This is a genomic window from uncultured Lutibacter sp. (assembly GCF_947493565.1).
In the GTDB taxonomy this organism is placed as follows: domain Bacteria; phylum Bacteroidota; class Bacteroidia; order Flavobacteriales; family Flavobacteriaceae; genus Lutibacter; species Lutibacter aestuarii.
This window is the reverse complement of record NZ_CANLRG010000006.1, coordinates 1-115,343: the sequence shown is the minus strand read 5'-3', so window position 1 is coordinate 115,343 and position 115,343 is coordinate 1. Positions and strand designations below refer to the sequence as shown.

The 115,343-nt window shown below is 30.0% G+C and carries 81 protein-coding genes, 1 tRNA gene and 1 other RNA gene (1 of these 83 running past the window's edge); 40 read left to right on the top strand and 43 right to left on the bottom strand.

Features of this window, described 5'->3' with window-relative positions:
• Positions 1-748, top strand: the 3' portion of a protein-coding gene (locus tag Q0714_RS08960; protein WP_298264350.1) for a replication-associated recombination protein A. Its footprint begins 527 nt before the window's first position; only the last 748 of its 1,275 coding nucleotides appear in the window; its start codon lies beyond the left edge, outside the window; it ends in the stop codon at positions 746-748.
• On the opposite strand, the gene Q0714_RS08955 is transcribed toward Q0714_RS08960, so the two are convergent.
• The 21 genes from Q0714_RS08955 to Q0714_RS08855 all read right to left on the bottom strand — a co-directional run bounded on the left by Q0714_RS08955 (position 745) and on the right by Q0714_RS08855 (position 36,095).
• Positions 745-1,647 carry a hypothetical protein gene (locus Q0714_RS08955; protein ID WP_298264348.1) on the bottom strand — a complete coding sequence of 301 codons (903 nt, stop codon included), beginning with the start codon at positions 1,645-1,647 and terminating at the stop codon, positions 745-747. The two genes, Q0714_RS08960 and Q0714_RS08955, sit on opposite strands and share 4 nt — an antisense overlap.
• Positions 1,648-1,657: 10 nt before the next feature.
• Positions 1,658-2,338 (bottom strand): YjjG family noncanonical pyrimidine nucleotidase, encoded by a 681-nt coding sequence (locus Q0714_RS08950; protein WP_298264347.1) that lies wholly within the window; start codon positions 2,336-2,338, stop codon positions 1,658-1,660.
• 85 nt (positions 2,339-2,423) lie between these two features.
• The gene (locus Q0714_RS08945) at positions 2,424-3,632 is read right to left on the bottom strand and encodes a polysaccharide deacetylase family protein (protein ID WP_363317271.1); all 1,209 of its coding nucleotides are present in this window, start codon (positions 3,630-3,632) and stop codon (positions 2,424-2,426) included.
• A 109-nt stretch (positions 3,633-3,741) separates the two neighbouring features.
• A complete protein-coding gene (gene radC / locus Q0714_RS08940; RefSeq protein WP_298264344.1) occupies positions 3,742-4,440 on the bottom strand; it encodes a DNA repair protein RadC in 699 nt (232 codons plus the stop codon).
• Between the two features lie 352 nt (positions 4,441-4,792).
• A complete protein-coding gene (locus Q0714_RS08935) occupies positions 4,793-6,721 on the bottom strand; it encodes a SusD/RagB family nutrient-binding outer membrane lipoprotein (RefSeq protein ID WP_298264342.1) in 1,929 nt (642 codons plus the stop codon).
• An 18-nt stretch (positions 6,722-6,739) separates the two neighbouring features.
• A complete protein-coding gene (locus Q0714_RS08930) occupies positions 6,740-9,862 on the bottom strand; it encodes a SusC/RagA family TonB-linked outer membrane protein (RefSeq protein WP_298264341.1) in 3,123 nt (1,040 codons plus the stop codon).
• 869 nt (positions 9,863-10,731) lie between these two features.
• On the bottom strand, positions 10,732-11,568 hold the full coding sequence (locus tag Q0714_RS08925) for an endonuclease/exonuclease/phosphatase family protein (RefSeq protein WP_298264340.1): 837 nt from the start codon (positions 11,566-11,568) through the stop codon (positions 10,732-10,734).
• A gap of 8 nt (positions 11,569-11,576) precedes the next feature.
• Complete coding sequence (locus tag Q0714_RS08920; RefSeq protein WP_298264338.1) at positions 11,577-13,595, bottom strand: glycoside hydrolase family 97 protein; 2,019 nt, start codon at positions 13,593-13,595, stop codon at positions 11,577-11,579.
• Between the two features lie 14 nt (positions 13,596-13,609).
• On the bottom strand, positions 13,610-15,844 hold the full coding sequence (locus tag Q0714_RS08915) for a DUF4838 domain-containing protein (RefSeq protein WP_298264336.1): 2,235 nt from the start codon (positions 15,842-15,844) through the stop codon (positions 13,610-13,612).
• A gap of 19 nt (positions 15,845-15,863) precedes the next feature.
• Entirely contained in the window at positions 15,864-17,045 is a 1,182-nt protein-coding gene (locus Q0714_RS08910) for a PNGase F N-terminal domain-containing protein (RefSeq protein ID WP_298264335.1), read from the bottom strand.
• Positions 17,046-17,056: 11 nt separating this feature from the next.
• Positions 17,057-19,327 (bottom strand): GH92 family glycosyl hydrolase, encoded by a 2,271-nt coding sequence (locus Q0714_RS08905; protein ID WP_298264334.1) that lies wholly within the window; start codon positions 19,325-19,327, stop codon positions 17,057-17,059.
• A complete protein-coding gene (locus tag Q0714_RS08900; RefSeq protein ID WP_298264332.1) occupies positions 19,314-20,789 on the bottom strand; it encodes an alpha-L-fucosidase in 1,476 nt (491 codons plus the stop codon). The genes Q0714_RS08905 and Q0714_RS08900 overlap by 14 nt, the downstream gene beginning before the upstream one ends.
• Positions 20,790-20,793: 4 nt before the next feature.
• On the bottom strand, positions 20,794-23,109 hold the full coding sequence (locus Q0714_RS08895; protein ID WP_298264330.1) for a GH92 family glycosyl hydrolase: 2,316 nt from the start codon (positions 23,107-23,109) through the stop codon (positions 20,794-20,796).
• A 9-nt stretch (positions 23,110-23,118) separates the two neighbouring features.
• A complete protein-coding gene (locus Q0714_RS08890; RefSeq protein WP_298264328.1) occupies positions 23,119-25,440 on the bottom strand; it encodes a family 20 glycosylhydrolase in 2,322 nt (773 codons plus the stop codon).
• 33 nt (positions 25,441-25,473) lie between these two features.
• Positions 25,474-26,493 carry an isoaspartyl peptidase/L-asparaginase family protein gene (locus Q0714_RS08885; RefSeq protein WP_298264327.1) on the bottom strand — a complete coding sequence of 340 codons (1,020 nt, stop codon included), beginning with the start codon at positions 26,491-26,493 and terminating at the stop codon, positions 25,474-25,476.
• Between the two features lie 10 nt (positions 26,494-26,503).
• Entirely contained in the window at positions 26,504-28,741 is a 2,238-nt protein-coding gene (locus Q0714_RS08880; RefSeq protein WP_298264325.1) for a GH92 family glycosyl hydrolase, read from the bottom strand.
• Between the two features lie 6 nt (positions 28,742-28,747).
• Positions 28,748-29,866 carry a putative glycoside hydrolase gene (locus Q0714_RS08875; protein WP_298264323.1) on the bottom strand — a complete coding sequence of 373 codons (1,119 nt, stop codon included), beginning with the start codon at positions 29,864-29,866 and terminating at the stop codon, positions 28,748-28,750.
• 7 nt (positions 29,867-29,873) lie between these two features.
• Positions 29,874-30,935, bottom strand: a complete 1,062-nt coding sequence (locus tag Q0714_RS08870) for a sugar-binding protein (RefSeq protein WP_298264322.1) — start codon at positions 30,933-30,935, stop codon at positions 29,874-29,876.
• A gap of 11 nt (positions 30,936-30,946) precedes the next feature.
• Entirely contained in the window at positions 30,947-31,912 is a 966-nt protein-coding gene (locus Q0714_RS08865; protein ID WP_298264321.1) for a glycoside hydrolase family 130 protein, read from the bottom strand.
• A 37-nt stretch (positions 31,913-31,949) separates the two neighbouring features.
• On the bottom strand, positions 31,950-33,830 hold the full coding sequence (locus Q0714_RS08860; RefSeq protein ID WP_298264319.1) for a sodium:solute symporter family protein: 1,881 nt from the start codon (positions 33,828-33,830) through the stop codon (positions 31,950-31,952).
• A gap of 12 nt (positions 33,831-33,842) precedes the next feature.
• Positions 33,843-36,095 carry a GH92 family glycosyl hydrolase gene (locus tag Q0714_RS08855; protein WP_298264317.1) on the bottom strand — a complete coding sequence of 751 codons (2,253 nt, stop codon included), beginning with the start codon at positions 36,093-36,095 and terminating at the stop codon, positions 33,843-33,845.
• A 134-nt stretch (positions 36,096-36,229) separates the two neighbouring features.
• Here Q0714_RS08855 and Q0714_RS08850 point away from each other — a divergent pair, with 134 nt between their 5' ends.
• From Q0714_RS08850 to Q0714_RS08835, 4 genes are all read left to right on the top strand, one after another.
• Positions 36,230-37,309 (top strand): sensor histidine kinase, encoded by a 1,080-nt coding sequence (locus Q0714_RS08850; RefSeq protein WP_298264315.1) that lies wholly within the window; start codon positions 36,230-36,232, stop codon positions 37,307-37,309.
• Positions 37,306-38,007: a LytTR family DNA-binding domain-containing protein gene (locus Q0714_RS08845; protein WP_298264314.1), complete on the top strand. Its 702-nt coding sequence runs from the start codon at positions 37,306-37,308 to the stop codon at positions 38,005-38,007. Before Q0714_RS08850 ends, Q0714_RS08845 begins: the two co-directional genes overlap by 4 nt.
• A gap of 111 nt (positions 38,008-38,118) precedes the next feature.
• Positions 38,119-39,465: a Trk system potassium transporter TrkA gene (gene trkA, locus Q0714_RS08840; RefSeq protein WP_298264312.1), complete on the top strand. Its 1,347-nt coding sequence runs from the start codon at positions 38,119-38,121 to the stop codon at positions 39,463-39,465.
• 3 nt (positions 39,466-39,468) lie between these two features.
• Positions 39,469-40,968: a TrkH family potassium uptake protein gene (locus tag Q0714_RS08835; RefSeq protein ID WP_298264310.1), complete on the top strand. Its 1,500-nt coding sequence runs from the start codon at positions 39,469-39,471 to the stop codon at positions 40,966-40,968.
• Positions 40,969-40,975: 7 nt separating this feature from the next.
• Here Q0714_RS08835 and Q0714_RS08830 read toward each other — a convergent pair whose 3' ends face one another.
• The 4 genes from Q0714_RS08830 to murC form a co-directional block, all read right to left on the bottom strand.
• Positions 40,976-41,293, bottom strand: coding sequence for a metal-sulfur cluster assembly factor (locus Q0714_RS08830; protein WP_298264309.1), 318 nt, complete (start codon positions 41,291-41,293; stop codon positions 40,976-40,978).
• Positions 41,286-42,575, bottom strand: a complete 1,290-nt coding sequence (locus Q0714_RS08825; protein ID WP_298264307.1) for a hypothetical protein — start codon at positions 42,573-42,575, stop codon at positions 41,286-41,288. The genes Q0714_RS08830 and Q0714_RS08825 overlap by 8 nt, the downstream gene beginning before the upstream one ends.
• 4 nt (positions 42,576-42,579) lie before the next feature.
• Positions 42,580-43,119: a DUF2249 domain-containing protein gene (locus Q0714_RS08820; RefSeq protein ID WP_298264305.1), complete on the bottom strand. Its 540-nt coding sequence runs from the start codon at positions 43,117-43,119 to the stop codon at positions 42,580-42,582.
• A 114-nt stretch (positions 43,120-43,233) separates the two neighbouring features.
• Entirely contained in the window at positions 43,234-44,589 is a 1,356-nt protein-coding gene (gene murC / locus Q0714_RS08815) for a Mur ligase family protein (RefSeq protein ID WP_298264303.1), read from the bottom strand.
• A 174-nt stretch (positions 44,590-44,763) separates the two neighbouring features.
• Between murC and Q0714_RS08810 the strand changes: the two genes are divergently transcribed.
• From Q0714_RS08810 to kdsA, 5 genes are all read left to right on the top strand, one after another.
• On the top strand, positions 44,764-47,778 hold the full coding sequence (locus Q0714_RS08810) for a gliding motility-associated C-terminal domain-containing protein (protein ID WP_298264302.1): 3,015 nt from the start codon (positions 44,764-44,766) through the stop codon (positions 47,776-47,778).
• Between the two features lie 2 nt (positions 47,779-47,780).
• Positions 47,781-48,713, top strand: a complete 933-nt coding sequence (locus Q0714_RS08805; protein WP_298264300.1) for a type IX secretion system membrane protein PorP/SprF — start codon at positions 47,781-47,783, stop codon at positions 48,711-48,713.
• A gap of 16 nt (positions 48,714-48,729) precedes the next feature.
• Positions 48,730-50,622 (top strand): OmpA family protein, encoded by a 1,893-nt coding sequence (locus tag Q0714_RS08800; protein ID WP_298264299.1) that lies wholly within the window; start codon positions 48,730-48,732, stop codon positions 50,620-50,622.
• Between the two features lie 83 nt (positions 50,623-50,705).
• Positions 50,706-56,828 (top strand): MG2 domain-containing protein, encoded by a 6,123-nt coding sequence (locus Q0714_RS08795; RefSeq protein ID WP_298264297.1) that lies wholly within the window; start codon positions 50,706-50,708, stop codon positions 56,826-56,828.
• A gap of 48 nt (positions 56,829-56,876) precedes the next feature.
• Positions 56,877-57,698 carry a 3-deoxy-8-phosphooctulonate synthase gene (gene kdsA / locus Q0714_RS08790; protein WP_298264296.1) on the top strand — a complete coding sequence of 274 codons (822 nt, stop codon included), beginning with the start codon at positions 56,877-56,879 and terminating at the stop codon, positions 57,696-57,698.
• On the opposite strand, the gene Q0714_RS08785 is transcribed toward kdsA, so the two are convergent.
• Positions 57,691-58,068 (bottom strand): DUF1801 domain-containing protein, encoded by a 378-nt coding sequence (locus tag Q0714_RS08785; protein WP_298264294.1) that lies wholly within the window; start codon positions 58,066-58,068, stop codon positions 57,691-57,693. The genes kdsA and Q0714_RS08785 overlap by 8 nt on opposite strands.
• A gap of 60 nt (positions 58,069-58,128) precedes the next feature.
• A complete protein-coding gene (locus Q0714_RS08780; RefSeq protein WP_298264292.1) occupies positions 58,129-60,678 on the bottom strand; it encodes an adenosylcobalamin-dependent ribonucleoside-diphosphate reductase in 2,550 nt (849 codons plus the stop codon).
• A 182-nt stretch (positions 60,679-60,860) separates the two neighbouring features.
• Here Q0714_RS08780 and Q0714_RS08775 point away from each other — a divergent pair, with 182 nt between their 5' ends.
• The 3 genes from Q0714_RS08775 to creD are packed head-to-tail and all read left to right on the top strand — an operon-like array spanning position 60,861 to position 63,205.
• Positions 60,861-61,481 carry a hypothetical protein gene (locus tag Q0714_RS08775; RefSeq protein ID WP_298264291.1) on the top strand — a complete coding sequence of 207 codons (621 nt, stop codon included), beginning with the start codon at positions 60,861-60,863 and terminating at the stop codon, positions 61,479-61,481.
• 3 nt (positions 61,482-61,484) lie between these two features.
• Positions 61,485-61,781 carry a transcriptional regulator gene (locus Q0714_RS08770; RefSeq protein WP_298264290.1) on the top strand — a complete coding sequence of 99 codons (297 nt, stop codon included), beginning with the start codon at positions 61,485-61,487 and terminating at the stop codon, positions 61,779-61,781.
• A 53-nt stretch (positions 61,782-61,834) separates the two neighbouring features.
• Entirely contained in the window at positions 61,835-63,205 is a 1,371-nt protein-coding gene (gene creD / locus Q0714_RS08765) for a cell envelope integrity protein CreD (RefSeq protein ID WP_298264289.1), read from the top strand.
• A gap of 40 nt (positions 63,206-63,245) precedes the next feature.
• Here creD and Q0714_RS08760 read toward each other — a convergent pair whose 3' ends face one another.
• Together Q0714_RS08760 and Q0714_RS08755 are read right to left on the bottom strand one after the other, a co-directional pair.
• Positions 63,246-63,464 (bottom strand): DUF3820 family protein, encoded by a 219-nt coding sequence (locus tag Q0714_RS08760; RefSeq protein ID WP_298264288.1) that lies wholly within the window; start codon positions 63,462-63,464, stop codon positions 63,246-63,248.
• On the bottom strand, positions 63,454-64,656 hold the full coding sequence (locus Q0714_RS08755) for an NAD(P)-dependent oxidoreductase (RefSeq protein WP_298264287.1): 1,203 nt from the start codon (positions 64,654-64,656) through the stop codon (positions 63,454-63,456). Before Q0714_RS08755 ends, Q0714_RS08760 begins: the two co-directional genes overlap by 11 nt.
• 121 nt (positions 64,657-64,777) lie before the next feature.
• On the opposite strand from Q0714_RS08755, the gene ssrA reads away from it, so the two are divergent.
• Positions 64,778-65,171, top strand: a transfer-messenger RNA (tmRNA) gene (ssrA, locus tag Q0714_RS08750).
• Positions 65,172-65,231: 60 nt separating this feature from the next.
• Here ssrA and nagB read toward each other — a convergent pair.
• Positions 65,232-67,169 (bottom strand): glucosamine-6-phosphate deaminase, encoded by a 1,938-nt coding sequence (gene nagB, locus Q0714_RS08745; protein ID WP_298264285.1) that lies wholly within the window; start codon positions 67,167-67,169, stop codon positions 65,232-65,234.
• Positions 67,170-67,396: 227 nt separating this feature from the next.
• On the opposite strand from nagB, the gene Q0714_RS08740 reads away from it, so the two are divergent.
• Together Q0714_RS08740 and Q0714_RS08735 are read left to right on the top strand one after the other, a co-directional pair.
• Complete coding sequence (locus Q0714_RS08740; RefSeq protein WP_298264283.1) at positions 67,397-68,875, top strand: Na+/H+ antiporter NhaC family protein; 1,479 nt, start codon at positions 67,397-67,399, stop codon at positions 68,873-68,875.
• Positions 68,876-68,907: 32 nt separating this feature from the next.
• Positions 68,908-70,173 carry a D-alanyl-D-alanine carboxypeptidase gene (locus Q0714_RS08735; protein ID WP_298264282.1) on the top strand — a complete coding sequence of 422 codons (1,266 nt, stop codon included), beginning with the start codon at positions 68,908-68,910 and terminating at the stop codon, positions 70,171-70,173.
• A gap of 13 nt (positions 70,174-70,186) precedes the next feature.
• Here Q0714_RS08735 and Q0714_RS08730 read toward each other — a convergent pair whose 3' ends face one another.
• Entirely contained in the window at positions 70,187-71,653 is a 1,467-nt protein-coding gene (locus Q0714_RS08730) for a M14 metallopeptidase family protein (RefSeq protein WP_298264280.1), read from the bottom strand.
• A 234-nt stretch (positions 71,654-71,887) separates the two neighbouring features.
• On the opposite strand from Q0714_RS08730, the gene Q0714_RS08725 reads away from it, so the two are divergent.
• From Q0714_RS08725 to Q0714_RS08710, 4 genes are read left to right on the top strand one after another with little or no spacing between them, the layout of a single operon-like run.
• The gene (locus Q0714_RS08725; protein ID WP_298264279.1) at positions 71,888-72,910 is read left to right on the top strand and encodes an LD-carboxypeptidase; all 1,023 of its coding nucleotides are present in this window, start codon (positions 71,888-71,890) and stop codon (positions 72,908-72,910) included.
• Between the two features lie 26 nt (positions 72,911-72,936).
• Positions 72,937-73,950: a dipeptide epimerase gene (locus Q0714_RS08720; protein WP_298264278.1), complete on the top strand. Its 1,014-nt coding sequence runs from the start codon at positions 72,937-72,939 to the stop codon at positions 73,948-73,950.
• Between the two features lie 2 nt (positions 73,951-73,952).
• The gene (locus Q0714_RS08715; RefSeq protein WP_298264277.1) at positions 73,953-74,978 is read left to right on the top strand and encodes an aminotransferase class I/II-fold pyridoxal phosphate-dependent enzyme; all 1,026 of its coding nucleotides are present in this window, start codon (positions 73,953-73,955) and stop codon (positions 74,976-74,978) included.
• A gap of 10 nt (positions 74,979-74,988) precedes the next feature.
• A complete protein-coding gene (locus tag Q0714_RS08710) occupies positions 74,989-75,645 on the top strand; it encodes a peptidoglycan recognition family protein (RefSeq protein ID WP_298264276.1) in 657 nt (218 codons plus the stop codon).
• Positions 75,646-75,747: 102 nt separating this feature from the next.
• Here the strand turns inward: Q0714_RS08710 and Q0714_RS08705 are convergent, their stop codons facing one another.
• Both Q0714_RS08705 and Q0714_RS08700 read right to left on the bottom strand, forming a co-directional pair.
• On the bottom strand, positions 75,748-77,232 hold the full coding sequence (locus Q0714_RS08705; protein WP_298264274.1) for a SusD/RagB family nutrient-binding outer membrane lipoprotein: 1,485 nt from the start codon (positions 77,230-77,232) through the stop codon (positions 75,748-75,750).
• Between the two features lie 11 nt (positions 77,233-77,243).
• Positions 77,244-80,294: a SusC/RagA family TonB-linked outer membrane protein gene (locus tag Q0714_RS08700; RefSeq protein ID WP_298264273.1), complete on the bottom strand. Its 3,051-nt coding sequence runs from the start codon at positions 80,292-80,294 to the stop codon at positions 77,244-77,246.
• Positions 80,295-80,525: 231 nt separating this feature from the next.
• Between Q0714_RS08700 and Q0714_RS08695 the strand changes: the two genes are divergently transcribed.
• The 8 genes from Q0714_RS08695 (at position 80,526) to Q0714_RS08660 (ending at position 92,144) form a co-directional block, all read left to right on the top strand.
• The gene (locus tag Q0714_RS08695) at positions 80,526-81,275 is read left to right on the top strand and encodes a DeoR/GlpR family DNA-binding transcription regulator (protein ID WP_298264271.1); all 750 of its coding nucleotides are present in this window, start codon (positions 80,526-80,528) and stop codon (positions 81,273-81,275) included.
• Between the two features lie 205 nt (positions 81,276-81,480).
• A complete protein-coding gene (locus Q0714_RS08690; RefSeq protein WP_298264269.1) occupies positions 81,481-82,938 on the top strand; it encodes a sodium:solute symporter in 1,458 nt (485 codons plus the stop codon).
• Positions 82,928-83,749 (top strand): N-acetylmuramic acid 6-phosphate etherase, encoded by an 822-nt coding sequence (gene murQ / locus Q0714_RS08685; RefSeq protein ID WP_298264268.1) that lies wholly within the window; start codon positions 82,928-82,930, stop codon positions 83,747-83,749. The genes Q0714_RS08690 and murQ overlap by 11 nt, the downstream gene beginning before the upstream one ends.
• 2 nt (positions 83,750-83,751) lie before the next feature.
• Positions 83,752-84,816 (top strand): anhydro-N-acetylmuramic acid kinase, encoded by a 1,065-nt coding sequence (locus tag Q0714_RS08680; RefSeq protein WP_298264267.1) that lies wholly within the window; start codon positions 83,752-83,754, stop codon positions 84,814-84,816.
• Positions 84,817-84,827: 11 nt separating this feature from the next.
• A complete protein-coding gene (locus tag Q0714_RS08675; protein ID WP_298264265.1) occupies positions 84,828-87,743 on the top strand; it encodes an FAD-binding and (Fe-S)-binding domain-containing protein in 2,916 nt (971 codons plus the stop codon).
• Positions 87,743-88,756 (top strand): dipeptide epimerase, encoded by a 1,014-nt coding sequence (locus Q0714_RS08670; RefSeq protein ID WP_298264264.1) that lies wholly within the window; start codon positions 87,743-87,745, stop codon positions 88,754-88,756. Before Q0714_RS08675 ends, Q0714_RS08670 begins: the two co-directional genes overlap by 1 nt.
• A gap of 13 nt (positions 88,757-88,769) precedes the next feature.
• The gene (locus Q0714_RS08665) at positions 88,770-91,688 is read left to right on the top strand and encodes a glycoside hydrolase family 3 N-terminal domain-containing protein (protein WP_298264262.1); all 2,919 of its coding nucleotides are present in this window, start codon (positions 88,770-88,772) and stop codon (positions 91,686-91,688) included.
• Positions 91,689-91,910: 222 nt separating this feature from the next.
• Positions 91,911-92,144 carry a uroporphyrinogen decarboxylase gene (locus Q0714_RS08660; protein ID WP_298264261.1) on the top strand — a complete coding sequence of 78 codons (234 nt, stop codon included), beginning with the start codon at positions 91,911-91,913 and terminating at the stop codon, positions 92,142-92,144.
• Positions 92,145-92,160: 16 nt separating this feature from the next.
• Here the strand turns inward: Q0714_RS08660 and Q0714_RS08655 are convergent, their stop codons facing one another.
• Positions 92,161-92,850, bottom strand: coding sequence for a cell division ATP-binding protein FtsE (locus Q0714_RS08655; RefSeq protein WP_298264260.1), 690 nt, complete (start codon positions 92,848-92,850; stop codon positions 92,161-92,163).
• Between the two features lie 203 nt (positions 92,851-93,053).
• On the opposite strand from Q0714_RS08655, the gene Q0714_RS08650 reads away from it, so the two are divergent.
• From Q0714_RS08650 to Q0714_RS08625, 6 genes are all read left to right on the top strand, one after another.
• Entirely contained in the window at positions 93,054-96,071 is a 3,018-nt protein-coding gene (locus tag Q0714_RS08650; RefSeq protein ID WP_298264259.1) for a tetratricopeptide repeat protein, read from the top strand.
• A 55-nt stretch (positions 96,072-96,126) separates the two neighbouring features.
• Positions 96,127-97,857: a TonB-dependent receptor gene (locus Q0714_RS08645; protein WP_298264258.1), complete on the top strand. Its 1,731-nt coding sequence runs from the start codon at positions 96,127-96,129 to the stop codon at positions 97,855-97,857.
• A 62-nt stretch (positions 97,858-97,919) separates the two neighbouring features.
• Positions 97,920-99,326 (top strand): M20/M25/M40 family metallo-hydrolase, encoded by a 1,407-nt coding sequence (locus Q0714_RS08640; RefSeq protein ID WP_298264256.1) that lies wholly within the window; start codon positions 97,920-97,922, stop codon positions 99,324-99,326.
• Positions 99,327-99,332: 6 nt separating this feature from the next.
• Positions 99,333-100,949 carry an amidohydrolase gene (locus Q0714_RS08635; RefSeq protein WP_298264255.1) on the top strand — a complete coding sequence of 539 codons (1,617 nt, stop codon included), beginning with the start codon at positions 99,333-99,335 and terminating at the stop codon, positions 100,947-100,949.
• A gap of 191 nt (positions 100,950-101,140) precedes the next feature.
• Positions 101,141-101,773, top strand: a complete 633-nt coding sequence (locus Q0714_RS08630; protein WP_298264254.1) for a TonB-dependent receptor plug domain-containing protein — start codon at positions 101,141-101,143, stop codon at positions 101,771-101,773.
• Positions 101,774-101,782: 9 nt separating this feature from the next.
• Complete coding sequence (locus Q0714_RS08625; RefSeq protein ID WP_298264253.1) at positions 101,783-102,460, top strand: uracil-DNA glycosylase family protein; 678 nt, start codon at positions 101,783-101,785, stop codon at positions 102,458-102,460.
• On the opposite strand, the gene trpA is transcribed toward Q0714_RS08625, so the two are convergent.
• From trpA to Q0714_RS08590, 7 genes are read right to left on the bottom strand one after another with little or no spacing between them, the layout of a single operon-like run.
• Positions 102,450-103,214: a tryptophan synthase subunit alpha gene (trpA, locus tag Q0714_RS08620; RefSeq protein ID WP_298264252.1), complete on the bottom strand. Its 765-nt coding sequence runs from the start codon at positions 103,212-103,214 to the stop codon at positions 102,450-102,452. The two genes, Q0714_RS08625 and trpA, sit on opposite strands and share 11 nt — an antisense overlap.
• Positions 103,215-103,217: 3 nt before the next feature.
• On the bottom strand, positions 103,218-104,399 hold the full coding sequence (gene trpB, locus Q0714_RS08615) for a tryptophan synthase subunit beta (RefSeq protein WP_298264251.1): 1,182 nt from the start codon (positions 104,397-104,399) through the stop codon (positions 103,218-103,220).
• On the bottom strand, positions 104,396-105,004 hold the full coding sequence (locus tag Q0714_RS08610) for a phosphoribosylanthranilate isomerase (RefSeq protein ID WP_298264249.1): 609 nt from the start codon (positions 105,002-105,004) through the stop codon (positions 104,396-104,398). The genes trpB and Q0714_RS08610 overlap by 4 nt, the downstream gene beginning before the upstream one ends.
• A 7-nt stretch (positions 105,005-105,011) precedes the next feature.
• Positions 105,012-105,797, bottom strand: coding sequence for an indole-3-glycerol phosphate synthase TrpC (gene trpC, locus Q0714_RS08605; RefSeq protein WP_298264247.1), 786 nt, complete (start codon positions 105,795-105,797; stop codon positions 105,012-105,014).
• 18 nt (positions 105,798-105,815) lie between these two features.
• Positions 105,816-106,805, bottom strand: a complete 990-nt coding sequence (gene trpD, locus Q0714_RS08600; RefSeq protein WP_298264246.1) for an anthranilate phosphoribosyltransferase — start codon at positions 106,803-106,805, stop codon at positions 105,816-105,818.
• Positions 106,802-107,380 carry an aminodeoxychorismate/anthranilate synthase component II gene (locus Q0714_RS08595; RefSeq protein ID WP_298264245.1) on the bottom strand — a complete coding sequence of 193 codons (579 nt, stop codon included), beginning with the start codon at positions 107,378-107,380 and terminating at the stop codon, positions 106,802-106,804. The genes trpD and Q0714_RS08595 overlap by 4 nt, the downstream gene beginning before the upstream one ends.
• A gap of 28 nt (positions 107,381-107,408) precedes the next feature.
• Entirely contained in the window at positions 107,409-108,800 is a 1,392-nt protein-coding gene (locus tag Q0714_RS08590; protein ID WP_298264243.1) for an anthranilate synthase component I family protein, read from the bottom strand.
• A 224-nt stretch (positions 108,801-109,024) separates the two neighbouring features.
• Here Q0714_RS08590 and Q0714_RS08585 point away from each other — a divergent pair, with 224 nt between their 5' ends.
• Positions 109,025-109,861, top strand: a complete 837-nt coding sequence (locus Q0714_RS08585; RefSeq protein WP_298264241.1) for a DUF2807 domain-containing protein — start codon at positions 109,025-109,027, stop codon at positions 109,859-109,861.
• A 12-nt stretch (positions 109,862-109,873) separates the two neighbouring features.
• On the opposite strand, the gene Q0714_RS08580 is transcribed toward Q0714_RS08585, so the two are convergent.
• Positions 109,874-111,457 (bottom strand): aspartate:alanine exchanger family transporter, encoded by a 1,584-nt coding sequence (locus Q0714_RS08580; protein WP_298264240.1) that lies wholly within the window; start codon positions 111,455-111,457, stop codon positions 109,874-109,876.
• Between the two features lie 145 nt (positions 111,458-111,602).
• Positions 111,603-112,550 (bottom strand): thioredoxin-disulfide reductase, encoded by a 948-nt coding sequence (gene trxB, locus Q0714_RS08575; protein ID WP_298264239.1) that lies wholly within the window; start codon positions 112,548-112,550, stop codon positions 111,603-111,605.
• A gap of 169 nt (positions 112,551-112,719) precedes the next feature.
• Here trxB and Q0714_RS08570 point away from each other — a divergent pair, with 169 nt between their 5' ends.
• From Q0714_RS08570 to Q0714_RS08550, 5 genes are all read left to right on the top strand, one after another.
• Positions 112,720-113,058, top strand: coding sequence for a co-chaperone YbbN (locus tag Q0714_RS08570; RefSeq protein ID WP_298264237.1), 339 nt, complete (start codon positions 112,720-112,722; stop codon positions 113,056-113,058).
• A 50-nt stretch (positions 113,059-113,108) separates the two neighbouring features.
• A tRNA-Pro gene (locus Q0714_RS08565) sits at positions 113,109-113,183 on the top strand.
• 222 nt (positions 113,184-113,405) lie between these two features.
• The gene (locus Q0714_RS08560) at positions 113,406-113,768 is read left to right on the top strand and encodes an Arm DNA-binding domain-containing protein (protein ID WP_298264236.1); all 363 of its coding nucleotides are present in this window, start codon (positions 113,406-113,408) and stop codon (positions 113,766-113,768) included.
• A 23-nt stretch (positions 113,769-113,791) separates the two neighbouring features.
• Positions 113,792-114,526: a site-specific integrase gene (locus Q0714_RS08555; RefSeq protein WP_298264235.1), complete on the top strand. Its 735-nt coding sequence runs from the start codon at positions 113,792-113,794 to the stop codon at positions 114,524-114,526.
• A gap of 363 nt (positions 114,527-114,889) precedes the next feature.
• A complete protein-coding gene (locus Q0714_RS08550) occupies positions 114,890-115,012 on the top strand; it encodes a hypothetical protein (protein ID WP_298264232.1) in 123 nt (40 codons plus the stop codon).
• The last annotated feature ends 331 nt before the right edge of the window (positions 115,013-115,343 follow it).

Sequence of the window (115,343 nt, the reverse complement as noted above, 5' to 3'; positions counted from 1 at the left end):
TTCTAAAAATATAGAAATTAAAGAGACTGAAGCATTATTAAGAATTTCTGGAGGAGATGCAAGAAAATTATTAAACATTTTTGAACTGGTAGTCAATTCTGAAGAAGAGCCTATTACAATTACTAATGATTTAGTACTCTCAAAGATTCAAAAAAATACAGTTTTATATGACAAAACTGGAGAACAACATTACGACATTATTTCTGCATTCATTAAATCAATAAGAGGTAGCGATCCAAACGGTGCGGTTTATTGGCTAGCAAGAATGATTGAAGGTGGAGAAGATGCTAAATTTATTGCAAGAAGAATGTTAATTTTAGCGAGTGAAGATATTGGGAATGCTAATCCCACTGCATTAATTTTAGCAAACAACACCTTTCAAGCAGTTACTACAATAGGTTTTCCAGAGTCTAGAATTATTTTAAGTCAATGTGCAATATACTTGGCAACATCACCCAAAAGTAATGCCAGTTACGAAGCCATAGGAAAAGCTCAATCTATTGTAAAAGAGACAGGTGATTTATCTGTTCCTTTACATTTAAGAAATGCACCCACAAAATTAATGAAAGAATTAAATTATGGGAAGGATTATAAATATGCACATAGTTTTGAGAACAATTTTATAAACCAAGAATTTTTACCTGAAGAAATAAGTAACACTAAAATTTACGAACCTGGTAATAACTCTAGAGAAAATGCCTTTAGAAACTATTTAAAAAATTTATGGAAAGACAAATACGGCTATTAATCTAATCTTTTGTAGTTTTTAACTCCTGTTTCTGAATCAATATTCAAATTTCCATCTTTATCAATTTCAACCATTTGAGGTTGCTTATATGCAACCCATTTTATAATAAAAAGTGTTGGTTTAGATGTTGGGTAAATAGTGGCAAATTCAAAATCTTCATCCCCACCTTTTACAGAATAGCTATCGTTTTTCTTAGTTATAGTACTTCTACCCCAGCTATCAATATTAAAAACTCCCTCTATTGAATAACTTTCTTTTTTAACTTTTACCTGTTCATTATTCTTAATCTTAACATCACCACTTTTTACCTTAGCTTTAATTTCATCGCTCTTTATATCAATTGATTTTTGCTTTACACTTTTACTTTCTGAAACATCTTGAACTACTTTAGTTTTATTGATTACTTCAGCTTTGTTTGTAATAACATTCTTTTCAACCAGTGCTTTAGGAGCAATTTTAGTTGTAGACTCATACTTATAATCTAATGCTTCAATATCCGCAAAAGTTTTTCTGATAGCATCATGATATGCCTTTTTATATTCTTTTATTTTTGACTTACCTTCTGTGGTAGAATATACAACATTATTGTAACAATCTACTAAATCAATTTTCATTTTAGTTGCTAACAAACTTGGATTGTTTTTTACAATAGCCTTAAGTCCTAAACAAACATTATCAACCAAATCTTCTGGATAGGGTTCATCATTAAATAATACATTAAAACCAGCTTTATTAAATAAAAATTTAGTTAGTGAATTAACTTGATAAGCATCTTCAGTTTTTTGAAACTCATACTGTTTAGGAACTAATATATATTTGTAAGAATTTAAACTTTTTTGGGCAACTAAAGTAACTCCAAAAAGTAAAAAAAAGGCACTTGTAAAGATTAATTTTTTCATCTAAGTTGTTTTAAAGGTATTGTTTAATTTCTAATAAATTATTGACGCTTTTTATATTTTCAGCTACACTTTTTTTATAATAATTAAAATAAATTGCATCAATTCCAGTATTAATGGCTCCCATAACATCCGCTTCCCAATTATCCCCAATCATAATAGATTCTGTTGAACAAGCTTTTGCCTGTTCCAAAGCATATTTAAAAATTATTGGATTAGGTTTTTTAACGCCTGCATCTTCAGAAGTAATTATTTTGTCAAAATATCCCTGTAATCCAGAATTTTCAAGCTTTTTAGATTGAACTTCATTAAAACCATTGGTAATTATATGCAGATTATAGTTAGGCTTTAAATGGTCTAAAATTTCATAAGCACCTTCAAAAAGCTGATTATTATTAGGTAATACTTCAATGTAATCTACCGCTAACATATTGATTAAATCGTCCTTAACTTCATGTTTAATTTTAGTAAATGCTTCTTTTAACCTACCGTATCTCAGTTCTTCTTTTGTTATTTTTTCTTCTCTATATAACTTCCAATAATTCTCATTAATTCCTCTATAATAATTTAAAAATTTGTTGAGACTAACGTTCACTTCATGCTTTTTAAATATAGTTTCAAAAGCAATGTCTGAATTGGTTTCAAAATCCCAAAGTGTGTGATCTAAATCGAAAAAAATATGTTTAATATTCATTTGTTAAAAATAGTATATAATTTATACTAAAAAAACTATTTCAATTTAAATAAATTTTTGAAATTTTAAAAGAAATTTAGAGTACCTAATCAATTACCATATTTTTATAAATTGTAGTCCATCCTTTCCAATTGCTATTTTCACTTAAAGTTTGATTGTGAAATAATGAAATAAATGTTCCATTCACATTTTTAACCTCTTGTTTTAATTTCTGAATTTTTACAAAGCTTTCTTCATTTGTTAATTGCATATTTTCTTTTAAAGAAATATCCATTATGGCAAATGAAAATATTTTTAAGGGGGTTTGAATTTCAAAATCTAAATCGTAAAAATAAAAAGGGGTACATGTACTAGCTCTAAAACCTACAGCATTTGCATATCCCATGGTATAATCTTCCTCTATATCAATATCAATTAAATGTTGGTACGTTTCAGGAATACTAAGCCTTAAAAAATGTTGACGTGAAAACCTAATGGGGGTGTTTATAATATTTTCTAAACGTAATTTTTCTTTCTTTAATTTATCAACATTTTTAAATGAAAAATATGATGGTTGTAACCCAATTTTGGCATAATCTGCTACAGATTTTATAAGCGACTTAAATTTGCTATTTGCTGAAGAAATATTTTTATCAAACGTAGTATAATCACCTATTAAGAAGAAAAAAAGTGTTGTTACAGAATACTCTGTCTTAATTTTTAAAAGCTCTTGAAAAGTATTAAAGTGGTCTTTTTTAAAATTTAATAATGTTAGCAATCTATTCCAAATATTTAAAAACCTAAAATGAACAAAATCATTAAAAAAGCCACCTACAGTTCTTACAATTCCTTTGTGTTTGTAGGCAAATGCTGTATCTACATCTATAGTTGAAATGAGTTTAAATTCTCTGTTTGAATACTCGTAATTTGGGAACTTATTTTTTAGTTGTTCTAAAAATTTTAAAGCCCAAATATCAATCACTGGTTTTTCTAAGAAGCCATTTTTATAAGCAATACTCTCCTCTACTGGAAACCTTTCATGCATGTCTTTTACATGCGGTAAATACTCTTCATACCTACTAATTAAATAAAAACTTGCTGCAAAGATATCGAAAGGAATACTCGAAGTTTCTCCAGCCTGGAAAAAACATGGCACCTCATCCCAACTAGCAACGTTTATATCAATATCATTTATTCCTTGTTCAAATAGTAAATCATGACTCCTTATAAAAAATTCGGTACCTAATGCCGTTTTAGAATACGTGATTTTAGGTCCGTTATGAGCTACAAATTCATCAACTTTAGTAGTAAACATAATAGGAATGTGTAATACTCTAACAAAAAAATGTTTAAAAATATAGTTAAGTCTAGGAGTAATTTTGTGTGTATAAACTAAAAGCATTGTTCTAACTTTTCTAAAGCCTTTATATTAAATTTTCATCGGCAAAGCTAAAATACGCATTTTCTGTTATTATTAAATGATCTAGTACTTTAATGTCGAGCGTTTCTCCGGCTAGCTTTAATTTATTTGTAATTGATTTATCTGCCATACTAGGCTTAAGTTTTCCTGATGGATGGTTATGACACAATATTATTGCAGTTGCAAATAATTCTATTGCCTTTTTAAAAACTAACCTAACATCTACAAGCGTACCTGTAAGTCCTCCTTTACTTAATAATTCTTTAAATAAAACCTTATTTGAATTGTTTAAATAAACAACCCAAAATTCCTCATGATTCAATTCACCAATTAAAGGTTGCATAAAATTAAATACATTTTTACTAGAAGTTATTTTAGGTAACACCAAAGCTTCTTCCAACCTCCTTCTTCTACCCAATTCTAAAGCTGTGATAATTGATATTGCTTTTGCTTCTCCTATTCCATTAAATTTTTTTAAATCGTTTACTGTAAGTTTTCCTAAAGTATTTAAGTTATTATTTATAGAACCTAAAATTCTTTTTGATAATGCTACAGCACTTTCTTTTTTATTTCCTGAGCCTATTAAAATTGCAATTAATTCGGCATCGGATAATGAAGTTTTTCCTTTTAAAAGCATTTTTTCTCTTGGTCTATCATCTTCAGCCCAAAATTTAATTGATCGAATGTGGTTTTCATAATTCATAAGCATCTTTTATCCAAAGATAACAGATTTTTAGATACTTAAGTAAAAACAAAAAAAGAGAACTGGGACAAGCAGTTCTCTTTTAAAAAAAATCAATTACTAATTCAAATATTATAAACATTGGCATTTTTAAATAAACCTGAAAACTTATTTAATAAAATAAAAATTTATAATTCTTTTTGACATGATAAAGGAACGTAAATATATATTGACTAAATAATTATTTCGACCAATAACCTATTTCAAAAGACCAATTAATTAATTTACTTATTATCTTATAGTTAAGTATAAAAAAATCCCTATAAAATTATAGGGATTTTTACTCATATTAATTCAAAAATCTAGATCATTTTTAATGTTTTGCCCACCATAAAGGAGTAAATATATTATCTGATCCACCTAAATGATTGATAGCTTGCTCATAACCTTGAGGATAACTATTGTTTAATCCTGAAGGGTATTTTAATCTTTGAGGGAATACTTTAACACTATTTGTCATATAATTTCCTAAAGTTAAATCAGGTAAATTATCAATTAAATTTTCAATAGCAGGGTTCTCAAAGAATGGTAATCCAAGTCTTCTATGATCATTCCAAGTTTCTAATGGTAACCAAGGTGTTTGAGCAATAAATTTTTGAGTTATAATTTTTGTTAATAAATCATTTTTAACTGCTCCTCCTTTATAAATGGTATTTTCAGGATATTTAAACTCATAAGTTCCTGCTTGACCTGTGTAACCATCAATATAATCCATTGTTACTGTAGCAGAAGGTTCTGCAGTGTGAGTCCAACTTACTGAAGTACCAGCTCTGTTATAATTTTCTGAAGCTAAGTAAGTTCCTATATATGAAGAAACTCCATTGTATTCAAAACTAAGGCTAATTCCTTCTTCATAAGCAGCTTGACCACTTAATGGAACATCCCAACCTCTTACAGCAGCTTCAGCAATTAAGAAATATGATTCCCAAGGGCCAAAAAATACACGTTTATTAGTTCCATTTCTGTATTTATCAGCTAAACGAGGAATACTTCCTCCCCAGCTTCTTACTTGATTGTTAGATCCTTTTGCAGCCCAATCTCCAGCAACTGGAGCATTCCAAGTATTTGTAGCTTCAATAGATATATCATTTGTTTCACCATTTTCTGAATTATCAGCGTTTCCAATAACTAAGTTTCTTTTAGTTGTTGAGGTCCAACTTGGAGACCAAGAAGGGTATCTGTTATACTGTGAGTTATCAAAATCACCAGGAATTGGATACAATGCGTATGCTCTAGGATCTATTGAATGGTGTAGTCCATCAAACCAGAATCCAGCTGAAGGATCATTTGTTAATGTAGTAAAATGATCTTCAAATTTTAACCCCATATAATTAGCTGGCTTAATACTTCCTTGCTTGTCAGCCGATACTTGATCTGCAGAAGATACACCACCTAATCCAACCATTAGATTGTTTTGAGTTGCTGTTAAGAATTGGTCCCACCATTGTCTTGTCATCACACCTGTAATAGCATCCCAACCATTATTTTCTTGAACTTGGAATGTATCATCTAAAGTGGAAATATAAACTCCCCCACGAGCTGCATCTTCAAACTCTGCTTGCGCTTTTGCTGGTGCTACTTCTGATAAACGCATAGCTAAACGCATTCTTAAAGAGTTTCCGTATTGAACCCATTTTGTATAATCGTATCCATAAGCAGGATCCCAATTAGCTAAACCATCATTAGTTACACCTTCATCAATTGAATTTGTAGCCTCTTTAAGTTCTGCTAAAATAAAAGTATAAACTTCTTCAACACTGTTATAGTCAGGGTTTACACCTTGAAAACCTCCTACTGGTATTGGACCAAAATTATCAGACATTTCACTCATTAAATAAGCTCTCCAAATTCTTGCAATTTGTTTTAAGTTTGCTGTATATACTTTTGAAGTACCCGCTTCAATTTGTTCATCAGCAACTTTAATTGCATTATTAGCATCTTTTAGCCAACCTGAAATATATCTGTAATAATCACTTGTCCATCCATCACTATGGTAACCTTCTGATAAAGAACCAACAACTTGCATTCTACCTGCATCTGTCCAATACAATACAAACACTCTTTCAGCAATATGTGGATCTTGTTGTGCTCCTACAATAGAATTATCAATAAAGTATTCTACTTGAACTTGACTACTACTTGCAGCAGTAGGGTTTACATTTATTTCTTCAAATTCTGAACATGATACAATCAAACTCGCAGAACCAAGAAATAAACCTATTTTTTTAAATATTTTTTTCATTATAATATATTTTTTTTATTAAAAACTTAATGACAAGTTTAAAAATATGGTACTTGATGTAGGAGCTGACATATTCTCAAATCCAACAGCATTTGTTGCTGTAGCATAAACAGACTCAGGATCTACACCATTTAAATGACTTGAAATTAGCCATACATTGTTAGCAGAAATTCCAGCTTTAGCATTTTGAATTCCAGTGTTTTCTAACCATTTTTTAGGCAAGTTATAATTTAAAGCAACATTTCTTAATCTTACATTTGAAGCATCATAAATATTATGCTCACCTATACCTAAGTTACCAGTTCTAGAATTTAATGCTGACCAATATATTTGAGGTGAAACTCCTACTGTATTTTGAGTATATCCACCATTTCCATCATCAATAACACCATCAAAAACTATGTCTTCTCTTGCTCCATTTACTACAGTTACCGCTGCATTACCAGAACTTTGTAGAGCTCTGTTGGTACCTGAAAAGATTTCTCCTCCAATTCTAGCATCAATTAAAAAGCTGAAAGAAAGGTTCTTGTAAGCAAAACTATTAGAGAATCCAATTAAAGCATCAGGTTGTTGGTTTCCTAATTTAAATTGTTCAGTAGTTGCAGTTGGAAGTCCTTGAGCATCAACTATAATTGCTCCATTGTGTGGGCTTGTTGCATCGTCAACTCTTTGGAATTTTGTACCCCAAATTTCACCATATCCTCCACCTGCTACTGCTACAATTGATAAATTATCAAATCCTCCAAGTTGTCTTTGAGTAACATCTTCAGTTAATTCAATTATTGAATTCTCATTTTTTGAATAATTTAAATTCATACCCCATGAAAATCCATCAGGGTTGTCAATTATAGTTCCATTTAACATTAACTCAAATCCTTTATTTTGAATATCACCAGCATTCACAATTTCACTTGTATATCCACTTAAAGGATCTAATGGTAATGCAACTAATTGATTTGTTGCATTTGATTTATACCAAGAAAAATCAATCGTTAAACGGTTGCTAAACATACGAGCATCAAAACCAAATTCTAATGATTTAATTAACTCGCTCCTTACATCTGAATTGAATAATGTAGAATTACTAGTAGCAGTTGTATGTCCAAATGGATCTTTACCTATAGAATAAGAATTGTACAGTTTGTAAGGGTCTAAATCGTTACCAACAGTTGCATAAGAAGCTCTAATTTTACCAAAGTTTAACCATTCTGGTAAATTTCCGTCATTTTTCTTAATCATTTCTGTAACTACCAATGAGGTACTTATTGATGGGTAGAAGAATGATCTGTTTTCTTTACTTAATGTTGAAGACCAGTCATTACGACCTGTTAAATCTAAGAAAGCATAACCATCATAACTTAATTGTAAAGTTCCATATAATGAATTCATTCTTCTTTCACTAAATCCTTGATTTACCGTTGCTTTATTTTTACCATTGTTTAATGAAAATAAGTTTGGTACTTCTAGCTCACCTGAACTAGAACTTAATCTACTAGATTCTCTAGACATTAAATTTCCTCCTAAAGTAAATCCACCACCAAACTTTCCAAATAATTCGTCTTTTTGACCAATTAATAAGGCACTATAATTCTTTTCAATAAAGGTATTTTTACCTAAACTATATCTACCTGTTGAAGACAACGGACTTCCTGCATATAACTTAGATTCTGTATTTGTAGTATATAAATCAGCTCCAGCTTTAATTTCAGAAGTTAACCAATCTGCAATTTGGTATTTTAAAGATCCGTTTAACATAAAACGGTCTCTTGAATCCATACTTAAATTATTTTTTGAAGCCCAATAAGGGTTTATAGCTTGTGAATTAGGATCGTACCAAAACATTTTTCCAAACTCATTTGTACCTGCCTTAAAATCTGTAATATCTAAAGTTATTGGTAATGAATACATTGTTGCAAATGCATTTGAAGCATTTACACCATTCAATGGACGGTTTTCTGCTTTCGCATTGATATACTGAACTTTAACATCCGTTGTCCATTTATTATTTTTCCCAAAAGTAGATACCGATCTAGTTAATAAATTAACTCTTTCTAAAGTTGCTCCAGGAATTTTACTATCATCATTTAAATAGGTTGCAGATGAAAATAATGAGCTTTTATCACTCACTTGTTGTTGGAAAGAAATTGTATGAGTTTGGTTAATACCAGTTTTAGAATAATTTTTTAAATTATCATACGCTTTTAAGGTAACTTGCTCTCCATTCCAATTTTCAACTTGTTGTCCTTCAATTTTTGGTCCCCAACTTGAACCTCCCATTTGATCATATACTCCATTAGATCCTTGTCCGAAAGTATTTTGTAACTCTGGACTTGACCCTAAAGTTTCAAAACCTATAGAAGTTGAATAAGTAATTCCTAAACCAGGAGTTTCTTTACCTTTTTTAGTTGTAATTAAAATTACCCCATTACCTGCTCTAGACCCGTACAATGCAGCCGCAGAAGCTCCTTTTAGCACAGACATACTTTCGATATTTTCAGGGTTTAAATCTCCTAAACCGTTCCCCATATCTTGAGATGGATTCCAAAAATCATTATTCGCAGCTCCTGTGAAGTTATCCATTGGGATACCATCCACAACAATTAATGGTTGGTTATCTCCTGTTAATGAGCTATTCCCTCTTAATACAATTTTAGAAGAACTTGCAGGCCCATTACTACCCTTAACAACCTGAACACCAGCTACTTTACCAGTTATTGCATTCGCAATGTTTGATTCTCTTGATTGAGTTATAGCAGCTCCATCAACTTCTTGTACTGCATAACCAAGAGATTTTTTCTCTCTTTTAATACCTAAAGCTGTTACAACTACTTCATCAAGAGATTCAGCACTTTGCTCTAATGTTACATTAATTATACTTTTTCCATTAACAGTTACTTCTTTAGTAGCATAACCTAAAAATGAAAATTGCAATATGGCATTGTCGCTTTTAACGTCAATACTATATTTACCATCAAAATCTGATGAGACACCTGTAGTTGTGCCTTTAATAACTACATTAACACCCGGAAGCGGAGTCCCATCCGTAGCATCTGTAATAGTTCCCGTTACTGTTTGTGCTTGAATACTAGAAAAACCTACTATACAAATCACAAAAAACAGTTTTAGTACTTTTTGTATCATTCATTAATTAATTTGAGTTTATAATAGCCTAAAAGTAATTAATTAATAATTTTTACATACATAATTTCGACCAATGGCGATTCTAATTAGATTAAGGGTTTATTTTTTTATAATTTACATTGAAGTTTCTTGTTAAGAAAAGTTTACTTTAATATTAAAAATAAATAAAGAAAACACAAACAATTTAGGGTTTTAAAATACAAAAATAGCAAAAAGTATTTTGAAAACCATTATTTTGTTGACTGTATTTACCGTAATTAAGGTTAGATAGAGCGCCATTTAATATACTCAATTTTGAAAATTACAGAATTAAAACTCTTTGTTCTAACTCTGAAGAATATCCAGTATACTTATAACTGTCAAAGCTTTAAAAACCGTCTGTATAACTGGCCACACTTATTACATCACAAAGCGAATCTATTTTCCATTTACGTTCATGAATTCCTGACAGCATTTGTGTTTTATCCAAATCTCAGTGTAATACTTTGTTTTTGTTTTTATAAAATATGTTTGCATTAGGTCTAACAGATTACATTTTATCTGCCTATTAATTAACCCTTTTATTAATCTTTTTAATTTTTAATCTTTTGAAATTAAAGGCATTTTCGGTCAAACTTGAGCTGTAGATTCTCACAATCACATAGTATCATTAGCTGTTATAACAAACATATCTGGACAACCATTTATGATTTTAAAATCTATTGTGGTATTTTAAAGTATTTGGAAAAGCAATTTTTAAACATTCAAGCTTATTTCTTCATCTTTAACAGCCTATGTTACTTTTTTACTATTTTTCAACTTCTGCACTAATAAAATTCTTTTGAGACTTTATTGGACGTTTACTTAAAATTTTTTCTTTTGATAATTATCTATTCCGTTTCAAATTCAATAAATACGGGGAAGTGATCTGAAGGATATTTGCAATTATTAGAATCACTTAACACTGCAAATTTTATGACCTTAATATTATTTTTACTTGAAAAAATATAATCAATTCTATCTGTAACTGGTTTCTCAAATTTAAATCCGTTAAATGTACCTACGGGTCCAAATGGGTTTAAAATACTCGCTTTTTTTGTGTCATTTAATACCGTAGAAATTAATTCAATAGGTTTTGTTGTTGGTTTTAAATTGAAGTCTCCCATCAGCAAAACTGGGAGTTTCTGAATATTAAATTCTTGAATTTTTTGAAGTATCAATTCTGCGCTTTTAAATCTTGCTTCATTTCCAATATGATCAAAATGTGTATTAAACACCCAAAATTGTTGTTTTGTTTGTAGATTTTCAAATAAACCAAAAGTGCAAATTCGTTCCATTGATGCATCCCAACCAACAGAAATAATGTTTGGGGTTTTACTTAACCAAAAAGTTCCCTCTTTCACTATTTTAAATTTGGTATTGTTATAAAAAATAGCACTGTATTCTCCTTTTTGTTTTCCATCATCTCTACCAACTCCAATATAGCTATAGTTCTTTAACACATGATTTAAATACACAACTTGGTGGTACAACCCTTCTTGAATTCCTAATATATCTGGTTGATAAAAGCTAATTTGGTTACTTAAAAATTCTTTTCTTTTTGACCATTGATTTTCTCCATCATTTACATTATCATATCGAATATTATAAGTCATAGCTCTATAAGTTTGACCTTTTATGGAATAGGATAGTAAAAAGACAAGTAAATAATAAAGTAGTTGTTTCATTTTGAAATTTATATTGGTGAAAATTTAATTGCCTGTCCACCTCCTGGGGCAAGTTTTAATGTAAGTACTGTTTTTGATGTTACCTCTTTTTGTTTAATTTCAATAGCTTGTGGATTAGTTTTCCAATTAGCTTTTTGACCATCTGCATAAATATGAGCCATATACTTTTTATTGTTATCTAAAAAGGACAATTCTACGTTTAATTCTCGTTCTTCTTCATCTGTAATACTTCCTAAAAACCAATTATCACTATGTTTATCTTTTCTTGCTATGGTTATATAATCTCCAATTTCACCATTTAAAACGGTTGACTTTTCCCAATCGGTAGCAAAATCTTTAATGAAGTTAAATGCTGGTTGATTTTCATAATTTTCAATTAAATCGGAAGCCATTTGTAAAGGGCTATACAAAATTACAAACAATCCTAATTGCTTTGCTATGGTAGTATTAACTCTTGAGCTACCATCATCTAAAGAATTCCACTTAACCCTATTTGTTGCATTTTTAAATAGAATGTCAAAAGTACCAGGAGTATAATCTATAGGTCCTGCTAAGCCTCTTGTAAAAGGTAAAATGGTATGATGTTCAGGAGGATTTCCTGAACTCCAAGCATTCCATTCCATACCTCGTGCTCCTTCTCTTGTCATCATATTAGGATATGTTCTTCTAATTCCTGTTGGTTTTATCGGTTCATGTGCATTAATCATAATTTGATACTTGGCAGCAGATTCCACTACTTTTCTATAATGATTTACCATGTATTGTCCATGGTGAAACTGGCCTTTAGTTTGTATTGCTCCAGCATAGCCTGTTTTAACAGTTTTAACCCCTAAATTATGATACATTGAAAATACTTTGTCTAAATTATCTTCAAAATAGGCTGCGTCTCCTCCAGTTTCTACATGGCCAATAAATTCAATATTTTTAGAAGTAGCATAAGAGGTTATTTCTTTTAAATCAAAGTCTTCATAAGGTGTAATAAAATCAAAAGCTCCTTTTTTGCCCCAATTTTCCCAGCCTGTATTCCATCCTTCGGCCAATACTCCTTGTATATTATTTTTTGTGGCAAAATCTATATATTCTTTAGTTGTTTTGGTTGTAGCACCATGTCTTTCTCCTAAAGTCCAAGTATGAGTTCCTAGGTGCATTCCCCACCAAATTCCGATATATTTCATAGGTTCTATCCAAGAAACATCTTCAATTTTATTTGGTTCATTAAGGTTTAAAATTAAATTGGATGCTATCAATTTTTCTGCTTTATCCGTAATTTGAATGGTTCGCCACGGTGTAACCATTGGTGTTTTTGCTTTTACTTTCACACCATTTGGCCATGGAACTAAATTGCTTTGGAATGAGAAATTTTCTTTTTCATTAGTTAACAACGTCATTCCTGCATAATTGGTTAAATTAGCTTCATGTATGCTTAAATAAACGTCCTTTTCTGTTTTAAAAGTTATTGGTGTATTAGCACTTTCTATATGATTTATTGAGTCGTATTGATAAAGCATTTCGTAAGAATCAAAATTTGCTGGAGTGTACCAAGCAGTACAATTTTTATTAAAATTAAACTCCGTAATTTCATTACTTATTAAAAGACTATCCAATAGTTTTTGTTTAGGAATTTCATATCTAAATCCAATACCATCATCAAAGACTCTAAAAATTAATTTCATTTTTCTAAACGGTTGCACTCTTTCATGAACTGAAACCGAGAGCTCATTATAATTATTTTGAATGATTTTATTTTCTCCCCAAACTTGTTCCCAAGTTGAATTTGAGCTTGTAGTTTCAAATAAATCTATCGTGAAATTACTTGCCATATCATTCGTATTTTTAAATTCAAACCCAAGTTTAGATGGTTTGATTAATAATGAATCCTTATAAAAGATAGCATAATTTAAAAACCCTTTTGTTTCATTAAAAACCAGTTCTATTTGTTTGTTAGGTGAGAGAATATTCAATGAATTTTCTTTTTTACAACTTACTATAAAAACTAGCATTAATAGGAATGTAAAAATCTTTTTCATTTAATTTTTAAATTTTAATTAATTAACACCTCATCAGCAAAAATCCAAGAAGGTAATCCAGCTGCATGATGCCAATATGGTGCTTCTTTCATATTTTCAGCAACTACTTTTATGTATTTTGCACTTACATTTGGAAACTTCAGCTTAAAATATTTAATATCATTTATCTTACTTGTCTTGGTTAATGGTTCATCATTAATTACAGTTCCAAGTTTTGTGTAATTAATATCATCATTTGAATAATAGTACGAAACACTTTTTGGGAAAAACACGATATGATTGGTTACCTGCAAAAAAGCTGTAGTTATGGAATTTATATTATTACTTTGTTCTAAATCTATAACTGCTTCCAAATTATTACCTTCAAAACCTAACCAGTTAGCGTAAAAATTACTACCTCCTAGAGCTCCATCTGTTAAGGTTTGTGGATTTTCATTTGCATATTTTTTAGGTTTAGTTAACAAGGTTACTTTTCTTCCTTTGGCTATATTTGGTATTGTTGCAACCTCTAATGATTTTCTATAACCATTATAATATTCTTCAATCGTAAATCCCATTTCATTCATTAAAGTAATATGATTTTTTTTACAAGTTTCATAAAAATTAATGAGTTTTTCGTTCGCATATGGATTGATGTTTTTATTTCCTTTATCATCAAAAATAACTAATTGAAAATCTTTAGAAATTCCTTTTTTACAAGCTTCTAAAATAGCATAATCAACACTTATTCTTGCACATTTAATACGTTCTAAAACTTCAGGAGAGGCTGCTACTTTTTCAGCTTCATTAAAAAAAGAATCATACTGTTTTAATAATTCTGGGTTTAAAAAAGAATCAAAAGCTTGTGATGGGTCTCCATATAAAAACAAGAAAAAGTTTTTATCTATTTGTATTTTTTTGTGAACTAAATCTATATATTTTTTTACATATACTCCAGCTTCTTTATAATAACCATTCGTAAATTCAGTAATTAACTCCTCAATATCTAAATTTGGGTTCCACAATAATTTAGCTGTTATGTAGGAACGTAGTTCAAACAACTCACTTGGATTTTGACTATGCTGTTCAAAAACCCATTTTGCATTATTATTTTTAAAAAATTGAAGGTTTGGTTGTAACGTATGTATGTTTGGAAATGGTGCTAAAAAATTGGTAAACTGTGTGGTATAATCCCAAATTCTAATATTTTCAGTAATTTGTTTCCAACCTTTTAAATCTTCTGAAAAATCACCACATTTTTCTTGAATAGGCGCACTTCTATCACATTCAATAGAACATAATGTGATTAATACATTACTTAAAGGCTTTGTTTTTGAAGGCTTTCGTGTATATTGATAAGCCAATGTTGAAATGGTTTTATTTGGGAAATCAGCAGCAATTTTATTTACAAATTGTATCATAGTACCACTAGGACTTCCTTCTGCTTCATCTATAGCTTTACACTTTTCACAAGTACAATACTGTTGATTATCATTTTGACTTACAGAAATTACACTTGCTTCTGGATATTGATGAAACAAAGAAACTACAGAATCTTTCACAATTTTATAAACCTCATTGTTGGTCAAACACAATTGGGTTGGCAATCTTTTAGCACCTCTTAAAGCATAGTATTCTGGATGCTCTTTGTAAAAAACTTCTTCAGGCAAAAACTTGTTAAAAGTATGAACTCTTGCCATAGGTACGTAATATGGAAAAGCATTTGTTGTTACTTTATGTTTAGCTGCAAATTCAGGGTTTTCATAAAACAATTTTGAATGCACCGTTCTTGTGGTAATATTTGGTTGGTATTCAAAATCTATATTTTTATCTAAAGAAATTATTTTTTGTGTAGGTATATCCTCAACTTTAGGTGTATACCATTTACAATTTAAATAACCCTCTAAGAACTCATAAACTGCATTTTTAAGTGCAATTTCAGAGCCACCAGAAATAACAATATTATTAGTTTCTTCTACTTTTATTTTAAGCTTGTTTTTGTTAAAGTCTTCAACTTTTAAAAACAATTTGTATTTATTTGTAGCTACTTTATTTTCAACAACTATAGGAATTTTAACTGTAGAAATTTTTTGAATATATGCTTGTAACTCTTCTGAGACAGCTAACATTTCATTAGAAAAATTTTCGGCTATTACAATTTCATAATTAGAAGTTCCATTATTTACAAGTTGTAGTTGCTTGTTATTTTTACAAGAAATTACAATGATTCCTAAAAAACCAATCAATAATTTTATATAGATATTTTTCATCGTTACCAATAATCTTTTATTATTCTTCATATGTTATATAAGCTGATACTAACCAATGATTTAATTTATCATCAAAAGCAGCTGTTGCAGGAATTGAAATTTGTAGCGTATGTATTCCTTCTTTTAAATCTCCTAAATCAACCACAAATGGTTTTACAGATGAACCTGGACACCAATTGGATCTAGATAAATCTGACGAAGCAATTCGTTCTTCAATTTCTTTTACTTTGTAAGCTCTAGCTTCAAAATCAATATAAGAAGCCGAATCTTTTTTTAGCCAAACTCCCGATGTTGGGTTAAAGCGTCTAAATGAAGCACAATCATCTCTCCAAGGTATGGTGTCAATTACTAGTTTGTTATTGCAACGAACACTGTTTTTTATTTTAATAAATTCATCTCCTCCACTATGTCCACCATGTCCTGTAGTAGTGTAATATAATTTAACATTTTTAGCTTTTTTTGGGAGTTCAAATTTTTGTTCTAACGTAGTCTTTGCAAAAAAATCAGGTAGAGATTGTCCATTTACATAAGGTATGGTGTTTACTAATGGTTGTACTTTAAGAGTTTTTCTCGCTCGGTTTGAGTACAACAAATCTACATCTACTTCATAGCCTTCTTTTGTCCAAGTATCAACCCATACTCCAACATAAAAGGTGTTAGTAACTAAATTTTTTAACTGAGATATGTCATGTTCCCAAACTACTTGTTTTTCCCATTTTGGAATATATACAGGTTTTCTATGCTTTCCTTCATCATTACTGTAAAAACCTACACCAAAAGGTGTCATAAAGCGCATTAATTCAATAACAGGTTTATAATTCTTGGTTGTTTTTACCCCTTTAAACTTTTCGTCAATGGCTGATTCAATAGGAAATTCTTTGTTGTTTTTTGAAATATTTAGAATCGATAATTCATTTAGGTCTTTTACTACAAAACAAGATCCTGATTTGTCCCATCTATCTCCATTTGAGCGCAATGTTATTTTAATTTTAACATCTGTTCCCTTTGGAAAACTTGGAACGGTTACTTTTTTATAAATAATTCGACCATTTTGCAATCGATTAATTCCATCTTTCTCAACAATATCTCCTCCAAAATTAATAGGTTCGTTTTTAAAAATAGTATATTTTAAACTTTGCTGTGCATGTACTGAAAAAAATGCAGCAAACATTAATGTTATAAATAGGAGTTTTAATTTCATTTGAATGCTATTTACTTTAAAATAATCTTTATTTTTTTTCCTTCAACTAACTCTTTATGATTGATAAAATAACTATTGTGTTTTTTACCATTTAATAAAATATGTTGAATGTTTCCATTTGAATTTGACTCTCTTTCAATTATTAATTCGTTATTTTTATAATATGTAGTATCTAGTTGAATGGTAATTTTGTCAAACATTGGAGTTGTAATGGTATATTTTGGCTCACCAGGAGCAATTGGATAAATTCCCATCATTGAATACACTAACCAAGCCGACATAGTACCAGTATCATCGTTTCCTGGAATGCCATCTGGTGTGTTTTTAAAATATTGTTTCACTAATTTTTTCACTAATTTTTGGCTTCTCCACTCTTGTCCGCTTACATAATTAAATAAATAAGGATACGCTATATCTGGTTCGTTTGCCATATCAAATTGATCTTCATCAAAAACTTTTTGTAATTGTTTTGTAAATCCTTTATTACCGCCCATTAATTTTTTAAGTCCAAGTATGTCATGAGGAATCATAAAAGCGTATTGCCAAGCATTGCCTTCAATAAAGCCAACATTTTTAGTAAAATTAGCTCCTGCCAATGGGTCAAATGGTTCGTACCAATTACCATCTTTGTTTTTGGGTCTTAACAATTTTAAGTTTTTATCGAATAACTTTCGATAAGAAATTGATCTATTTTTAAAACGTTTATAATCTTCTTTTTTTCCTAATTCTTTTGCAAGTAATGCAATGGAATAATCGGCTGCGTTATATTCTTCAGTTGTAGAAACTGACCCTCCATTTTCAGTTGTTAAGTACCCTTTTTCAATATAATCTTTTAATCCAGGTCTTAAAGGGTTGTTTTCAATTTGATCAGCACTTTTAAGCATTGCTTCATACGCTTTTTCTACATCAAAATCTTTAATTCCTTTTAAATACGTATCTGTAATTACAATACTCGCAGGATCTCCGACCATAGTAAAAGTTTCTGTAGAATTTAGTTCCCATTTAGGCAACCAACCATTTTCATCATACATTTCTAACATGCTTTTTATCATATTAGATTGTTGTTGTGGATAAACCAAAGACATTAATTGGTGCAAATTTCTATAAGTATCCCATAATGAAAATACTGTATAACGAGTTCCTTTAGTTTTACCAATGTTCCCTGTTTTAATTTCAGGGTATTCGCCGTTATAATCATTTAAAGTATTTGGATGAATTAGAGTATGGTATAAGGCTGTATAAAAAACTGTTTTATCATCCTTTGTACCTCCTTCAACTTTAATTCTAGATAATAAATTATTCCATGCTGTATATGATTCTTCATAAACATCATTAAACGATTTGTTAGAAGTTTCCTTTTCTAAATTTTCTCGTGCGTTTTCAATACTTACATACGAAACTCCAACTTTAACTTCAACTGTTTCAATTTTATCAAACTTATAAGAAAAATAAGTTCCAATACTATCTCCGGCTACCATTTTTTTGGAAGCATCCATCAATCTAGTTTTTCCATTATAACCCATCCATTGTGCCTCTAATCCTTTATAAGTTGTTGGTTTTTTCCAAACACCAAAATTATCCGCTGGTTTTGAAAATTTTGCTACAAAATATACTGGATAAGCTGCCTCAGGGCTGTTATAACAAAAGGATCCTACTGATCGCATTCCTTCAATTTCAGTAGAAGAAACAATTTTAACCATGGCTCCTTGTTCATTGGTTAACCCTAAACCTAAATTCAATAAAATATTTGATTGCCCTTTTGGAAATGTAAATTTGCTAACACCCACTCTTTTTGAAGTTGTGAATTCTGCTTTTATATTATATTTATCTAGTGTTGAGGTATAATACCCAGCTTTAGCAACCTCCTTAGAGTAGGTTGTACCATATTTTAAATGGTTCGTTTCCACCTCTCCTGTGGTAGGCATCAATAATAATACTCCTAATTCTGGACAACCAACTCCACTCAAATTTACCTGACTAAAGCCTGTTAAAAAAGTATTCTCATGCACATATGGATTTGATAACCATCGACTATCTTTTTCGAGAGGTAAATTTTGTGGTCCTGCAACGTTAAAAGGACTGATACTAGCCATTCCTCTAGGTGCTATTGGACCTGGAAAAGTTGCTCCATAATTAGAAGTTCCAATAAATGGATTAACAAAATCTACTGGTTGTTGAGCATTAGAGTTTAAACTTAACAAAACTAAAATTGCAAAAAAAATAGGATTAACTCTCTTATTAAAAAAATTATTTAAAAACATATATATTTTATTGATTAACATCTTCAACTTTTAATGTCCAAGCGTATTTTGCTGGTAAATTATTTCTTAGTTCTTGAGGAATTTCCACTTTAAAACCCTCTTTTATTTTATTCCACTTTAATTTCTTTTTGAAACCAAGCATTGTTATTTTAGTCCCTCTTTTTGGGTTTATTGAATTCACGATAATTTCTGATGGAATAGTTTTACCATCTTCAGCCATATAAAATAAAAACACATTCCCTTTTTTATTCTGAGTCATACAAATATTGTTCTCTTTAAAAGGTGCAATAGGTTTGGTATTATAAATAGCTGAGCTGTTTATTTTCATCCAATCGGCATATTCGTCTAACAAATTATAAGCCTCTTGTTGCCATCCACCCTCTGGACTCGGGGCAATATTTAATAATAAATTACCACCTTTTGCCACAATATCAATTAACATATGAATGCCTTCTCGTCCACTCATATATTTAGCATTTGGCGTGTAAGACCAACCTCCTCCTGAAATTATACAAGATTCCCAAGGATAAGGCAATGTTTTTTCAGGAACTCTATTCTCTGGGGTTAAATAATTTTGATTTTTCCCATGAACGGCTCTATCAACTACAATCAAACCTGGTTGTTTTATACGAGCCTTTTTGATAAGTTCATCCATTCTAATATCTTGATTTACCATTCTATGTTTTAAATAAGCTCCTTCAGTTTTTTGAAGTGCTTTGGTAAACCAATCTATTATCTCGGTTTTAGATGCTTTTGCTACCCATCCTCCATCTAGCCATAAAATGTCAATTTTTCCATAATCGGTCAAAAGTTCTAGAATTTGATTGTGCGTAAACTCAACAAATTTGTTCCATTTCTTTGGGTTTTCTTCTGGAGAATAATTAACATTTCTATCCATTGGAGGAAATTTTGGATCCCAATAATATTTTGAATGCCAATCTGGTTTAGAAAAATAAGCTCCAGTCCATAATCCTTCACTACGGAAAGCTTTAAAAATTTCTTTTGTAATATTTACTTTAGGATTTTTTGAAAAAGAAGTTCCTACGTTTGTTATTTTATAATCTGTGTACTTTGAATCAAACATCGCAAATCCATCATGATGCTTTGTTGTAAAAACAACATATTTCATTCCTGCTTTTTTTGCTGCATTTGCCCATTTATTTGGATTAAATTTATAGGGGTTAAATGTATTTTTTAATTCTTCATACTCTTTTTTATAGGTAAAATAATCGTTTGGATTACTTCCTTTTTTACGCTTACACCAGCCATATTCTTCAGGAGATAATGACCACGATTCTACAATACCCCATTGACTATAAGTGCCCCAATGCATTAATAGCCCAAACTTTTTCCCTTGCCATTCATTTAGTTTTTCTAATACTAAAGTATCTGTTTCAGGGACATACCTTTCATCTTCATAAACTGCTTGTGAGTAAATTTGAGCAGAAAACAAAAGAAAAAAGATTCCAACAGTTCGTTTCATTTTATTAATTTTTACTTAAAGAAAAAGGAATATTTTCAGGATTACTTCCCCAGCTTTTATTTGGATTTTCTCCCATGTTAAACTGCAAACTACCTCCATTTTGAATATCTTTAAATTTTAAAAAAGTATTTTCATATTGTTGACCATTTAAGGTTGCTGATTGAATATAAAAATTCTTTGTTGTATTATTTTTTGAAGTAATATCAAATATATTTCCGTTTTCTAAATGCAACGTTACTTTATCAAATAAAGGGCTTCCAATTACATATTCATCTGTACCTGGAGTAACTGGATAAAACCCTAAAGAGCTAAATACATACCAAGCTGATGTTTGTCCGTTATCTTCATCACCACAATAGCCATCTGGTGTAGCTGAATACAATTTTGTTAAAACCTCTCTTACTTTTTCTTGCGCCTTATAAGGTTTATTTGCGTAATTGTACAAATAAATCATATGTTGAATAGGCTGATTTCCATGAGCATAATTCCCCATATTTACGATTTGCATTTCTCTAATTTCATGAATTGTAAATCCGTAATATGAAGCATCAAAACTAGGAGGCATTTCAAAAACTTCATCTAATTTGGAAGCAAACTTTTCTTTACCCCCCATTAAATCCATTAAACCATGGATATCATGAAACACCGACCAGGTATAATGTAAACTATTGCCTTCTGTAAAAGCATCTCCCCATTTTAATGGATTGAACGGAGACTGAAAATCACCTTCTTTATTTTTTCCTCTCATCCAATTTGTTGAAGGATCAAACAGTTTTTTATAATTCATCGACTGCTTATAATATTTTTCTGCAATATCAGCTTTCCCTAATTTTTCAGCCATTTTCGCAATAGTAAAATCGGCATAAGCGTACTCTAAAGTCCTTGCCGCATTTTCATTAATTCCAACATTATATGGCACATACCCCAAATCATTATAATACTCTAAACCAGCTCTACCAACTGAATTTACAGGTCTTCCTTCTGAAACAGTTGCATTTTTTAGCATCGCTTCTAACAACACTTCAACATCCATCTCTTTTACCCCTTTTAAAAAGGCATCAGAAATAATTGGGGCAGAATTAGAACCAATCATACAATCTCTATGACCTGGACTTGCCCATTCTGGCAGCCATCCTGACTCTTTATAAGTGTTGGCCAAACCTTGCATAATTTTTCCATTTAGCTCTGGGTACATCATATTAAAAAATGGAAAAACAGCTCTAAATGTGTCCCAAAATCCATTATCAGTAAACATATACCCTGGTAATACTTTACCATTATAAGGACTATAATGAACTACATTTTCATCAGCGTCAAACTCATAAAATTTTCTTGGAAATAATAGTACCCTATATAAACTTGAATAAAATGTTCTAATATTATCTATATTATCGTCTTCAATTTGTATTCTGTTCAATTCTTTTTCCCAAGCTTGTTTTGCTTTTTCTTTAGTTTGTTCAAAAGTATCAGCTCCTATTTCTCTTGATAAATTTAACTGTGCTTGTTCTAAACTTATAAATGATGAAGCTACTTTTACATGAACTTCTTCTCCTTTTTTAGTTTTAAAACCAATAATTGCTCCTACATGTTCACCTTCACTATTTGTTGAATTTTCAATCAATTTCCAATCATCATTCCACGTATGATTGATTTCAAAATCTTTATCAAATTCTGCAACAAAATAATTATGAAAATTATCTGGAACACCGCCACTATTATTTCTGCAATAGCCAATAATTTTACGCTCTTCAGGAATAATTTTCACCATTGATCCTTTAAAAAATGCATCGAGCATAATATAAGATTCATCAGATTTCGGAAATGTAAATTTAAAGTGTGCTGCTCTTTCTGTAGGTGTTACCTCAGCAACTACATCATAATCTGCTAAATACACCGAATAATGGTTAGGCTTTACAGTTTCAGCTTTATGTGAAAACCACGAAGCGCGTTCATCTTCCTGAAATTTTAAGTCACCTGTAACTGCCATAAATGAAAATGCCGCATAATCATTTATCCATGGGCTTGGTTGATGGGTTTGTTTTATGCCTCTTATTTTATATTCGTCATATTTATAAGTCCAACCATCACCCATTTTTGAAGTCATTGGAGTCCAAAAATTCATTCCCCAAGGAGTAGCAATAGCAGGGTAAGTGTTTCCGTTTGATAAACTAAACTCTGAATCGGTACCCATTAACGGATTCACATAATCTACCAAGCTAGTTTTAATTGCTTCTGTATTTTCTTGTTTGTTTTGAGTTTTATTGCATGACAATAACGTTATTGCAAATAGTAGAGTTATGTATTTAAAAAAATCTTTCATCTTTCATTTTTAATTGATTAAAATTTCATCTACAAACAACCAAGCTTTTCCTCCTTTAGGAGTTTGTTTTAAACAATTAGCTTTAACTTTAACAAAACGTGTAGTAGTTTTATCAAATTTTAATTTAAAATCTTTTAACTCTGATTTAGAATTTTTTTGAAATTCTCTTTCAATTTTAGCTACTGATTTATAGCTATTTCCATCATTAGAAACCGAAACTTCTATTGCTGTCGGAAAATAAATTGCTGGTCCTTGGTTTTCAAGAACACCCATAACAACTTCAGAGATTTCTTCTTCATTATTTAAATCAATTATTAATTCCATATCAGTTGCCAACCAACCTTGCCATTGTCCATCGTGAAAATTTTTTGTACCCCTTAAAGTATTTACCATTCCAAATTCACCTGCTCCTTGGTATTTTTCACTATAAGGAGTTATATAAGTTACTTTATGTGCTATAGCCTTATGAAATTTAATAGTATCAATAAATATTTTTCCAACTGGTATATTGTTTTTAAATAAGGAGGTTTTTACAATAGTTGTTTCAGATAATTCAATTGGTTTTGTATATTTGGTTGCATTTTCATTCATTTCATTATCTCCAATTACATACCTAATATCTGCATTTGGAAATTCATTTTGCAAGGTTAAATTCACTGTTTTATTTTCTAAATTAACAGTAGTATTTGCAGAAACTAAATAACTGCTTTTAGCATAATTGATATTTAATAATTCATAACGATTAAACATGGTGGATATTCTAGAAGAAAAGTCATTCCAATTGCGTAATTCTTTAGGTGACCAAAGTGTTTCTGAAAGTGCTGCTAATCTAGGAAAAATCATATATTCAGATTGCTTTTCATTAGGAATGTATTCAGCCCAAAGATTCGCTTGACCTCCAAGTACATGTTTTGCTTCTGCTGGAGTCATTACATCAACTACAGGATCAAATTGGTATACTTTACTTAAAGGTGTATAACCTCCCCAAGCTAAAGGTTCCTCATTTTGAGGTCCTTGATAATGATCAAAATAGCAGTGCGTTCCAGGTGTCATAATTACGTCATGCCCTTGTTTAGCTGCTTCAATTCCACCTTTTACACCTCTCCAACTCATTACGGTTGCATCTGGAGCTAACCCACCTTCTAAAATTTCATCCCAACCTATCAACTTTTTACCTTTTGAGTTGATAAATTTCTCCATACGTTTTACAAAGTAGCTTTGTAATTCTTCTACGTTTTCTAGATTTTCATCCTTCATTCTCTTTTTACAATGTGGACAAATTTTCCAGTTAGTTTTGGTAGCCTCATCTCCACCAATGTGAATGTATTTTGATGGGAAAATTTCCATTACTTCTAATAAAACATCTTCTAAAAATTCAAAAGTGTGTTCTTTTCCTGCACAATAAATATCTGTAATTGGCCATACTCCTCCTGAAGGAACTCCAATTGGTTTTTCAAAACAAGATAGTTCTGGATATGCAGCAATAGCACAAGAAACATGTGCTGGCATCTCTATTTCAGGAATAATTTCTACATTCTTAGAAGCTGCATAAGTAACTAATTCTTTTAACTCTTGTTGGGTGAAAAACCCTCCATAAGTCCCTTTCTCATTAGGATCGGTTGTTTCTCTTGCACTCCAATGTTTATCTTCTTGATCAACTCTCCACGCGCCAACATCTGTTAATTTTGGATATTTTTTAATTTCCATTCTCCAGCCTTGATCATCTATTAAATGTAAGTGTAAAACATTCATTTTATGCATTGCCAAACGATCAATTACTTTTTCTAAATATTCTTTATTGAAAAAATGACGCGAAACATCAATCATTAAACCTCTATATTGAAATCTAGGTTGATCTTTAACAACAATAGCTGGAATTATCCAATCTATATTTTTAACAAGCTCATCACTCTCAATTTCTATAGGAAGTAATTGACGAACTGTTTCTAAACCATACATAAAACCTGAATTTCCGTTGGCTGTAATTTTAATAAAATCAGTATGAACTTCTAATTTATAGGCTTCTTTAGCAAATGATTCATCAACACTTAATTGAATATAATTACGTTGAGGAGCAGTTTCAGAAAATCCAAGATTCCAACCAACGACCTTTTTAAATTTATTAACTAAGGTGGTGGTTGCCTCTTTTTGAGATTGATTTTCAATAAAAAATTGAGTGTTTTCAGAAAATTCAAACACTCCGTTCTCTAATTGAACACTTGCAGGTTTTGGTATTATTTGAATATCACTTTCAGTAAATACCTTGCTCTTTGAACAAGAGGTAATTACTACCAATAAAGCTAAAATTTGTAGTTTCTTAACGATTTTCATTGTACTTGTTTTTTATGACTTTTCTATTCTTTCCTAATTTTCCCAAGGCATTTTAAATGCAGCATCTTCCATTCTATTTCCATATTCTTCATCGTAAACTGCATAATTAAAACCTGATCGAAGGCTGTAACCGGCATATTCTCCATTTTTATTAAGTGCTATAAAGCCTACTTGAAGATATTCCAAATCTCTATGGTTTTTGTGTTTATCGTAAATTCGTTCCACAATTTCTTTACAAGCTTCTAAAGGCGATTTTCCTTGGCGCATTAATTCAACCACCATAGCACTACCAGCCGTCCTAATAACTGCTTCACCTAAGCCTGTTGCTGCCGCAGCACCTACTTCATTGTCTAAAAACAACCCAGCTCCAATAATTGGTGAATCTCCAACTCTACCATGCATTTTCCAGGCTGCTCCACTAGTTGTACAAGCTCCAGAAATATTACCATCATTATCTACAACTAACATTGAAATTGTATCGTGGTTTTCAATATTTATTACAGGTTTGTATTTAGACTCTTCCACCCATTTTTTCCAATCTCTTTCTGCTTCTGCAGTTAACAAATTTTCTTCAGTAAAACCTTCGGAAAGCGCAAATTGAAGAGCTCCTTGACCTGACAACATTACATGAGGCGTGTTTTGAAGTACTCTTTTTGCCACTGAAATTGGGTGTTTAATTCCTTGTAAAAATGAAACAGAGCCACAATTACTTTGATGATCCATAATACAAGCATCTAAGGTTACTTTACCTTCTCTATCTGGATAACCACCGTAACCTACACTTCTAACTTTTGGGTCTGCTTCAGGAATTTTCATTCCTGCTTCAATTGCATCTAATGCTGATTTTCCATTTTTTAATGAATTCCAAGTTTCTTCATTTGCAGGTAATCCGTGATTCCAAGTGGAAATAATTACTGGTTTTTTCTGATTTTTTTGCACTACTTTTTCAGCAGTTGCATCTTCTTTTTCAGTAAGTTCTTTACAACTTAAAACAGTACTAATTCCGATGGTTCCTAGAGCGGCTTTTTTTATAAAATCTCTTCTTTGCGACATAAACGTGGTTTTAATTGTATATTTCTGAACTTGATGCCATAGTATTTTTTACATTCTTATTTGGAAGATTTCCCATTGTAAAAATCAATGTTCCTCCATTTATTATTTCTGAATGTTTGATATAATTTCGTTCAATTACTTCGCCATTTAATTCAATGGTTTGAATGTATTTATTTTCTGAACTATTGTTTATAGTTTCAACAGTAAATTTTTTTCCATTTTCTAAATTTAGCGTTGCAGCATCAACAATTGGTGAACCAAAGGCGTAAACACCTTGTGCTGGATTAACAGGATAAAAACCTAAAGCACTAAATACATACCAAGACGACATTTGACCGCAATCTTCGTTTCCACAATGTCCGTTTGGTTCATTTTTATATTGAGTTTCTAAAATTTCACGTACCAATTCTTGTGTTTTCCATGGTTTTTCAATGTAATTGTATAAATAGGCTACATGATGGCTTGGTTCGTTTCCGTGTGCATATTGCCCAATCATTCCTGTACTAAAAATTGGTAATTTATCTTCTGGAAGTGGATTTAGCGAAAACATAGTATCTAACTTTTTCTCTAACAATTCTTTTCCTCCAATAATAGCTGTCAATCCTTCAACATTGTGTTGTACAGACCAAAAGTATTGCCAGGCATTACTTTCACAAAAATAGGGTGTGTATTCCTTTGGAATAAATTCTTTTACAAATGCTCCATTTTTTAATTTTGGACGCATAAATGTACTTTGAGAATCATATACATTTCGCCAATTTTCAGAACGTTTTAAAAACTGATTATAAGCTTCTGTTTTACCCAAAGCTTTTGCAAATTGTGCAATACACCAATCATCGTAAGCATATTCTAATGTTTTGGAAACCGACCAATTTTCATGATGTTCATCAACAGGAACATAACCTAGCTCCATATATTCATTTATTTGTCTGGAATTGTCCGTTGCACTTGCTATACAAGCTTCAAAAGCAAGATCGGTATCAAGACCAATTCCTTTAAAATAAGCATCTACAATCACTGGAACCGCATGATAACCAATCATCATATTTGTTTCATTTCCTTGCATAGACCAAACTGGCAATAAACTCGTTTCTTTATAATGTGCTAACAAAGAATTGATCATATCAGAAGTTCTTTCTAGATGTAAAATGGTATATAATGGATGCGCTGCTCTGTAAGTATCCCAAAGTGAAAAAGTATCGTATCTATTAAAACCATTAGCTTTTACAATGTTATCATTCGCACCTTTATAATTAAAATTATGATCGCTTAATAAGGTTGGCGCCAACATAGATTGATACAACATTGTGTAAAAAATGTGTTTTTTGGTTGTATCAGTTGTTGAAATTTCAATTTTACTAAGTTCGTTTTCCCATTTTTCTTCAGCTTTATTTTTGATGAGATCAAAATTAAAATCAGATGCTTCAATTGCTATAGATTTATGTGCACCTTCTATATTTGCTGAAGAAATTCCAGTTTTTAAAATAATTTGTTCGCCTTCAGTAGTTGCATACTCTAAAATAATTTTGGTGTTTTTTGCAGTTACTGGTGAAGTTGTTATACTATCATTCTTAAATAATTGATATGAATTAAATGGTTTTGAAACTTTAATTACAAAATATACACGTTGGTCTTTTGCCCAACCAGTAGATTTTCTGTATCCTTCAATTGTAGTATTATCTACAACATTAAAATATGTTTCCGTTGGACTGTCCCAATTCAATGCATATCCTAAATCGATATGAATTTCTGTTTTATCGTCTTTTGGAAAGGTATATTTATGAATTCCTGTTCTTTCAGTTGCCGTTAATTCAGCTTTAATGCCATAATCTAACAAATCAACCGAATAGTAGCCTGGCGAAGCAGTTTCTTTATCGTGTGAAAAACTTGAAAAAGGTTTGAAATTGTTTTCTTTAATTCTTTTTGAAAACTTACTATTGGTTGGCATTACTAAAATATCATACAAATCTCCTGCTCCAGTTCCTGTTAAATGCATATGAGAAAACCCTGAAATAATAGAATCTTGGTAATAATAACCCGCAATTCTGTCCCAACCAGGAATACCAATATCTGGACTTAATTGTACCATTCCAAAAGGAACTGTAGCTCCTGGATAGGTATTTCCAGGGCCATCTGTTCCAATAAATGGGTTCACATAGTTTGTTAATTTATCAAGTTTTATTTCTGGTTCTGAACAACCAAAAAGCAATCCAAATAGAATGATATATATAAGTCCAAACTGTTTCATAAATTACTACTTCAAACTTTCTTTTGTTTCTTTTATTGCTTTTAAATATTCTTCGGATATTGCTGGGCCATCAAAAAACGTGATTCCTTTTGCTCCGTTTTCTTTAGCCAATAAAATTGCTTGTTTAAAATCTTCCACAGATTTAAAATCTGGCATATAAATTCCTGTGTTTAGACCAATACCTTTGTCTTTTACATCTTCAACACCTTGTTTGGTTGCAAAACCAATCCAGTCTACCTCTTCGTTATAAAAACCGTGATAAATCATTGGATACACTTCATTAATTGTCCATTTATCCCAACGTTGACGTACCATATGATCTGCCATTTCAGGATAAGGAAAAACTGCAGCCGTTAAATTTTTATTGTATTTATGAACAATTTCATAAGCATCATTCACCACATTTCTAACAGCATTTAAACGGAACTGTTTCCACTCCATGTCAATGTCAGTATTTTTAATATTTCTAGGATTTTTATGATGGATTTTTTCAAATTCACTTACACAAACATCACAATAACAAAAATCAAATTCAGGTAATTCTTCATCCTGCACTAAATCGTATTTTGGCAATAAACCAATTGGCAAGAAAATATCTGAAAAACGGATATAATCTAAATGTACACTTTCAATACCTTCAACTTTTGCTAAACCTTCAACTAAGCCTAAAACGTGGTTACGAGATGCTTCTCTAGTTGGGCATAACCACTGGTAATAACCTACATACGGACGCGTATCAAAACACGATTTTCCTTCTCTACTTACAGCATACCATTCTGGATGTTTTAGAGCAATAGTATCCCCAGGACGATTCATTGCCATAATCCATGCGTGCACTTTTAATCCGTTTTCGGTTGCAATTGGTGTAATTCTTTTTAACAATTCAGGATCAGTTCCAGTGTTAATTAACACCTCATCAATACCAGCATCTTTATATTTTTTGAATTCTTGTGCATATTCTTCATTTGATTTTTCATTATTTGCAGTAGTCCAAACCCCAAATTCAAACGAATTTTCAGTTGTTACGTTTTCTGAAATTGCTGTGGTATCTTTTTTCTCTTTTGCAGTTTGGCAAGAAAAAATACTGAATACCAATGCAAAAAATAGTAGTTTTTGTAGTTTCATAATAAATTTAATTTGAAATAATTTTACCGTTTTCTTTAATAATTAATGTGTTGTTAGTAAAAGGACTTTTCACTGAAATATTATAGCCTGTTGCGTGATTTTCTATAGTTGGCTGCAAGGTCTTATGATTTACAACAATAGCTTTAGAAGTTAAACTATCTATAGATGTTGCCCATTTTTTATGCTTTTGACGGTAGCTATTTTGTGCTTTGTATAAATTATATAATTCTTCTTTTATAAAATCATCTTGCGGAATTGTAAATGTATCTTTTGAACCAACTTCTTTAGATGAAAAATACACATAACCCCATTTTTCTGGTTCGTGCATATTTATAACACCTTGTGGAGACCACACCCAATTATACTCGTGTGATAGTTTACCTTCAGCATCTTTTTTTCTTTGATATTTACCATCTTCCAATTGAAAATCCCAATTAACTCTAGAGAAATTAACTCTCCAATGTTTATTTTCAGGAACATTTTTTTCGAAGTATGAAGTTTTATATGCTTTCCAAGGAATTGCTAATTCAAGCGTCCAACCTTGATCTTTATCTATTGGATTGTTTATTGTTCCATCAACCTTTACAGCCGATTTTAACCCTGTTAAGGTCCAATCGTTCAAAGCGGCATTTCTTTCACGATACGGTTTTGTAATAAATAAATCCCACACTGTGTTTAAGGCATTTACTTCTAATTCGTAATAATTAAAAGTATCACCATCTGGATCAATAAAAACTTCAAAATCATTATTATGAAAAATTATGGCATCGTGTTCTGTAATATCTGCCCAAACGTGCGGTTCTTCCATTTTTGCTAAAATATAAAAGTAAGTTTCATCCCACATCATTTTAACGTGCGTTTTGTAAGTTGGTTCTTTTACGCCTTCAATATCAATAAAAGTATCCGACCATTCTGTTTTAGTCCAAGCTGTTTCTGTAGCTTCACCATCAATGGTAATAGTTTCAGAAGTTTTATATGCAATATAACTTTTAGGAATATCATTTTTTGATTGTGCACAACTAACCGTAGTAAATAAAAGTAATGCAATAACTAATTTAGGTAATTTCATATCTAAAAAATTTATAAACTATTCTCTTTTGTATACTGAATTACTTCACTTAATTTTCCGAATGCCAAAGCAACAACAGTATCTGCTGCACCATAATATATTGCTAATTTATCTTCTTTAACATCGTGTAAAGCGGCACAAGGAAAAACTACATTTGGCACATCACCAACTTGCTCGTAATTTACGTGAGGTCCTAATAAGTACGGTTGCGTTCTGTATTTTACTTTATCTGGCTGATGTTCATCTAAAATTGCGGCTCCCATAGCATATCTAAAACCATTACAGGTATTTATTACACCGTGATATAGCATTAACCAACCTTCGTCGGTTAAAATTGGAATTGGGCCAGCACCAATTTTTGTACATTGCCAAGCACTATCTTCAAAAGGAGTGGCTTTCATTACACAACGATGCTCTCCCCAATATTTCATGTCAGGACTATAACTAATATAAATATCTCCAAATGGGGTATGTCCATTGTCACTTGGGCGACTTAACATGGCATATTTACCATTAATCTTTTGTGGAAATAAAACGCCATTTCTATTGAATGGAAGAAATGCATTTTCACACTGAAAAAATTCAACAAAATCGAATGTATAGGCAATTCCAATGGTTGGTCCGTGGTAACCATTACACCAGGTAATCCAATATCGGTCTTCAATAAACACTACACGAGGGTCGTATTTATAATCTGAATCAATCATTTGGGTATTACCTGCTTTCATAACAATTGGTTCATGATTGATATCCCAATCGATCCCATTTTTACTGAACCCAGCAAAAATATTCATTTGTACCGCTTTATTATCACATCTAAAAACACCTGCAAAACCATCTTTAAAAGGCACAACCGCACTATTAAAAATACTGTTTGAAGTTGGTAATTGATCTCTTTTTATAATTGGATTTTCAGCATATCTCCAAATTATTTCTTTACTCTCTGCCGGTTTATCTTGCCAAGGAATTGTATTCACAATATTATTATTTTAATTTAAAAATTTAATAAAACTATTAATTAGGAAGTTTTCTAACCTTATCTAACCACGTAAATTTAAGTATAATTGAGGTGATTAAAAACACTGCAAATGCTATCCACATTTTAGGATAATCACGAATCATTAAATAAATTGGCAAAACAATCATGCTAGATTGCCATATAATACCAATGACACAATTGAACATATCTGACCAAAATTCAGAATTTTTCTCTGCGGTTTTATCCTCTTTTTTTAACTCAGTTAAAACTGGTTTCCACCAACCCCATGGGTGTACATTTTTATAAAATGATTTTAGTACTTCCATGTTTGTTGGCGCACTTAAATAAGTACCTAAAAAAGAACCCAATAATGAAAAACCAAATATTATTGGAAACAAGTATATTGCAGATAAATTTGATAATTCATATAGGATTGTACCTTCAACAAAATTAGCTTTATTTTGGTCTAATAGAAATTGTAAACTGGCAATAATTAAACCTGCTAACATTCCCCAAAAATACCCCCATCCATTAAATCTCCACCAAACCCATTTTAAAAAATTAGCAGCTACATAGCCTCCAAACAATGCACTTGTTATCCATAAAGTTAATGAGTTGATAGACTCTGCAAAAAAGCCCATAAAAACACCCAAGCCTACTACTAAAAATGAAGCTATATGGCTTGCTTTAATATAATGCTTATCACTTGCCACTGGCTTAAAATATTTTTTATAAATATCATTTACTATATAAGCTGGCCCAGCATTTACAAAGGCAGAAAAAGTGGACATAAATGCAGCTAACAGCCCTGCTAACAATAATCCTTTAATACCAACTGGCACATGAAAATTAATAACTTTAGGAAGTATAATTTCTAAATCTGCCCCTGTTAAATTTGGATTGGCAATCATTTCAGGAGCCAAAACTACAAGAGCAATAACCACTACTCCACCTATCAATAAATATCTTGGGATAAATAATATTAAATTAGTAAACCCAGCCATATATGCTGCTTCTTTTACCGTTTTAGTAGATAAAATACGTTGCATATCAAAACTAGGTGTAGGTCCTGCAATACTTGCAAAAAAGCCTTTAAATAAACTCATTCCTATCAATGCTCCAAACATTTTATAGCCTTCTGAATCTACTAAATCATTAAAGGCTTGATATTTAGAACTATCCCAATGCGGATCTAATTCCCAACTGAAAAATACGTTTTTCCACTCTTCGGAAATTACATTAGCAATTTCTACATCACTAAAAGCAAAAAAAGCATATCCAGCAACTAATACTCCAGCAATTACCATAATTCCGTATTGTAAAACTTCAGTAGCTACAACAGAAAACATTCCTCCTTTAATGGTATAAATTGTAGTAAGAAAAATAATGATTAAGGCATAGGATTGTTCAGAATTAAAAAGTACTGAATTGCCAATTTGCAATGTTAAATCCCAAGGCAAAATAACGGTCATAAATTTACCAACACCTTCAAAAAAATAGGCGATAAACCCTATAGCTGCAACGACTGCAAAAATTGCTACAATTTTATGAGAAGCTCTTCCTGCTTTATCATCTCCAAAACGTGTTAAAATCCATTCAGAACCAGTCATTATATTTGACCTACGTATCCAAACAGCTAAAAACATCATTATAAAAATCTGATTCCATATAGGCCATAGCCACATCAGCATAAAACTTTTAGCTCCGTATAAAAAAAGCCAACCAACCATTAAGGCAGTTCCAGAAATATCAAACATTCCAGAACCGTTACTTAAACCTAAAAAATACCATTTTATATTATTTCCTCCTAAAAAATAAGAGTTTAAACCTTTTGAAGCTTTTTTAGAAACCCATATTCCAACAAATAGAGTTAATAAAACATAGACTACAATTATTGATACATCAATTATATCCATTCTTAAATCTTCTTAATGATTGATTCCCCATTTTTTATTTGGTGTACTTCCCATTATAAATTCCAATACACCTCCTTGTAGAATTTGTTTATGACTTATTGAAGTTTTATTAAATTCTTCTCCATTTAAAGTTGCAGATTGAATATATATGTTCTCATCAGAAGCATTATTAGCTTTTATTGTAAATGAAGTAGTTTCTGAAATTTTAATTGTTGAAGATTTAAACATAGGGCTTCCAATTTGATAGTCTCCAGAAGCTGGACTGTAAGGATACAATCCCATTGAACTAAACACATACCAAGCCGACATTTGTCCACAATCTTCATTACCACTTAAACCATCTGGTGTTGTATTGTATTGGGTTTTTAATATTTCACGAACCCAATATTGTGTTTTCCAAGGTTTATTGGCGTAATTATACATATAAGCTATGTGATGACTTGGTTCATTACCGTGTGCATACTGCCCTATTAACCCTGTGATATCTGCTGAAATATTTTCTCCTGTAATTTCAGAAGATTCAGTAAACAGTTGTTCTAGCTTATCTGTAAATTTATTTTCTCCTCCATGCAATTTAATTAGGTTATCCACATCGTGTAAAACAAACCAACTATGTTGCCAAGCATTTCCTTCTGTATATTCTGCATGTACTCTATGTGCAGAATATTTTGGATCAAATGGTTCTTTCCAAGCATTTCCTTGGTCATTTTTACCTCTCATAAACCCAGTTTCTGAATCAAATAAATATTCATAGGCTTTAGAACGTTGTAAAAAATATTTATAATCTTCCTCTTTCCCTAATTCTTTTGCTATTTGAGCAACACACCAATCATTGTATGCATATTCTAATGTTATTGTTACAGATTCATCTAACAAATTATGAGGAACATATCCATATTTTTTATAATGATTTAGGCCTCTTTCATCTTGCATCATTGTAGTTTTCATAGCTTCATACGCCTTGTTTATATCAAACCCTTTTATTCCCTTTATATAAGCTTCTGCAATTACAGGAATTGAATGATACCCTGTCATAGTATTGGTTTCATTCCCATATAAAGTCCATACAGGCAAAATTTTATTGGTCTCATAATAGGCCAACATAGAATTGATAATATCTGCAACTTTATCAGTTGCTGTAAAAGTTAGCAAGGGGTGTTCGGCTCTAAAAGTATCCCATAGAGACAATGTTGAGTAGGCTGTATAATTTTCAGCTTTAACAATTTCATCATTTTCTTTTCTAAATTCTCCATTTATATCACTAAAAGTAACAGGGGCAACTTGTGTATGATATAATGCTGTATAAAATATGTTTTTTAGTTCTTCATTATCTGTTTCTACAACAATATTTGATAAATTATTGTTCCATATTTCAGAAGCCTCATTCTTTATTTTTTCAAAGTTGAAATCATCTTTTGATAAATTCTCTAAAGCATTTTTTTCACTTACAGAAGATACCGCAACTTTAACTTGTAATTCATTATTTTCTTTAGAATTAAAATATAATTGAGCAAATGACTTGGTTCCTTCTATTATATTCCCTTCATTTGTGTAATTTCCATCTTCTACTAGTTCGAATTTTTCAATAGGTTTAGAAAACTTCGCTACAAAAAACACTTTTTGATTTTTTGCCCAACCTGTACTATTTCTATACCCTGATATAGTTGTTTTATCAATAACATTAATTTTAGAAGCAATTGTTTTATCCCAATTTATAGCAAAACCTAAATCTACAACTACAGACTGCAAATCGTTTTTTGAAAAGGTATATTTATGAAACGCTGTTCTTAAACTAGAAGTTAATTCTGCTTTGATATTAAAATCTTTCAGATCCACACTATAATAACCAGGTGAAGCAGTTTCATCGCTATGAGAGTACAGTGATTTGTATGGAACATCATTCCTAGTTTTAATTTCTTTTGCTAAATCTACTTTTTTATTTAGAGGCATTAAACGAATATCTGCTAAGTCGCCAATTCCAGTTCCACTTAAATGTAAATGGCTAAATCCAATGGTGATAGAATCAGAATAGTGATAACCCGAACACCAATCCCAACTAGATATTCCATTATCAGGACTTACTTGTAACATTCCAAAAGGAACTGTTGCACCTGGGTATGTATGTCCGTGCCCTCCCGTTCCAATAAAAGGATTTACATATTTTGTAAGTTTAATAGTTGATTCTTTATCTTTCTTAATTGTACTTGTACACGATATAATACTTAATACAATTCCTAATAAAACTAATTTATAGCTATGCTTCATTGTACGTTATTCTATAATTGTAAAATTTGTAATTTTTAATTTAGTTATAAATATTGTTTAATTTTGTGTTTTAAAAAAAAATATTAGACGTACAACGTGTAAAAAGGGTTAAACATAAAAAAAAGTATTAAACAATGTCTAAAATACTACAAAAATTCAATGCCAATTCCTCTAAAGTTCAAGAAATAACTTTAAGGCATCATTTCATTTTTTGGACACTTTACTTTATCTTTAACACACTTCGTTGGGGTAGCTATTTTGATGATTATATTTACTCTTTAAAAACTAACCTTATAGGCTTTCCTATACATATGACTTTATGCTATTTAAACATCTATGTTTTTATGCCTAAGTTTATTTTTAAACGAAAATACTTAACCTATGTAATTCTCTTAATTCTATCATTGTTTATTATGTTACTTGCTAAATTTAACCTTACCTACTACTTAGTTAGTGAGAATGTTTGGCCTGAAGGAACAGAAGTTATAAGCAAGTTAACATTTAATTATTCTGTAGATATGATGATTGGAGAACTCTATGTAATTACATTTGTAACTGCAATTAAAGTAACTATGGACTGGCTAAAGGAACATCGACGTGTAGCAGATTTAGAAAAGGCCAAGCTTGAAACTGAGTTATTATTTTTAAGAACACAGGTTTCTCCTCATTTCTTTTTCAACACCCTCAACAATATCTATTCTTTATCATTAGAATGCTCTAAAAAAACACCTAAAGTTATTCTAAAACTCTCCGATTTAATGAGGTATTTTCTATATGAAACAAAGAAAAATAAACAGAGTTTGGAAAAAGAAATTCTTTGCATTCAAAATTATTTAGATATAGAAAAGATTAGGTTTGATGAAAATCTAGAAGTTGATATGAGTATTTCTGGAGATATTAAAAATAAGAAAATTGCCCCATTACTTTTATTATCTTTTATTGAAAATGCTTTTAAACACGGAGCAAATAAAAATATTGGGAAAATAAAAATCACTATTGATTTTACAATAGACCAAGATTTCCTTTACTTTACCATTTCAAATCCATTACCCGCAAAAACGAATTATAAAAAGCAACAAAAAGAGATTGGAGGAATTGGATTAGAAAATGTAAAAAAAAGACTAGCTTTGGGGTATAAAAAAGATGAATACAATTTAAATATTGAAGAAAAAAATAACCTATTTATAGTGGCATTAAAAATTAAATTAAAATGAAAACAACCTGCCTAATAATTGACGATGAGCCTTTAGCTATAAATGTTATAAAAAATCATTTAAAACAATTTAATGATATTGAACTTGTTAATACGTTCAACAATGCAATTGACGCATTGTCATTTTTGAATGACAACTGTGTGGACTTGATTTTTTTAGACATAAATATGCCATTATTAGATGGTCTAAATTTTATAAAAACATTAGAAAACAAACCTCAAATAATTATTACTACTGCACATACTGAGTTTGCTGTTGATTCCTATGAATTAGATGTTTTAGATTATTTAGTAAAACCAATTGCTTTTCCAAGATTTGCAAAGGCTATTAACAAAGTATTTAAAATTTTAAATGCAACCAAAATCAATATTCAAACTAAAGAAAGACCTTATATTTTTGTTAAAATTGACAAAAAGAAAATGAAGAAAATTTATTTAGATGAAATTTTAGTCATTGAAAGCTTAAAAGATTATTTAAAAATAACAACTTTAAATAACAAATACATCATTCACCAAACATTATGTAGTTTTACAGATCAGTTACCTGAAGATAATTTTATTAGAATTCATAGATCTTATACAATTGCTATTGATAAAATTGACACTATAGAGGGAAACAGTGTTGAAATTGGTGGAATCCGATATCCTTTTGGAAGAACTTATGTAGAAGAAGTAAAACATAAAATTTTAAATTCTTAAGATTTTCAGTAATTATTATTTCAAACGTCCATAAAAACCAAATAATCAACACTTTAAAAAAAGTAACAAATTTTAAAATAAGTATAATATCTTTGTACCAAATTTTTTAACATGAAAATTATTATTGCAGGTGCGGGAGATGTAGGTTTTCATTTAGCAAAACTTCTTTCTTATGAGTCTCAAGACATCTATTTAATTGATACTGATGCTGAACGACTTGAATATGCCAGCAACCATATTGATGTAATTACAAAAAAAGGCGATGCAACTTCTATAAAGCTTTTAAAAGAAATTAACATTGATAAAGCAGATATTTTTTTAGCAGTAACTGAATCTCAAAACACCAATTTTATGTTAGCCGTAATTGCTAAAAAATTAGGTGTTAAAAAAACAATTGCTAGAATTTCCAGTCATGAATTTACTCAAAACTCTGAAATAGATTTTAGTGAATTAGGTATTGATAGTATGATTTCTCCAGGTGAATTAGCTGCTGATGAAATTAAAATGTTATTACACCAATCTGCATTTAATGATACTATTGAGTTTGAAAATGGAACTCTTAACATCTTAGGAAGCACTTTAGAGTATAACTCACCATTAATTAACTTAACTGTTCAAGAAGCTCGCGAACGGTTTTCTGATGTAGATTTTATTACCATTGCAATTAAACCTGAAAATAGCGATGAAACTATTATCCCAAGAGGGAATTCTATTTATAGAGCTTACGATCAAATTTATTTTTCAGCTCCCCAAACTAGTATAAAAAAATTATACAAGCTTATGGGTAAAACTCAGTTTGGAGTTAAAAATGTAATGATTTTGGGTGCTAGTAAAATTGGTGTTAAAGCGGCAAGAAATTTATGTGATAGTAATTTCAATATTAAATTAATTGAAATTGATAAAGAAAGAGCTAAAGATGTTGCAGAAAAATTACCCAATGCTTTAATTATTAAAGGTGATGGTAGAGATGTAGAACTTTTAGAGGAAGAAAACATTGCCGAAATGGACGCTTTTGTTGCTGTAACTGGAAATTCCGAAACCAATATTATGTCATGCTTGGTTGCCAAATCAAAAGGTGTAAAAAAAACAATTGCTTTAGTTGAAAACATGGATTACATCAATATTTCACAAACCATAGGAATTGACACTTTAATTAATAAAAAATTACTAGCAGCCAGCGCCATTTTTAAACATGTTAGAAAAGGAGAAGTTTTAAAATTAGCAAACTTACATAATGTAGATGCCGAAGTGTTAGAATTTAAAGTAAAAGAAAACTCATCAGTAACAAAAAAATTAGTAAAAGATATAAAATTGACAAAAAAAGCTGTCTTTGGTGGAGTAATTAGAGATGGTGTAGCGCACATGACCTTTGGTGATTTTCAAATTTTAGCTGGAGATAAAGCAGTTGTTTTCTGTTTGCCAGAGGCTATTCATAAAGTTGAAAAACTATTCAATTAATTTATGAAGCAGTTTAACATAAAAATTATCATTAGTTTTTTAGGCTTAACATCTATGTTAAATGGTGTTTTTATGCTTATTGCAGTTCCTTTTAGCATATACCATAATGAACCTGAACAATTGGGAATTCTACAGGCTGGTTTAACAACAATTATTATTGGTTTTCTACTTTGGTTTTTTAATAGAAATGCAAAGAAAAATTTAGGTAAAAAAGAAGGATATTTAATTGTTACTTTGGGGTGGTTAATGTTGTCATTCACTGGAACACTTCCCTATGTTTTTACAGGTGCAATTCCAAATTACACCAATGCTTTTTTTGAGACAATTTCGGGGTATTCAACAACTGGATCTTCTATTTTAACTGATATCGAATCTATGCCAAAAGGAATTCTGTTTTGGCGAAGTGCCACTCATTGGATTGGAGGTATGGGTATTATTGTTCTTACCGTAGCTATTTTACCTTTATTAGGCATTGGTGGTATGCAGTTATTTATGGCAGAAGCTCCAGGTCCATCAGCTGATAAAATGCATCCAAGAATAACTGAAACTGCTAAAAGATTATGGATTATTTACTTTTCTTTAACCTTTACAGAGTTTTTCCTACTTAAAATTGCTGGAATGACATGGTTTGATGCAATTAATCATGCAATGGCAACAATGAGTACTGGAGGTTTTTCAACTAAAAATGCAAGTGTAGCTCATTATAATAACTTTCCAATAATACAATACATTATTACATTTTTTATGTTTGTTGCAGGAACTAACTTTATACTTACCTATTTTGTACTAAAAGGAAAAGTTAGAAAGGTACTCAATAGTGAAGAGTTTAAATATTTCTTTTTTGGCATTTTAGGATTAACCATTATCATAACTTTTTTAATAGTTAATCACCAAGATCCTAACTTAGTAACCACAGTAAATCACCCTAAACCTTGGGGAGAAACTGAAAGTGCTTTTAGACATGCAATATTTCAAATAACTTCTGTACTAACCACCACAGGTTTTGTTACTGCAGATTTTACAATGTGGAATTCATTAGCAACCATGCTTATGTTTTCCTTATTCTTTATTGGAGGTTCTGCAGGTTCCACAAGTGGTGGGGTAAAAATTGTGAGGCACATTATTATGATAAAAAATAGTTTGCTCGAATTTAAAAAACAATTGCACCCTAATGCTATAATTCCTATAAGGTATGATGGCAATCCAGTACCAAAAAATATTGTTTATAATATCCTTGCTTTTTTTATTTTGTATATGGGTATTTTTATTACTGGATCTATTTTACTTACCTTATTTGGACTCGATTTTCAATCTGCTATGGGAGCAGCCACTTCTTCACTAGGTAATATTGGTCCAGCAATAGGCTCAGTAAGCCCGGTTGATAATTTTGAGCATTTATCAATTCCTGCAAAATGGCTTTGCTCATTTTTAATGCTAATTGGAAGATTAGAACTATTTACGGTTTTAGTATTGTTTACTCCTTTTTTTTGGAAAAAGTGTTAACCAGATTTTACAATCCTAAAATTTTTCTTCCCTCTTCACTTACCATTGTGTTATTCCATTGAGGATGAAAAACAACATCAATTACGGTTTCAAAATTGGGGTGTTTTTGCTTTATAGTTTCTTTTATATTTGAAATAATTGTTTCTCCTAATGGACAAGCAGGTGTAGAAAATGTCATAACAATATTAATTTTTTTATCACCATCATAATACAATTCATATATCAATCCTAAATCAACAATATTAATTTCTATTTCAGGATCCATAACTGATTTTAGAAGTTCTAAAGTTTTTAATTCAAATTCGGTAATTTGTTGTTTATTCATTTTCAATAGGTTTTACTTTATGTAAAATAATTTTAAATACGTTCATCATATACAAAACACTTACTAATAACAGTGTAAAACACCCTAATTTAACTATAATTTCTTGATTCAATAAAACCCCTATTGGAGTTAGTATGATAAATATTAAATACAGGTAAAATTGAATTGAAGCTATTCTGTTAGAGTATAGTTCTCGTGGTAATGGTGTTTTTATTTTACCAACTAATTTTTTATACCTATCAAGCCAAATAATAAAAGGAAGTGTTTTATAAGTTTGACCTAAAATTAAAGTTGTTATAAATCCAAATAAGATTGAAAATCCGTAAAATATTGTTATACGAGAAAGCAATTCAAATTGAATATTAAATCTTAAAATTAAAACACTACTTATAACTATTGGTAATAAAATTGAAGCAATTGCTATCATAGAGTATTGCATACCAACATCTAATTTTTTACGCATTCTTTTTTTAAATGAATCAAAAATAAAGGACACAAAAAACAAAACTCCAAAAGCAATTAAAAGCCAATTTATATAAATTAAACTTGAAACATTTATAAAAAACCCATTTAAAATAAATAATAACAACCCTATATTTATAAAGTAAAATGAAGCCTTTAGTTTGTTTTTATTTAATTCATGTGAAATTAAAAACATTGGAATTAAAGTAGAACCTACCCCAATAATTAATAATAGAAACCACCCTACTAAGCCAATGGTTGCATGTATTTTTAGATAATGTATATGAGTTTCATTAAAAAAATTAAATTTAAAATTTAAAGCGACTAAAGTTCCTAAAATTTCTGTTATCAAAAGCCAAATAATTGCAGCAACCACTAACCTAGATGACCAATTTTTTATAGCTGATTTTTGGTGAGAAAGTAAAACATTGACTACAAACAGCAGTAATGAAAAAAACATACATAAAGATGCATAAGGCAGCAATATGGTATAAGAAGCCACCCAAAAAGAATAACATAAAAAACATACGCTAAATACTGAAATCCAAAATGTAAACTTTGCTAATTTTTCACTAAACAAAGCGGTTTCGAATACCACTGGTATTAATTGATATAAAGCCCCAAAAATAATCATAGTAGCCCAGCCTAAAACTCCCATATGAGTGATCGCTACCAACTTATTATTAAAGTAAACTTCTAACAAGTTTGAGCTTGATAAAAATAGCATTACAGCCAGTAAAAAAAAGCTTATGGCTCCAAAAATAAAATGAGGAACAACCACACTACTATTTGGAGCGTTATTTGTTTTTAAGCCATTCAAAGCATTATTTTTTAAAAATTAGTAACTGTATATGAGTTAAAGATTTTTTATGAAATAATATTTCAAACCCTCTTTCTTCTAATTCAGGCAATAAAAATTGTGGTACTTTTTTATGGTCCACAAACAGCGCAAAACTTTCAGGTAAATGTTCTAACTCCTCTAAAATAGCAGTCATTGGTTCTGGCATTTCTAAATGACGAACATCTATACTTTTCAATTTACCAATAAAAGATTTATAACAAGCTTCAAATTTTAAGCTTTCTTCTTCATTCTTATTCTCAAAATTTGAAGTAAGCACTTCCTCTTTTTTAAAAAAAGTATGATAAACTCCAATTTCAGGTTGCTCTGTCCAAGATTTATAACCATTATTTTCTAATTTATTGATTAGAGGAATTGGCTGAAATGTATTAATAATTTGAAGTGTTTGTCCTTTTTCTAGCTTTTGAACCACAGCCATAATTTCATTAAAAGGATCATTGCCATTTGCTAAAATTGGTCTTACATCTAAACAAACCGTTAAATTATCTTTTGAAATTGATTTCATAAAAGTTTTTTTAATTAATAAAGGATTAATTTATCCTTTATCAAAAGTACTTATAAAATTATTATTATCATAATTTAGATTAAATAAATTTAAACGCTTATGACAGTTGTCATATTAAGCTAAAAGTTCTTTGAATTTTTCAAAATCTAAACCTCCATAATTTCCTGAACTCATTAAAAGTAATGCTGTGTTCTTAAAATTCTGATTAAACAGAAAATCTTTAAATTCTTTAGGGTTGGTATACACAATTAAATCACTTCTATTAAAGGCTTTTTTTATTTGTTCTTCAGTTACTTTTTCAAGTTTTTTAATTTCTAAAGCATGTGGAGAATAAAAAACAGCTGCAATATCTGCACTTTCCAAAGCACCTTCGTATTCCCTTAAAAAATTTGCATTTAGGCTACTGTAAGTGTGTAATTCTAAACAAGCTAATACGGTTCTATCAGCATACTGATTTTTAACAGCCTTAGTAGTAGCTTCTACTTTACTTGGTGAATGTGCAAAATCTTTAAAAATTACAGTATTGTTATTTTCAGCTATTTTTTCAAGTCTTTTACTTGCCCCTTTAAAACTTGAAATTGCTTCATAAAATTCATCTTCACCAATACCCATATGCTGACAAATCCATTTGGCACCTGCCATGTTTTGTAAATTATGTTTTCCGAAAAATTCTAAAGGCATTTCTCCATCAGAAGTTTCAATAAAAGTAGTTCCATTTTTTATTTTGTAATCTGGAGTTTTATAAGGATATTTTTTAATAGGGTTTTCAGATTCTTCAACTACTTTTTTTACTAGTTCATCCTCTTCATTATACACCATAATCCCTCCATTAACTAATGAATTTGTAAATATTGAAAACTGTTCTACATAATTATCAAAAGTTGGAAAAACATTAATATGATCCCAAGCAATTCCACTTAAAAGTGCAATATTAGGTTTATATAAATGAAATTTAGGTCTTAAATCTATTGGACTAGATAAATATTCATCGCCTTCCAACACTATAAATTCATTTTCTGAAGTTAAGTGAACCATGGTATCAAAACCGTCCAATTGCGCTCCCACCATATAATCAACATCCATTTCATGATAATTCAGTACATGCAGTACCATAGAAGTAATGGTAGTTTTTCCATGCGAACCACCAATAACAACCCTTGTTTTATCTTTGGATTGTTCATATAAAAACTCAGGATAAGAATAAATTTGAAGTCCTAACTCTTTAGCCTTTATCAATTCAGGGTTATCAGCTTTGGCATGCATTCCTAAAATTATTACCTCTAATTTATTAGTAATTTTTTCTGGGAACCACCCAAATTCACTAGGTAATAGTCCTCTATCATTTAATCTCGATTTTGATGGCTCAAATATAACATCATCACTTCCTGTAACTTGGTATCCTTTTTTATGTAAAGCTATGGCTAAATTATGCATTGCACTACCACCAATAGCTATAAAATGTACTTTCATTTATTATATAATTTTGCTAGTTCAAATGTACATAAAGTAAGACTAATATTGAAGTACAAATTTATTAATAACCTGTTTATAACTTGTTTTTTTTCCTATCTTAATTAAATCTCATCTTAAAAAAAATTCTTATCTTATACTTTATAAAAAAGTATATCAAACTAACTAACTTATATGAAAAAAGAAGAGATTTCTATTTCCTATAAAACTGTATTGCTATTTATATTTATTTTATTATGTAGTAATTTAAATTCAAATGCCCAATGCACAAATGATATCCCCTCTGGTGAACCTATTCAAACTTTTTGTAAAAATGATAACAATACTATAGAAAGCTTAATAGTATCTGGAACTCTTATTGCTTGGTACGATGCTCCTTCTGGAGGAAATGAATATAAGTTAACCGATTTATTAATAGATGACACCATTTACTATGCTGATGATATTAGTAATGGAGGATGTAGCACTAGCAGACTTGCTATTTCTGTAGAAGTTTATGGAGATATTCCAAAAGATGTGGATGTTTTTGTTGGAAAATGTGCTAGCAACAACCCTACAGTAGCAGATTTATCAGCTACAGGAACAAATATTGAATGGTTTGATGCCCAAACTGGAGGAAACCTTTTACCAAACGATGAACTTTTAATTGATGGTAAAACATATTGGGTACAACAAACTGAAAATGGCTGTGTAAGTGATCGATTTCCTACCACGGTAACCATCATTAATCCTCCTCCTCCAACTACTGAACCATTTCAGTCATTTTGTGCTCCTCCAGATCCAACCGTTAGCAACTTACAAGCAGCTGGCACAAACATAATTTGGTACGATTCTGAAACTTCTATTACCCCTTTGTCTCCCGATGAACTTTTAATAAATGGTGAAGACTATTGGGCTGCTGAAATTTCTTTTCCTTGTGAAAGTAGTATTCGTTCTCAAACAATTGTAGCAATCGATTCTGTACCTAATTCAGGAGAAAGCAATTCATATATAGTTTGCGAAATTGATTTAGAAACCACTAATTTATTTGAAATATTAGGTGGTAATCCTGAAACTACAGGTACTTGGTCAGGTCCTAGTGAATTATCAAATGGTTATTTAGGTACTTTTGAACCCAATATTAATACTATTGGAACCTATATCTATACTGTTTCAAGTACCTTAGGAGTTTGTCCAAGTAATTCTGCCAGCATCACTGTTAATATTACTGAAACACCACCCCCAACAACAAATTCAACAACACAAACTTTTTGTGAAATTAACAATCCAATAATCGCAAATTTAAACGCAGAAGGAAGCAATATACTTTGGTTCGACTCTGAAACCTCATCAACACCACTAAATCAAAATGAGCCAATTATAAATGGAGAAGATTATTGGGCAAGTCAAACTAATGCATCTGGTTGCCAAAGCAATTCAAGATTAAAAGTTAGTGCTAACATTATAAGTGTTCCTCTACCTACCACCACTGAAACCAATCAGAATTTTTGTAAAAATGACAACCCAACCATTACTAATTTAATTGCTAATGGAACAAATTTATTATGGTATGATACTGAAACTTCATCAACTCCACTAAATGAAAATGAGCCAATCATTAATGGGGAAGATTATTGGGCTACACAAACCGATACTAATGGTTGTCAAAGTGCTTCTAGATTAAAAATTATAGCTCATCTTATAGAGGTTGAAACTCCAACAACATCTCAAACAACTCAAACTTTTTGTGAAGTTGATCATCCTACCATTGAAAATTTAAGCATTCATGAAACAAACATCCTTTGGTATGCTTCCGAAACTTCATCAACTCCACTAAATGAAGAGGAACTTTTAGTTGATGGAGCAAATTATTGGGCTGCACAAACCAATTCTAATGGCTGTCAAAGTAGTTCAAGGTTAAAAATTACCGCTTCTATAATTTCAACTCCACCTCCAACAAGTACAGTAATAAATCAGAACTTTTGTGTTCAAAATTATTTACCAAACAAACCAACCATTGCCAATTTAAATGCTAATGGAACAAATTTAACTTGGTATGACACTGAAACCTCATTAACTCCATTAAATGAAAATGAACTATTAGTTGATGGTGAAGATTACTGGGCGAGCCAAACAAATAATAGTTGTGAAAGCAATAGCAGGCTTCTTGTTAATGTAACTATAATAAACCCAATTGTACCTACAACTTCTGATACAACTCAACTATTTTGTACTGTCAATAACCCTACTGTTGCTAATTTAGAAGCTGATGGAGAATCAATTGTATGGTTTGAAACTGAAAATTCAACAACAGCTTTAAATCCAACGGAATTATTAATCGATGGAGAAGATTATTGGGCCGCTTCCGTAAATGATGCTACAGGATGTGAAAGCACCTCTAGGTTAATAGTTACAGTAAAAATGGTAGAAACAGCTCCTCCAGTAATTGAAAATACCGTACAAACTTTTTGTAAATCTGACAACCCAACTATTACAGATCTTCAAGTTGAGGGCAATAATGTAGTTTGGTATATCTCAGAAAATGATACAACACCTTTAAGTGCTACAACAGAATTACTTGATGGTGTTAGTTATTGGGCAGCACAAGTAAATTCATCAACAAATTGTGAAAGCTCCATAAGGATAGTGACAACGGTTTCCTTAATAAATGTTGAAACACCTACAATTACTCCTTCAGGAAATAAATTCTGTAAAATTAACAACCCTACACTTTTTGAACTTAACTTAAACGTTTCGACAGCAAATGACGGAGAGATTATTTGGTACAATTCATATCCAAATGGATCCATACTTTCAATGTCAGAAATTTTAATAGAAGGAAAAACTTATTATGCTGTTGAGAAAAATGAAAGTGGATGTACCAGTCCAACTCCATTAGCTGTAACAGTAACATTAAACGCTTGTGAAGCGTATGATATTGAAATTTACGATGGATTTTCGCCTGATGGAGATGGGAATAATGACACTTTTCATATTAAATATTTACGAGAACTGTATCCTAATTTTAAGGTAGAGTTTTTCAATCGATGGGGTGCTAAAGTCTATACTTCAAATGCCTCAAAAGTTGATTGGAATGGAAGGCTATATGGAACTGATGAATTGGTACCAACAGGAGTTTACTATTTTATAATTTACTTTAATGAGAGTGCTAAAAAACCAATACAAGGGAGGTTATATATAAGTCGTTAAAAATGAAAAAAATACTTTTAAAATTTATCCTCGTTTTTACAACAATATTTATGTGGTCGCAGCAAGATGCTCAATTTACACAATATATGTACAATATGAGTGTTGTAAACCCTGCTTATACAACAGATAACCTAGGGTTTGTAAACATTGGTGCTTTACACAGAACGCAATGGGTTGGAGTAATTGGAGCACCTAAATCATCAAATTTATTTGTTCATACTCCAATAAGTGAAACTATTGAAGTTGGTTTTTCATTAATTAACGATAATATAGGTGAAGTTGTTAAAGAAAATAATTTGTATGCTGATATTGCCTACAAATTAAATTTAGAATCTCATGGAAATTTATCCTTTGGTTTAAAAATAGGTGCTACGCTTTTTGATGTAGATTTTAATGGTTTTGAATTGGAATCTGGCGATGTTTTTTCTGACCCAAATTTTGCAGATAATATTCATCAATCCTATTTTAACATTGGCACAGGTATTTACTATAACACCCATAATTTTTATTTAGGAGTGTCAGTTCCCACAATTTTAAAAGCTAAACATCTCGATAGAAATAATGGTAAATATAAAGGTACAGAAGAACCTCACCTATTTTTAACAAGCGGTTATGTATTTAAAATTAACCCTCAATTAAAATTAAAACCTGCTTTTATGGCAAAAGCGGTGAAAGGTGCTCCAATAACTATTGACTTTACTACAAATATTTTATTTAATGATAACGTAGAATTTGGTTTAGGCTATAGATTGGAAGATGCTTTTAGTGGGCTTATTAATTTTAAAATTACTCCTGAATTTAGAATTGGGTATGCTTATGATCACACCATCTCTAATTTAGGACCTTTTAATTCTGGATCACATGAATTATTTATGCTATATGATTTAGCAATTATGGGTACAAAAGGATATGATAAATCCCCTAGATTCTTTTAACTAAATGCTCAAAAAAATGAAAAAAATACAGTATATAATTTGGGTGTTCATCCTAATAACAAACTACACAAACGCACAAAATTTAAAACGAGCAAATCATTTATTTGAAACTAGAGCTTATATTTCTGCTGCTGAATTATATTTAAAAATTGAACCTAAAACTCAAGAAATTTTAGAGAGGTTAGGAGATTGTTACTATTTTAACACTAAGATGGAACCCGCTTCTCACTGGTATAAGTTATTATTACAATCGTTCGAAAAAGATGTTAACTCAACCTATTTTTTTAAATATTCACAAACATTAAAAGGAACCAATCAATTAAAAGAAGCTGAGTTATGGTACACTAAATATTTAGAAAAAAAAGAATTAACCAGAAAAAAAGTCACTGAAACTAATACTATAAACGAAAACACCAAAAACACCTATCCAATTACCATTCAAAATGTAACAGCAAATACTACATATTCAGATTTTGGAGCTAGTTTTTTTAATGATAAAATTATCTTTTCTTCAACTAGAAACGAAGGAAACTCCTACCAATGGAATGAACAGCCCTATTTAGACTTATTTGAAGCTATTTTAACTGAAAGCGGTGATATTATTACCCCAAAACCAATTGCAGGAAACATCAATACAAAACTACATGAATCAAATGCAATTGTTACTAAAAATGGTAAAACCATGTATTTTACAAGGAATAGCTTTATCAATAACAAAAAGCAAAGAGACAAGCATAAAGTTACACACTTAAAAATATACAAAGCTCAACTTATAAACAACCATTGGACAAATGTTACTGAGCTTCCTTTTAATAGCAATAATTACTCCATAGAACATCCAGCTTTAAATTATAATGAAACTCAACTTTACTTTTCTTCTGATATGCCTGGCACTATAGGTTCATTTGATTTATTTGTAGTTGAAATTAACAAAAATGGATCTTATGGAAAACCTATAAATTTAGGGCCTAAAATTAATACCGAACAACGCGAACAGTTTCCTTTTATAAGCAAAAATAATATCCTTTATTTTGCTTCTGATGGACATATTGGCTTGGGTGGTTTAGATGTATTTAAAAGTGAAATTATAAATAACAACTTTACAACCCCAGTTCATTTAGGAGCGCCCATTAACAGTAATTTAGATGATTTTAGTTTTGTAATTGATGAAAATGATGAAAAAGGATATTTTTCTTCAAATAGATCAGGGGGTAAAGGCGACGATGACATATACTCATTTACTCAACTAAAAAAATACTATGTTTCTGGACAAGCAAAAAACAAAAATACTCTTGAAATATTACCCGGCTCAACAGTTACTTTGTTGAATGATCAAAATGAGATTATTGAAACCAAAATTACAGAAAAAGACGCCGCTTATTCTTTTGAAATTAAACCAAATAACCATTACAAACTTAAAGGCACATTAAAATTATTTAATCCTGCAGAAGTAAGTTTTTCTACAGATTCCAAAGGAAACATCAATAAAGATATCTTTTTATTACTTGAATCTTATGAAGATGCAGAAAAACAAATTGTTAAAGAAAATGGTAAAACTCAAATAAAAATAAATCCAATATTTTTTGATTTCGACAAGTGGAATATCCGTTCAGATGCTAAAATTGAATTAGAAAGCATTGTAACTATTATGAAAAAATACCCCAATATGGTTATAGAAATTGGTGCTCACACTGATTGCCGAGGTTCCAACTCTTACAATATAGAACTATCACACAAACGAGCTAAATCTGTAAGAGCATATCTTTTAAGTCAAGGTATTGCTAATCTTAGAGTTAAATCTGTTGGATATGGAGAAACACAACTTTTAAATCGTTGCTCAAAAGACTGGATGTGTAATGAAAAAGAACATGCAATTAACCGAAGATGCGAATTTGTAATTCTTAACTAAATTCTAGAAAATTTTATTTTTTTTCAATTCAACTTATTTTAGGTATAACTTTTGCTAATTGTATTATTTTAAGTTAATAAATTATGAAAAAAGTTGCACTCACATTAATTACTATTCTTTTATTTTCAAACTTTGCTAATGCTCAAAAAAATGAAGATTATGATGTTTTATGGAAAAGCATTGACAATTTTGAAAAAAAAGATTTACCAAAATCTGCCTTAAAAATAGCTGTTCAAATTTTTGAAAAAGCAGCCAAAGAAAATAACAGTTCACAACTTATTAAAAGCTTACTTTACAAGTCTAAATATGCTTTAATTCTTGAAGAAGATGCTCAATTAAAAATTATTAATAATTTCAAACAAGAAATCTCTACTGTTGAATTTCCTACCAAAAACATTTTAGAAAGTGTACTCGCAAATTTATATTGGCAATATTTTCAACAAAATAGGTACAAATTTTATAATCGTACTAAAACCAATCAAAAAATTGATGCTATAGATTTTAGAACCTGGGATTTAACAACTCTATTTTCAGAAATTCATATGCATTTTCAAAATTCATTAAAAAATGGGTTAATGGCTCAACAAACAACATTGAATAATTTTGATGCTATTTTAAACCTTCAAAAAAATTCAAAAAAATACAGGCCAACTTTATTTGACTTTTTATCATACAATGCTTTAGAATTTTATAAAACTTCTGAAACTTCTATAACAAAACCAAGCTATCAATTTGAAATTAACACTCCAAAATATTTAACTAATTACCAGCAATTTTCAGTTATAGAACTTAACGCAAAAGATTCTTTATCATTAGAATTAAACGCTTTAAAAATCTATCAAAACTTAATAGCTTTTCATATTAAAACCAATAATAAAAATGCCTTAATAAGTGCTAATTTAGCCCGCTTACAATTTGTAAAGCAACACGCAACTTTTAATGATAAAAACAACATTTATTTAAAAGAATTACTAAAATTAAAACAAGAGTTTATTAGCGCTGAGGCTTCAACTTTAATTGATTTTGAAATCGCTTCAATTTACAACGAACAAGCCAATGAATACCCTTCAAAAAACAACAACCAATTTAAAAAAGTAGCAGCTTTAGAAATTTGCAACAAGGCTATTAAAAATTTTCCAAACAGTTTTGGAGCTAAAAAATGTAAGGCTTTAAAACAACAAATAGAAGAAAAAACATTTCATATTCTTGCTGAAAAGTATATTCCTACAAATTTGTATAGTAAAGTACTTGTAACTTATAAAAATGTTGAGTTTTTGAACTTTGCAATTTATAACATGAATCAAAATGAAATCGTACAATTCAATCAGTTCAATAAAATTGAAGATAAAATTGGCTTTTTCAACAATAAAAAAGCCTCTACAAATTTCGAACAAAAGCTGAAAACTGTGAATGATTATCAAAATCATACAACCGAAGTAATCATTCCTCCGCTAAACAATAACAGCTATCTAATTGTAGCTTATAATGGTCAAAACTTACATCAATCTAGCGTTATAGCAACCAGCGTACTTCAAGTAACAAATATTGCTTTAGTACTAAATGATAAAAACGACACCAATAGTTTTCAAGTAATTGATAGAAATACTGGTCAACCACTGGTAGGAGCAAAAGTCCATCTTAAAAATTATAATACTGGAAAATACAACGCTCCAATTAATCGAAAATTTACTACAAACAACCTGGGAGAATTTGAATTTAAAACCAATCAATACCACAGAAATGTGAATTTTTTTATAAGTTTCAATAACGAAGAAGCTGCTTTTAGGGACTATTATCTTTATCACACAAATAATTCTCCAATTAATAAACCTCAAGAAGAAATAACCATTAAACCGTTTCTTTTTACAGACAGAAGTATATACAGACCTGGGCAAACTGTATACTTTAAAGGAATATTTGTAAAAAAAACCAAAGAAAACTCACAAGTTTTCACAAATGAATTTGTTGAACTTATTTTAGAAGACCCTAACGGTCAAGAAATTCAACAATTAGATTTAAAATTAAATGATTTTGGAGCAGTTTCTGGACAATTTATTTTACCAAATAATGGATTGACAGGCCAGTACACTATTTTAATTGACGAAAGTTATAAATACAAAAGTAAATTTTATGATACTGTAGATTTTTACTTTGAAAATGATGAAGCACAAATTTCAGTAGAAGAATACAAACGACCAAAGTTTGAAGCATCCTTTCAACCAATAACTGAGAGCTATCAATTAAATAATCAAATTACAATTCATGGAAATGCACAAGCATATTCAGGAAGTACTATAAGCAATGCCAAAGTAACTTATCGCGTTCATAGAAAAGCTCAATATCCTAAATGGTATTATTGGTATCGTCCAAGTTTTAACACCTCCAAAGCTCAAGAAATTACACACGGCGAAACTATTACCGATTTAGAAGGAAACTTTAATATTACTTTTGAAGCAATTCCAGATAAAAGTATTAACAAAGACAATGCGCCCATATTTATTTACGAAATTACTGCCGATGTTACCGATATAAATGGAGAAACTAGAACTGCAAACGCTCAGGTAAAAGTTGGCTACCAAGCACTAACTGCTAATTTAAGTGTTCCTAAAAACATTTATAAAAACAGCAAAACAACTACCATTTTATTTGAAACAAAAAACCTAAATAATCAATTAGTAAATAGTAAAGGAATTTTAAAAATATACAAGTTAAATGCCCCAGAACGTATTTTAAGAAAGCGCCCTTGGCCATCTCCAGATTTTCAACAAATCCCAAAACAAGAATTTGAGCACAAATTTCCACATGAAGCGTATCAAGATGAAAATGATGAAAGAAATTGGCAAAAAGGATCGTTGGTTTTTCAAGAAAATTTTGACACTTCTATAGCTTCAAAAATTGAACTTAAAAAAATAAAAAAATGGCTTCCTGGCAAATATATTGTTGAGATTGAAACTACGGACAAATTCAACGAAATTGTGACTGCAAAAGAAATATTTACCATAAATGATTTAAAGGAAACCAAAGTTGCTGATGCTCAGTTATTTGAAATTTCTCATAACAAAACTAAATATCAACCTAACGAAAATGTATTGTTAAAAATAGGTTCTGCATCAAAAAACATGGTTGTTACTATTGATATTGAAAAAAACAATCATATAGTAAGCACTCAAATTATCCAACTAAATAATACCTCTAAACTTATAAAAATTCCTGTAAGTAAAAATGATGTTGGCGGCTTTGCAATACATTATAGTTATAGCAAATTTAATTCATTTCAACATGGAACTCTACCTATTTCTGTTCCCTTCCCTGAAAAAAAATTAGAAATTGAAACTAGTACGTTTAGAGATCATTTACAACCAGGACAAAATGAAACTTGGAGTTTTAAATTAAAAGGTGAAAAAGGCGAAAAAATTGCCGCTGAATTGCTAGCAAGTATGTACGATGCTTCTTTAGATCAATTTAAAAATCACCATTGGGAGTTTAATCCAGTTGAACAGCCAAACTATTATTCAAGGTTTAACAGAAATGCAAATCGTAGTTTTGGAAACACTTACTTTAGAATTCTAAATTCTCAGCACTACAATTTTAACTATCCTCAACAAGTATTTGACAGTTTTAATTGGTTTGGGTTTAGATTTGGACGCAACTACAATATTTTAATTAGAGGTGCTAAAGTTGAAACAGATGTTGTAGAAGAAGTTGAAGAAGTTGCATTTGCAATGGATAACAATGCTGAACTTAATGAAGTAGTAGTTACAGCTCTTGGTAAACAACAAGAAAAAGATATTCCTACAAATAGTATAGATATATCGTCAGTTAAAATACGTAAAAACTTTCAGGAAACTGCTTTCTTTTATCCACACTTACAAACTGACGATAATGGAAATGTAAGCTTTAGCTTTACAGTGCCAGAAGCCTTAACACAATGGAAACTTCAGCTATTAGCACATACCAAAGAACTAGCTTATGCAACCAAAAACTTAACTACCGTTACTCAAAAAAAATTAATGGTATTACCAAATCCGCCACGTTTTTTAAGAGAAGGTGATATGGTACAGTTTTCTAGTAAAATTTCCAATCTGTCAGAAAAAAAATTAAATGGAATTGCTCAACTTATTCTCACAGATGCACTCTCTGGAAAAGAGCTCAATTATTTAATTGGACAAAACAATACAAATCAAAATTTTACAGTTGATAGTAAAGGAAACACTCAAATTAATTGGACGCTAAATATTCCTGAAGAAATACAAGCAATACAATATAAAATAGTAGCAAAAGCAGATGAATTTAGCGATGGAGAACAAAATGTATTACCTGTATTATCTAATAGAATGTTAGTTACTGAAACCTTACCAATGTGGGTAAAAAGTGGTGAAACTAAAACATTTAGCTTAGATAAATTAAAAAACAACCATTCATCAACTTTAAAAAATCATAAATTAACTCTTGAAATTACTTCAAATCCTGCTTGGTATGCAGTCCAAAGCTTACCTTATTTAATAGAATACCCTTACGAATGTTCAGAACAGACATTTGCTCGCTACTATGCAAACGCACTTGCAAGTCATATAGCAAATTCGAACCCAAAAATTCAAGAGGTTTTTAACCTTTGGAAAAATAGTGATGCTTTAATTTCAAATTTAGAAAAAAATGAAGCATTAAAATCTATTCTTATTCAAGAAACTCCTTGGTTAAGAGATGCACAGAATGAAACTGAACAAAAAAAGAGAATTGGCTTATTATTTGACTTAAACATTATGAAAAATGAACAAGAAAGGGCCTTAAACAAACTAAAAGAATTCCAATTTAATAATGGTGGTTTTCCTTGGTTTAAAGGAAGTAAGTATCCTAATAGGTATATTACGCAACATATTGTTTCAAGCTATGGTCATTTAAAACAATTAAATGTTGTAGAAAATAATGATACTGAAAAAATGATGCTTAAAGCCATTCATTTTTTAGATGAAGAAATTTTAGATGATTACACAAAGTTACTTAAAGAAGCTGAAAAAATTGGGGATAAAAAAAGTAGTAAAAAAGAAAAGGAAAAAGCGGTTGCCAATTTTTTAAATAAAAATCATTTAACAACCACCCAACTGCATTATTTATATATGAGAAGCTTCTTTAAAAATGTAAAAATAAATGCTAAAGTTAAAACTGCTGTTGACTATTATACAAAGCAAGCTGCCACTTATTGGACAGATTTCAATTTATATTCTAAAGGATTGATAGCGTTAATTCAACATAGAAACAAAAACCCTAAAGTTGCTTTAACCATCTTAAAATCTTTAAAAGAAAATAGCATCTCATCAGATGAATTAGGAATGTATTGGAAAGAAAACTCGAGCAATTTAAATTGGTACCAAGCTCCTATTGAAACACAAGCATTATTAATTGAAACATTTACTGAAATTGAAAATAAAACTACAACAATAGATGCATTAAAAATTTGGTTGTTAAAAAACAAACAAACCCATAGTTGGAAAACCACAAAAGCCACAACTGAAGCCATCTACGCTTTATTATTGCAAGGAAGTGAATGGTTGTCTGTTAATGAAAATATTAAAGTTAAAATTGGTGAAAATATAATTGAACCTACCAAAGATGAAAATATTTCAATAGAAGCTGGAACAGGGTATTTTAAAATCTCTTGGAATAGTCATGAAATTACTCCAACTATGAGCAAAGTAACATTAACCAAACAAAATAATGGCATTGCTTGGGGTAGTTTGTACTGGCAATATTTTGAAGATTTAGATAAAATTACTTCGGCTGAAACAGCTTTAAAATTATCAAAAAAAATCTTTCTAAAATCTAATACAGCTTTTGGAAAAGAATTAACAGAAGTGACCCAAAACTCAACTTTAAAAGTTGGCGATTTAATAACAATTAGAATTGCATTAAATGTAGATAGACCAATGGAATTTGTACATTTGAAAGACATGAGAGCCAGTGGTTTGGAGCCCATAAGTATACTTTCACAATATAAATGGCAAGATAGTTTAGGATATTACCAAAGCACCAAAGATGCTTCAACCAATTTTTTTATAGAATATTTGCCAAAAGGAGTGTATATTTTCGAATATGACTTACGTGTCAACAATGCAGGTAACTTTAGTAATGGTATTACAACTATTCAAAGCATGTATGCTCCAGAGTTTAGTAGCCATAGTAAAGGTGTTAGAATAAATGTAGTTAATTAAGAATAACGATTACAGATTAAAAAGTATCTTTGCAAAAAATTTACCATTATGAATTTAAATCTAATTCCAAACATCAAACATATCAACAGTAATAATTTCTTTTTATTAGCTGGACCATGTGCCATTGAAAGTGAAGAAATGGCTTTACGTATTGCTGAACATATTTTAAAAATTACGGATAAATTAGAAATTCCCTTAATTTTTAAAGGAAGTTTTAAAAAAGCAAATAGAAGTAGAATTGATAGTTTTACGGGAATTGGAGATGAAAAAGCATTGAAAATTTTACAAAAAGTATCTAAAACCTTTAATGTTCCAACAGTTACTGATATTCATGAAGTTTCCGATGCAGCAAAAGCTGCAGAATATGTTGATGTATTACAAATCCCTGCATTTTTGGTTCGTCAAACTGATTTAGTTGTAGCTGCTGCAAAAACTAACAAAGTGGTTAATTTAAAAAAAGGACAATTTATGAGCCCTTCTGCCATGAAACATGCAGTTCAAAAAGTTAAAGATAGTGGAAATGAAAAAGCATGGATTACAGATAGAGGTACTATGTTTGGGTATCAAGATATGATTGTTGATTTTAGAGGAATTCCTGAAATGCAACAATACGCCCCAACCATTTTAGATGTTACACATTCGCTACAACAACCAAATCAAAGTACAGGAGTTACTGGTGGTAGACCTGATATGATTGAAACTATTGCTAGAGCTGGTATTGCTGTTGGTGTAGATGGTTTATTTTTAGAGACACATTTTGATCCTAAAAATGCAAAAAGTGATGGGGCAAATATGTTAGATTTGAAATATTTGGAATCTCTTCTAACAAATTTAACAGCCATTAAAAAAACCATTAATGGCTTTAAATAAACCAAGCTTTTTTGCTTGCTTCAAGATATCTAGCTGCGTCTTTTAGTAATTGAGAAAACATGAGTTCATCAAAATCTTCTATGGAAGAAACTTGAAGCGATCTTACCTGTTTACGCTTGTTATAATTTTTTAATTCTGGATATTTTTCTTCTAAAACAATGCCTTGTACAAAAGCAATGTCTACAAAATTTGTCCCTTTTAAAATGTTTAAATACAACATTGGCTTATTATATATGTTATAAAAAGGAATTTTATAACTGAATTTTTCTTCTACTTCAGGTAGAACTTTAAAAATAACACTTCTTACATACAGCATAATAGACTGGTAAGGTTCTTTCTTACTAAATATATATTGTTCTATTGGATTCATAAAAAAACACCAACAATATATAAAATTTGTTGGTGTTTAACATTTAATTCTATTTAAAAATTACCCACACTTAGTGTGACCACAATTTTTACATTTTAAACAGCCTTCTTCATAAATTAATCCATCAGGATCATTACATTCTGGACATTTTTTATCAACTGCCTGAGTTCCATCTTCCACAAATTGTTTTAATGTACGCGCAATACCATTTTTCCAAGTATTGATATTATCATCGTACATATTTAAATTGTTTATTAAATCTACAACATATGGTATTGGCATTCCATGACGTAAAACTCCTGAAATTAATTTTGCATAATTCCAATATTCTTTGTCAAAAGTACGTGACAAGCCTTCAAAAGTAACTTTGTACCCTTGTTTATCTAAAAATTGGAAATCATAACGAGAACGTCCATTTTCATCTTTATTTTTTATCACCCAACCTTGTTCTAGCCAAGTAGGTAACAAAAAGGCATCTTCAAGTTTTCCTGTAAACACTTCATAAGGTCTATTGTTTATCAATCCAACTACAGCCACCCATTTATCATAATCATTTTGAAAACGTACTACTTTAGCTTCAATTTTTTTAGGGCGTTTTGGGAAAATAGTTTCGGCATAACATTCTTCATTCTTTTTTTCTTTCTTATCATCATTAGAAACTAATATTCCGCTTCTAGATCCATCTCTATATACTGTAATTCCTTTTAAGCCTTTTCTCCAAGATTCAATATAAATATCACCAACTTTTTCAACAGAAACATCTGTTGGTAAATTAATAGTTGAGCTAATTGAGTGCGTAGTATACTTTTGCACCAAAGCTTGCATTTCTACACGCTTTTTCCAATCAATCTCAGGTGCGGTTGCTCCTTTATAAGGACTTTCACTAATATTAGTTTTACCAGTTACTTCCATCCATTTTTTTAATTTAGGGTGGTACACATCAAATTCTTCAAAAGCATCTCCTGTATCATCAACATAAGCAATTTTTGCATTCTCATCCTCTTGATTTACTTTTCTTCTTCTTTTATAGGATAATAAAAATACGGGTTCAATTCCTGAAGAAGTTTGCGCTAACATACTTAAACTTCCGGTTGGAGCCACAGTACTTATTGAGATATTTCTTCTACCATATTTCATCATTCTATCATACAAACTTGGAAACTCTTTTTCTATCATTTGTACAAATTCAGAATACTTTTCAATTGCAGGGTTAAAAACTTCAAATTTACCACGAGTTATAGCCATATCAATACTGCTATCAAACTCTGCTTTTAATTTAGTTTTCATTATTTCATCAACTACAGCTATAGCTTCATCAGTATCAAATTTTTTCCCTAAAGCAGCCATCGCATCTGCTAGTGCAGTAAATCCTAAACCTGTTCTTCTTCCTTTTTTTCCTGTTTTATATAATAGTTTCCAAGTATCTATTTCAACTTGTTTAATTTCATCTGGCTCTTTGTCGTGCATTATTTTGTTGAAAATTTTATCAACTGCTTCCAATTCTAAATCAACTAAATCATCCATTAAGCGTTGAGATTCATACACCACTTTGTAAAATTTTTCGAAATCAAAAGACGCTTCTTCAGTAAATGGATTATCTATAAAACTATATAAGTTTACCGCAATTAAACGACAGCTATCACCTCCTTGCATAGCTATTTCTGAACAAGGATTTGTTGAACTATTTTTAAACCCAGGATAAATTGAAGAAGTTGAGTAATAGTGCTGACGATCCCAAAAAATTAAACCTGGTTCAGCAGTATTATGAGCACATTTAATAATGGTATTCCATAATTCTTTGGCTTTAATTGTTTTTGTGTAGGTTGGCGTTTTACTATCAATTGGCCAACGCAATGTATAATCATCATCATTAACAACAGCCATCATAAATTCGTCAGACAATCGAATAGATATATTTGCTCCAGTAATTTTTGTTAAATCCTGTTTTACAGTTACAAAATCTTCAATATCTGGGTGTGCAATATCCATTGTTAGCATTAACGCCCCTCTTCTTCCATTTTGTGCAACTTCGCGAGTAGTATTTGAAAAACGATTCATAAATGACACGGCACCTGTAGTAGAACCCGCAGAATTAGAAACTTGAGCTCCATTTGGACGTAAATTGGACAAATCAACGCCAACACCACAACGTCTTTTAAATAATTGTGCTAATTGTTGATCTGTATAAAATATTCCACCATAAGAATCGTAAACAGAAGGCACCACCACACAATTTGATAAAGAAGCAATCACGTTTTCATTTCCTAAAGAAGACATAACACTTCCTTGTGGAATGATGTATTTAAAATCTTTAAATAAATTAAATATGGCTTCTTCTGACAAAAATTCACGTGTTTTTCCATATTCTGAAAGGCCTTCATTTCCTTTTTCATTACCCAAATATTTTTTTTCAATTCGAGCAAATTCTTTCGCCATTCTTTTATGCATATCAGTAGGTGAAAATTCTAAAAATTCACCTTTTTTGTTTTTAACTGCATACTTATTCATCCAAGTAGTAGCAGCAAGCTCATCATTATTAAAGTAAGCTAAACAACTCTTTAACACTTCATTATAAGTATATGTTTTTGGAAACACTAATTCTTCTGTCATTTTCAAATTGATTTTATATGGTTCATTTTTCTGCAAATAAAATTATTGAATAATTAAAACTAATTCGTCTTTTATAGCAATTAGTTAATAACATTTTATTGTTGAAAAGTTTACTATCAAAAATTATTTTTTTGGTAAAATCATTTTTTTTATTTTACTTTGTAATTCAAAGTACTTTTAGAATGAAACAAGAAGATTATTTAAAAGAATTAACGGAAATAAAATCTATAATGAATAAATCTTCTCGGTTTATATCATTAAGTGGTCTTGCTGGTATTTTGGCAGGTATCTATGCTTTAATTGGAGCTATAACAGCTCTTTTTTTGATAAGAAATTACAAAAATTCGTACAGCAGTGTTTCATTAATTCCTATTTCATATTTAGAATATATGTTATTGGGAATTGCACTACTTGTGTTAATTTTATCTATTTTAACCACATTAATTTTTTCTGCTAAAAAGGCAAAAAAAAGTGGAGAAAAACTATGGGATAGTACTAGTAAAAGACTTTTAATAAACTTTAGCATTCCGCTTTTTACTGGAGGTTTTTTTTGTATGGTGCTTTACCAAAACAATTTCATTGGATTAATTGCTCCTACTACTTTAATTTTTTATGGTTTAGCTTGTTTCATTGCAAGTAAATATACCTTAAGTGATATTAGATATTTAGGAGTTATAAATATTGTATTAGGGTTAATTGCCACTCAATATATAGGCTATGGAATCTATTTTTGGGCTATTGGTTTTGGTTTATTACATATTATTTATGGAGCATTAATGTATAATAAATACGATAGAAGGTAACTTTTGAAGAACATTCTAAAAAATATAAATAAAGTTTTTGACCATAGAATTAGGTTAGGAATAATGTCGGCTCTATTTGTTAATGAGTCCATAGATTTTAACTCATTAAAAGAGCTTTTAGGAGTTACAGATGGTAACTTAGCTAGCCACATTAAAGCTCTTGAGAAAATGAATTACATTAAAGTTAATAAACAATTTATTGGTAAAAAACCAAATACTAGATATCGTTGTAGTAGTGAAGGTAAAATTGCATTTAAAAAACATATAGAAGCCTTAGAAAATTTAATAAATAATACTTAATTTTTTTTATAATTATACTTTGTATTTCAAAGTACTTTTAATTACTTATACTCATGGATAAACAACAAAATAAATTTGGAAATTGGTTAAAAACATCGATAACAGCAAGAATGTTAATGATTGGCTTTTTAATTATAATATTACTTATACCTCTTACTTATATAGAAAGTTTAATACGAGAAAGGTCTGAAAGACAAAAATCTGTTGTAAATGAAATAAATCAAAAATGGGGAAATGAAGTGTTGCTCTATGGCCCTATTTTAAAAGTACCTTACAAAACTTATACTGAAAAATTATTAACTAATAGTGAAACTCAAAAAGTTACAAAAGAAACTATTTCACATACCAACTATGCATATTTTTTCCCAGAAGAATTAGCTATTAAAAGTGAAATAAATCCAGAAATTAAAAAAAGAGGAATTTATAAAACTTCAGTATATAAAAGTGATATGAATATTTCAGGATTTTTTACTAAACCTAATTTTACCAACTTAGAAGTTGAAGATAAAGATGTTTTATGGGAAAAATCAACAATTATTATAAAAACATCAAATTTAAAAGGAATTAACAATCACGTTGAAATTTCTTTAAACTCAAATTCTTATGCTTTTGTACCAAAATATGAAGAACAAATTAAAAACAATCTTATTAATAATAACAAAACGCTACATAAATTAGAAACTTCATATTTACAAAAAGAGGATATAACTTTAAATAATAAACAAAATTTTTCAATTGAACTAACCATTAGTGGAAGTCAACAGTTTAATATTATTCCTATAGGAAAACAGACCAACTTAAATATTAAATCTAATTGGAAAACTGCAAATTTTATTGGAGAGTTTTTACCCTTCAATTCAGATAAAATAACCGAAGATGGGTTTGATGCTAAATGGAAAATATTACACATTAATCGTCCCTTTTCTCAAGAGTATGTAAAATATTTACCTAATTTGAATGAATTTGCTTTTGGAGTAAATTTTAAAATTCCTATTGATGAATATCAAAAAAGTGAACGCTCCGCTAAATATGGTTTTTTAGTTATAGCTCTTACTTTTTTAATTTTCTTTTTAATTCAAAGTATTAGTAAAATCAATATCCATCCATTTCAATATTTAATGATTGGATTGGCACTTACCATGTTTTATACTTTATTAATTTCTATTTCAGAACATAGTAATTTTTTTAATGCTTATTTAATAGCAAGTTTTTCTGTAATTGTTTTAATTACATTATACTCAAAATCTATATTAAAAACTTTTAAATTTCCATTATTTATTGGAGTTTCACTGGTTGCACTTTATTCTTTTATTTTTGTAATCATTCAATTAGAAAGCTATGCACTTTTAGTTGGTAGTTTAGGTTTATTTGCAATCTTATCAGCTATAATGTATGCTTCAAGAAAAATTGAGTGGAGTTACTAATAAAAAAGCCTGTTTAATTAAACAGGCTTTTTTATTTATTTTATATTTTTAATTTACGAATCATATCCTCTAAACCATTAAGTTTAATTTCATAAACCAATCTAAGTAAATTTCCAAATTTACCTTTAGGAAAGCCTTTATTATTATACCAAACAATATAATGCTCAGGTAAATCAATTAAATAATAACCTTTATACTTTCCGTAAGGCATTTTGGTATTAGCCAACTTCACTATTTCATTTTGAGGGCTAGTTACCATCAACGTAATCTTGTAAATACTTAAACCTATTAGTTAGCCTTCCACTTTTAGTCATTCTGGCTCTTTCCAAAACACCTTGTTGATCATTATTAAAAAAAGCTGGAATTACATTTTTAGCAAAACTTTCTCCAAATCCTTCTGAAGCATCTTTTGGCAATTCACAAGGTAAATTATCAACAGCCATAACTGCAATGGCTTGTTCATCTCTATAATCAACTTCTTTTTCTGTTAATGGGTGATATCCGTAGATTGGGTTTGCAATAGTTGATGATCTTATTGTTGAAGCTACTGGTCCATCCACATCGCAGCTAATATCTGCAATTACTTTGATATGAAATTCAGTAGATTTTGCATCTTGTCTTGTAAAAATATACGGTGCTCCAGCTCCATAAAAATGACCTGCTATATATACATCTGCCACTTTCGCAAATCGCATAAAATTACTTTCATATTCTGATGGATTGTTAAAAAAATCTTGCTGATTTTTTTGTTGCCCATCTTTCCTCTTATTATAATCTAATACATCTATTTGAACATATACAGGCTCAGAAAATTCTTTAGTCAAAAACTGGTTAACCGTGACTTCTTTCATTCTCATCCCTTTAAGCATCTCTTTAGCTCCATTTCCAACCCTTCCTTTTCCAGTTAACACTACCTTTATATTAGGAAGCTTCAACTTTTGTAATTCGTGAATGAGCATTAATTGATCGTGAAGCTCTTCAGCCTTAGGAAGTTTATATAAATCATTTTTTAAACCATAAGCTCTAAATCCGTTGTAAGCACCTACAATACCAGCATACCTTCCAAAAGCAACCAATCGTTGTCCCTTTTCATTGGTTATTACCTCATGGTCGTAAAGCTCTATATTTTTAGTCAATATAGCTTGTAATAATTTTCTGTTATACTTTTGTTTTTTTATAGTATGAGAAAAGAAAAAATACTTTTTGTTAGGAATTAAATGATCTATTGGAACTTCTTTAACTCCAAGTAAAACATCACAATCTGAGACATTTTTTACAATTTCTATACCATGGTTGATATAATCTTGATCTGTAAAAAATCGATCATCAGAACTTTCAACTTTAACTTTTAATTGTGGATACTTTTTTAAAATTTTTCTACATTCTATTGGAGATAATACCACTCTTCTATCTGGTGGATTTTTTCGTTCTTTTATAATTCCAATTGTCATCTATAAAACGGTATAAATTTTGCTCTAATATATTATGAATTAAAGGAACTAACAAATAATAACTTTGATATAAATTTTATACATTTGCCTCCTTTAAGAAGAATTTGTTCTTTGAAGTATTGGGGACGACTGGTTTTGACTGCAAGGTCAATTAAACTATAAGCATGCCGAGTAATGAAATAGCACTCGTAAATCTCAATTTCAACACTTTAAACGGCGAAGATAACTACGCTTTAGCTGCTTAATCTGAATTATAGTAGGATAAGCCTCGGCACACAAGGTGTGCAAGCTAAATGTCTCTTGAAAGCCTTGGTTAGCGGCGGTCAGCTAAGAGACATCGTAAAAGTTAACATAGATTTGCTATTGTTTCGCTAGCATTTTGAAATTTAAGAAACTAAGCTTAAAGTAAATTGTTTTCGATTAGCTTTAAGTCTAAAATTAAAAGAAAACTAAGCATGTAGAAAGTACTTTGGTTGCTTGTTTGGACCCGGGTTCGATTCCCGGCGTCTCCACTTTTACTTCTTACAAATCTTTATTTTATAAGGGTTTTTATTTTTAAACATCTTTAACCACACTTAATAATACCAACGAACAAAAGCTTCCATCGCGGCATAATCAGCCAAACCTAATTCGTTATATTTTTGTGCAGTTTTTGTGTTTCTATCTTCTGCTCTCATCCAAAATTCTCTTAAATCATTTCCTTGAAACATGATTCCGTCTTTTTGAGATTGATGAAAGAAAATAGCTTTTCTTTTTCTAAGCACTTGATCTGGACTCATAGGAACTGTCATGTCAATTTCATGTATATCCCATTCATGCCAAGCTCCTTTATACAACCACAACCAACAGTCTTCCATAAACGGTTTTGATTTTAAAATTTTTAACGATTCTAACAAAACATTCAAACAAACTCTATGTGTTCCATGTGGATCTGCTAAATCACCAGCTGCATATATTTGATGCGGTTTAATTGTTTCTATTAAATTACACATAATATCAATATCTTCATCACTTAATGGACTCTTCTTAATACCTCCTGTTTCGTAAAAAGGCAAGTCCAAAAAATGTACATTCTCATCAGGAACTTTTAAATATCTTGTAGCAGCAATAGATTCCCCTCTTCTAATCAAGCCTTTTAATTTTCTAACTTCAATACTATCAATGGAGTTTTCATTTTTAGTTTTTAATTGTTCAATTACTCTAGACATTAATTTATCATCTGAACTACCATTCATAGCTAAAGCTACTTCTGCAAATTTTATGGCTTCATGGTCAGCTACAGCAATATTACCTGAAGTTTGATAAGCTACATGAACTTCATGCCCTTGTGAAACTAATCTGTCAAATGTTCCTCCCATAGAAATTACGTCATCATCAGGATGAGGGCTAAAAATTAAAACTCTTTTTTTATCTGGAGTTGATCTTTCAGGACGAAACGTATCGTCCGCATTTGGCTTTCCTCCTGGCCAGCCAGTGATGGTTTGTTGAACTTTATTAAACATTTTTATGTTAAGATTATACGAAGAGCCCTCATCCACAAGTAACCCAGCCATACCATTATCATTATAGTCTTTATCAATCAATTTTAAAATAGATTTTCCTGTTAGCTGACATAACCAAATAACCGCTTTACTTTTTAATTCTGGAGTCCATTTACAAGAACCAACTAGCCAAGGGGTTTTAATCCTCGTTAATTCTGAAGCAGCTTCTTTATCTAGAACAAAAGTTGTATTAGAATGAAGTTGTAAATAACTTGCCGGAACTTCCGAAGAAATAGCTCCTTCAATTGTCTCTTTAATAATTGAAGCTTTTTTATCTCCCCAACCTAACAAAACTATTCGTTTAGCCTTTTTTACGGTGCCAATTCCCATAGTAATAGCTTTTTTAGGAACATTATCAATCCCTAAAAATGAATTTGCTGCATCTACTCTAGTAATATGATCTAATAAAATACTTCGTGTTTCAGAATTTACATGGGAACCTGGTTCATTAAACCCAATATGACCAGTTCTTCCAATTCCTAATAATTGAAAATCTAATCCTCCTACAGCATCAATTTGATCTTCATAAGAAATACAATAATCGTGAAGCTCATCAACGGTAATATTCCCTTTTGGAATATTGATATTTTTAGGCAAAATATCAATATGATTGAATAAATGCTCATGCATAAAATAATGATAACTATGAATATTTTCAGGTTCCATAGGATAATATTCATCTAAATTAAATGTAATTACATTTTGAAAACTAACACTTTCTTCTTTATGAATTCTTATCAACTCTTCATAAACTTTAATTGGAGAAGAACCTGTTGCTAAACCAAGAACACACATCTCTCCTTTAGACTGTTTATCTAGAATTAAATCCCTAATTTCTTTGGCAACTTTGACAGAACCCTCTTTTGCTGAAGAAAAAATTACATTGTGGATTTTTTCAAATCTAGTGTTTTCAAATTTACCTGGCTCATCATACGTAATTGCTTTTGAATTTTTAGACTGTGTTATTTCCATTATTGTATACATTTTTAATTAGGCACTACAAAATTAAAATAAAACACTTATAAAAACGCATAAAAACGCATTTAATTTTTTATTATATTCATTTTAATGTCGTAAATTTCAATAAAACAGCAAAAATATCAGAGATTCATCTAAAAAATTTAATCAATTTGTTTAGTTTGAGTATATTCACACATTCCAATATTCTTTGGAATAAATTTTTCTAACTACAAAACTATATGGATACTTACGGATTTCTATCAATTTTACCTCCAATAATTGCAATTGTATTTGCTTTAAGAACAAAGCAAGTATATATAGCTTTACTTTTTGGGATTTGGTCCTCGTGGGTTATTATGAGTGACTGGAATTTAATTAAAGGAACAATAGCTGCAATTGAAGGAATGGTAAATGTGTTTAAATCTGAAGGTAATACTCGAACCATCATGTTTAGCGCTCTTGTTGGTGCTCTTTTATTATTTATTCAATATTCTAGAGGAGTTGAAGGCTTTGTAAATAAAATTAATATTCTTATCAACTATTTTGAAAAAAAACAAAGTGGTTATAGTAGAATAATTGTTCAAATTTTAGCCTTATTAACTGGAATCATTCTCTTTGTAGAAACAAGCATAAGCTCATTAACCGTTGGAACACTCTATAGACCAATTTTTGATAAGTTGAAAATTTCTAGAGAAAAATTAGCCTATATAGCTGATTCAAGTTCTGCTCCTTCATCCATCATAATACCTTTTAATGCTTGGGGAGCTTTTATTATGGGTTTATTAATAACTCAAGGAATAGACAACCCTTTTTCAGTACTTTTCTCTTCAATTAAATATAATTTCTACCCATTTTTAGCAATTACTATTGTTTTTATTTTAATCATATCCAAAAAAGATTTTGGACCTATGGCAAAAGCCGAAAAAAGAACTCGAGAAACTGGAAAAGTTTTAAATGACAATGCAAAACCTATGATTTCTGAAACAATAACTTCATACCAACCTAAAGAAGGTATTAAAGCAAAGGCATATAATATGACAATACCACTTTTTACCATGGTAATTATGATGCCTATAAACTTGGCTTATACAGGCTGGTACAAAGTTGAAGAATATACTTCATTTACCAATCATTTATCACAAGCTATCGGGAAAGGTTCTGGATCGTCCTCTGTTTTATATGCAGTTATTACATCTATACTTGTTGCTATGATTTTATATAAATCTCAAGGGATTTTAAAAATTAAAGAAATGGTTGATTTAATTTTAAAAGGAATCAGTGAATTAATGCCTCTTGCACTACTGATGCTTTTTGCTTTTGCTATAAGCGATGCTTGTAATCAATTAGGAACTGGTCAATATATAGCTAATTGGTCTAAAGAATGGTTGTCTCCAGAATTTTTACCTGCAATTGTGTTTACTATAAGTTCATTTATTGCTTTTTCAACTGGTACTTCATGGGGAACCTTTGCAATTATGATAGCTATTGCTATTCCAATGACAACTATCCACGAAGCTAATTTAGGACTTGTAATCGCTGCCACTTTGGGAGGCGGAGTTTTTGGAGATCATTGCTCTCCTATTTCAGATACAACCATTATTTCTTCTATGGCTTCTGCAACAGATCATATTGACCATGTTAAAACACAATTACCTTATGCACTAATTGGAGGTGCTATTACTACTCTTATGTATCTAATAATGGGATTTACTATTTAATCTAAACCGAAAAGTATTAAAACAACTAAAACATGTTTAAATTAAAATATCTTTTTTTAGGGCTGATATTTCTACTAATTGGGTGTAAATCTGCACAGGTTTCAAAAAAAATAACAAAACAACTCAATAGTAGCCTCTTTAATAATCAATTTACTGGAGTACTAATTTACAATCCGAAATCAAATGATACTTTATTTAGTTTTAATGCTAATAAATATTTTACACCTGCTAGTAATACAAAAATTTTTACTTTATATACTGGATTACAGTATTTACCAGAAAAAATTCCAGCATTTAAATACACTATTAAAAAAGATACCTTAACTGTTTTAGGTACTGGAGACCCTAGTTTTTTACATTCCTATTTTAAAGACAGTACCGCTCTAAAAATGTTTAAAAATTATAAAAATGTAGCTTTAATAATTGACAATATAAAAGATGAAAAATATGGTCCTGGTTGGGCTTGGGAAGATTATGATACTTATTTTAGTCCTGAAAGGAGCAGCTTCCCTATGTATGGAAATGTACTTACTATTGACTTTGAAAAAGATTCGACAATCAACCCTAATGTATTGAAAAATAATATAGAATTCAAAAAATCAAACTATAATAGAGACTATTATTCCAATCACTTTTACTACCAACCTAACTACAAGAAACTAAAAGAAATTCCAATGGTTATGGATTCTTTATTAATCACCAAATTATGGAATGATCTTTTACCTAACAAAGTTTCTATTAAAAGTAACCCTGTAAAAAAATTGGAACATACTGCCTATAGTATTCCGTCAGATTCTTTATATAAACGAATGATGCTTGAAAGTGATAATTTTTTAGCTGAACAACTACTTATCTTAGCATCTTCTACCGTTTCTGACACATTAAATTCTACCATGATAAGAAAAAAAATTCTTGAAACCCATCTAAAAGACTTAAAACAAAAACCCAGATGGGTAGATGGTTCTGGATTAAGCAGATACAATTTGTTTACACCAACTTCGTTTGTACAAGTTTTAACTAAATTACATTCAGAAATTCCTAAAGATCGATTGTTTAATTTCTTTCCTGTTGGAGGAAAACTTGGAACCTTAAAAAATTGGTACGTTGGTAACCCAACTCCATATATTTATGCAAAATCTGGCACCGTTGGAAATAATTATTCTTTAAGTGGATATCTAATAACAAAATCAGGTAAAGTTCTAATTTTTAGCTTTATGAACAATCATTATACTACCAAAACAAATGATGTTAGAAAACAAATGCAAACTATTTTTGAATTTATTAGAGACAACTATTAAGGCTCTTTTATTGTTAATTTTTAAAAATCAACGCATTATTAAAATTATTTTGTTTGCTATTTAAATCAATTAAGAAGCCATTAATAATTGCATATTTAATTTTCCCATCCTTTTTTAACAAAAAAGTAGGATTTGCTCCTACGTTAATTTTTAATTCTGGAATTTTATACTCGCTTCCAATTAAATGAATAGGAGCTTTCAAATATTTTTTATCATCTGGTAAATCCTCGATTTTTAAATAAGTAACCCCCTTTTTTAAAAGCTGATAAATATCTAAATCCGACAAATCATCTATAGAATTTAAAGTTTTTGAATACACTTTTCCTTGCTCAATACTATATCCCTCTCCATTCAAGGTTTCGTATCCAAAAAATGTAGATAAATCACCTTGATCTATTATTCTACCTACATTATAAAAGCTAGAATAATTTTCATCATCAACTTCAAAACGATTGATCCCTAAATCAATAATATATTTTTTATCTAAAAGTTGATAGGTTACTCCTTGAATTTTTAAATCAAATAATTTACGATCATTTTGAGGGATTTTTTCATAATCTTCAACCGAAATATCTTTGTAAGTACCATTTGCAATGGTATAAATTGCTGCTAAAATAGAAACATAATTCAACTTTCTAATTTCTTGTTTTTCTATATCATTTTTATAACCTCCAGATTCTATTAAAATAGTACTTGTACCCCATTTTTGTATATTATCTCCAAAAGCTCTAGGCTCAAAATCATCATTGTATCTTCCAACTTGCCCTGACGCATATTTTTGAATAATTTGATTCATAAAAACAATAACCTTCATTGCATTTGCTCTAACTTCATTAATCTCTTTTTCATAATTATAAGCAGGTGCTAAATATGAAATAGTTGCTACTTTATCTGTACGTTCAGCATTGTAATAAATACTTTGGTCGTGTAAATTAAATCCGAAATTTGCTTTTAAGCTATCTCGAACATTTTTTAACGTTCTCCCTTCTGGGGATTGCAATCTTAAAGCATCTCTGTTTATATCAATTCCCAATGTATTTCGTCTTGTATATTTTTCAGCTCCATCAGGGTTTAACATCGGTAAAAAATGAAGGGTCAGCTTACTTAAAATGGCTTCTTTCTCTTCAGAAAAATCATTGCTATTTAAAAAATTGAAAATATCGAAAATGGCTTGTGTTGCCGTTGGTTCATCTCCATGCATTTGAGACCACAAAAAAACATTTATATTTCCTTTACCAACACTCACTAAATTTAAATTTCTACCTTCAATAGACTCCCCAACTTTTTTTACGGTATATTTTGAATCCTCTTTCAATTTATCAATCAGGGGCTTTATATTCTTATATTTTATCCTTCTATTTTTTAAACTAGATTCTTTATAATTTTCATAGGTTTCATACAAATTTGAAGTGAAATCAATATTTTGACTTGAAATACTTATAAAAAAAAGCATCATTATACTGGTAAAAGCTTGTTTCATATTTTTTTATTTTGGAATTTATTTATGACTTGAATCTCTATAAGAATTCAATAAAACCTGTTATAAAATTCAATTAACAATCAAATTTAAAACAATTTTACGGTTCAACAATTTAACTAATCATAAATTATTTAAATCTTAAAAAAACCATTATTTATAGGTGTTTTTTGTGTTTTTCAATTAGACTTTCAACAAGAAAAATCCTATATTTACATGAACACTTTTATTAAATTTATGAGACTATTTTTCTACTGTATCCTATTAATTTTTATGGTAAATGTGAGTTGTAAATCTAAACAACAAACACATTCCAATTTTACAAAAAATGAAACAACCCAAATAATAAAAAAACCGCCTTATCTTAAAAAAGGAGATACAGTAGTTATTATTTCTCCCGCTGGAAATTTATTTAACAAAAAAGCTGAAATTCAACAAGCAAAAAAATTACTTAACGGCTGGGGTTTAAATGTTGTTTTAGGAAAAAACATTTTTACACAAAACAATCAATTTGCTGGTACAGATAATGAACGTGCTTTAGACTTTCAAAAAGCTTTAGACAATCCAAACATAAAAGCTATTTGGTGTGCACGTGGCGGCTATGGTTCTGTAAGAATTTTGGATAAACTAGATTACAGTACTTTTATGAAACATCCTAAATGGATTATTGGATATTCGGACATAACAGCTTTTCATAATCAAATTCATAATTTAGGATTTGAAACTATTCATGCAATCATGGGAATTAGTTTGAATGAAAATTGTGAATTTTTAGAAGAAAATGCTACGTCACTGAAAAAGTCCCTTTTTGGCAATCAATTAGCTTACACTATAAAAAGTTCAGATTATAATAAATTAGGTGAAACCACTGGACAAATTGTTGGTGGAAATTTAACACTCTTACATACCATGCTAGGGTCAAAAACCAGTATTAACACGGATGGCAAAATTTTATTTTTTGAAGAAATTGGCGAATATGCTTACCATATAGACCGCATGTTACAAAGTCTAAAACGCGCCGGATATTTTGAAAATTGTAACGGTATTATTGTTGGAGACATTAGCAATGTTAAAAAAAACAGTACACATTGGGGAACATCTATAGAGCAACTTATTTTAGATGTTGTTAAAGAATACGATTTTCCAGTACTTTTTAATTTTCCAGCAGGTCATGAAGACATAAATCTAGCGCTTATTTTAGGGAGAACTATTGAGTTAAAAGTTAACAAAGATAATTCTACTGTTTTATTCAGAAAATAAAAAACCAACTATTAAATACTTACAATATGCAACTAATCTTAAAACCGTATAATTTAAAACTACGCCATACGTTCACTATTTCAAGAGAATCTTATGACATCCAACCAACACTTATCGTTGAATTAAAAGATGGTGAATATTCTGGGTATGGAGAAGCCACTTCTAATCCATATTACAACATTACCATTCCAAAAATGATAGATGATTTAACTTCATTAAAACCTTTAATTAAAGAAAACTCTCTTTTAACTCCAGAAGCTTTTTGGGATAAAATGTATCCGCACTTAAAACACGATATGTTCGCCTTATGTGGCTTAGATTTAGCTTTTAATGATTTATTTGCTAAAAAACAAGGAAAAAAACTATATGAGTTATGGAACTATGACATCAGTAAAAACCCATTAACTGATTATACCATTGGAATTGATTCAATTGAGAAAATGGTAGCTAAAATGAAAGAAGTTCCTTGGCCAATTTATAAAATAAAACTTGGTACAAAAGAAGATATAAAAATAATTGAAGAGTTACGTAAACATACCAATGCAGTTTTTAGAGTTGATGCTAACTGCGGTTGGACGGTTGAAGAAACTATAAAAAATTCAATTCAACTCAAAAAACTAGGAGTTGAATTTATTGAACAGCCTCTTAAAGCTGACGAATGGGATGACCATAAAGAAGTTTACTCAAAATCTGTATTACCCATTATAGCAGATGAAAGCTGTCAAATTGAAGAAGATGTTTTAAAATGTCACAATCACTTTCATGGTGTAAATGTTAAATTGGTAAAATGCGGTGGCTTAACTTCTGCTAAAAGAATGCTTATTGAAGCTAAAGAATTAAACATGAAAACTATGGTTGGTTGTATGACAGAATCATCTGTTGGAATTTCTGCAATAGCGCATTTATTACCATTATTAGATTATGTAGATATGGATGGTGCCATGTTATTAGCTGAAGACATTGCTACAGGAGTTACTATTAAAGATGGAATTATAAAATACAGTGATTTAAACGGAACTGGAATTACTTTAACAACATAATAATGAAAGTTAATGAATTTCCAAACAGAAAAATTTCTGTAAACAACGAACCTTATTTATATTTTGGAGGAACTTCATATTTAGGAATGGCTTCTAATACAGAATTTCAAAAAAACATTTTTGAAGGTTTAAAAAAATGGGGAACATTTTATGGAAGCTCAAGAAACGCCAATATAAAATTAGCCATTTATGAAGAAGCGGAAAATTACTTCTCCAATTTCTTAGGAAGTGAAGACAGCCTTACTACTTCTTCTGGAACTTTAGCTGGTAAAATGGTTATTGATTATTTATCTAAAACCACTCAGAAATTCTTTCATTATCCAAAAACCCATCCTGCGGTTTTACATCCTAATAGTTTGCCTTTATTTTTAAATGGGAAATTACATCCTCTTTTACAAAATGATATTTCAGAAGATATTGTAATTACAGTTGATGCCATATTAGCACTGGAAACACAACCTACATCATTTGATTTTTTAGATGCTATTTCACCACAAAAAAAAATAACTTTAGTTATTGATGAATCACATAGTTTAGGCATTATTGGCAAACATGGTAGAGGGATTTTTTCTTCAATAAATTCTAATAAATTAAATCGGAAAATTTTAATATCATCCTTAGGAAAAGCTTTTGGTATTTCAGGCGGAATTATTGCTTCTGATAAGCATTTCATTAAAGCAATTAGTGCTGAGCCTATTTTTATATCGTCATCTGGAGCAAATCCAGCTTATTTAGAGGCTTTTCTTAAAAGTAATAATCTTTATAAAAATCAGCGAAAAAAGCTTTTTAATAACTTAGACTTTTTAGAAAACGCTTTAAAACCCAACGACAACAACAACTATCAATTCAATAAAAAATACCCTGTAATTTATTCAACAAGTGATGTATTACATGAAAAGTTATTACAAAACAACATTATTATCGCTAGATTTAAATATCCTACTTATGAAAGCTATATGAATAGAATTGTAATTACAGCAAACCACACCAAAAATGATTTAAAAAAACTATCTAATTTAATTAATTAAAACTATTATAATGAAACATTATTTCCTGCTTTTCACTTCAATTCTACTTATTTCCTGTTCTGTTAAAACAAAAATAGTAGACAAACCTATTACCTTTGATAAAGAAAGAGAAGCCTTAACGCTCCAATATCTATCGGAAAGATATGACATCAATAATGGAACAACTAAAATTACTCCAAAAATGATTGTATTGCATTGGACTGCCATTCCTAGTTTAGAAAATACTTTTAAAGCTTTTGAAAAAAGTAAAATTACTAATAGCAGACCTGACATTAAGAGTTCTGGTGCTTTAAATGTTTCCTCTCAATTTGTAGTTGACCAAGACGGTACTATTTATAGATTAATGCCCGAAACTACAATGGCTAGGCATGTAATTGGACTTAATCATTGTGCTATAGGAATTGAAAATGTTGGAGGAACAAAAGATGCTCCACTTACTAAAGCTCAATTAAAATCTAACATTAAATTAGTAAAATATTTAGCTTCAAAATACGATATTGATTATGTGATTGGTCATTATGAATACACCAATTTTGTAAATCATGAACTTTGGTTAGAAAAAGATCCAAATTATAGAACTAAAAAAACAGATCCTGGAAAAGAGTTTTTAACAGCTGTTAAAGAAGCTACTAAAAATTTAAATTTTAAACCAACACCTCAAAAATAAGCAATTCTTTACTTCAAACTCTATTAATAATTTAAAAAAAACCGTCTAAAAATTTCTTTTTAGACGGTTTTTTCAAATAATTATTAAAAACTCAACTCTACTTTATTCTGCAGTATTCCACCAGACTGGTGTAGTTAATCTAACATATGGATCATTATTAGGCATATTTTCATAGTTTCTATCTTCCTCATTGTATTCATACATCATTGCTTGAATCCAATCATTTTCATTAGGGAAAATATCAAGGTTTACATTTTCAGGACGCTGTAACCCATGATAAATATCAGAACTATAATCCATTCTTCTCATATCTACCCAAGTTTCAGGGTTTAAAACATTAGCAATATATTTTTGAACCATAATATGAGACAGTTCAATATTAGTCTCTCCAACTTCATCATCTAACAAATCCATATAAATACTTGTAGATCCTGCATCCACTCCTAATTTTTCGAAATCAGCTTGAACTCCCATTTTAAAAGCTGTATAAGCACCTGCCTTATCACCTTTTCTAAGTCTAGCTTCAGCTTCAATAAATTTTACTTCACTGAAGTTAATCATATCTGTAGTTGAATTTGGACTCGTATAAAAACCGCCATTTCCTAAAGAATAATCATCTCCAGAATTACCATCTAAACCTCTCCCAGTTACAACACCTTGATAACCTCCATTTACTGCTTCTGGAACAATAATAGTCAAACGAGGATCCCAGTCAGCCCCTTCTAAGTTTAGTGGGTTTTTTAATAATTTCACAAAGAAATCAGAAAAATAATCCATTCTTGAAGAACCATAACCTCCAACTGCAAAAGGCTGTATATCATTTGATACTGGTCCTCCACCATAAGTTTTTTGAGCATTTAATGCATTTGAACTTATTGCTAATTGACATGCTGCAATAACAGCATCAGGATCATAAGATGATTTTTTACTTAAATGATTTAGGTATCTAGCTTTTATAGCATATGCAAATTTTTTCCATTTTTCATGGTCTCCTTGATACAATACATCTCCACCTTCTTCGTTTAAATCAATCTCACTTGATTTATCCAAATCAGCAATTGCTTCATCTAAATAATTAAAAATAGCTTCATAAACCTCTTTTTGAGTTCTAAATTTAGGTGTTATATTCATAGAAGACTCACCATCATAGGTTTCATCCAATACAATATCTCCATATTGATCTGTAGTCATTCCTAAAATATACGCTCGTAAAATTTTACCAACTGCTACAAAATTTGGAGCATTATCTCTCTTACCTAAAACAATTAAATCGGCTGTATTAGGAAGCGAATACACGTACGCATTTTGCCATAAAAAATAACGTCCTGTAGTTAAAGAAGAACTCCAAGTTTCAGAGTAATAGTTAGTTACATTTTGCGAACCATATTGAGTAATTCCTAAAACTTCTCTACTTCCTCTATATTGAGCTTGAGCTGTTGTATTTTCAATTGCCCCTTGAATTCTAAATTGTGGAGGCAGTGAAGATGTTGTTGGCTTTGTTTCAGAACCATTTACATCAAAATAGTCATCACCACATGAAGTTGCTATGACTGCTAAAAATAGTATTAAATATTTATATAATTTCATAATTTTAATTTTTAGAATCTAACTTTTAAACCTAAATCGAATCCTTGAACATTAGGCGTTCCTAAATTATCTATAGACATTGACCCTGCACCAGCTATTCCAGCACCAAAAGTATTCACTTCAGGATCTACTCCGCTATAGTTTGTGATGGTAAATAAATTTCTACCAGTTGCAAAAAGCTCTACAGAAGATAAAGCTGTTTTATCAAGTATTTTCTTTGGAAGCTTATAACTTAGCGTAACATATCTCAATCTTGCAAATGAACCATCTTCAATAAAATTTTCTGTATTTCTATAATAATAATCTCTATAAAAAGCTTGGTCCATAGCTACTGGAACTGTGTTTACAGCACCATTCACATCAACTCCCGGCAATACTATTGTTTCATTTCTATTAAGAGTTTGTTTGCTTAAACCGTAATAAACCAAAGCAGATTCTGTTGCATTATAAACATCAACTCCTTGAACAATATCTAGCAAAAATGATAATTGAAAATCTTTATAACTTAACGTATTAGAAATACCTAAGGTCCAATCTGGCATACGAGTTACATCATCATAAGTTTCTACAACAAGTGTTGGCAATCCATTTGAATTAATAACCACATCTCCATTTTCATTTCTTTGAGGTCTATACCCTCTTAAACCAAATAAAGAGCCATCTAATATTGCTGCTCCTGCAGCGGTTGCATTAAATGTCCAAGAATCTGATAAATAAACTTCATTTAAGAAACCTGGAAGCTCATTTACCTCACTTTTATTCATTCCAAAATTAAAATCAACATTCCATTTAAAATCCGAAGTGTACGGCAATACTTTAAATGAAACTAAAGCTTCAAAACCTCTATTTGTAATAGCTCCACCGTTAAGTGTAGCATAAAACGTACCTGTTGTTGGAGGGACTCTAATATCTCTTAGTATCTGATTTTCTGACTTACTTGTATAATATGTTAAATCTAAACCAATTCTACTTTCAAACAAACGCATATCCACACCTACTTCAAAACTATTTGTGAATTCTGGTTCAAGATTTGGATTTCCTACATCTACTCCATTCCAAGTGTAAGCAGAACTTGCCAATGAATTTATATTGGTTGAAAGAGAACTTTCTAAAGCTCCAATTGGGGCATCTTTCCCAACTTTGGCCCAAGTAGATCTGAATTGCAAATAACTTAAACCGTTAGAAGATGTAATATCATTACCCGCATTTTTAAATAAATCAGTTACAACAGCTGAAACACCAACTGATGGATAGAAAAATGATCTTTTATCTTTTGGTAAAGTAGAGGACCAGTCATTTCTTCCAGTAGCAGTCAAAAATAATGCGTTTTGCCATCCTAATTTTAACTCACCAAAAACACCTACCATTCGCTTTCTTGTAATTCCTTCACTAATAATTTGATCTTCAATTTTCACATTTCCAATACTATAAATTCCTGGAGCCTGAAAACCATTCCCTCTAGTGTAAGTTGTTCTTATATCCAATTCATCAACAGAATTCCCCAACAAAGCATTGATTGAAAAATCTTCGGTTAACTGTTTCTCATAGGTTATTAATAAATTTGAATTTAAACGTTTATTATCTCTTTCATATTGACTAATATAACCATCTTCTCTATTATCAATTAACGATCCATCTCCAGTTATTTTTTTATTAAATTGAGTAAAATTATCAATCCCTAATTTATAAGAGATGTTAAAATCTTTTAAAAATTTGTAATTTAAATTAATAGCTCCTATTAAACGATTAACCTCATCTGTATTTGGACTATATTTAATACTCCAATACGGGTTATCAAATTGCTGATCTAAAAAGAAACTTTTTTGAGAATTATCTGAATTCAAGTAATCAGAAGCATCAACATTTGCAGGATAACCTAGTAAACTTAAAAAACTACTTCCTGATGCGTTTCCTTGTTTTGTACTATTTGTTTTAGTAGTAATATAATTTGCAGTTACACCAAGTGTTAAATTATTATTGATGACTGATGAAGTATTTATTCTAAAAGATGTTTTGTCGTAACTTGTGCTTTTAATTGTTCCATCTTGTGAAACATCACCTATAGAAAAATAAATATTACTTTTTTCATTTCCTCCAGAATAACTTAAGGTATGATTTGAAGTAATGGCAGTATCATAAAAATCTTTAATATTATTAAAAACCGGAGATCCTGCTGTACTATTTCCCCAGGAAAGTGGAGAATCTGTATTAATAGTAGTACCTGTACTGCCTACAATTTGCTCTCCTTGACCATAAAGAGTCTGTACATCTGGAGTACCAATAATATTATCTACAGATACAGAACCAGAATATGTAACTACGCTAGAACCTTCTTTACCTTTTTTAGTAGTAATAATTACCGCCCCCTCCGCTGCTTGAATACCATAAAGAGCTGCGGCTGCAGGACCTTTTAGAACAGAAATACTTTCAATATCTTCTGGATTAATATCCGAAGCTCTATTTGCACTTGCTACCTCTAAACTTGAACTAGTTGAATTATCAATAGGAAGACCATCTACAATAAATAATGGTTGGTTATTTCCAGTAATTGAAGAACCTCCCCTAATCATGATGATGGCTGATGAACCAGGAGCTCCTCCAGAGTTTACCACAGTAACACCAGATACTTTTCCTTGCAATCCATTTACCATACTTGTTTGATTACCTTCTAAAAGTGCCTCAGCTTTGACAGCTTGCACAGCATATCCAAGAGATTTTCTTTCTTTTTTAATTCCCAATGCAGTAATCACAACCTCATCAAGGCTTTCCCCTGCATTTAAAGATACATTAATAATATTAGAGGTCACTTCAATTTCCTGCGTTGTGAAACCTACGTACGAAAAAATTAAAACAGCACCTTTAGGAGCTTTAATTTCATATTTTCCGTCAAAATCAGTGATACTTCCAGTATTTGTACCTTTAATTTGTACGCTAGCGCCCGGCAAAGGAAGATTGTCAGCGTTGGATTTAACCACTCCAGTTACAGTTATAGATTGTGCAAACAAAATTTGAACAAAAAATACCATTAGAATAGTTAAAAAATGATAATAGTTTTTTTTCATGATGTGTTAATTTAAAATCAATTTAATAACAAATATATTTATTTTTTTGAATAAATACGCATAAAAACGCTTTAAATATGCATTTTCACTCAAATAATCTACGCAAAATGAATATAAACGTAGTGAAACACTTGAAAACATTCACTTTTTATTAATAAAAAAATAAAAGATATTCCATATAAACAAAAAAGTTGCATATTTGTAGTTACTTTTGCTTAATAAATTAATAACATGCTAAAAGAAGAAAGACACCACTATATATTAGACAAAATAAAATTAAACAGAAAAGTACTCTCCTCAAATCTTAGTACCGAACTACATGTTTCTGAAGACACTATAAGAAGAGACCTTAATGAACTATCTCTAAACGGATTAATTAAAAAAGTTCATGGTGGAGCTTTACCTATAGATAATAAAGCCCCTTCATATGAAGAGCGAAGCAACTACAACCTTGAGGAAAAAAATATCATTGCCAAAAAAGCAGTTAAATTAATAAAAGAAGGTCAAGTAATCATTATGAGTGGAAGCACCACAAACCTTCAGTTAGCAAAAATCATACCCTCAGATATTAACGCAACTATTTACACATACAGCCTGCCAATTGCTATTCAACTCACCGAACACCCATCAATAGAAATTATTTTTATAGGAGGTAAATTAAACAAACCCGCCCAAGTTACCGTTGGATTAGATGTAGTGGCATCCATATCACAACTAAGAGCAGATTTATGTTTTATGGGTACTGGAGGTATCGATATCATCAAAGGAATGACAGAGCCAAATTGGGAAGTATCTCATATAAAAAAGAGCATGATTGAAGCTAGTGACCAAGTCATTGTTCTTTGCACTAATAATAAAATCAATGAAGTGAAAAGATATCCAGTTATACCAATTAACAATATCAACACCATTGTTACAGATATCAAACCAGATAGCCAAATACTACAACCTTACCAAGAAAAGGGTATAAATATCTTATAAAATACATACTTTTTGCGTTTTTTTGCTTTTTTAACACTTGAATTATGCTTTTTTTTATTTTTTTTTAAGTGAGATTAAAAAAAATAAACTAAATTTGATTCTTAAACATGTTATTTAAAATAATAGTTTAAAAACAAATTATCATTCCAAACATTAAAGTTAAATTTAGATTTTAAAAAATTTACTTAACCCTTAAATCACACTAATGAGTGCTACACTAATTTTAATCATTATTGCTTCCTATTTTGGAATACTCATGCTAATTTCTCATATTATTTCAAAAAATTCTAGCGACGCTTCATTTTATACTGGTGATAGAAAATCTCCATGGCAGGTTGTAGCCTTTGGGATGATAGGAGCTGTAATGTCTGGAGTTACATTTGTATCAATACCAGGAATGGTTGGCACCAATTATTTTTACTATTTACAATTTGTTTTTGGAAATGTAGTAGGCTATGTTTTTATTACATATGTACTATTACCTATTTACTACGATTTAAAATTAATTTCAATATATACATATCTTGAAACTAGATTTGGTGTTAAAACTTATAAAACAGGCTCCTTATTTTTTTTAATTTCACAATCATTTGGTGCAGCACTTCGCTTATTACTTGCGGCAAAAATATTACAATTTGCAGTATTTGATGCTTTTAATGTTCCTTTCTACATTACCGTAATCTTAATTTTAATACTCATTTGGTTTTACACCCATAAATCTGGTATTAAAACTATTGTATGGACAGATACATTACAAACATTCTTTTTAATTTTAGCAGCAATAATTTCAATTTATGTAGTAAAAAGTTCTTTAAATTTAAATTTTACCGAAACAATTACTGCTGTAACCAACCACAAATATTTTAAAGTTTTTGATTGGGATTTTAATTCTGGAAGCAATTTTTATAAACAATTTATTTCGGGGTTTTTAATTGCTGTGGCAATGATTGGGTTAGATCAAAATATGATGCAAAAAACGCTTACTTGTAAAAATAAAAAAGAAGCTCAAAATAACATTTTAACTTTTAGTTTAATTTTAGCTGTAACTCAATTTCTTTTTTTAGGATTAGGCGTAATGCTATACTTATATGCTGAAAAATTTGGCATTCAACTAGAAACTTTAAATGGAAAATTTATAAATACTGATGATTTATTCCCTATGCTATCTCTTAATCATTTTGGAATTATTGCTAGCATTAGTTTTATTTTAGGAATAACGGCGGCTTCATTTTCAAGTGTCGATTCTTCATTAACGGCTTTAACCACTTCTTTTACACATGACTTTTTAGACATTCAACATAAAAATTCAAAAGATAAAAAACGATTAAAAAATCGAGTATTACTAGGCTTTTCAATAGTTATTTTTACAATAATTATGCTGTTTTCTGAAAGTAAAGGAGATGTAATTTCAACTATTTTCAAAGTAGCTGGTTATACTTACGGTCCGCTATTAGGTTTGTATTTATTTGGTATTTTTACAAAAATTAAAATAAAAGACGCAGCAGTACCTTTTATTTGTGTTTTAATGCCATTACTAACTTACTATTTAAACCACATATTCATTACAAAATTCTCTTTTGATTTAGGATTTATGAATATTCTAGTAAATGCACTTTTAACAATATTAAGTTTAATTATTGTAACAACTAAAAATGAAAAATAAACCAACAACAGAACAACCATCCAATTACAATAATCTTGAAAAAATGAGCACTTTTGAGCTCCTTTCAAATATCAATACAGAAGATAAATCTGTTCCAAAAGCCATAGAAAAAGTAATTCCTTCCATAGAAAAGCTTATAGATAGTATACATTCTAAAATGAAAAACGGAGGAAGATTATTTTACATTGGTGCTGGTACAAGCGGTAGGCTTGGAGTTCTAGATGCTTCTGAATGCCCACCAACCTACGGAGTATCTGACAATTGGGTAATAGGATTAATTGCTGGTGGTGATTCTGCCCTTAGAAAAGCGGTTGAAAATGCTGAAGATGACACAACATTGGCTTGGAAAGATTTACAAAACTATCATATTTCAGATAAAGATGTATTAATTGGCATTGCAGCATCTGGAACCACTCCATACGTTATTGGAGGGCTTAAAAAAGCTAACGAAAATAACATTGTTACTGGGTGTATTGTTTGTAATGAAAATAGTCCAGTTGCTGAAGTAGTTGATTTTCCTATTGAAATTGTAGTTGGCCCTGAATTTGTTACCGGAAGTACAAGAATGAAAGCTGGCACAGCTCAAAAGTTGGTCTTGAATATGATTTCTACCTCAGTAATGATTAAACTTGGCAGAGTAAAAGATAATAAAATGGTTCACATGCAATTATCAAATACTAAATTAGTAAATCGTGGCATTCTTATGTTAATGGATGAACTTCATATCAATCAAGAGCTAGCAACCTCATTACTTGAAGAGTATAAAAGTGTTAAAAATGTATTAGACAACTATAAAAGTAAATTTTCATAATCATGAAAAATAACACAAAGTATTGTATTGGTGTTATGAGTGGCACTTCATTAGACGGTATTGATGTTGCCTACATAAAATTAAATTTTGACACTTCTTATCAATTCGAAATAATGAAAGCTACTACTATTCCTTACCAGCAGGAGTGGAAATCAGTTTTAAAAAATGGGTTTCATTTATCAGGAGAAGCTCTAACAAAACTCGATGCCGATTATGGTATTTTTTTAGGCAATATTTTAAAAAAATTTATTGAAAGTAATGATATTAAACAATTAGATTTTATAGCTTCACACGGACATACAATTTTTCATAACCCAGCAGAAAATTACACACTTCAAATAGGTAATGGCCCTTATATCAATAAAATTACAGGAATAAAAACCATTTGTAATTTTAGAGTTCAAGACATTGCTTTAGGTGGGCAAGGAGCTCCATTAGTCCCAATTGGAGATATGCTTTTATTTTCTAAATATGATTATTGCTTAAACTTAGGCGGTTTTTCAAATATTTCAATGAATAAGAATAACCAACGAATTGCTTTTGATATTTGCCCAGTAAATATTGTTTTAAATCATTATGTAAATTCATTAAACCTTGAATATGATGAAAATGGTGAAATTGCGTCAAAAGGAAATATAGATACAACTTTATTAAACGAGCTAAATTCCTTGCCATTTTATAACGACTCTAAACCAAAATCTTTGGGTTATGAGTTTATTTTAGAAACAATTTTCCCTATTATAAACAAATACAACCTCGAAATAAAGGATATTTTAAGAACTTTTGTAGAACATATTGCTCAACAAATAGCTAAAAAAATTGCCTCAGATTCTTCAAAAAAAATGTTAATTACTGGAGGTGGTGCCTACAACGGTTTTCTTATTAAAAGGTTACAAGCCCATACAAAAACTCAATTAATAATTCCTAACGATAGTATTATTAATTATAAAGAAGCTTTAGTTTTTGCCTTGTTGGGTTATTTAAAAAATGAAGGAAAAAACAACTGCTTAAAAAGTGTTACAGGAGCGAGTAAAGATCATAGTAGTGGAATAATTTATACTTCTTAAAAACCAATTTTATGTCTACCAAAACAATAGACTTAAACCCATTAGCAAATTTATTATCAGGAGAGGTTTTTCTTGACAATTTACATAAAAGTATCTATGCTACCGATGCCTCAGTTTATAGAAAAATACCTTTAGGGGTTGCCTATCCCAAAAACAATGACGACATTAAAACGCTTATTAAATTTGCTTCAGAAAATAATATCACTTTAATCCCTAGAGCCGCTGGGACTTCATTAGCAGGACAATGTGTTGGAGATGGTTTGGTTGTAGATACATCAAAACATTTCACAAATATTTTAGCTTTTGATGAACATGCTAAAACAGTTACTGTTCAATCTGGAGTAATAAGAGACGAATTAAACGATTTCTTAAAACCCTACGGATTATTTTTTGGCCCGAACACCTCAACAAGTAATCGTTGTATGATTGGTGGAATGGTTGGCAACAATTCATCTGGAACAACCTCAATAAAATACGGTGTTACAAGAGATAAAGTACTTGAATTAAAAACAATTTTAAGCGATGGTTCTGAAGTTACTTTTAATGAATTAACCTCTCAACAATTTCAACAAAAACAACTTGGAAATTCTTTAGAAAGTAACATATATAAGGCTGTTTTTAATGAATTATCCAATAAAGAAAATCAACAAGAAATTATAAATCAATTTCCTAAAAAAAACATCCACCGAAGAAACAATGGTTATCCTATTGATGAACTATTAAACTACGAAGGTTTTGGAGGTCAAAATAAAACCATCAACTTAGCAACACTATTAACCGGAAGCGAAGGAACATTAGCATTTACTACTGAAATAACTTTAAAGTTAGACCCATTACCTCCTTCAAAAAACATTATGATTGCAGCTCACTTTAGCAGTATCCAAGAGAGCATGGAAGCTGTTGTTATTGCAATGAAACATAATTTATTTACGTGTGAACTAATGGACAAAACTATTTTAGATTGCACAAAAAATAATCGAGAACAACTTAAAAACAGGTTCTTTGTTGAAGGTGATCCAAAAGCTATTTTAATGTTAGAAATCTGCACTAATTCTGAAGAGGAATCCAATAAAAAAGCAGATGAGTTAATTAACGATTTAAAAGCTAAAAATTTAGGTTATGCATTTCCTAAATTAGTTAATAATGACATTGATAAGGCTGTAAACTTAAGAAAAGCTGGATTAGGGTTATTAGGAAATATGGTTGGTGACAATAAAACCGTAGCTTGTATTGAAGATACTGCTGTTGAAGTAAAAGATTTACCTAATTACATTTCAGAATTCACTGAAATGATGAAAACCTTTGGGCAAGAAGCTGTGTATTACGCCCATGCTGGTGCTGGTGAATTACATTTACGTCCAATCCTTAATTTAAAAAAGAAAGAAGATGTGGTTTTGTTTAGAGAAATAACTTCTAAAACTGCCCATTTAGTAAAAAAATATGGAGGATCATTTAGTGGTGAACACGGTGATGGAATTGTAAGAGCTGAATTTATTCCTCAAATGATTGGAGAAAAAAATTATGAGCTTCTAAAACGCATAAAACACACTTTTGATCCTCATAACATCTTCAATAAAGGTAAAATTGTAGATCCATTTCCAATGGATGAAAGTTTACGATATCAAGCCGATAGGACAGAACCTATAATTGAAACTATTCAAGATTTTTCAGATAGTTTAGGAATTCTAAGAGCTACCGAAAAGTGTAACGGTTCAGGCGATTGTAGAAAGCTTCCAGAAGCTGGTGGAACCATGTGCCCAAGTTACAGAGCCACCAAAAATGAAAAAGATACAACACGTGCAAGAGCAAATGCCCTACGCGAATTTTTAACAAATTCAGAAAAACAAAACAAATTTAACCACAAAGAGTTATACGATGTTTTCGACTTATGCTTAAGTTGTAAAGCATGCGCCAGTGAATGTCCGAGTAATGTAGATGTTGCTGCCTTAAAAGCAGAGTTTTTACATCAATATTACAAAGAAAATGGTGTGCCATTTAGAACAAAGATGTTTGCAGATAATGTTAAATGGAATAAATTAGGAAGTCTAACACCCACATTTACCAATCTAGTATTAAATACAACACTCACAAAAAAAATAATGGGAATTGCCACCCAAAGAAGCATTCCTAAATTAGCTAAAACAACCGTTTACAGTTGGTATAAACGAAACAAAAAAAGATTACTTTCTCAGCCTGTAAAATTTGGAGAAATCTTTTTATTTGTGGATGAGTTTACAAATTATTACGACGCTAATATTGGTATTGACACCATTGAATTATTAACAGAACTTGGCTATAAAGTAACCATTACAAAACACGAAGAAAGTGGAAGAAGTTTTATTTCAAAAGGAATTTTAGACAAAGCAAAAGAAAAGGCAGATTTCAATGTTGATTTTTTTAAAGCTAAGATAACTAATAGCAAACCTCTTGTTGGAATAGAACCATCAGCAATTTTATCATTTAGAGATGAATATTTAAGATTGGCTGATGATAAAAATGCTGCTAAAGAAATTTCAAAAAACACTTTTACCATTGAAGAGTTTATAAAAAGAGAATTTGAAAAAAACAACATTTCTTCTGAAAGCTTTACTGCAAAAACAGCAACGTTAAAAATTCACGGTCATTGTCAACAAAAATCATTAAGTAGCACAGAACCTACTTTTAAAATGTTATCAATTCCAAAAAATTATAGTGTTACTATCTTAAATTCAGGATGTTGTGGTATGGCAGGCTCTTTTGGCTATGAAAAAGAACATTATCAGATAAGCATGCAGGTTGGAGAAGACACCTTATTTCCAAAGATAAGAAATGCTGTTAAAGAAACCATTATAGCAGCTTCAGGAACAAGTTGTAGGCACCAAATTAAAGATGGTACAAATGTCAATTCTAAACACCCAGTTACAATTTTAAAAGAAGCTTTATTATAATGAAACTAATTATTCACACTTATAAATTAAAGCTAAAGCACCCATTTACAATATCAAGAGGAACAAGAACAGAAATTCCTTCCATAATTGTAGAACTTTCTCACAATGGTAAATCGGGTTTTGGAGAAGCGACCGCAAATCCTTACTACAATACAACTGTAGAAAAATTTGAAGAAGAACTTATTGAAAAACATAAAACTATTGAAGTTTTTTCCAATCAAACTCCAGAAGAATATTGGACATATCTACTTCCCCATTTTGCAAATAATATGTTCTTATTATGCGCTTTAGATGAAGCTTATACAGATTTATATACTCGTTTACAAAATCTAAAACTTTACCAGTATTGGAGTTTAAAACTTGAAAACCTTCCTCAAACTAATTATACCATTGGAATTGATTCTATTGAAAAAATGACTTCTAAAATGAAGGAAGTCCCTTGGCCAATTTATAAAATTAAATTAGGCACTAAAGATGATATTCAGATTGTAACAGAATTAAGAAAACATTCAAATTCAGTTTTCAGAATTGATGCAAATTGTGGTTGGGAAGTTACAGAAACTGTAAAAAACTCTGTTGAATTAAAAAAACTAGGTGTCGAATTTATTGAACAACCGCTTCCAGCAGATAATTGGAAAGGCTCGAAAGTTGTTTACGAAAATTCACATTTACCAATTATAGCAGATGAAAGCTGCATTATTGAAACTGATGTTGAAAAATGTTACAATCACTTTCATGGAGTTAATGTTAAATTAATGAAATGTGGTGGCTTAACTCCTGCAAAAAGAATGATTACCAAAGCTAAATCTTTAGGCTTAAAAACTATGGTGGGTTGTATGACAGAATCTTCTGTAGGCATTTCAGCAATTGCACATCTAACACCATTATTAGATTATGTAGATATGGATGGAGCACTATTACTTAAAAATGATATTGCTAAAGGAGTTACATTAAATAATGGAAACATTGTATTTTCTAAATTAAACGGAACTGGAGTTCTATTAAACAAATAAAATCTAAGTTAAAATGAAAAAAATAATATTTGCAAGTCTATTCCTATTACTCGCTAAAAGCTACGGACAACAAATTGACCCTTTACTAACTACTGATGTTGAGAATCAAGAAAAGTGGGTTGAAAGCACTATGAATAAATTAAGCTTAGATGAAAAAATTGGTCAGCTTTTTATGATTCAAGCATATTCAAATAAAGATAGAAAACATAAAGCCTACATAAAAAAAATGATTAAAAAATACCATGTTGGTGGCTTAATTTTTATGCAAGGAACTCCAGAAAAACAAGCACAATTAACAAATTACTATCAATCAACTTCAAATATCCCTTTATTAATTGGTTTTGATGGTGAATGGGGTTTAAATATGCGCTTAAAAAATTCCTTTAGATATCCTTGGAATATGACTTTAGGTGCTGTTCAAAATAATAAATTAATTGAACAGTTTGGTGAACGATTAGGAGAACATTGTAAAAGAATTGGAATCCATATTAATTTTGCTCCAGTAGTTGATATCAATACCAATCCTGCAAACCCAATTATTGGAAATCGTTCTTTTGGTGAAAACAAATATAATGTAAGTCAAAAATCAATTGCATTTACCAATGGAATGCAACGCAAAGGTGTTTTAGCAAATGCGAAACATTTTCCTGGTCATGGTGATACTTCAACAGATTCGCATAAAACACTTCCCTTTTTAGATTTTAATTTAGACAGACTAGAATCTATAGAATTATTTCCATATAAAGAATTGTTTAAAACCAATTTGGCTAGTGTTATGGTAGCACATTTAAACGTGCCTTCTCTAGAGCCTAAAAAAGGAGTTCCAACTTCAATTTCATATAAAGTGATTACTGAACTTTTAAAAGAAAAAATGGGATATAATGGACTTATTTTTACCGATGCTTTAAATATGAAAGGTGCTGCTAATTATGCAAAACCAGGTGATATTGATTTAGCTGCCTTTTTAGCTGGTAACGATATGTTATTAATTCCTGAAGATGTTAAAGTAGCTGTAAAAAAGCTAAAAGCTGCGCTTAAAAATAAACTTTTTACAGAAGAACGACTTGACGAATCTGTTAGAAAAATTTTAAAAGCTAAATACTGGGCTGGGTTGAACAACTTTAAGCCTATAAATGAAAATGGCATACAAGAAGATATCATTACTGTAAAAGATCAATTACTTTATAATACTTTAATGAAAGAAGCCATAACGCTTGTTCAAAATAAAAAAGCTATTCTACCTATAAAAGAACTAACTAATAATAAGATTGCATATGTAAAACTAGGTGATTCTGACAATGCTGATTTTACAACTACCTTAAAAAAGTACACGCAAGTTGATATAATTTCTGAAGAAAATTTAACAGTATTACTGCAAAAATTAAAACCTTATACAACCGTTATTATTGGCTATCATAAATCCAATGAAAATCCTTGGAAAAGTTTTAAAATGACAAAAAAAGAGCTTACTTGGTTACAAGAAATCTCTAAAAATAACAGCGTTGTCCTTGATGTTTTCGCTAGTCCATATACCCTTTTAGATATTCAAGATTTTAGCCATATTGATGCAGTTTTAGTTTCCTATCAAAATAGTAAAGCATCTCAAGAAATTTCTGCTCAAATGATTTTTGGAGCATTAGAAATAAAAGGAAAATTACCGGTTTCGATAAATCAAGTTTTTCCTGAAGGAACTGGAATAACTACTTCCAATTTAATGAGACTATCTTACAGCATCCCAGAAGAAGTAGATATGGACAGTAAATTACTTTCTAAAATTGATTCTCTAACAACTATGGTTGTTGATTCTACAATGGCACCTGGCGGACAAGTATTAGTAGCTCGTTATGGAAAAGTAGTTTATCATAAAAGTTTTGGTTATCATACTTATGACAAAAAACAACCCGTAAAATTAACCGATTTATATGATTTAGCTTCGGTAACAAAAATTTTAGGTGGTCTTCCAATGATAATGAAAGGCGAAGAAATGGGTTTATTTAATTTAGAAACTACTCTTGGTGAATTTTTACCATATTTAAAAGGCTCTAATAAAGATACTATTACTTTTAAAGAAGCTTTATCTCATGTGGGTAAAATAAGACCATGGATACCATATTATTTAGAAACCGTTGATAGTATTTCAAAAGTTCCTTTTAAGAACTTATATAGATCAACTAAAAGTGATGAATTTTCAATTAAAGTTGCTGAAAATTTATTTTTAATTAATTCTTATACCGACTCTATTTACAAGAAAATAGCTGAAGCCCCTCAAAGAAAAACTGAAGGGTATAAATACAGTGGACTTATTTTTTACTTGTTTAAAAAATACATTAAAAATACATTTCATAAAGAAATGGATGTGTTAAATAATGAAAATTTCTATATGCCTTTGGGTTCAAATTCATTAGGATACAATCCATTAGAAAAATTTAGCCCTACTGAAATAGCTCCTACTGAAATTGATGATTATTACAGGCATCAAACTTTAAGAGGCGATGTTCATGACATGGGTGCAGCAATGATGAATGGAGTTAGTGGAAACGCAGGATTATTTTCAAATTCTAATGATGTTGCCAAAATGATGCAAATGTATTTACAAAAGGGGTTTTATGGTGGCAAAAGATACTTTGAAAGTAAAACTATTGATAAATTTAACCACCGATATTATGAAAATGACAGTATAAGAAGAGGGCTTGGTTTTGACAAACCTAGCTTAGATCCAGAAATTAAAGCAAGTAGTAAATATGCTTCTGCTAATAGCTTTGGGCATAGTGGATTTACGGGAACATTTGCTTGGGCTGATCCAGACAATGGCATTTTATATGTATTTTTATCCAATAGAGTTTACCCTGTTATGAGTAATAATAAACTTGGAGAGAAAGATATCCGTTCTGAAATTCATAACCTAATTTACGAAGCAATTCAAAGAAATTAAACTATTAATGGATCCTAAAGTGAGCAGAAATTTTACAATCTTTTTAACATTTTTTTTATTGGTTTTGTAAAATAATTTGTATATTTGCATCGGTAAGTGGTAACACTTGCCAATCTTTTTCATAGCAATTTTCCTCACTCATCTTGAGTGAGGTTTCTTTTTTATAGACTTTTCCTTAGTTTATTTATAAGTATATTTGTCGACTTAATTAAAATTAATTATATGATTTTTGGAATTTCAATTACAGAGTGGGTGGGATATTTAGCTTCTTTAGCTTTAATTATTTCTTTTATGATGAAAAATGTAAATACCTTAAGAGTGATAAATTCTATTGGAGCTATTTTGTTTGTAATTTACGGATTTATGCTTGCAATTTCTTGGCCTATTATAATTACCAATACTTTTATTCTACTTGTAAATTTTTACTACCTCTTTTTTAAAAGAAAAACCGATTAAATTAATTTTGTTGTTTTTAAACTGACGTTTTTTGCTGTACCACTTCAAATAATTCACCACCTTCACATTTAATTGTTTTGTATGGAAATTTTAATATTAACGCATAATCATGGGTAGCCATTAAAATTGTTTTACCACTATCGTGAATTTCTTTTAATACATTCATTACATCTACAGAAGTTGAGGGATCTAGATTCCCTGTAGGCTCATCTGCCAAAATTAAATCTGGATCATTTAACAAGGCTCTTGCAATAGCTACTCTTTGTTGTTCTCCTCCAGATAATTGAAATGGCATTTTAAAATCTTTAGTTTCCATTCCTACTTTTGAAAGTACTTCTTTAATTTTAGATGCAATTTTATTTTGATCTTTCCAGCCGGTAGCTTTAAGTACAAATTTTAAATTTTCAAAAACACTTCGGTCGTTTAATAATTTAAAATCTTGAAAAACAATTCCTAACTTTCTTCTTAAAAAAGGAATTTCTTTTTCTTTTAAAGTATTTAAATTAAATCCTACAATACTACCTGTCCCCTTTTCTAAAGGCAAATCGCCATACAAGGTTTTCATTAAACTACTTTTTCCACTTCCAGTTTTCCCAATTAAATAAACAAACTCTCCTCTATTTATTTGTAAGTTTACATTAGATAAAACTAAATTTTCTCTTTGAAAAATTTCTGCACTTTGTAAAGAAAGTATTGCTTCAGCCATAGAATTGTAGATTTTTAACAAAACTAACCATTTAAATGTTAAGTTTCAACTTGTACATAATTAATTCTTAAACTTCCTAAAAACTATAGAAAAGGTATAATTATTGTTATAACTTTTGAATAAATATTTTAGACCTATAATGCAATTTCGTAGATTTTTTGCGTTATTACACTATAGTTTTAAACTTTCAATTTTTGCAAATTATGAATTATAGAAAAGCTGTTCTACCATTTTTATTAGTATTTGTAACACATTTTATAACCGCTCAAAAAACTGATATTTACACCAATTCTCTTTCTGAATACAATCATGCTATTGAGCTTTATCAAAACAAAGCTTATGTAGCTGCTCAACATAAATTCAACAACATTAAAGGTAAATTCGATAACTCTTCAGAGTTAAAAGCTAATTGTGAATATTATGCCGCTAATTGTGCTGTGAGGCTGGGTCAACGAAACTCGGATGATTTAATGCAAAAATTTGTTGATAAATACCCTACAAGTACCAAAAGAAATAGTGCTTTTATTGATGTAGCCGATTACTATTTTAAAATTGCAAAGTATTCTTACGCAGCAAAATGGTACAAACGTGTAAATACAACCAATTTATCTCTAAAAAAAGAAGAAGAATACAATTTCAAATACGGATATTCTTTATTTGCAACCAAAAATTATTCTGAAGCCAAAGAGCATTTCTTAAGTTTATTAGACTCTCAAGAATATGGTGCTCAAGCAAAATATTATTACGGATATATAGCTTACAATAATGATGATTATGCTACTGCAGACAAATATTTAGGAGAAGTAGTTGAGGATAACTCTTATAAAACAGATGTTTCCTATTATTTAGCTGATATGAATTTTAAACTTGGAAAATTTGAAAAAGCTATAGAAAACGGATTACCATTGTTAAAAAAATCAAGAGGAATTGAACATTCTGAAATTTCAAAAATAGTGGGTGAAAGTTATTTTAACCTTCAAAAATATAAAGAAGCCATTCCGCATCTAAAAAATTACAAAGGTAAAAGAGGAAAATGGACAAATACTGATTTTTACTTATTAGGTTACGCCTATTACAAACAAAACGACTTTGAAAATGCTGTTAATAATTTTAATAAAATAATTAATGGAACTAATATGGTAGCACAAAATGCATACTACCATTTAGCTGAATGTTATTTGAAACTTGATAAAAAAGCTGAAGCATTGAACGCTTTTAGAAATGCAGCGCAAATGACGTTTAAACCTGAAATTCAAAAAGATGCTTGGTTAAACTATGCTAAATTAAGCTATGAAATTGGAAACCCTTATAAAAGTGTGCCTGAAGTATTACAAGAATACATTGAGTTGTACCCAAATTCTTCTCATAAAGATGAAATTAACGAGCTTATCATTAGTGCTTACATAACTTCAAAAGATTACAAAGGCGCACTAGTCTTTTTAAAAAATAAAAAAAGCTCCAAAGAACGTACTCTATTTCAAAAAGTTGCTTTTTACAGAGGTGCCGAATTGTTTGCTGAAGGAAATTATGATTTAGCAAAAGAAAATTTTGAAAACTCACTTTCAATTCCATTGGATGCAACTACCACTGCAAAAGCAATGTACTGGAAAGGAGAATCTAATTACAGATTGAATAATTTTATAAGTGCCATAAATGATTTTAAATCTTTTAAAGCCAACTCTGAAGCTCAAAACCTACCAGAATATGACTTATTAAATTATAATATGGCTTATGCCTACTTTAAACAAAAAGAGTACACTAATGCCATCACTGCTTTTAAACAATATACCAGTAAAAGCTCTAATGATGAAGTTCGTTTAAATGACAGTTACTTGAGAATTGCTGATAGTTATTTTGTAACTAGAAATTATTCGAATGCTATAAATTATTACAATAAAGCTATTGATGCTAACGGAATAGATACCGATTATGCACAATTTCAAAAAGCTATCAGTTATGGTCTTGTTGGAAACTCCAATGCTAAAATTAATGAATTAGTAGCTTTTTTAAACAAACATGGAAGATCTACCTATAGAGATGACGCATTTTACGTATTAGGAAATTCCTATATTGAAAAAGGTCAAAATCAATTAGCTATAGAAAGTTTTGATCAATTAATTTCCAACTTTAGAAGAAGTCCATTGGTTTCAAAAGCTATGCTTAAAAAAGGGTTGATTTACTATAATACAGATCAAAATGAACAAGCCTTAACAACCTATAAAAATGTTGTGAAAAGATTTCCAAATACCGCCGAAGCAAAACAAGCCGTAAAAAATACTCGTCAAATTTATGTTGATTTAGGAAGAGTGGACGAATATGCCTCTTGGGTTAAAAATATAGACTTTATAAATGTTTCTGATGCTGAGTTGGATAATGACATGTACGAATCAGCAGAAAAACAATTTCTACAAAACAATCATAAAAAAGCCATTACTAGTTTTTCAAAATACCTTCAAAATTTTCCAAATGGAATTCATCATTTAAAAGCTAATTTTTACTTAGCTCAATCTTATTTTTCGGAAAAAGAACACCTTAAAGCTATTCCATACTATAGTTTTATTGTGCAACAAGAACAAAATGAATTTACAGAAAAGTCTTTAGAAAACTTATCACTAATTCATTTAGAAAATAATGATTGGACCAAAGCCATTCCAGTATTAGAACGTTTAGAAACAGAAGCAAACTCGCCTCAAACCATTACTTTCGCACAATCCAACTTAATGAAAGGTTATTATGCCAATGAAAATTATACAAAAGCTGAAAATTATGCGGAGTTAGTATTACAAAACTCGAAGTTAGAAGATCGTATAAAATCTGATGCACATATAATTATTGCGCGATCAGCCATAAAAACGAAAAATGAAAATAAAGCCAGAAGTGCCTACAAACAAGTAGAAAGTATAGCTTCAGGAGAGCTAAAAGCTGAAGCCCTTTATTACAGTGCTTACTTTGAAAATAAAGATGGTAGCTATAGAGTATCCAACCAAATAATTCAGAAAATTGCCGCTGATTATGCCGCATATAAATATTGGGCTGCAAAAGGTTTAATTATTATGGCAACAAATTATTATGAATTAAAAGATGCCTACCAAGCTACTTATATTTTAGAAAGTGTTCTCAAAAATTTCTCAGAATTTGACGATGTAGTTGAAGAAGCTACCACAGAATTAAATAGAATAAAAAAGGAAGAAGCAAAAACAAATGAGTCTGTAAAAAATTAAAGTTTTTCTACTTTCAAACATTCATAATTAAATGTTCAAACTAAAAATATTCACAATGCGAAAATTATATATATCAGCATCCTTTTTATTAATTTCTAGCATATTATCATCTCAAGAAACAAAAAAAGACACCCTTAAAACAGAAGAAATTAATGTTGTAAAACCCTATTCTCCAACTATTTCAGATGCTTTTAAAGTGAAATCAAACCCTGTTATAAATCAAGCTGAAAATATTCAAAAAGAAAAGGTAAGTTACAGCATATTCTCTTTTCCTGTTGCTTCAACATTCACTCCATCAAAAGGAAAAGCTCAAAAGGTAACCAGAGCACCAAAAGAACGTTTATTTGAAAACTATATTTCAGCAGGTTTTGGAAATTTTACCAGCCCATTTTTTGAAGCCTACTTACATACTGGTGATGCTCGTTATAATGACTTCGGTTTGTTTATTAAACATCTTTCTTCAGAAGGTGGTATTAAAGATTTACTGTTAAATGACAATTTTTCTGATACAAGAATTGATGGTTATTACAAACAATTTGATCGCGACTTTAATTGGCAAATTAATGCTGGTGTACAAAGAGAAATGTACAATTATTATGGATTGCCTGAAAATAATTACAGCGATACATTTATAGAATCTATGGATGAAAAACAAGTGTATAAAAATAGTTACATAGGTGGAAAAATTGATTTTAAAGATTCTTTTTTTCAAGGTGCAACAGCTGAAATTGTAAACTTTTCTGATAATTACAATAGCAATGAAATAAGATTGATAGCAAAACCAAAATTCGAATTTCCAATTTCAACAGAACTTATTAATAGTGAGTTTTTAGTCGATCTAGTTTCAGGGAAATTTAAACAAGGCTACAATGCTACTAACGATATCAACCACAGTTTTTTAAATTTAGGTTTTAGTCCAAATTTAGAAATATTAAGAGAAAATTTAAGTATAAATTTAGGTGCTAAACTGTATTATTCTAATGATTTAGAACGTAAAACCAATGAATTTTACGCATATCCAAATGTGACAGCTTCTTTAAAATTAATTGATGAAGTGCTTATTTTAGTTGCTGGTGTTACTGGAGATCTAATTCAAAATACATACAGAGATTTAGCAAATGAAAATCCTTATATTTCACCTACTCAAACCATTTTACAAACCGATCAACAATACAAAGCCTTTGCTGGAGCCAAAGGAAAATTAGCGTCTAATATTGGTTATAACTTTAATGTAAGTCATACAAGTGAAAAGAACAAGCCATTTTATATACTAAATCAAACAAAAACTGATGGAGATATAACTATTGATAACGGCTATGAAGCTGGAAATTCTTTTAGTGTTGTTTATGATAATGTAAAAACCTTAGGAGTTTTTGCAGAGCTAACCATAGATGCTTCTAATGAATTTGATTTTTCTAGCTCAATAAATTATACAAATCATACAACTGAAAATTTAGCTGAAGCTTGGAATTCACCGGAATTAACAGCTACTATTTCAGCGGATTATCAAAATAAAAGCTGGTTTGCTGGAGCCAAACTATTTTATAAAGGAGAAACCAAAGATTATCAAATGCCTTATGGCTCAATTGCAACAGATGCTGGTACATTAATTACCAATGATTCTTATATAGATTTAAATTTAAATGGAGGCTATATTTTTTCAGATAGATTAACAGCTTTTGCTAAAATTAACAATGCCTTAGGAAAAAAATACCACCCTTTTGTAAATTATCAAGTACAAACATTGCAAATTTTAGGTGGAATTACTTATAAATTTGACTTGTAACATTAGGTATTTAATATTAAACTTTTTTTATGTAGTTTTAAACATCTTAAAAACTATATAAAATGAAACATTTTTTTTTAGCAATAAGTTTTCTTATTGCTTTTGTTTCTTGCAATAATAAAAAGCAAACAAGCCAAACCTCAGAAACTTTAGATTACCAAAAAGATTCTACTACCATTAAACAACTTTTTAACACCGCATTAACTCAGGGTAAAAGCTACCAATGGTTAGACTATTTATCTAATGAAATTGGAGGAAGACTTTCAGGTTCTCCCGAAGCTCAATTAGCTGTTGAATGGGTAGAAAAATTAATGAATGACCTTGATTTTGATAACGTTTGGTTACAACCCCTAATGGTTCCTCATTGGATACGAGGAGAAAAAGAAGAAGCTTTTTTTACAATTAACAATCAAAACTACAATGTTCCTATCTGTGCTTTAGGAGGGTCTATAGCAACACCTAAAAATGGAGTAACTGGTGAGGTTATTGAAGTACACAGCCTAGAAAAAGCTGAAAATTTAGGCGAAAAATTGAGAGGAAAAATTATTTTTTTTAACAGACCTTTTGACGATACACTAATTCATACTTTTAAAGCCTATGGTGGTTGTGTAGATCAAAGAGGAAGCGGAGCAAGGGTTGTGGGTAAATATGGTGTTTTAGGAGTAATTGTAAGATCAATGACCCACAGTATAGATGATTTCCCACATACAGGAGCTATGAGTTATAGAGATATTCCTGAAAATGAAAAAGTGCCAACTGCTGCAATTAGTACAAAAGCTGCTAATTTATTAAGTGAAAAACTAAAAGAAAATCCAACTTTAAAGTTTTTCTTTAAACAACATTGTGAAACACTACCAGACGCTCCTTCTTATAATGTGATAGGTGAAATTAAAGGAAGTGAGTTTCCAAATAAATATATAACTGTAGGAGGACACCTAGATTCTTGGGATCTTGGTGATGGCGCACATGATGATGGCGCTGGAATAGTTCAATCTATTGAGGTATTACGCCTTTTAAAATTAAACAATATTAAACCAAAACATACCATCCGAGTTGTCTTATTTATGAATGAAGAAAATGGGTTACGTGGTGGCAAGAAATATGCTGAAGAAGCCAAAAAAAATAATGAAATTCATGTTGCAGCATTAGAATCAGACTCTGGAGGATTTACACCTAGAGGATTTACATTTGATGCCAATTCAAAAAATATTGATTTGTTTATGAGTTGGAAACCTTTATTTGCTCCTTATGGATTACATGACATAGCAAAAGGACATGGAGGAGCTGATATTGGTCCTTTAAAATCTGAAACCATTTCTTTGTTTGGTTACAGACCAGATTCTCAACGTTATTTCGATTATCATCATGCTTCAACAGATACTTTCGATAAAGTCAATAAAAGAGAACTCGAACTTGGCGCAGCTTCTATGGCTTCATTGGTATATTTAATAGACACTTACTTAAATTAACAAACCATGAAAAAACTACTTGTATTAGGCATTTCATTTCTTACCATATGTTGTGTAAAAAAAGAGATGGTAGACACCATTGTAATAAATGCAAACATTTATACGGTAAATTCAAATTTTGATAAGGCTGAGGCTTTCGCAATAAAAGATGGTAAAATTATTGACGTTGGTACCTCTCTAGATATTCAATCTAAATACGCTGCAACCTATATTAATGATGCTAAAGGAAAAACCATAGTTCCAGGGTTTATTGATGCTCACTGCCATTTTTTAGGTTTAGGATTACAGCAGCAAAAAGTTGATTTGTCTGGCACCGAAAGTTTTGATGAAGTTATAGAACGAATTGTAGCTTTTCAAAAAGAAAAAAATGTACCATACATAACTGGTAGAGGTTGGGATCAAAATGATTGGAAAATAAAAGAATTTCCAACAAAAGACAAATTAGATGAGTTATTCCCAAATACGCCCATTTCGGTTAGAAGAATTGATGGCCATGCAACCTTAGCCAATCAAGCTGCAATTGATTTAGCAGGAGTTACAATAAACACCCCTGAAGAAGGTGGATTCATTTTAAAAAAAGATGGAAAGTTAACAGGTATTTTTATTGACGGGCCTATTGGACTTATTGAATCTAAAATACCAAAAAAATCAGACTTAGAAATCGTAAATGCATTAAAAGATGCTGAAAAAATTTGTTTTGATTATGGCTTAACCACAGTAGATGATGCTGGAATTTCTAAAAAAGTAATAGAAATAATTGACAGCCTACAACAAATAAATGAATTAAACATAAAAATATATGCAATGGTTTCTGCTAGCGATGAAAACATTGATTATTTTACCCAAAAAGGAATTATTAAAACCAATTTACTAAATGTACGTTCGTTTAAAGTTTATGCTGATGGTGCATTAGGCTCAAGAGGTGCCGCTATGAAAAAAGAATATAGCGATCAACACAACCATTATGGTGCATTGGTAACTCCATTGGAAGATTTAAAACGTTTTGCCAACAAAATTGCAGCTTCAGATTATCAAATGAATACACATGCGATAGGAGACTCTGCCAATTATGTAATGTTAAAAACCTATAAAGAAGTTTTAAAAGATCAAAAAGAAAAACGTTGGAGAATTGAACATGCTCAAATCATTGATTTAAAAGATTTTGATTATTTTAAAAATATAATACCTTCAGTACAACCTACACATGCTACATCTGATATGTATTGGGCAGAAGATAGAGTTGGAAAAGATCGAATTAAAGGTGCTTACGCCTATAAAGATTTATTAAATACCTATGGAAAAGTTGCTTTAGGTACTGACTTCCCAGTTGAAAAAGTAAGTCCCTTTTTAACATTTTATGCTTCTGTTGCTCGTAAAGACTTAAATAATTACCCTGGCAATGGTTTTCAAATGGAAAATGCTTTAAGTAGAGAAGAAACATTGAAAGGTATGACCATATGGGCAGCATACGCCAACTTTGAAGAAAACGAAAAAGGAAGTATAGAAGTAGGGAAATTTGCAGATTTTATTGTATTAAACAAAAATATTATGGAAATTGAAGAAGCTCAAATTCCTTATATTCAAGTAGAAGAAACTTATGTAAATGGTAAAAAAGTTAATTAAACCTAATAGTTACTTAAAGGGTTTTGCTAAAATAAAAATTATGAATGAGAGTGCTTGTGAGTTATAATAAATTATTCCAAATTTTGACTCTCGAAATTTTACTTCAATTATACAAATAATATGGTATATTTTTTGATAATAATATTTAAATTTATTAATCTCTTTAACATTCTAAATAAACAAAAAATAATATGAGAAATTATGTAAAAATTACCTTCCTTATTTTAACAATATCACTATTTACAAAAACTACTTATAGCCAATCTAAAATTAAAAAAGTTTCTTTATCTGGGTACATTAAAGATCAAAATAATAATGTAATAAAAGATGTTATTTTCTTTATAGATGAAGTAAAAACAAAAGCTAAAATTAATACTTATGGAGCTTATAAACTTAAAGTAAATCCTAGCGCAAAAAAAATTAAAGTTTTTTCATATGCAAGAGGAGTAATTGAAATTGATTATAATGGACAAAAAAAAATCAATTTTATTTATAATAATTTTAAACCTAACTCGTCTAATAAAATTACAAAAAAAAAGAAACAAAATACTTTTGAATATAAAGATATTTATGAAATGATAAGAGCAAAAGTACCTGGTGTTAAAGTTCAGTCTAACAATACTATACTTGTAAGAGGTACTACTTCATTTCAAGGTAGTACTCAACCTTTGTTTATTGTTGACGGATCGCCTGTTTCAAGTATTGATAATATTTCTCCTCAATTTGTCGATAAAATTTCTGTTTTAAAAGGACCTGAAACTGCAATTTATGGCGTACGTGGATCAAACGGTGTTATCTTAATAACTTTAAAGAAAAAAATTTAATTACGTTTTTTGAACTTTTATCATAAACACCCATACCAACCATTTATCCCAAAAAATGCTACTAAATTAATTGTTGGGACTTTACCTCCGCCTAGGTTTTCAATTCAAAAATTAAAACAAGGAGATGTAGATTTTTGTTATGGCTGTATCGATGGGCACTTGTGGAAAATTTTAAATGAAATATTTCAATTAAATCTATACTTTGAAACATCTGATATTGCTATCCAACAACGAAAGGATTTTTTAACTGAAAAAAGCATTGGCATCTGTGATATTGTAGCATCTTGTAATCGTGAAAAAATTGATGCTTCAGACTTGGGAATGAAAAATATTAAATTAAGAGATTTAAACTATTTCATCTCTAAAAACCCTAAAATTGAAACCTTATTATTAACTGGAGGAAACAGTAAAAATGGCCCAGAATACCATTTAAGAAAGTATTTAAAAACTAAAAAAATTGAACTTATTCCAAGTTCTTTAGATACCCCTAGAATTCATAATTTTAGTTTTGAAGATACTTCAAAAGTATTTCGAAAAATTAAAGTGGTTTCACTAACTGCACCATCTGGAGCTGCTAACAGAGCTGTTGGAAGCAATCCAACTTATAAATTATTAAAACAGAAAAACCCTAATTTCAATACATTTGACTTTAGGGTTTTACAATACAAAAAGTTTTTTAATCAATAATTGAAGTCACAAATTCATTAATTTTTGCAATTCCATTTTGATTTAAATGTTTGATAAAAGCAGAACCTATTATTGCTCCTTTAGTTTTATCAGTAGCTTGTTTAAAAGTAGCTGAATTTGAAATTCCAAAACCTACAATTTGAGGCGTTTTTAAATTCATTGCAGCAATACGTTCAAAATATTCTTTTTGAACAGTTCCAAAAGTATTTTGCGAACCTGTAACGCTTGCTGAACTTACCATATAAACAAATCCTCTAGAAATTTTATCAATAAAATAAATACGTTCTTGTGATGTTTGAGGAGTAATTAAAAATATATTTATCAAATCATATTTTTCGAAAATAACTTTGTAATTTTCACTATATTCTTTCACAGGTAAATCTGGAATTATCAATCCGTCAATCCCAATTTCTTTACATTTTTTACAAAAATTTTCAATTCCATATTGCATCATAGGATTAAAATACCCCATAATAATTAAAGGAATTTTGACATTTTTACGTATATCTTTTAATTGATCAAATAAAATTTCAGTGGTCATTCCGTTTTCCAAAGCTTTTGTAGAGCTTTCCTGAATTGTTGGGCCATCGGCTAAAGGATCGCTAAAAGGCAAACCAATTTCAATCATATCTACTCCACTATTTTCTAAACTTTCAATAATTGAAACTGTACTGTTCAACTGTGGAAAACCAGCTGTAAAATAAATAGATAATAGTTTTTTATCTTCTTGTAGTTTTTTATTTATTCGATTCATTTTTTACAACTTAAAATAGTTAATATACGTATTTAAATCTTTGTCTCCTCTTCCTGATAAATTCAATACAACTACATCTGTTTTTTTAAATTTTTTAGTATTAAAAACTGCCAAAGCATGGGAACTTTCTATTGCGGGAATAATGCCTTCAAATTCACATAACTCAATACCTGCTTTCATAGCTTCATCATCAGTAACTGAAATAAACTCTGCTCGTTTACTTTCGCTTAAATGTGCATGCAAAGGGCCAACCCCAGGGTAATCTAAGCCTGCAGAAATAGAATAAGGCTCGGTAATTTGACCATCTTTAGTTTGCATTAGCAAGGTTTTACTCCCATGAATAATACCTTCATTACCTAATACGCTTGTAGCTGCGCTTTCACCAGAATCTATTCCAAGCCCAGCGGCTTCAACAGCAATTAAACCTACATTCTCCTCTGCTAAATAATGGTAAAAAGCACCAGCAGCATTACTTCCTCCACCAACACAAGCAATTACATAATCTGGATTTTCTTTACCTTCTTTTTCAGTTAACTGTTTTTTAATTTCTTCTGAAATGATCGATTGAAAACGAGCCACCATATCTGGATAAGGATGAGGACCTACGACAGAACCAATAATGTAATGCGTATCCACAGGGTTATTAATCCAATCTCTAATAGCTTCATTTGTAGCATCTTTTAATGTTTTACTACCAGATAATGCAGGAATCACAGTTGCTCCTAACATTTTCATACGAGCTACATTTGGTGCCTGCCGTGCAATGTCTATTTCACCCATATATACAATACACTCCATCCCCATTAAAGCACAAACTGTAGCTGTTGCAACTCCATGTTGACCAGCTCCTGTTTCAGCTATAATTCTTTTTTTACCCAAACGTTTTGCCATTAAAATTTGCCCAATAGTATTGTTTACTTTATGAGCTCCTGTATGACATAAATCTTCTCTTTTTAAATAAATTTTGGTATTGTATTTATCTGAAAGTCGCTTTGCAAAATACAATGGTGTAGGACGACCTACATAATCTTTTAACAAGCTTTTAAATTCTTTTTGAAAAGAATCAGATTCCATAATCTTTAAATAATTTACTCTAAGCTCTTCTACGTTTGGATATAGCATTTCTGGAATAAAAGCTCCACCAAATTTTCCATAATATCCATTTTCATCTACAAAATAACTCATTTTAAGTTTTCTTTAAATTCTTTTATATCGTTTATATTTTTTAATGCAGGTTTAATTTCAAAACCACTATTAATATCAATACCCGCAAATAATTTATGGTTCATTTTTTTTATTTCATTTGCATCAATTTTAGTAATGCCTCCACTTAATAAAAAAGGAGTGTTACCTTTATAATTTTTTAAAATTTTCCAATTGAATTTAACACCGTTTCCGCCATAATCTTTTCCTTTGGTGTCAAATAAAAAATAATCACAAATAGCTTGGTAAGCCTCTGTTTGTGAAAAATCAAAAGCATCATTTACAGAAAATGCTTTAAAAACCATTAAATTATTCTCTTTTAATAATCTACAATATAAAGGAGATTCATTTCCGTGCAATTGAACAGCATCAAGTTGGCAAAGTTGGGCAACTCTCAAAACTTCATCAATTGTTTCATTTACAAAAACCCCTACTTTTTTAATGGTTGAAGGAATTTCCACTTCTGGAAATTTAGTTACAAATCGTTTCGATTTTTTATAGAAAATAAAGCCTATAAAGTCTGGTTCCAAAATTAGTAAGTTTTGAATATTTTCTTTATCACGCATTCCACAAACCTTTATTTTCATCAACTATTTATTTTATTTGGTTAATAAACTCTTTACAAGCCAAACCTGGATTCTCTGTTTTCATAAAGTTTTCTCCAATTAAAAACCCTTGAAAACCATATTCTTTTAAACCTGTAATAATTCTAGGATCACATAAACCACTTTCGGAAACTTTGATACATGAATCTGGTATTTGGTTTGCTAATTGTATTGAATGTTCTAAGTCAACTTCAAACGTTTTTAAATTTCTATTATTAATTCCAATAATTTTATGATCTAAATTTAGTTTATCCAATTCTTCTTGATTGTGCACTTCATATAAAACATCTAGCCCTAAATCTTCCGCAAGTTGTCCGTAATTTTTAAGTTCTTCTTTTGTTAAACAAGCTGCAATTAATAAAACAACATCAGCTCCTATGGCTTTTGCTTCAACAATTTGAAATCCGTCAACAATAAAATCTTTTCTCAAAATTGGAATTGAATCATTTACCGAACGTGCTTGCATAATATCTAATACATTTCCTCCAAAAAAATCTAAATCTGTTAAAATAGATTGCGCTGCAATGTTAGCTTCCATATAACCTTTTGTTACTTCAACAACTGAAGCTGTATCATTAATAACTCCTTTTGAAGGCGATTGCCTTTTAAACTCAGCTATAATTCCTGAAGAACCTATTTTTAACAGACTTTTTTTAAGCGATATTGGTGTACGATTAAAATTAGGACTTTTTACTAATTTTTCAACCATCACTTCTTTTTTAAGTAGTGCTACTTCTTGTTTTTTATGTGCTATTATTTTATCTAAAATATTCATCTTTTGAGCTATGAATTTTTAATTACTAATTAATTTTTCTAAACATTGCTTTGCTTTCAAACTTTTTAACGATTCTTTTGCCTCTTCAAAAGCAGCGTCAAAGGATTTTGATGGATCAAAAGTTTTTAAAGCATAAGCAGTATTTGTTAAAACTACATTATTTTGAGCTTCAGTACCTTTTCCGTTTAAAATGGAAGTGAATATTTTTGCAGCTTCTTTAACCGTAGCTCCTCCAAAAATTTCAGTTTGTTCCAACCTTCTTAACCCTAAATTTTCAGGAGTAGTTAGTTGTTCGTTGTTTTTGGTCAATAATTTAAAACCGCCTGTTAACGAAATTTCATCATAGCCATCTAAACTAAATACAATACCATAATTTTTTGAAGTTTCTTGTAATAAGTAGTTGTAAATTCTAGCAACTTCTAAATTAAATACCCCTACTAATTGATTTTGTGGGTTACTTGGGTTTACAAGAGGTCCTAACATATTAAAAAAAGTTTTAACACCCAATTCTCTTCTAATTGGACCTACGGCTTTCATTGCTGGATGAAACAATGGCGCATGTAAAAAACAAATATTTGCTTTATCAATTTGATGCTTTAATTCAGACTCATTATTTGTAAATTGATAGCCTAAATATTCTAACATATTAGAGGATCCACTTATTGAAGAAACTCCATAATTTCCATGTTTAGCAACTTTATTACCTGTTCCTGCTACAATAAAAGAAGTGATGGTTGAAATATTAAATGTATTTTTCCCATCACCTCCAGTACCACATAAATCAATGGTGTTAAATTCTGACAAATCAATTTTTATTGCTAATTCTAACAATGCCTCTCTAAAACCTGCTAATTCTTTTACAGAGATTGGACGCATTAAATATACGGTTAAAAACGAAGCCATTTGAGAAGTATTATACTCTTCATTTGCCATACGAATAAGTACTTCTTTAGCTTCATTTTTAGATAGCTGTTGTTGTTCAAAAAGTTTATTTAAAATATTTTTCATTTTGTATGGGCTTCTATAAAGTTTCTTACAATTTGTTCTCCTACTGGCGTTAAAATTGATTCTGGATGGTATTGAACGGCACTTATATTGTATTTTTTATGCTGTAAAGACATTATTGAACCATCTTCATCTACAGAGGTAATTTTTAATTCTGAAGGAAATTTCTTAGAAGAAGCTATCCAGGAATGGTAACGAGCTGCCTCAAATTCAGTTGAAACGTTTTTATAAATTACAGCATCGCAATTAGTAATTTTCATTTTAGTTGCTACACCATGAAAAACATTTTCTAAATTTTCTAAAGAGCCTCCAAAAACTTCTGTAATAGCTTGTAAGCCTAAACATACTCCAAAAATTGGTTTTGAAGCTGCATAGGTTTTGATAACCTCTTTTAAAACTCCTGCTTCATCAGGTAAACCAGGCCCAGGAGATAAAATAATTAAATCGTAATTAGCTACCTCCTCTACAGAAATTTCATCATTTCTATAAACTGAAGGATACACTCCTGTAATATCTTCAACCATATGCACTAAGTTATAGGTAAAAGAATCGTAATTATCTATTATTAATATTTTCATAAGTTTAATCTGTAATCGTACTCTTATTTTAAATTTCTTCTGCTAAAACCAATGCTTTTTTTAAAGCAGCAAGTTTATTATTTACTTCTTGTAGTTCACTTTCTTCTTTAGAATTAATCACAACACCTGCACCAGCTTGATAAAACAAGGTGTTATTTTTACTTACAAATGAACGGATGGCGATTGCTAAATTTACCGTATTGTTTAAACCGATAAAACCAACTGCTCCTCCATAAAATCCGCGAGATTGATTTTCATAGGTATCGATTAACTCCATAGCTTTATATTTTGGAGCTCCGCTTAAAGTTCCTGCTGGGAACGTATCTCCAACAATTTCAATTGCTTTTCCTTTAGGAATTCCTTTGACCGTAGAAACTAAATGAATTACATGGCTAAAAAATTGTACTTCTTTAAAAATCTCAACACTCACATCGGTTGCGTGTTTACTTAAATCGTTTCTCGCCAAATCTACCAACATTACATGTTCTGCATTTTCCTTTTTATCGTTTGATAGTTTTTCGCCTAAAGCTAGGTCAGAATTCATATCTCCAGTACGTTTAAATGTTCCTGCAATTGGATTAATTACTGCACTATCTTCAGTTATTTTTATTTGGGCTTCTGGTGAAGAACCCATTAATTTATAGCTTCCATAATCAAAATAAAACAAATAAGGTGAAGGGTTAATAGACCTTAACGCTCTATACACATTAAACTCATCTCCTTTATATTTTTGTTGAAATTGACGCGATAATACCAATTGAAAAACATCTCCTCTTTTACAATGTCCTTTGGCTTTTGTAACATTATTCTTAAAATCTTGATCGTTACAGTTTGAAGATTCTTTTCCAACAGTTTCAAATTTATACAAACCATAAGTTCTGGCATTTATTAAAGATTCAATTTCATGTATTCTTGAAGTTGTTCCTTTTTCTATATTTTCAATGAGTGTAAGTTCATTATTATAATGATTAATTGCAATTACAAATTTGAAAAAACTAAATTGAAAATCTGGTATTTCAGAAGCTGCTTTTTTAGTTGTAAATTTTATGGTGTCAAAATACTGTACTGCGTTGTAAGAGATATGCCCATAAAATCCATTAAACGATTTTATTTCATCTTCGCAATCAACTTCTATAGTATTCGCATATTTTTCAAAAATATCATAAAAATTGTTTGCTATTACTTCTTGTTTTACTTCTTTATTCTTATAGTAATAGTTAAACCTATTTTCATCAGCTTTAAATGTAATAATAGGTTCAACACATAAAAAAGTATAGCTTTCCTCTTTACTGTGGTAATCTGAACTTTCTAACAATAAACTATTGGCATATTTATCTCTAATTTTTGAATACATTCCTACAGGAGTAATGGTATCAGCCAATTGCTTTTTTGTAATTGTTTTAAACTTTATTTTTTTCATTTTTTTAGAATAAAAAAAGGACCTATCGCGAGATAAGTCCTTTTTGTTTTATATTAAAATAGTAATATAGTAATTCTTCTCGCTTATTGCATAAGAGAGTTCCACCACCAATTCATATTTAAACTATTGTTCTTCATTTATTGAACGACAAATTTAATATAGATTTTTAAATGACCAAACTAATATCTAAAAATTATTTCTTTATTTTTGAAAAAACAAATCTAATGAAAACATTAAGTCAACTTCCAATAGCTCTATTTTTACTTTTATCAATTTCCATAAATGCTCAAGGAAAACTAAAAGGAAATAAAGAAGTTACTACTGAAAATAGAGAAATTTCGGATTTTACAAAAGTTGAAGTTCTTGATAAAATTTCTGTTAAATTAGTATATAATGAAAACCAATCGGTACTTGTTGAAACAGATTCTAACTTACAAAGTTCTATCATAACTGAAGTAGTTAATGGGACTCTTATTATTAAATTAAATGAAAAAATTAGTAAATACCGAGAAATGACCGTTCATTTATCTGTAAATAATAATTTAAAAGAATTGTTTGCTTATAATAAATCCTCATTAAAATCTGACAATTTATTAATTATAGATTCGTTAAAAATTAATGCTTTTGATGATGCTGAGATAACTCTTAAAGTAAACACAAAAACTCTTGATATTCAAGCTAAAAAAACTACTAAACTTAATTTAGAAGCAGTGAGTAATGAAACGATAATTAATACGGAAGAGTCGGCAAATTTAAAGGCTACAATTGACACTAAAAATATCCTTATCAATGTTTTGGATAGATCCGATATCAATTTAAAAGGAACTTGTAGTCATTTAGAAATGGAATCTAATGGAAATAGTACATTTAAAGGTAATAACTTTAAGACTAAAACAGCTATTGTTAAAACCAACAACAATTCAAAAGCTTATATAAACTCCTCAGAGTCAATAGACATTTCTGCATTCAACTCTTCTGAAGTTTATTTATATGCGAATCCTAAAATTACATTAGCTCATTTTTTAGATAAAGCATCACTTTATAAAAGACCTTCAAATTAATCCTATTTTTAGTTACAATAAACTTAAAATTTGAACAACAATAATTAGTAGTACCATAGCAATTGGATACACTGTTGCATAAGCTACTGAAGGAGCATCTGTATCAACCATATTATCAATAGCGGCTAAACCTGGAGTACTCGTCATACTTCCAGTTAATGTTCCAAGTAACGTAAGCATATTTAATTTAAAAAATGTTTTGGCAACAATAGTTGTTATAATCATTGGTAATAAGGTTATTAAAATTCCATAAACAAATAATTCTAAACCAAATTCTTGAAAGGTACTTACCAAACTGGTTCCTGCACTGGTTCCAACAGCAGCTAAAAAGAACAATAAACCAAACTGCCTTAATAATTGATTTGCTGCACCAGTCATTGTCCACATAATAGGACCTGTTTTACCAGTTCTACCTAATATAAGTGCTACTAATAAAATTCCTCCAGTGAGACCTAAACTAAATGAAAATGAGTCGAAATTTATACTTAATTTACCTACCAAAATTCCTAAAATAATCCCTACGGCTATTGGTAAAAAATCTGTATTGGAAAGCTTACTTGTATCGTCTCCAAAAATACGACTTACATGTTTCATGTTTGTTTTATGACAAACAACAATTAGTTTATCCCCAAATTGTAATTTAGTAGAAGGGCTTGGAGATATATTAATACCAGATCTTCTAATACGAGTAATGGTTGCGTGATATGTATCTAAAATATTAAGTTGTCCCAATGTTTTTTTAACAACATCTTTATTAGTTACTAATATAGATCTTATATCAAAATTTGTGTCTAACGGGATTTCTTGTCGAGTTTCAGAACCTATTAATAATTTAACACGCTCCAAAGCATCGCTTGTACCTACGGCTTTCACCACATCTCCTTTATGAAAAACAATTTCAGGCTCTGGTGCAATTACAATATCATTATGCATTATTCTTGAAATGACAGCCTTGGTCATAAATCTAATATTTAACTCTCCATAAGTTCTACCAATCACATTTTCATTTTCTACAATAAAATGCTTTTTAATAATTTCTGGATAACCAGCAGAAAGTTCTTCTTTGTACTTTTTTTCTTCGTCTTTGATGTTCACTTTTAAAATACGAGGTAAAAAACTAACAAAAAGAATGACTCCAATTACACCAAAAGGATATCCAATACCATACCCAATTGAAGCTAACGGAGACTCCGTGGCATCGATAGCTGCAGCTAAACCAGGAGTACTTGTTAAAGCTCCGTTTAACAAACCAATTATCAAATTTTTGTCTATTCCAAAAAAATAAAAAATGACAAAAGCTATCAGACCTGAGCTTACTATTAAAATAGTGGATAGTATTGCCAATTCTCTCCCATTCATTTTAAATGATTCGAAAAAACTTGGTCCTGCTTGAATTCCAATCGTAAAAATAAAAAGTACTAAACCTAAATATTGAAAATCTCTTGGAATTTCAACACCATAGTGTCCAAAAACTAATGCTACAAAAATTACCGCCGATACATCAAGCGAAATTCCTTTAATTTTTATTCTTCCTATTATAAAACCAATTACTATAATAAGAAACAATACAAAATAACTATTAGAAAATAATTCCATTACATTAAGTTTTATAAGACAAAATTAATTACTATTGAGGTTTAATTACTTGAATATATAAATAATTTACGAAAACGATTACACATTGATATAAAAACAAAAACCCAAACACTTGGTTTGGGTTTTAATTTTTAAAAAAACCATATTAGTCTAAAGACCCTAAATATCGTTCAGCGTCTAAGGCTGCCATACATCCTGTTCCTGCTGCCGTAACTGCTTGACGGTATTCTTTATCTTGAACATCACCTGCTGCAAAAATTCCTGGCAAATTAGTTTTTGTAGACTTTCCTTTAGTAATTAAATAACCTGTTTCATCCATATCTAAAACATCTTTAAATATTTCTGTATTTGGTTTATGACCAATTGCTATAAACACGCCTGTTACATTAATTACTTCTTTTTCTCCAGTAACATTGTTTACTGCTCTAACTCCTTCCACAACATTATCTCCTAAAACTTCATCTATTTCAGTATTAAATTTCACTTCAATATTTTTAGTTTTTTCAACTCTATGTTGCATTGCTTTTGAAGCTCTCATATAGTCTTTTCTTACTAAAACGGTTACTTTATTACAAATATTTGCTAAATAAGTTGCTTCTTCAGCAGCAGTATCTCCTGCTCCAACTACAACCACATCTTGTCCTTTATAAAAGAATCCGTCACAAGTTGCACAAGCAGAAACTCCACCACCAATTAAACGTTGCTCACTTTCTAAGCCCAAATATTTTGCTGTAGCTCCAGTAGAAATTATTACGGTATTAGCTTCAATTTGAATAGAGTCATCTACTGTTACTTTGTGAATCCCTCCAATTTCTTTACTAAAATCAATTTTAGTGACCATTCCAAATCTAACTTCAGTTCCAAAACGTTCAGCTTGATTTTTTAAATCTTCCATCATAGCTGTACCATCTGTACCATTAGGATATCCTGGAAAATTATCAACTTCTGTTGTAGTTGTCAACTGCCCTCCCATTTGCATTCCTGTATACATTACTGGTTTTAAATCTGCTCTAGCGGCATAAATTGCAGCAGTATATCCAGCTGGACCCGAACCTATTATTAAACATTTTATTCTTTCAATTGTATCTGACATGATTTATTTATTTTTTATTTTCAACCAACAAATTTATAGCAATTTATTGTAATACTTGGTGAATGTTTATAATTTTTTATAATGTAATTATAAGCTTTCATAATGTATATTATTAACTACAAAATATTGATTTTTTGTAGTAATTTTGAGAACCTTAAATATTGAAAACATGAGTAAAACAACCCATATAAATAACATTGAAAAGCTTGAAGAACTATTAAAAACAGAAGAAGCTATTTTATTATACTTTTCAACAACCTCATGTAATGTGGGTGAAGCTTTTGAGCCTAAAGTTAAAAGTTTATTAGCAACTAATTTTCCCAAAATTAACTTTTATCATATAGATTTAAATTTCTCTCCTGAAATTGCTGCTAACTATTCTGTATTTGTAGAGCCTACAATTTTAGTTTTTTTTGAGGGAAAAGAAACTATTAGAAAAAGTCGAGCAATAGGTATATTTGAATTAGAAGAAGCCTTAAAAAAACCTTATCAACTTATTTTTGAATAAATACTTGTTAAATGTATTTTTAGTTTTATATTTGCAGTCCGAAATTATTACGGGGTGTAGCGTAGCCCGGTTATCGCGCCGCGTTTGGGACGCGGAGGTCGCAGGTTCGAATCCTGCCACCCCGACGAACTTAGAAATAGGTAACATCAAAACACTGTTAATCGTATGATTATCAGTGTTTTTTTTTACACATTTTATTTGATACCAAATAAAGATAACTAAAATCATTAAAAAGGTGTGCAAATCGGTGTGCAATTGTTTACTGAAAATGTGCTAACTTTAAAAAACTTTAAGGCATAATTTGACTTTCGTCTTTACAAATTAATGTTTAACTAAAGTCATTTAAAATGAAAACAAAAAGCACATTCACGATTATTTTCTTCACAAGAAAATCAAGAAGCTATCCCAACCAATTATCCATTTATGTACGTATTACAATAAATGGTAGGCGTTCAGAAATGAGTGTAAAAAGAAGTGTTTCCCAAAATGGGTGGGATTCTTCAAAAAACAGAGGTCGAGGCAATTCAGAAAACATAAGGGTTTTAAACGCTTATTTAGCCCAAGTATATAACAAACTACTCCAGTGTCACAAAGAACTCATTGAAAAGGATAAAGTAGTCACATCCGATGCAATTAAGTATCGATACTTGGGAGAAGAGGATGATAGTAAATCCTTAAAAGAATTAATTGCGTCCACAATGGCAATATGATTCACGTTCTGAAAGCAGGAACAATGAAAAATTATTATACCACAGAAAGGTATTTACAGAAATTTTTATGGAAGAAAAAAAGAGTAAAAGACATTTTTTTAAAACAATTGAATTTTAGATTCATTACAGACTTTGAACACTACCTAAGAACCTATAAAAATTCTAAAAAACAATTGATGCTATCCAATAACGGAGTCATGAAACATTTGGAGCGTTTCAAAAAAATGATAAATCTAGCTATAAAACTAGAATGGATGAACAAAAACCCATTTAGTCAATTTCAACTAAAATATGATAAATATGATAAAGCATATTTGAATGAAAGAGAATTAGAGCTGTTAGAAACTACAGTATTTACAAGTGAACGCTTACAAAAAATAAAAGATTGTTTTGTGTTCTCTTGTTATACTGGATTGTCCTATATCGATGCAAAAGAACTTACAGAAAATAATATTGTAAAAGGGTTAGATAATACTAATTGGATTTATACCAAACGAGAAAAAACAGACGAACCAGTGAAAGCACCCATACTCCCAAAAGCATGGACAATATTAGAAAAGTATAAAGCTAAAGAAGAGCTAGATATTAAAACAAATTTGTTACCCATAAGTTCCAACAAAAAGACCAATGCTTATTTAAAGGAAATTATAAAAGATTGTGGTATTCATAAAAATATTTCTTTTCACGTAGCTAGACACACTTTTGCAACAACAGTTATGTTATCTAATGTTGTAATTAATAGCTCGATTGAATTTTAGTCAGAAATAAAATGAGATTAAATTGAATTTAATAAAATGATTTTTTTGTAAATTACAGATTGATTATTGAATCGAATAGAATTTAAGTAACGAATTTATTTTAAAAATCGTTTAACGAAAAATTAAACATTAATGATAAATTCTGAGTTCACTTCCACTCTACCGATTTGAAAATTGAAGCGGAAAGACTCAATGAGTTGTAAGATTTTAAAAATCATAAAGGATTTGAGCATTGAAACGAAAAATTGCAGAACGAAAAACAAGTAAAACGATAAATTATGAATTCTAAACCAAATTATAAATTTAATAGCAAGGATTATTTATTTTTAACTATATGCTTAATTATTTTTTTTTACCGTAATTATGTATATATGGGGATGTGGAAGTTTAAAAGGTACTGAACTCATTGCTTCTGTTATTGGAGTTCTTATTGCAATTCCAATTGTATTGTATATCTTAAAAAAATTGTATGAGGAACAAAGATGATAAAACTCGGAAAACACTGAAATTCAATTATCAGTATTACGTGTCGCTAAAAATTACAACACCTCATATAATTTATGCTTAAATTTGATTTAGTACAAACGACAAACATTCAATAAACAATTTGCTACGGCAGAAAAATCTCCGATTTTCCAGTCGTACAAATCTTATACAAAACCGTTGTGCCACATTTGAAATGATGTACTTTCCTGAAATAGGTTGACTAAAAGTTAGACAACTTAAACAACGAAAGTATGAAAGAACAAAAAGTACCCTGTCGAAAAAAATCCTATGAGAAAATAGGTTTCGATTTAAAATTACTCATTATTGACCA

Bases quoted from the DNA above. Each gene is read 5' to 3' on its own strand.
- Q0714_RS08645 (WP_298264258.1), top strand. From the start codon at position 96,127: ATGCGAAAATTATATATATCAGCATCCTTTTTATTAATTTCTAGCATA.
- Q0714_RS08585 (WP_298264241.1), top strand. From the start codon at position 109,025: ATGAAAACATTAAGTCAACTTCCAATAGCTCTATTTTTACTTTTATCA.
- Q0714_RS08590 (WP_298264243.1), bottom strand. From the start codon at position 108,800: ATGAAAAAAATAAAGTTTAAAACAATTACAAAAAAGCAATTGGCTGAT.
- Q0714_RS08725 (WP_298264279.1), top strand. From the start codon at position 71,888: ATGAGACTATTTTTCTACTGTATCCTATTAATTTTTATGGTAAATGTG.
- Q0714_RS08905 (WP_298264334.1), bottom strand. From the start codon at position 19,327: ATGTTAATCAATAAAATATATATGTTTTTAAATAATTTTTTTAATAAG.
- Q0714_RS08835 (WP_298264310.1), top strand. From the start codon at position 39,469: ATGAAGCAGTTTAACATAAAAATTATCATTAGTTTTTTAGGCTTAACA.
- Q0714_RS08690 (WP_298264269.1), top strand. From the start codon at position 81,481: ATGAGTGCTACACTAATTTTAATCATTATTGCTTCCTATTTTGGAATA.
- trxB (WP_298264239.1), bottom strand. From the start codon at position 112,550: ATGTCAGATACAATTGAAAGAATAAAATGTTTAATAATAGGTTCGGGT.
- Q0714_RS08660 (WP_298264261.1), top strand. From the start codon at position 91,911: ATGATTTTTGGAATTTCAATTACAGAGTGGGTGGGATATTTAGCTTCT.
- Q0714_RS08735 (WP_298264282.1), top strand. From the start codon at position 68,908: ATGTTTAAATTAAAATATCTTTTTTTAGGGCTGATATTTCTACTAATT.
- Q0714_RS08915 (WP_298264336.1), bottom strand. From the start codon at position 15,844: ATGAAAAATATCTATATAAAATTATTGATTGGTTTTTTAGGAATCATT.
- Q0714_RS08675 (WP_298264265.1), top strand. From the start codon at position 84,828: ATGTCTACCAAAACAATAGACTTAAACCCATTAGCAAATTTATTATCA.
- Q0714_RS08930 (WP_298264341.1), bottom strand. From the start codon at position 9,862: ATGATACAAAAAGTACTAAAACTGTTTTTTGTGATTTGTATAGTAGGT.
- murC (WP_298264303.1), bottom strand. From the start codon at position 44,589: ATGAAAGTACATTTTATAGCTATTGGTGGTAGTGCAATGCATAATTTA.
- Q0714_RS08740 (WP_298264283.1), top strand. From the start codon at position 67,397: ATGGATACTTACGGATTTCTATCAATTTTACCTCCAATAATTGCAATT.
- Q0714_RS08755 (WP_298264287.1), bottom strand. From the start codon at position 64,656: ATGACAATTGGAATTATAAAAGAACGAAAAAATCCACCAGATAGAAGA.
- trpC (WP_298264247.1), bottom strand. From the start codon at position 105,797: ATGAATATTTTAGATAAAATAATAGCACATAAAAAACAAGAAGTAGCA.
- Q0714_RS08920 (WP_298264338.1), bottom strand. From the start codon at position 13,595: ATGAAAAAGATTTTTACATTCCTATTAATGCTAGTTTTTATAGTAAGT.
- Q0714_RS08795 (WP_298264297.1), top strand. From the start codon at position 50,706: ATGAAAAAAGTTGCACTCACATTAATTACTATTCTTTTATTTTCAAAC.
- Q0714_RS08655 (WP_298264260.1), bottom strand. From the start codon at position 92,850: ATGGCTGAAGCAATACTTTCTTTACAAAGTGCAGAAATTTTTCAAAGA.
- nagB (WP_298264285.1), bottom strand. From the start codon at position 67,169: ATGGAAATAACACAGTCTAAAAATTCAAAAGCAATTACGTATGATGAG.
- Q0714_RS08810 (WP_298264302.1), top strand. From the start codon at position 44,764: ATGAAAAAAGAAGAGATTTCTATTTCCTATAAAACTGTATTGCTATTT.
- Q0714_RS08845 (WP_298264314.1), top strand. From the start codon at position 37,306: ATGAAAACAACCTGCCTAATAATTGACGATGAGCCTTTAGCTATAAAT.
- Q0714_RS08785 (WP_298264294.1), bottom strand. From the start codon at position 58,068: ATGAATCCAATAGAACAATATATATTTAGTAAGAAAGAACCTTACCAG.
- Q0714_RS08760 (WP_298264288.1), bottom strand. From the start codon at position 63,464: ATGGTAACTAGCCCTCAAAATGAAATAGTGAAGTTGGCTAATACCAAA.
- Q0714_RS08900 (WP_298264332.1), bottom strand. From the start codon at position 20,789: ATGAAACGAACTGTTGGAATCTTTTTTCTTTTGTTTTCTGCTCAAATT.
- Q0714_RS08680 (WP_298264267.1), top strand. From the start codon at position 83,752: ATGAAAAATAACACAAAGTATTGTATTGGTGTTATGAGTGGCACTTCA.
- Q0714_RS08580 (WP_298264240.1), bottom strand. From the start codon at position 111,457: ATGGAATTATTTTCTAATAGTTATTTTGTATTGTTTCTTATTATAGTA.
- Q0714_RS08910 (WP_298264335.1), bottom strand. From the start codon at position 17,045: ATGAAATTAAAACTCCTATTTATAACATTAATGTTTGCTGCATTTTTT.
- Q0714_RS08705 (WP_298264274.1), bottom strand. From the start codon at position 77,232: ATGAAATTATATAAATATTTAATACTATTTTTAGCAGTCATAGCAACT.
- Q0714_RS08550 (WP_298264232.1), top strand. From the start codon at position 114,890: ATGTATATATGGGGATGTGGAAGTTTAAAAGGTACTGAACTCATTGCT.
- trpD (WP_298264246.1), bottom strand. From the start codon at position 106,805: ATGAAAAATATTTTAAATAAACTTTTTGAACAACAACAGCTATCTAAA.
- Q0714_RS08730 (WP_298264280.1), bottom strand. From the start codon at position 71,653: ATGAAACAAGCTTTTACCAGTATAATGATGCTTTTTTTTATAAGTATT.
- Q0714_RS08890 (WP_298264328.1), bottom strand. From the start codon at position 25,440: ATGAAAATCGTTAAGAAACTACAAATTTTAGCTTTATTGGTAGTAATT.
- Q0714_RS08560 (WP_298264236.1), top strand. From the start codon at position 113,406: ATGAAAACAAAAAGCACATTCACGATTATTTTCTTCACAAGAAAATCA.
- creD (WP_298264289.1), top strand. From the start codon at position 61,835: ATGGATAAACAACAAAATAAATTTGGAAATTGGTTAAAAACATCGATA.
- Q0714_RS08855 (WP_298264317.1), bottom strand. From the start codon at position 36,095: ATGAAGCATAGCTATAAATTAGTTTTATTAGGAATTGTATTAAGTATT.
- Q0714_RS08860 (WP_298264319.1), bottom strand. From the start codon at position 33,830: ATGGATATAATTGATGTATCAATAATTGTAGTCTATGTTTTATTAACT.
- Q0714_RS08775 (WP_298264291.1), top strand. From the start codon at position 60,861: ATGAAACAAGAAGATTATTTAAAAGAATTAACGGAAATAAAATCTATA.
- Q0714_RS08700 (WP_298264273.1), bottom strand. From the start codon at position 80,294: ATGAAAAAAAACTATTATCATTTTTTAACTATTCTAATGGTATTTTTT.
- Q0714_RS08710 (WP_298264276.1), top strand. From the start codon at position 74,989: ATGAAACATTATTTCCTGCTTTTCACTTCAATTCTACTTATTTCCTGT.
- Q0714_RS08555 (WP_298264235.1), top strand. From the start codon at position 113,792: ATGAAAAATTATTATACCACAGAAAGGTATTTACAGAAATTTTTATGG.
- Q0714_RS08570 (WP_298264237.1), top strand. From the start codon at position 112,720: ATGAGTAAAACAACCCATATAAATAACATTGAAAAGCTTGAAGAACTA.
- trpB (WP_298264251.1), bottom strand. From the start codon at position 104,399: ATGAGTTATTTTGTAGATGAAAATGGATATTATGGAAAATTTGGTGGA.
- Q0714_RS08720 (WP_298264278.1), top strand. From the start codon at position 72,937: ATGCAACTAATCTTAAAACCGTATAATTTAAAACTACGCCATACGTTC.
- Q0714_RS08950 (WP_298264347.1), bottom strand. From the start codon at position 2,338: ATGAATATTAAACATATTTTTTTCGATTTAGATCACACACTTTGGGAT.
- trkA (WP_298264312.1), top strand. From the start codon at position 38,119: ATGAAAATTATTATTGCAGGTGCGGGAGATGTAGGTTTTCATTTAGCA.
- murQ (WP_298264268.1), top strand. From the start codon at position 82,928: ATGAAAAATAAACCAACAACAGAACAACCATCCAATTACAATAATCTT.
- Q0714_RS08640 (WP_298264256.1), top strand. From the start codon at position 97,920: ATGAAACATTTTTTTTTAGCAATAAGTTTTCTTATTGCTTTTGTTTCT.
- Q0714_RS08595 (WP_298264245.1), bottom strand. From the start codon at position 107,380: ATGAAAATATTAATAATAGATAATTACGATTCTTTTACCTATAACTTA.
- Q0714_RS08945 (WP_363317271.1), bottom strand. From the start codon at position 3,632: ATGTTTACTACTAAAGTTGATGAATTTGTAGCTCATAACGGACCTAAA.
- radC (WP_298264344.1), bottom strand. From the start codon at position 4,440: ATGAATTATGAAAACCACATTCGATCAATTAAATTTTGGGCTGAAGAT.
- Q0714_RS08630 (WP_298264254.1), top strand. From the start codon at position 101,141: ATGAGAAATTATGTAAAAATTACCTTCCTTATTTTAACAATATCACTA.
- Q0714_RS08780 (WP_298264292.1), bottom strand. From the start codon at position 60,678: ATGACAGAAGAATTAGTGTTTCCAAAAACATATACTTATAATGAAGTG.
- Q0714_RS08850 (WP_298264315.1), top strand. From the start codon at position 36,230: ATGTCTAAAATACTACAAAAATTCAATGCCAATTCCTCTAAAGTTCAA.
- Q0714_RS08925 (WP_298264340.1), bottom strand. From the start codon at position 11,568: ATGAAACAACTACTTTATTATTTACTTGTCTTTTTACTATCCTATTCC.
- Q0714_RS08875 (WP_298264323.1), bottom strand. From the start codon at position 29,866: ATGAAACTACAAAAACTACTATTTTTTGCATTGGTATTCAGTATTTTT.
- Q0714_RS08635 (WP_298264255.1), top strand. From the start codon at position 99,333: ATGAAAAAACTACTTGTATTAGGCATTTCATTTCTTACCATATGTTGT.
- Q0714_RS08820 (WP_298264305.1), bottom strand. From the start codon at position 43,119: ATGAAATCAATTTCAAAAGATAATTTAACGGTTTGTTTAGATGTAAGA.
- Q0714_RS08800 (WP_298264299.1), top strand. From the start codon at position 48,730: ATGAAAAAAATACAGTATATAATTTGGGTGTTCATCCTAATAACAAAC.
- Q0714_RS08870 (WP_298264322.1), bottom strand. From the start codon at position 30,935: ATGAAATTACCTAAATTAGTTATTGCATTACTTTTATTTACTACGGTT.
- Q0714_RS08670 (WP_298264264.1), top strand. From the start codon at position 87,743: ATGAAACTAATTATTCACACTTATAAATTAAAGCTAAAGCACCCATTT.
- trpA (WP_298264252.1), bottom strand. From the start codon at position 103,214: ATGAATCGAATAAATAAAAAACTACAAGAAGATAAAAAACTATTATCT.
- Q0714_RS08830 (WP_298264309.1), bottom strand. From the start codon at position 41,293: ATGAATAAACAACAAATTACCGAATTTGAATTAAAAACTTTAGAACTT.
- Q0714_RS08955 (WP_298264348.1), bottom strand. From the start codon at position 1,647: ATGAAAAAATTAATCTTTACAAGTGCCTTTTTTTTACTTTTTGGAGTT.
- Q0714_RS08715 (WP_298264277.1), top strand. From the start codon at position 73,953: ATGAAAGTTAATGAATTTCCAAACAGAAAAATTTCTGTAAACAACGAA.
- Q0714_RS08665 (WP_298264262.1), top strand. From the start codon at position 88,770: ATGAAAAAAATAATATTTGCAAGTCTATTCCTATTACTCGCTAAAAGC.
- Q0714_RS08935 (WP_298264342.1), bottom strand. From the start codon at position 6,721: ATGAAAAAAATATTTAAAAAAATAGGTTTATTTCTTGGTTCTGCGAGT.
- Q0714_RS08880 (WP_298264325.1), bottom strand. From the start codon at position 28,741: ATGAAACAGTTTGGACTTATATATATCATTCTATTTGGATTGCTTTTT.
- Q0714_RS08650 (WP_298264259.1), top strand. From the start codon at position 93,054: ATGAATTATAGAAAAGCTGTTCTACCATTTTTATTAGTATTTGTAACA.
- Q0714_RS08895 (WP_298264330.1), bottom strand. From the start codon at position 23,109: ATGAAAGATTTTTTTAAATACATAACTCTACTATTTGCAATAACGTTA.
- Q0714_RS08885 (WP_298264327.1), bottom strand. From the start codon at position 26,493: ATGTCGCAAAGAAGAGATTTTATAAAAAAAGCCGCTCTAGGAACCATC.
- kdsA (WP_298264296.1), top strand. From the start codon at position 56,877: ATGAATTTAAATCTAATTCCAAACATCAAACATATCAACAGTAATAAT.
- Q0714_RS08805 (WP_298264300.1), top strand. From the start codon at position 47,781: ATGAAAAAAATACTTTTAAAATTTATCCTCGTTTTTACAACAATATTT.
- Q0714_RS08610 (WP_298264249.1), bottom strand. From the start codon at position 105,004: ATGAAAATAAAGGTTTGTGGAATGCGTGATAAAGAAAATATTCAAAAC.
- Q0714_RS08695 (WP_298264271.1), top strand. From the start codon at position 80,526: ATGCTAAAAGAAGAAAGACACCACTATATATTAGACAAAATAAAATTA.